Raw genomic sequence first — 115343 nt, 5'->3', positions numbered from 1 at the left:
AGGATATACGTCCAGTTATATGGCTTGCCTAACATCTTTTCAGCAAATAATATGGCATCAGGAATGGCCTTCTGAAAATTATTCTTTAGTCTGTAAACCACTATTTTATTATCTGCCACTTTTTCTGATTGATAAAATGCCTGGATACTTTCCTTTATGCTTCCCTTTTTTGAGGAGGCATGGAGTACAAATATGGAATCAACGCTTTTTTCAATGATTCCGATATGATCAAAAGCAATAGAATCCTTTTTTTGTGTCACCCGGTTAATGGCGCCTGAAAGATTGGCTTTTTCGGCACCAACAAATACTAAATCTCCATTTTCTAAATCATTCAGGGTAACATTTTGTGCGTTAGCGAATGATGCAAGAAATAATAAGCCAGTAATAAAAGTAAATATCTTCATCGCATTAAGCTTATGTTTCTGATGGAAAAGAAATGCCCTTAATGTTCCGATACAAATCTACGGCGTACAAATCTGTCATTCCCGAAACAAAATCTAAAACGCTTTGTGTACGCGAATAAATATCCGTTAAATCTGTATGGTACTGCTTAGGAATTAACTTAACTAGTTTCTGGTAATAATGCGTGTTATTATTAATCAGCGCTGGTACAAATTCTTCCAGTAAGCCTGCCATAATTTTATAACCTGCCACTTCTTTTTGAATTACAGATGAGAAATTATAAATCCTTTCTACTGATACTTTTTCAATTGCTTTCCATGCTGTTAAATATGGTTCCGGCAGTAGATCAGTTAAACTGTTATTCAGTTCACCTTTCAATAACAATTCTTGTTCTTTAAAAAAGATTTGTGCGCAAATGTTGGTTAGCGTATTAATGGCTTTAGCCCTTAGCAACCCTATTTTTGCATCATCATCTTCGTAATCGTTTTTTAAACGATCTTCAATAGTTAGGGAGTTAGAAAATGGCAACAAATAATTCTTAACCTCTTCATATGATAATATTTTCAATCGATGCGCATCTTCCAGATCAATAATACTATAACAGATATCATCTGCCGCTTCAACTAAATAAACCAGTGGATGGCGTTTATAAATCAGATACTCACTTTCCTCCTGAGCTAAATTTAACTCTGATGCAATCTTTCTAAATGTTTCTTCTTCCGATTGAAAAAAACCATATTTCTTTCTGTGCAAAAGCTTTTTTTGTCGTCCTGCTATTGATGCGCATGGATATTTGGCTATGGATGCCAATGTGGAATATGTTAAGGCATAAGCATCATTTCCCTTCCCTTTTAAAGGATGGGTTAAAATCCTAATCGCATTCGCATTACCCTCAAAATTTATAAGGTCATGCCATTGCGAATCGTTCATATCCTTTTGATAGATTTGTCCATCACCATCAGTAAAATAGCGTGATATTGCCGCTTCTCCTGAATGACCAAAAGCAGGATTTCCAAGATCATGGGCCAATGCCGCTGCCGCTACAATATTTCCTACCTCATTTAGTAATGGTACCTCTTTAATTAAAGATGGTTGATGCTCTTCTACACTGTTTAGAAAAATGTTGGCCATAGAACGGGCTACACTGGCTACTTCCAAACTATGCGTTAACCGATTATGTACAAACACACTACCTGGCAAGGGGAAAACCTGTGTTTTATTTTGTAAGCGCCTAAATGGTGAAGAAAATATTAACCTGTCGTAATCTCTTTGAAAATCAGAACGAGCCTTGTCCCGGTCGCCAGTCCAACTCTCCTGTCCAAATCTTTTATTTGATAATAGGTATTTCCACTCCATCTGATACTTACTTTTAAATTTCGCCCGAAGTTAAACAAAAGAAAAAACTCACGTTAAAATTTATGTAAGCTTTTATTAATTACCTATTCATTTAAACAGGATATGAAGATCTGCCAGGCTTATTTCAAACCATTTGCTCATGAAGATGTTCTTTATAAAAATACAATTATGAAAACGAGCATTTATAATAAGGATGAGCATACCGAAGGCTACATCGGAAATGGTAATACTGATCAAAAATCTGACGTTCAGAAAGCGTATGAAAAAGGTAATGAGGGTAATGATGTTACTGCTTTTGGGCAAGCACCAATAGCTGAAGACAATTCAAATGACATTATTGCGGGCAATATAAATGCCAGAGATGGCTTTGACAATTCTGGTACACAAGGCCGGGATTCTTTAAGTGATGACACCTACAATAGCACAAATGAACAACATACAGTTGATAGTGCGGCCAGCGAGACTGGGAGTTCATCAGATGATTTTAATGAAAATAAAGATTCGATTATAAAAGAACGTGATGAGGACGACGTACTCAACACAGGGATTTAAACTTACTAATATGGGACTACTAAAATATGTAATAATTGGTACAGCAACCGTTTATGGACTGCAATATATTACTAAAAAAAGACTGCTTGATGGGAAATCTATTGTTGATGATTGGATTGAAAATGCACCAGAATTAATTAAAGAAGTTAATCAGCTAAGCAAAAATATTAAACGAGACTATAAACAAACCAGCGAATTATATTAGCACGCCGACATTTCTTAAGTTGATTAATAAAATATTAAAGGGATTGTATTAAATATATCCCTTTTAATATTTATAAATCTTTCCCTCCCAAGCCTTTTTCCTGATCGCTATTTCTAATACTAGGATCTTCACTACTACTTAAATTTATATTTTTTAATTCTTCATTAACATCACAATCACTTTCTTCCAATTTAGAAAGATGATTTTTATCAGGAATATTTTTCCTTTTAAATGGAGAATCGCTAATGGCATGACCATAAGTGGCTTCGCCATTATCCCACTCTATATTATTTTCATCAAGTTTATTACCCTGAATATTTTCCTGATCATCATGTGCATTATTTAACTTGCTCATCTTTTCAATATTTAGTCTAGTATTTATTAACAACACAGCGCTGACTCAGAAAGTTTGATAGCTGAATACTTTATGTAAACTATTTATAATATTTATTAGAAATCTTCATAAACCTATAGCCTACAAAAAATCCTTTTTAAGGATTGAGAATGTGATGACAGGTAAAAATTAACTTGCATACACCATATGCTATTTTACACCATTGGATTGATCAACATCTCCTTTCGGATTATCAACATCATTTTTATCTGAGCCATTTTCATCTCTATCCTTCGGCGGATGTTCCATTCTACTTTCTTCTAAATCAGAAAAATCACTTCCCTTTTGATTGGCTACTTCGCCATGTGAGGCAGGTTTTTTGATTGATTCTTCTTTTGGATCTGCAAAATCCTGACCTTCAATTGGTAAATTTTCTTCTTCTTTTAATGGCTTTTTCATACTTATTAAACCTGTGTGATTACTTTTTGTTTGAAAATGATTAGGCACAAAAAAAGGCCGCAATTTAACATTGCGACCTTTTTTATTTTTTAAATCAATTAAACTTTGATTTCAACTTCAACACCACTAGGTAATTCAAGTTTCATTAAAGCATCAACTGTTTTAGAGTTAGAGCTGTAAATATCTAATAAGCGTTTGTAAGCGCATAATTGAAATTGCTCTCTAGCTTTTTTGTTTACGTGTGGAGAACGTAAAACAGTAAAGATTTTTTTCTCTGTAGGAAGTGGAATTGGACCACTTACAACTGCACCCGTAGGTTTAACAGTTTTTACGATTTTCTCAGCAGATTTATCTACTAAGTTGTAATCGTAAGATTTTAATTTAATTCTGATTCTTTGGCTCATCTTATTTTTAATTATGATTCCCTGTTAGAGCTATTAACAACAGGAACCGGATTTATCTTTTAGTATCAAGATTAAAGTATCGAGTATCAAGATAGAAAACCCTTCTTGATACTCGATACTAAATACTTGCTACTAGCAATTAGTCTTCAGATTTTATTCTTCCTTTAGATTTAGCAATTACTTCATCCTGTACGTTTTTAGGCGCAGCTTCATAATGATCAAATTCCATTGTAGAAGTTGCACGTCCTGAAGTGATTGTACGTAATTGTGTTACATAACCAAACATTTCAGAAAGCGGCACAGTTGCTTTAATTACCTGAGATCCGTTACGCGTATCCATACCTAATAACTGACCACGACGACGGTTCATATCACCGATTACATCACCCATGTTTTCTTCAGGGGTTAAGATTTCGATTTTCATGATTGGCTCCATCAAAGTAGGTTTACATTTAGGTAAAGCCTCGCGGTATGCCATTTTAGCGGCAAGCTCAAATGATAAAGCATCTGAATCGACTGCGTGGAATGAACCATCAGTTAAACGAACTTTCATATCAGGAAGTGGATAACCTGCTAATACACCATTTGCCATAGAAGCGGCAAAACCTTTTTCTACTGAAGGAATAAATTCACGAGGGATTGAACCACCCGTAATTTCATTTACGAATTGTAAACCACCTTTTTCGAAATCAGCATCAATTGGAGAGATAACTACTGAAATATCAGCAAATTTACCACGACCACCTGATTGTTTTTTATAAGTTTCGCGGTGTGTTGTTGTACCAAAGATAGCTTCTTTGTAAGCTACCTGTGGCGCACCTTGGTTAACTTCTACTTTAAATTCGCGTTTTAGACGATCAATTAAGATGTCTAAGTGAAGCTCACCCATACCAGAGATCACAGTTTGACCAGTTTCCTGATCAGTTTGAACTCTGAATGTTGGATCTTCTTCAGCTAATTTAGATAAGCCCATACCTAATTTATCAACGTCAGCTTGAGTTTTAGGCTCAATAGCTAAACCGATAACTGGCTCAGGGAAGTTCATAGACTCCAGAATGATTGGGTTTTTCTCATCACATAGTGTATCACCAGTTTTGATATCTTTAAATCCAACTACAGCAGCAATATCTCCAGCAGCTACATTAGGAACTGGGTTTTGCTTATTAGCGTGCATTTGGAAGATACGAGAAATACGCTCTTTACTTTCTGAACGAGTATTGTAAACGTAAGAACCAGCGTCTAGGTTACCTGAATAAACACGGATAAAACATAAACGGCCTACGAATGGATCAGTTGCAATTTTAAATGCTAAAGCTGCAAATGGCTCTTTAATACTTGGTTTTAATAATACTTCTTCGCCTGAATCAGGGTTAGTACCTACAACACCTTCAGAATCTAAAGGTGAAGGCAATAACTCCATCACGTAATCCAACATGGTTTGAACACCTTTGTTTTTGAAAGATGAACCACAAACCATAGGAACGATTTTAGCATCTAAAACTGCTGCACGTAAAGCATCTAAAACTTCGCGTTCTGTAATTGTTTCTGGGGCATCGAAGAATTTCTCCATCAACGACTCATCATAATCAGCTACAGATTCTAATAATTTTTCTCTCCACTCAGCAACTTCGTCAATCATATCCTCAGGGATAGGCACTTCAGTAAAGGTCATCCCTTTATCGTGCTCATTCCAAACAATACCACGATTGTTAATCAAATCAACCACACCTTTAAATCCGTCTTCAGCACCGATAGGTAATTGCAATGGAACTGCATTACTACCTAACATATCTTTAACTTGTTTAACAACTTTTAAAAAGTCAGCTCCAGAACGGTCCATTTTATTAACGAAACCGATACGGGCAACATTATAGTTGTTAGCCAAGCGCCAGTTGGTTTCTGATTGAGGCTCAACACCATCAACTGCAGAAAACAAGAACACTAAACCATCTAATACACGTAAAGAACGGTTTACCTCTACGGTAAAATCTACGTGTCCTGGTGTATCAATAATGTTCATGTGGTAAGCCTGTCCTCTATATTTCCACTCAACCGTAGTTGCGGCAGAAGTAATGGTGATCCCACGCTCTTGCTCTTGTGCCATCCAGTCCATTGTTGCAGCACCTTCGTGCACTTCACCAATTTTATGACTTACACCAGCATAATAAAGAATACGCTCTGTTGTTGTAGTTTTACCTGCATCAATGTGAGCCGCGATTCCAATATTTCTTGTAAATTTTAAATCTCTTGCCATTGTATTTTTTTTGATTTATCTGATTTTAAATGATTACACCGATTATGTTAAAAACAAATCGGTGTAATTTATTTAATCAGTATAATCTTCTAATTAAATCTGTGTAATCTTACTAATTTGCTAATCACCACTAGAAACGGAAGTGAGAGAACGCTTTGTTAGCCTCAGCCATTTTATGCGTATCTTCTTTCTTCTTAACAGCAGCACCTTCACCTTTAGCAGCAGCAACGATTTCGCCAGCTAATTTCTCTTTCATCGTTTTTTCACCACGACGACGAGCGTATAAAATTAACCATTTCATACCTAAAGCTGTTTTACGCTCTGGTCTAACCTCAGTTGGAACCTGGAAGTTAGCACCACCAACACGACGAGATTTAACCTCTACAGCTGGCATAATGTTAACTAAAGCACGTTTGAATATCTCTAAACCGTTTTCACCTGCTTTTTTCTCAGCAATTTCAACAGCATCATAGAAAATAGAGTAAGCGATAGATTTTTTTCCATCGTACATCATATTATTTACAAAACGAGTTACTTGAACATCGTTAAATTTTGGATCAGGAAGAATAATTCTCTTCTTTGGTTTTGACTTTCTCATTTCTTATTTCCTCCCGATTATTTCTTTTTGCCTTTTGCAGGTGCAGCAGCTGCTTGACCTGGCTTAGGACGTTTAGTACCATATTTAGAACGACGTTGGTTACGACCAGCAACGCCTGATGTATCTAATGCACCACGAATAATGTGGTAACGTACACCTGGTAAATCTTTAACACGACCACCACGGATCAATACGATTGAGTGTTCCTGTAAGTTGTGACCTTCCCCAGGAATGTATGCATTCACCTCTTTACCGTTCGTTAAACGAACACGGGCTACTTTACGCATTGCTGAGTTTGGTTTTTTAGGGGTAGTGGTGTACACACGTGTACATACACCTCTTCGCTGTGGACAGCTGTCCAACGCTGGAGACTTACTCTTGAACTCCAGTGCTACTCTACCTTTTCTAACTAATTGTTGAATGGTTGGCATTGTGCTTTTTTAATTTTTTATTTAATTATTTTACCGCTCCCCCGGCATCCTTACAGATAGCCTATAAAACGGACTGCAAAAGTAGAACAATTCTTTTTATAAATCAAGGGGTTAGCGCAAAAATTTTTCGGTTGGAAGTTATATAGTTTACAGTTAAAGATTAGGGAGTTGTAATTCAGTTGATAGTTTTCAATCGATGGATGCTGTAATTTTGTAGTCCGTTTTTCTTTTGCCGCTGATTAAGTTACTAACGCTCATATGCATCATGCCTATAAGCGTTAGTAACTTTCATCATAACAAACTAAACTCAAGTTTCTGTAGAACATTAATTCACCGTACTCCGCGGATTACTTCTCTCTTTGGATGCTCCTGCCTTACTGATCTTGTAATTTAGCGATAGATAAAAATATCTAGTGATGGTGTTGAAACGAATATCCTCTATTCTGCTTCCATTAATTGTTCGGTCTATATTTGTATTTTGATTTAAAATATCAAATCCTTTTAAAGCCAGGGTTATTCTTCTATTCATAAAGTATTGCTCAAAACCAGCATTCAATAGAAACACATTATTATTAAATCCATCTGCCCGGCCAGCTGTACCATTGTGCTGCAATTCGCCGCTTAAACGGGTATTTTTAATAAACTCATAACTAAGACTTGCACTGTTAGAGAAATTGAAATACTTATTATCGATAGCGCCTGGCTGTGAATTATTCACCCTACTATATTGAACACTGATATAAATTCCGGCGTTTATTTTATCATCAATATCGTAACTTACATTTGCATTCGGCCCGAAATTGTACCGGTCGGTAATATTTTTCTCGTTGTTGATAAAGGAAGTGCCGTGTGAGACAAATAAATTGATCCCATAACCTGTTCTCAAACCTTTGATTTTTGTAGGCTGACCGAAATTGGTACCGGTATTGATGTAATAGTTACCATCTACATTTACAGGTTGCACATATTGAATGCCATCCCTGTAAATGATGCTATTACCAACATCATCTAAACTATAATTAATTAAAAAATAACCATTCCAGTATTTATTATTATCAGCACTGAAGGTATTGAAATTCACAGATAAGCGATGGCTTTTTCTAGCTTCCAGATCTGGATTTCCCTCACGCCGGTACAATGGATTAGTATTGTTTTGAACGGGTTGAAGATCATTTACCGATGGTAGATTAACACTTGCATTATAATTTAATTGAAGTGTTTGATTATTGGTGTTTCTGAAATTAAGACTAAACCTCGGCAGGATGTTATAATATTTCCTTTCAATATTATTAATATTAACACCTGCACTATTAAAAGCTGAAGCATCTAATCCAGTCTCCTGAAATCCAAAACCCAAATTATAAGTCCATTGTTTACGGTTATAAATCAAACCTAACCGAGCAGTTTGCGTCCATGTTCTGTTTTCTAACAGATTACTGAGATCAGGAACAACGGTATCGTAAGTATTATTTAGCGGATTGTAACTTAGCGTTGATTGTTGTGCATCGACTTTTCCGTCGTTTCTGATATAGGCGATATTACTATTCAATTTCTTATCAATAATCGGTCGGATATAGTTGATGGCAACAGATGTACTTCTCGACTTATTTTGTTGTTCTGCTTGTTGGTTTAAGTCGGTAATATCCACACCTCCCGCCTGATAATTATTGATAATCGATTGATTTAGCCAATTGGAGTTAAAAGTATTTTGTGTTCCGTTTAAGCTGATAATGACAGATCCTTTTTTTAGGCGGCGCGTGGCCGAAAGTTCTCCAAAAAAAGCTGGTGTAAAATTTCGCTGATCCAGGAACTGGTTGCCATCATTTGTTTTTCCGGCAAGATCAAGCGTGGTATTAAAATCTCTGCTGTTGATATTAGTAGTATAATTTAAGATGGCATTAGACCGAAAAGTAAGATCTGTTAACGAATCAGGATGATATTCTATTTTGAAGTTAAAACGATGCGCCTGATTATCCGAATTTCGATTGGAGATTTCATTCGTCCTCAATACATCATCTTCGTTAATATCTTGCACGTTGGAAAACCTCGTTCCTAAACCTTTGCTGAAATAGGTGAAATAACTGCTGCTCAGTGTCAATTTGTCTTTAGCTCCCCAACTATTGCTAAAATTTACGCCACCACTATGGGTAGTAACCGCTCCCATTGCGCTATTATCAAAAACTCCGGAGCCGCCAATGGTAGTCCGCCCATTATTAACGTTTATAGAAAAACCTCCACCACCGGGAGGGGCAAAAATATTTCCTAAATTACCACCTGTAAAACTACTTAAATCTTCATATTGAAAACTAGCATTACTCACGTTATTACTCATACCTAAAATAGCAAACTGCATTTTTTTGGTAAAGTGATTTGCACTTAAATAACTATTATATTTATCTGTTGTACCGCCAAATAAATTTGCATTCCCAAACCAACCGTTTTTTTTATCTTCTTTGATGGTTAAATTAAGTACCTTTTCCCGCTGACCATCATCGATTCCTGTGGCTTTTGCTTCGAGCGTTTTGCTATCGATTAATTGAACCTTGGCAATTACATCTGCTGGTAAGTTTTTGGTGGCTGTTTTTGGATCAGTACCAAAGAAATCTTTTCCATCAACGGTTAGCCGGGTTACTTTTTGTCCTTGCACCAGAATACTTCCGTCTTTATCAATAGTTACACCAGGTAATTTCTTCAATAAATCTTCCACTGCTGCATTGGGCTGAGTTTTATAAGCATCGGCATTAAACTCAACAGTATCCTTTTTGATAGTGGCAGTAGCGTACTTTCCTGCAATGGAAACATCTTTCAGTGCAATAGCATCTTCCTTCATTTTTAGCGTTCCTAAATTCAATATTTTTCCATTAACATGAATGGCTTTCGAAGTTGGATTATAGCCCATGGCTGATATTTTTACCAAATAATCTCCGTTAAGCACGTTTCTAAAGGAAAATTCGCCTGATTTATTGCTTACCACTCCTACTTTCTTTATAGAATCAACTTTGCTTGTCAGAACAATTCCTACATACTCTAAAGGCAGATTAGTTTTTTCATCGATAACTTTACCAGTAACAGCAACTCCTTCTTGTGCGAAGACTTTCGTAGACAATAAGCATAGTAAAATAAGTAAGCAATTTTTCATAGATAAAATGATGATTTTAGTTTGTTTGTGATGGAAAGTTCAGTTCAACTTCGATTATAAGACACAAGAAGAATCGAAATGTGACAACAATTTTCATTTTATTTGAAAAAAAAAAAATCACCGCTAATGATCGGATGAATATCTGCATACCGACATATACATCGGATTACTGAAAAAATAAATGCAAAAAAAAGGGATATGCAATTTTTGCACATCCCTTTTATATTTCAACTCATGACTCCGAACTAAAGACTCATGACTATTTTTTAATAACGATATTCGTCTGATTTGAATGGCCCTTCTACCGGAACGCCAATGTAATCAGCCTGGTGTTGATCTAAGACATCTAATTCTACACCAATTTTAGCTAAGTGTAAACGGGCAACTTTTTCATCCAGATACTTAGGTAAAACATAAACCTTGTTTTCATATTTATCTGTATTTGTCCAAAGTTCCAATTGCGCTAAAGTTTGGTTGGTGAATGAATTACTCATCACAAAACTTGGGTGACCAGTTGCACAACCTAAATTCACTAAACGACCTTCAGCCAATAGAATGATATCTTTACCTTCGATCGTATACTTATCTACCTGAGGTTTGATTTCCACTTTAGTTGAACCATATTTTTCGTTTAACCAAGCTACATCAATTTCATTATCAAAGTGACCGATGTTACAAACAATTGCCTTATCTTTCATCGTTAAGAAATGTTCTCCACGAACGATATCACGATTACCTGTTGTAGTAACAATAATATCTGCTTCTTTAACAGCCGTAGCGAATTTTTTCACTTCATAACCTTCCATGGCAGCTTGTAAGGCACAAATTGGATCAATTTCGGTTACAATTACACGTACACCTTGTGAGCTTAAAGATTCTGCGGATCCTTTACCCACATCACCATAACCACAAACCACAGCCACTTTACCAGCCATCATTACATCCGTTGCACGACGAATCGCATCTACTAATGATTCACGACATCCGTATTTATTATCGAATTTAGACTTCGTTACAGAATCGTTAACGTTGATTGCAGGTAAGTGTAATGTTCCGTTTTTCATTCTTTCGTATAAACGGTGAACACCAGTTGTAGTTTCTTCTGATAAACCTTTAATTCCTGCAATAAGCTCAGGATATTTATCAAATACCATGTTGGTTAAGTCGCCACCATCATCCAGAATCATGTTTAATGGTTGTTGTTCTGCCCCGAAGTGCAAAGTCTGCTCAATACACCAGTCGAATTCTTCTTCATTTAAACCTTTCCAGGCATAAACCTGAATACCAGCAGCAGCAATTGCAGCAGCAGCATGATCCTGGGTAGAAAATATATTACATGATGACCAGGTTACTTCAGCACCTAGCGCCACTAAGGTTTCAATTAATACAGCCGTTTGGATGGTCATATGCAGACAACCTGCAATACGAGCACCTTTTAATGGTTGTGTAGGACCAAATTCCTCACGTAAACTCATTAAACCTGGCATTTCTGCTTCGGCTAATTCGATTTCTTTACGGCCCCATTCTGCCAGTGAAATGTCCTTAACTTTATAAGGAATGTATGTTGTCTCTACTGATGACATAATTATTTGTTTTTAAATGTGATGCAAAGTTACGGCATCGCTTTGTGAAAGCCAAATAATTAAAAGGGACAAGGCGTTTGCAGAATGTAAAATAGTGATAAGTCATTTCAGCTTTTGATTCCAGGAAGATCCTTTTGCCCATCAATTTATCCCATAATCGTAGAAGTGATTTAACTTCAGAGCATTAAAAGGAAATTAATCAAATGAAAGTTACTATAAACCAGACCTTATTAGCTTATACCAAATTACCTATTTAAATAATTGACTTACATCAAAACAATTTTTCTTTTAGATGGTATTACTAATAATCTATCCTCAATCTAATGGAACGTATTTTTTCAGCTATCCCATGGATAACATTTAAGATTTATGTCTTAACAATTAGGCAATCATTGTTTTTCAAACGTTGCCAAAGCATTATGTATGTCTTAGCTTTTTCTGGGTTTTTATTCTTTTTGTGGCGGAGCGGGATTCTTATTTCCTCTTTAAATGAATTATTTGTACGTTAAAAGTTTGAGTTATCTTAATGATGCTCATCTTTTTTAACAAAAATATTATCTGAACCTTTTTATATTGGCTATAGGTGTTCTATTTCCATCTCCACTCACCCGCAATAGTAAGTGGTTCCTTTAGATGCTGAGATTCTAAGAAAGCTTTTAACTCTTCCTCGCCTTGAACACCAACAGGAATTTTCGGTGTATTCGCTAAAGCATAAGTAAGCATAGCACTGTAGCGAACGGTATTTTTCAATTCTTGTTCATCTACAAGTTTAAAAGAGTCTCCATCAGAATGATAAAATGGACCGGAATTGTTGGGCAATTTACCTCCAAAGCCACCACCGGTTGGAATGCCTTCTAACATAAAAGGTTGATGATCGCTATGTAAACCAGCACCTGCATTGAATAAGTTTTTAAAGCCCGTGTCTATTTTTACAATATCATCACCCCAGGCCGTAAATAAATCTTTCATTTCCGCACGGGATGTCGAAAAGCCTTTGGGATCATTAGTCATGTCATAATTGAGCATAAATTTAACCTGGTTGAGCGTTTTATCTTTCGTGGCCTGTTCAATATATGCTTTTGAGCCCAATAACCCTTGCTCCTCACCCATAAACAACACAAATTCTACAGTCCGTTTTGTTTTGAGTTTAAGGTGCTTAAAAGTGCGTGCCATATCCATAATGGCAAAAGAACCAATACCATTGTCTATGGCACCCGTGGCTAAATCCCAACTATCTAAATGTCCGCCTACCACAATTTTATCCTGAGGTAATTCCAATCCTTTGAAGGTGGCTATAACATTTCTGGCTTTTATTAATCCAGAAAAATTAGTCATGGCAATATGAGCCGTTTGTGCTTGGGTTTTCAGCTTTTCTTTCAATGCCATTCCATCTTCCAAACCAATACAAACCGCAGGAATTGAAATCAGTTTTCCAGTTACAGATGCCGTACCTGTTAACAAAACACCATCTTTTACGGTATTAATAATGATTACACCTATAGCACCATATTTTATAGCTATAGCTGTTTTTTCTGATCTATGCAATGATTTTGTTCCGGCAGGAGAACCAGGCAAAACACCTAAATAGATTAAGGCAATCTTGCTTTTAAACTTACCAGGCTGTTCCTGAAAATCTGCTTCCATACCATTACCTGCATCTACAATTTCACCAGTAATATCTGCATTAACCGGAGAGTGCGCCAGCGTTACAGCTTTCATTTTGACCAGACTACTTTGATTAGCACCAATTTCTACACTAATGCTTTTCCTTGCCCAGCTTTCTACTTCAAAAGGCTGAAACTTAACATCACAACCATAAGATTTCAATAAATCATATGCATACTGTTCTGCCTTCTCGCCATTTGCGGATCCTGTTAAGCGATGACCGATGGTTTCAGTTTCGAACTTTAGTGTTTGATAGGCTTTGGAATTTTGTAAAACATCTGCGTTTATTTTTGAAAAGACATTGCCAAATTGATCTTGAGCATTCGCGAATAAAGCAGTGCTAATAAGTGCTAAAGTAAAAAGGTATTTCATTAGATATGATTTATCCTCTGAAAGTACAAAATTCACCTTCATTTTCTATGCTGTAACGTATATTTTGCTGAATTTAACAGTTTGTTAAGTGAACTTACGTGTAAGAAATATAAGATCTAAATATTTTAAAGTTATTGATGAAGTACTTTCTTTGGAAAAACCAAAGATGCCACTACACTAATCACCAGAATACTGACAATAATAATTAACGAGTGCTGAGTGGTAAATCCTAACTTTTCCAGGTAAACATGCCCCAACATTTTTACACCGATAAAAGCAAGTAACACCGCCAGACCTGTTTTTAAATAATGGAATTTATGGATAATGTTCACCAATAAAAAGAACATAGAGCGCAGCCCCATGATGGCAAAAATATTAGAGAAAAATACAATATAAGGATCCTTCGTCACTGCAAAAATTGCCGGAATGGAATCTACGGCAAAAAGCAAATCCGTGAACTCAACAATTAAAAGAACCAGGAAAAGTGGCGTAATTAATGTTTTGTGGTTAATTTTTACAAAGAAATTTTTCCCTTCATATTTCGGATGAATAGAGAAGATTTTCGAAGCCCATTTTACTACCGGATGGTCTTCAGGATCAATTTTTTCATCTTCATCTTTACTGAAAAACATTTTAACACCAGTAAAAACAAGGAAAGCACCAAAAATATAGAGAATCCAGGCAAATTTTGCAATTAACGCAGCACCAACAAAAATAAAGATAAAGCGCATGATAATCGCACCTAAGATTCCCCAGAACAACACACGATGATAGTATTTTTCCTCTACGGCAAAAGCTGAAAAGATTAATACAATCACAAAAATATTGTCTACTGAAAGTGCATATTCAATCACATAGCCTGTTAAAAATTCTAGTCCGAGATTTTTTTTATAAATAGCTAAACTTCCTTCAAAGTTATTAGGAAGCAGTTCAATATGATGTTGATGTTTGGTAACGATTTCCTTCAGATGCGCAAAATCCTTAATTCCATGTAATTGATGCCCTTCAGTTAAAAGAATGAAATAAAATCCTAAGGCAAGCGCCACCATGATCACACTCATGATTCCCGCCTGTTTCAGACTAACTACATGATCTTTACGGCTAAACAGACCTAAATCCAATGCCAAAATAATCACAATAAACAGTAGAAAACCAATACTGAAAAGTAGCTCGTTACTCATTATTTTTTACGTTCTGTAGTATAAAGTACAAGTTGTTCTAATCCTGTTCTGGCTTCTCCTGCATCAAACTGACGTAGGATATCAAAAGCCTCCTCCTGGTATTGTAACATTTTTTCGTTAGCGTAATAAACACCTTGGTGCCCATTTACAAAATCTATAATCTGTTGAATTTTAACCGGATCATCCTGATGGTTTTTCACCAAGTTGATCATTCGTTTACGTTCAGGTTTTTCAGCACGATTTAAAGCGTAAATCAGCGGAAGTGTTACTTTTTTCTCTTTGATATCAATTCCTAAAGGCTTTCCTACATCATCGGTACCAAAATCAAAAGTATCATCCTTAATCTGAAATGCAATTCCTACTTTCTCGCCAAATAACCGCATCTTCTCAATTGTGGTATCATCAGCACCAGCAGAAGCTGCACCCGCAGCGCAACAGGAAGCAATTAGTGAAGCCGTTTTCTGACGGATAACATCAAAATACAATTCTTCCGAAATATCCATTCTACGCACTTTCTCTATTTGCAGCAATTCCCCTTCACTCATCTGCTTAACCGCTTCTGATACAATTTGTAACAATCGGTGTTCGTTATTGTTTACAGAAAGCAGCAAACCTTTCGCCAATAAAAAATCACCAACCAAAACGGCAATCTTATTTTTCCAAAGCGCATTGATAGAGAAAAAACCACGTCGTTCGTAGGCATTATCCACCACATCATCGTGCACGAGCGTTGCGGTATGTAATAACTCCACCAAGGCAGCACCCCTGTGGGTAGATTCGGTAATGCCACCACATAACTTCGCAGCAAAAAACACGAACATTGGTCGCATTTGTTTGCCCTTCTGCTTTACAATATAGTGGGTAATCCTATCCAGCAACGGTGCGTCGCTATGCATAGATTCTTTGAACGTTTTTTCAAACGCTTTAATATCAGCTGCAATAGGTTTTTTTATCTGTTCGATTCCCGGCATTAAGTCGAAAAATTTTGATTGCAAACTTAAGCTAATTTCCCATAAAAAAGGAATGTATTATCAAGCATAATGATGAACTGGAAGGCAATGATATTAAGCGCTCCTTATCGTCCCTCCTGCTTTTGCTTATAGTCCTCTCCCTCATGCTTTGGGCTGTGGGTTATTTGACGCTATCAGGTTTAAATGAAAAGTTTTTGCAGTTAAAATCCTCTTATCAAAGCTTAAAACTGAATACCGAAAATTTACTTTAATCAGTCAAAAGTTAATGTTTAAACCAATACTTTAGGATTAATGAAAAAGCGTTATAAAATATTAATCGGTTTTTCGGTATTGCTCATTGCCGGGTATTTATCAGGTCCAAAACCTAAAAAACCCATGTTTAATCCTATGTTACCAGAAGTTCCTGACATTCAGGATCTAGAGGATTATGTTAACGCGATGGAACATTCAAATCATATTAAGCCAGGAAATGAGGCCGAGATTGTATGGGCTGATTCTACACAGCAGCAAACCGAATATGCTTTAATTTACCTGCATGGTTTTTCTGCTTCAAAAATGGAAGGAAATCCGGTTCATCTTAACCTGGCGAAGAAGCTCAAAGCTAATTTATATTTAGCACGATTAGCCGATCATGGTATAGACACTATTGCTCCTATGCAATATTTTACTGCAGATAGGCTTTGGGAAACCAGTAAACAGGCTTATGCCATCGGGCAGAAATTAGGCAAAAAAGTGATCTTAATTGGCACGTCTACAGGAGGAACAGTGGCCTTAAAGCTAGCTGCCACCTATCCTAAAATCAATGGTTTAATTCTCATGTCTCCAAATGTGGCCATAAACGATAAAAATGCCTGGCTGTTGAACGATCCCTGGGGTTTACAAATTGCCAGACGGGTTTTAGGCAGCGATGAACGTAAAGTGCAAGGCAGAACAGATGAATTTAAAAAGTACTGGTATACCAATTACAGAATAGAATCTTTAGTGCAATTGCAGGAATTTGTGGAAAGCACCATGAATAAATCAGTTTTCAAAAAAGTGAAGCAGCCTGTTCTACTTTTATATTATTATAAAAATGCTTTAGAGCAAGATCCGGTAGTTCGCGTAGATGCCATGCTTAGCATGTTCGATGATTTAGGAACACCAGAAGATTTGAAACGCAAAATTGCTATTCCAAATGCAGGAAATCATGTATTAGGTTCTTACTTAACTTCAAAAGATTTACCAAGTGTAGAAGTAGCAATAGATAGTTTTGTGGGAAGTATTTTGAAGATTAACTTACAAAATATCGAAGGCCTTGAGCTAGAAAAGACTTCAGCAGTTTAAATAGAATAATAAGACTGGTGAGGTTTGACAACGCTTCATTCCACTAAACTTCGTAATTCTAACTAGCTAATAATATTTTTAACAATCATTTCTGCATGTACCCTGGAATTTTCAATAAACAGCTTGTGCGTGTCTAATCCTCCACAAACTACACCTGCTAAATACAAACCTTTAACATTGGTTTCCATTGTTTCTTCGTTGTAAACAGGACAAAGCGTTTCAGGCAAATCAATTCCAAATTTTCTTAGCATGGAAAAATCAGGTTGATATCCAGTCATAGCAATCACAAAATCATTCGGTATGGTCTTAATGCCTTCGGGTGTTTGAATATCCACTTCACCATGTCTTATTTCAACAAGTTCAGAATTGAAAAGAGCAGTTACCTCCCCTTCTTTAATTCGGTTCTGAATATCCGGACGAACCCAATATTTTACATGCGGACCAAGTTCACCACTGCGGACAACCATGGTTACATTTGCACCTTTCCGGTAGGTTTCTAAGGCAGCATCTACACCTGAATTATTAGCGCCAACAACCACTACATTTTGAAATGCATACAAATGTGGATCTTTATAATAGTGCGTTACTTTCGGTAAATCTTCACCCGGGATATTCATTAACAGTGGAACATCATAAAAACCGGTAGCCACTATAACATTGCTGGCTGTATAATTTGCTTTAACGGTTTGAATCTCAAATATCCCTTTATCAGTTTTATGAACCTGATTTACCCTTTCAAATAAATGAATATTTAAATCAAACTTTTCAGCAACCCTACGATAATACTCAACGGCTTCATTGCGGTTTGGTTTCGGGTTAATGGTAACAAAAGGCGCTCCCCCAATTTCTAACTTTTGTGAAGTAGAAAAGAAAGTCATAAAGACAGGGTAATTGAATAAACTATTTACCAAAGCACCTTTCTCAATGATTAAGTAACTCAAACCAGCTTGTTGCGCCTCAATTGCACATGCCATGCCAATTGGACCAGCGCCAATGATGACGATATCGTAGTGATGGGATTTTGTCAATTTTTGTTTATTAAATTAGATAATAGAAATTTGGGAACGGGAAATGGACAGAGAGGATAGATTAGTTAAATTAATACATGAAAGTAAACATCCTAGGAATAGGGAATGGGAAGGATGCTTATATCAGTTGTATTCCTATTAAATGTGTTTAACTCCCTCATGCGTTTTTTCTATTCTTATTTGTCTATTCTCTCTATTTACTTCTTACTATTCTCTATTTAAACTTTAATCGCTTTACTTGGACAAGCAAAATCGGTCCTATTTAAACTTGTATTTTTGATTGCGCCGTATCCTCCGGCAATGTCAATCACATTTTCAACACCCCTGGATTTTAAAATTGAAGCTGCAATCATGGAGCGGTAGCCACCAGCGCAATGAACATAATAGGTTGCTTTCTGATCAATTTCTCCCATCCAGTCGTTTATAAAATCAAGCGGACGACTTAATGTGAAATCTAAATGCTCTGACTCATATTCGCCTGGTTTACGAACATCAAGTGCGATAACCTCGCCAGTATTGGATGCTTCTTCAAAAGCTTCAGCAGATATAGATTCGATGGTATCAATTTCTTTTCCTGTATCTGTCCACCTTTCAAAGCCCCCATCCAAATATCCAATGGTACTATCATAACCCACCCGAGTTAAACGAGTGATACTTTCCTGCTCTTTTCCTTCGTCAGTAATTAATAAAATTGGCTGCTGTAAATCCGTAATTAATGCACCAACCCAAGGCGCAAACTGTCCGTTTAAGCCAATGTTAATGGAATTGGGAATAAAACCTTTGGCAAATAGCTGTGGATCGCGGGTATCGAGCATAATTGCACCTGTTTGGTTAGCTGTATCTTCAAATGCCTGCGGCGTTAATGCATTCATTCCCTTTTCATAAACATCTTCAATACTTTCAATTCCACCTTTATTAATGGCGGCATTTTTTGCAAAATATTGTGGTGGTGGCATTATACCATCAGTAACCTCTTTAATAAATTGTTCTTTGTTTTCTGCCCTTAAAGCATAATTAACCTGTTTTTGATGGCCTAATGAATCAAAAGTTTCTTTACTCATGCTTTTTCCACAAGCCGAACCTGCACCATGAGCAGGGTAAACGATTACCTCATCAGCCAAGGGCTTAATTTTTTCATTTAACGAATCGTAAAGCATTCCTGCTAAATCTTCCATTGTTAGATTCCCTTTTTGTGCTAAATCGGGACGGCCTACATCACCGATAAAAAGGGTATCGCCACTAAAAATGCAGTGATCTTTACCATTTTCATCCGTTAATAAATAAGTAGTTGATTCTAAAGTATGACCAGGAGTATGCAAGGCCGTGATGGTTAATGCACCGATTTTAAATTGTTCTCCGTCTTTTGCAATATGAGATTTAAATTCCGTTTTAGCAGTTGGGCCATAAATAATGGTTGCTCCTGATTTTTCAGCCAGATCTACATGACCTGAGACAAAATCCGCGTGAAAATGTGTTTCAAAAATATACTTAATGGTGGCATCAGCTTTTTCTACCTTTTTTAAATACGTACCCACTTCCCTAAGCGGATCGATGATTGCAGCTTCGCCATTACTTTCAATGTAATAAGCCGCTTCCGCTAAACAACCCGTGTATATTTGTTCTATTTTCATGTTTTATTCTCCTCGTCACCCTGAATTTATTTCAGGGTCTTATTGAATAGATGCTGAATCAAGTTCAGCATGACGGATATGCAAAACAAAAATAGGGCTAAATACGAATAACTAAAATGAGAAGCATCATAATTGCAGAAGTTTTACCTTAATCGACAAGAATTGTTCATGAAAGGAAGTATTAGCCAAAAAGATAGCCTGATCAATAAAATATTAATCCTTTGTCAACTCTCCTCGCAATGATTCATCCATTAGTTTGCGACTCTGTTCAAGTGGTAAACCAAGGCCAAGAACAAACATTAGTTTTGTAACGGCCGATTCAAAAGTAAGATCGTAACCGCTTACAATACCCATTTTTAACAGTTCGCGACTCGTTTCGTACCTACCTAACTGTACAGAACCTTTTTTACACTGTGATATATCAATAATAATTTTTCCATTTAAAATGGCCTGACGAAGTGCATCTAAAAACCATTGGGCTGTTGTAGTGTTACCAGAACCAAAAGCTTCTAAAATAATGGCATCGACCTTTGAATCTGTTATTGCTGTAACAGCTTGCGGCGTGATGCCAGGATACAATTTAAGTACACCGATATTAGAGTTGAACTTAGTATGCAGGATCAACTTATCTTTTGGCGCTTTCATTACATAATTTGTATTAAACTGCATATGCACACCCGCTTCAGCTAATACCGGATAATTAGGTGATCGGAAAGCTTCAAACTTTTCGCTATTGTATTTTATGGAGCGATTTCCCCTAAATAGCTGTGCGTCAAAATAAATACAAACTTCAGGGAATAACGACTTGCCATTTTCTTTAGTGGCAGCAATTTCTAAAGCTGTAATCAAATTCTCCTTTGCATCCGTCCTGATTTCACCAATGGGTAGCTGTGAACCTGTTAACACTACCGCTTTATCCAGATTTTCGAGCATAAAACTTAATGCAGATGCTGTAAAAGCCATGGTATCTGATCCATGAAGAATTACGAATCCATCATAAAGATCATACTTACTGTAAATAAGTTCTGCCAATGTCTTCCAGATTTCGGGATCCATATTGGATGAATCTAAAACAGGGTTAAAGGAGTGAACTTCCAGCTGATAATCTAATCGGGACAGTTCAGGTACATTTTCTTTAATCTGTTCGAAATCGAAAGGAATTAACATCCCATTGCTGGGATCGTTTACCATGCCGATGGTTCCACCGGTGTAAATAATCAGGATTTTCGTCATTTGGTTGGTTCAGTTGCTCTTCACAAAGAAACTAAAAGAATTTCAATTTAAAGGGCTTTTTAATGTTAAAAATCAGGCGAAATGACTTAATCAATTTACTTTATTGCCATTTTAACAATAAATGTTTCAGTAACGTTTATACTGAATGGAACTATAAACAACAGATGAAAATAAAAAAATCGTCATTGTAAGGAGGAACGAAGAAGCAATATTTCATGCGAAGGAAAGCTGCTAAAAAGATTGCTTCATCCAATGAAAAATTGGCTTCGCAATGACGACTTTCTCACTCCTAAAACTAACCATTCAGCAACAAGAGCGCATACGATTTATGATTAAATCCAAACAAAAATTGCTTTTATCGCCTCGCCCTCGTGAATTTATTTCAGGAACCATTAAAACAAGTATTGAGTAAATTTAAACAATCACAACTTTCCAAAAAAACCAACTAAATCTGCTGGAGACACTTTGATAACATTAAACCCCGAAAATTTTCTTTGAGTTTTCTGTGGTAATATTTGCTATTTCTTCAATAGAAACTCCATAAATATCAGCCAGTTTTTCAGCTATATAAATCAGATAACTACTTTCGTTCGGTTTACCTCGAAAAGGAACCGGCGCGAGATAAGGCGAATCGGTTTCCAATACCAGATTTGGTAAGGAGATTTCACTCAAAACTAGATCTAATCCTGCTTTTTTATAGGTCACTACACCACCAATTCCTAAATAAAAGTTCAGATCAATGGCTTGTCTTGCCTGTTCAACATTTCCTGTAAAACAATGAAATATGCCCCGCAACTTTTCATTACGTTCACTTTCCAGCACTTCAAAAACTTCTTCAAATGCTTCCCGACAATGAATCACAATGGGTAACCCTAAATCTTTCGCCCAGGCAATTTGCTTGCGAAAAGCGTCTTGCTGAATGGCCAAAGTCGTTTTATCCCAATATAAATCAATGCCAATTTCACCAATAGCATAAATTTTTCGATTCGGAATGCTATTATAAATTTCATCCATTACAGCTAAATAATCTTCCTTTACATCACAAGGATGAAGGCCGGCCATAGCAAAACAGTTTTCAGGATATTTATTCACCAGGTCATCAATCATCGCGATTGATTTTAAATCCACATTTGGCAAGAATAACCTGTTCACATCATTTTCAAAACAGCGGTCCATCAACTGCGCCTGCTTTTCAGCATCTTGCTCATAATATAAATGGGTATGGGTATCGGTGAAGGTCATGTTTTTAATATCGAGTAGGAGGTGTTTATTATCAAGTAGTGAGTATCAAGTAGCGAGTATAAAGTAGTGAGTATAAAGACTATGGTCTAACTATTTCTTTGTTGTTTTTGAAATCTTAGGTTTTGTAGTTTTAGATTTTTTGACTTCAGACTCCTGACTATCGATTTCGGACTCTTGACTACCTACCCCAAGTTCAAAAGCCATTTCTTTTTTCAAAAACTTTCCTGTTAGGCTGATTGGATTCTGAATTAAACCTTCGGGTGTTCCTTCGAAAAGGATTCTTCCGCCGCCTACTCCACCTTCTTCTCCCAAATCAATCACCCAGTCTGCAACTTTAACTACATCTAAATTATGCTCAATAACCAAAATGGTATTTCCCTTTTCTACCAATTCCTGCAACACCCCCAGAAGTACATTAATATCTTCAAAATGCAATCCGGTGGTAGGTTCATCTAAAATATAGAATGTTTTTCCAGTGTCTTTTTTAGATAACTCAGTGGCCAGTTTAACTCTTTGTGCTTCCCCGCCTGATAAAGTTACTGATGATTGCCCTAAAGTGATGTAGCCTAAACCTACATCTTTCAGGGTTTTTATTTTCCTGTATATAATCGGAATATTTTCAAAGAAAACGCAGGCGTCTTCAATACTCATATCCAGTACATCACTAATTGATTTCCCACGAAAACGAACCTCTAAAGTTTCGCGGTTATATCTTTTACCACCACACTCTTCACATGGAACCTGTACATCAGGCAAGAAATTCATCTCAATCACTTTTAGTCCAGCTCCCTGACAGGTTTCACACCTTCCTCCTTTTACATTGAAAGAAAAGCGACCAGGTTTATAGCCCCGTATTTTGGCTTCAGGCAATTGCACAAAAAGATTCCTGATATCTGAGAAAACGCCAGTGTAAGTAGAAGGATTAGAACGCGGTGTTCTGCCAATAGGTGCCTGATCAATTTCAATTACCTTATCAATTTCTTTTAAACCCGTGATTTTCTCGTATGGAAGCGGTGTCTTTTTAGCCCTGAAAAAATGATGATTCAAAATCGGATATAAGGTTTCGGTGATTAAGCTTGATTTCCCTGAACCAGATACACCAGTAACGGCAATAAACTTACCCAGCGGAAAATCAACAGAAACTTCCTTTAAATTATGTCCGGTAGCCTTAGTGATGGATAACTTATGGCCATTACCCTTTCTCCTAACTTTTGGAGTTTCAATTTTCTTATCGCCGTTTAAATAGGCTGCAGTTAAGGTATTAGATTTTAAAATTTGTGCTGCAGTGCCCTCTGCTACTACTGTCCCGCCATGAATACCTGCTCCGGGGCCAACATCAATTACCCAATCAGCTTCCAGAATCATGTCCTTATCATGTTCCACTACTAAGACAGTGTTCCCCAAGTCACGAAGATTTTTCAGGGCATTTATTAACCTTTCGTTATCACGCTGGTGCAAACCAATACTGGGCTCATCCAAAATGTACATTACATTCATCAATTGAGAGCCAATTTGGGTAGCTAAACGAATCCGTTGTGCCTCGCCACCAGAAAGGGTACGTGCTGTTCTGTCTAAAGTTAAATAAGTTAACCCCACATCCGTTAAAAAACCAATCCGGGCTTTAATTTCTTTTAAAATTTCTTTTGCAATGATGTTCTGGCGATCAGAGAGACGCTCATCAACATGTTCAAACCATTTAAAGAGGTTATTAATATCCATGGAAGAAAGTTCAAAAATATTCTTACCATCAACTTTAAAATGAAGGCTTTCCTTTTTTAAGCGGGCACCATGGCATTCAGGGCATGTTTTTAACTTGCGGAAAGCATCCATATCATCAGATGCAGATTCACTTCGCTTTTCGTTCTGCTCTTCCAGCATTTTAATGATGCCATCGAAAGTAATGTTATAGTTTTGAACGTTCCATTTGTTGTATTCAACTTCTACCTTAATCAGATCTGGTGAGCCATTTAAAATAATATTGATGACTTCATCGCTTAATTTTTCAATCGGCGTAGATAAAGAAAAGCTGTATTTTTTAGCCAATGATTTCAATACCTGAAACATCCAGATATCCCGATATTCGCCTAACGGCGCCAGGCCACCATTTAGAATACTCAGCTTAGGATTTGGCATTACGGATTCCTTATCAACCACAAAAATATAACCTAAACCATCACAACGGTCGCATGCCCCATAAGGAGAGTTAAACGAAAAACTATTTGGTTGTGGTTCATCGTAAGAAATCCCCGTAGTTGGGCACATCAGAAATTTACTAAAATGAGCAACATGATTATCCTTATCACTAATTTTAATCACTCCCTTACCCATCTTCATGGCCGTTTGAACGGAATCTAACAAACGCTTTTTATCTTTATCATCAACAATCAGGCGATCAATAACCACTTCAATATCATGAATTTTATAACGATCGACCTGCATTTTGGCCGTAATATCTTTAATTTCTCCATCTACACGAACTTTTACATAACCTTGCTTACGGATTTGCTCGAAGAGTTCACGGTAATGCCCTTTCCTCCCTTTTACTACAGGTGCCAGGATATTTACAGCCGTACCGTCGAACTTATTAAAAATGTTTTGCAGAATCTGATCTTCACTCATGCGCTCCATCTTCTCTCCGGTATTGTATGAAAAAGCATCTGCTACACGGGCGTACAATAAGCGCATAAAATCGTAAATCTCCGTAATGGTACCAACAGTTGAACGTGGGTTTTTACTGGTTGTTTTTTGTTCAATGGCAATTACAGGACTTAAACCCGAAACCTTATCTACATCAGGGCGTTCCATGCCACCCATAAACTGGCGGCTGTAAGCACTAAATGTTTCCATATAGCGTCGCTGGCCTTCAGCATAAATGGTATCAAAAGCCAAAGAAGATTTCCCGCTACCACTTAAACCAGTAATAACCACCAACTGGTTGCGGGGGAAACTAACATCTATATTTTTTAAATTATGTACCCTCGCACCATATACTTCTACATCTTTTTGCTCGCCGAGGTCGATAGATTTATTGCTCATATTTTATTTAAAAGTTGAGGAGAAATTTAGCTAGTGAAATAGCCGGATTTCAATCCGCAAAAATGCTAAAAATTTTATCAAAATGAAAGTGTAACTCAAACTGCATTAAGGATTAATTGTCATAATGCTTACTTCTATTTCTTAAGAAACCAGATGATAATCCAAAACGTAAATAACCATAATGATCCTGAAAATAGATGTTGTAATTATCTTCGCCATAATAACCGACTGCAGCCATTAAAAACACATTATTCATAAATGGAAGACTATAATTAAAATTTATTTCAGCATTTAACCGCTTTTGAAGATTTGCCAAATTCTTTGCAGGAATTTTATTTACCGCATAAGAAACCTCTGTATTTAAACGCCAGGTTTCTTTCTCGGTTTTAACTTTCGGTTTATTTCTTGCATTTCTTTCTATCTGACCATATTTTCGCCAGGAGAAATTGTATAAGATTCTTGTGAATCCAAAGCCCAGATCCAGCGCAGGTTCATACCTAAAAAACTTATACCACTGTAAACCTATACGATGGTTAAAGGAATAATAACTTTCATCTGCATCTGTTTCCGTTAAATGTCCGAAACGATAAGATGCCGTTAAATAATTGGCATTGAAGTTTCCCGTGAGCGTATTTACTGTGCCATCTGTATTTAAAGCATCCTGATCCTGGCCATTAGAATGATGGGTAAAGGCCAGTTCACCGTATTGATAATTTTCAGGGTTGGCATTTAGCCTTGCATATAAGGCACCGCCGAGGCGATAACTTGGCGTGCGCACACCTGCAGAAAACTCATTTCTTACCCGAACCGTAAAATCTGGAATAATGGCGAAGGCTATGGGTGATTTATAACTTCCCAGCAGCATATAGGTAGTGGTCAACCTCCCATTAATGACATATTTTGATGGCGCACCTAATTCTCCGGCTGGAGCAGTATAAGAGAAATCAGCATTTTCTTTGTAGAGATTTATATATTCCGTATTGGCAGACTCTTTTCTAGTGATAAGGGAATCTTGCGCAAGGAGATGAAAACACAGAAAAGAAAAAGCAAACGTTAATAAAGTTTTCATCATACCATATAAACGTTGGGAGATGATTGATGGTTTTGTAATTTACTAATCATTATCAAGATTTAGCACTTTGATTTCCTACTTTAAATAAAAAGAAAAAAAATTTAAAGTATGTAAAATTATCAATACGCCTTAAAGTTCATATATTTGTACGTACAAAATATTGATTATGGATACTAAACTCACATTAAAGCTTGATCAGGAAATTATTAATAAAGCTAAGTTATATGCCTCCGATAAAAAATTAAGCTTATCTAGATTAATCGAAAATTATCTTAATGCTTTAACGAGCAACAAAACTAAGGATGAACTACAGATTTCACCTTTTGTAAAAAGCCTGACTTCTGGCATTAAAATACCTCATGATTATGACTATAAAAAAGATCGTGCAGATTACTTAGACAAAAAGCATAAATGATCAGAGTATTTTTAGATACAAACGTTATATTGGATTTACTGGCAGAAAGGACTCCTTTTTTTGATTCAATTGCTAAGGTTGCTACACTGGCTGATCAGAAAAAAATCATTTTAATGGCATCACCATTATCATTTACAACTATTGAATATGTTTTAACCAAGTTTGAACCTTCTGAATCTGTATTGAACAAATTGCGAAAATTTAAAATTCTTTGTAAAGTATGTGAGGTTAATGAAGAAATAATTGATAAAGGATTAAATTCAAATTTTAGAGATTTTGAAGATGCCGTACAGTATTTCACAGCAATTCAATCTAATTGCAACATCATTATCACCAGAAATGGGAAAGATTTTAAACACGCAACTATTCCAATTATGACAGCTGAAGAATATTTAAACAGTATTGGCTTCTAAGGCTATATTTAATAACAGTTTTGATGTTTAACAGACTAACTTACCACTCCACCGTAGTTCCATTCTCTGTTGGATGACCAGTGCAAACCAGCACCCTGCCCCTTTCTATTTCTTCATCGGTAAGTACTTCATTATAATCCATCCGAACATTCCCTTTGGTACAAGTGGCTACGCAAGTGCTGCATACGCCTCCCCTACAACTATAAGGGAGTTTGATTTTATTTTCAAGCGCAACATCTAAAATTCTTTTTGGCCATGGAACTGCCAGATTATAAGTTTCGCCATTGAAATTCAAGATGACCGAATATGTGCTTTTATCTACTACTTTTTCAGAGCCATCGTCTTCATCCATTTCATCTTCTGGTAAAACGAATGTTTCTCTTTTGATCTGTTTTAAATCGAAGCCCATCCCTAGCAAAGTAATCCTGCATAAATCCATATATATAATAGGCCCACAGGTATAGAATAGCGCATGTTCGCGACCGAAATGTAAATGTGTTTTAATTAATTGCTCTATGTAAAACTTGTTTAAGCGGGCAGTCATCAGGTTTTTACTATTGCTAAAAATCCACACGATTTTTAATCTCTCTGGGTACCGTGATTGCCATTCTAAAAGCTCATTATAAAATAAGGCATCTTCCTTTGATCGGTTACTATAAACCAATGTGATTAGTGAATTTCTCTCTATTACCAATGCTGTTTTTAAAATGGAAAACAAAGGTGTAATGCCCACACCAGCGGCAAACAGAAAAAGATCCCTTTCTACATATTCATTAGGTAAATAGCTGAATAATCCTTGGGGCTCCTGTGCAAACAACACATCATTTACAGCGGTTTTATGATGCAAAAATCTGGAGATTTCTCCGTTCTCAACCCTTTTAACGGTAATGGCCAGCGGTTCATCCACATCAGGCGAACTGTTGAACGAATACGATCTACGGACTTCTCTATTTTTTCCTTCGAAAACCAATGAAACAAACTGACCTGCCAGATATTCAGGATATGCCTGATCTACTTCTTCGAATTGAAAAGTGATATTGTCGCCTGGTTGATTGATTATCTTATTGATGCGAAGTTTAAACATGGTACAAAGAAAAGGATTAATGCGTAAAGGCCAAAGCCGAAAGATTAAAGCTAAAAGACTAAAGCAGAAAGTTTTTACATCCCATTATCAGCAAAAGCTTATTAATCTGGGCAATTTACCTGAAATAAAAAAAACGTCCCGATTACTCGGAACGTCTTACCAAATGCTTGTCTTTATCTTAATTATATTAATTGGCGTTATAAGCCAATAACACACGCTTTTTCTGATATCCGTAGCGTTTCGGATGTTCCACAATCTGTTTCATAGAGATCACCTGATAAACATAGCGACCAGTTTCCCGGTTCAGCCTCATTTTATAATAGTTATCCTGATTCTGATTGTTAATTTGTTTGCGTAAACGGCCATCGCCTACATTATAAGCCGCAGCCACTAACGTCCAGCTTTCCAAACCTTTGTACATTTCTTTGATGTATTTACAGGCTGCTATAGTTGATTTACGCAAATTATAGCGTTCATCAACCTGATCATTCACTTTTAAGCCGTATGATCTAGCTGTACCAGGCATAAACTGCCATATTCCAGCTGCACCTTTTGGAGATACACCAGCCGCCATTCCAGATTCAACCAAAGCCAAATACTTGAAATCATTAGGAATTCCATAAGCAGCAAGAATAGGCTCGATTACAGGAAACCATTCTTTTGCCTTTTTATGCAAACGATTTGTTTGCGTATTGCCGTAAGTGTGTGCGGCAAGGATTTTTTTCATTTTGCGTTCCACCTTTTTATCGCCTAATGGCAGGGTTTCATCGGCAAAATTCAACTGAGCCATTAAAGATTGTGGCTTAACCTCTTTTTTTTCAACTTTCAGGCTATCAGTTGTTGGTATTGTAGTGTGTAACTGTTCTTTTTTTAAAAGACTTTTTTGTGCTAAGGGCATTTGGTAAGCGAACACTTTTGCCAACATAAATAGTGTAACCACTACCGCAATTGGTACGATGTGTTTCTTTAACATTTTCCTCCTTTTTTTGGTGAACTTATATAAAAACGTCGGCAAAGCTAAAAAATAATAAGCACATTATCAAACAGTTACATAATTAAGTATAAAAATCACCCTCTAAAGCGCTTTAAACGTGGATTTTAGATTTTGAATTTTAAGCGATATTATCTATATTAGAGGCTATTTTTTTGTCTGATTTTTCAGCTACTCAATATTGCAATATTCACCATTTTTTCATAAATTTGCAGCCCGCATTTCAGGATGCGGTTAAAAGCGTATCATGATAAATAAAAACAACAGGAACAGTCGGGATGACAAGTCCAAACCGGGTAGCCGGAAAACTGATGGCAGAAATAATTCAGCCGGATCTGACAGAAAAAGATCAGACGACAGAGACAACAAATTCAACAAATCATCCGATTCAAAAGATAACTTCAGACCTAGAAGTTCAGAGGGTAAAGATTTTAAATCAAAATCATTTAGCGACAGAAAAGATTCAAGACCGAGAACAGGCGGACGAGATTTCAAATCTAAAGATGCGGAACCTCAAAGCTTTAAGTTTGGCGATCGTGAATTTAAATCCAAAGATTCTGGTTCAAAATCAGAAGATCGTGGTTTTAAATCAAGAGATGGCGGAGCGAGAGATTATAAATCAAGAAGTAGCGACCGTGACTTTAAATCAAAAGATGGCGGATCTAGAGATTATAAACCAAGAACAGGAGATCGTGATTTTAAATCAAAAGATGGTGGATCACGAGATTACAAACCAAGAACAGGTGATAGAGACTTTAAATCAAAAGATGGTGGAGGAAGAGATTATAAACCAAGAACAGGCAATAGAGACTTCAAGTCTAAGGATGGAGATTCGAGAGATTTTAAACCGAGAACTGGCGACAGGGATTTTAAATCAAGAGGTGGAGATCGTGACTTCAAACCTAGAGAAGGCGGATACAGGGATTACAAATCGAGAGGTGAAAGAACTGATGACTTTAAGCCAAGTGCTGGAAGTTCAAGAGATGTAAAACCTAGAGAACCAAGAGAAGGCGACACTCGTCCGTTTAGAAAACGTGAGGAGACACAACCAAGAGATATAGAATTTAACCGCCCTGAGCGAACTGTTATTGCTCCTGCGCGTAAAACAAATGAAGATAAAGGCCTAATTCGCCTAAACAGATATATTTCCAATGCAGGGATTTGCTCGCGCCGTAAGGCTGATGAACTTATTGCTGCTGGCGTAGTTACGGTAAATGGCGAAGCTGTTACTGAATTAGGTCATAAAGTAGATCCATCAAAAGATCTAGTTCGCTACAATGGCGAGTTGCTTAAGCGTGAGAAAAAAGTTTACGTATTGCTTAACAAACCAAAAGACTACATTACCACTACAGATGATCCGCAGGAACGCCGTACGGTAATGCAATTGGTTGATAAGGCTAGTCGCGAACGGATATATCCTGTTGGCCGCCTGGATCGCAATACAACAGGATTATTGTTGATGACGAATGATGGTGAACTGGCTGATAAATTATCTCATCCGAAAAATGGGATTACTAAAATTTACAATGTTGAGCTTGATAAAGCCTTATCACAGGGTGATTTGAACAAAATTGCTTTCGGTTTGGAGCTTGAAGATGGATTGATTAAGCCTGATAACATTTCTTATGTATCGGGTGGAACAAAAAAAGAAATCGGTATTCAGATTCACAGTGGTAAAAACAGGATTGTACGTCGTATTTTCGAACATTTAGGTTATAGCGTAGATAAATTAGACCGCGTAGTTTATGGTAATTTAACGAAGAAAGATTTGCCTCGTGGCAGATGGCGTTATTTAGAAGATCATGAATTGATCCAGATTAAACACTTAATTAAATAATTGAAAAGGCAATCGAAAGGTTGCCTTTTTTGTTTCAATGGAAAATTAATTTAAGAATTACCTCAACATATTTTTCTCATATTTGTTGCTAAAGTAGATTATCATATGAAAAAATATATCGGAATATTCTTAATGTCTTTATTATCAACCATTGCATTCGCACAGCAAAATCACTATAATTTAGTTATAGGCACCTATACAGCTCCAGGTAAAAGTGAAGGAATTTACACTTACGATTTTGATTCAAACATAGGGAATACAAAATTAAAGAATATTACAAAAGATATTGCCAATCCAAGTTATCTGGTTATTTCACCAGATAAAAAATATGCATATGCTGTAAATGAAACTGGTGAAACAAGCACAGTCACTGCTTTTAAATATGATGCGGCAACAGGAATTTTAACTTTTCTAAATAAAGTGAATAGCCATGGAGAAGATCCATGCTTCATCACTGTTGATGACAAAAATGTTCTGGTAGCCAATTACTCCGGCGGCAGTTTGGCTGTATTTTCACGTAAAACGGATGGATCTTTAAGTGAGGCTATTCAGGTGATTCAACATACTGGAAAAAGCATTGATCCTAAAGGCAGGCAAAAGAGTGCGCATGTGCATATGGTTAAATTCACTCCAGATCATCAATATTTAGTAGTAAATGATCTAGGCGAAGATCGGACTTATATTTACAATTACAATCAGACCGGGAAAAGCAAAACCCTTGTTGAAAAATCGATTATTAAAACCAATGCTGGTACAGGTCCGAGACATATTACTTTTAGTCCGAATGGGAAATTTGCTTACCTGGTTCATGAATTTAACGGGAGCATTACTGCATTTGGTTATTTAAATGGCAACTTAACCAAGTTACAGGAAATCGGAACTACCGCAAAAGATTTCAAAGGTGCTATTGATGCCGCTGATATCCATGTTTCTGCAGATGGAAAATTTTTATATGAAACCAACAGAGGCGATGCCAATAGTATTTCTGCCTTTTCTATTCTTCCAAATGGCAAACTTAAATTTATAGAAACATTAAGTACTTTAGGTAAAGGACCAAGAAATTTCACCATCGATCCAAGTGGAAAATTTCTTTTAATAGGCCATCAGTATACCAATAACGTTGTGATTTTTAATAGAGATGTTAAAACAGGTAAATTAACGGATAGCGGAAAAAGGATTGATGTTGGCGCACCGGTTTGTTTAGTGTTTGATAAATAGGTGATAAAACAGATCCTGAGTCAAGCTTAGGAGGACGACCGTTCATAGTTCATGCTCTAAACGCCTTTTATGAACAATCGCTATAGCCACCTCATCATCCTGAACTTGATTCAGGACCTTTTTATACTTTATATCCCTCTTCCTCTTATCACAAAAAAGACCTGCTTTTCAGCAAGTCTTTCTATATATTTTTTCGTAAAAGCTAAGCAGGTTCTGCTACCTTAGCCACATTACGATAAGGGAATGAATTACAGATATGACGACGGGCGAAACGACCTGGAGAATCTGCATTAACTAATTTGATGTAAATTGCTCTTGGCACATCAAAGTATTCATAAGCACTTCCATCAAAAAACTGAATATTTAAAACCGATTGTTTATACTCAAAATCTAAAATATTAGAATTTGTAATGGTTTGGTTGTAAGTTTCAATGTTTTGCTCACGGGTTTCCGGGGCAATACTTACCAGAAAATGGTAAGCTTCTATAATTTCTTTACTTCTAGCTTCTGCTGCTAATTTCTCTTCCTCTACCTGGAACTTATCAGGATGATACTCTTTCATCAGGGTGCGGTAAACCGACTTAAGCGCTGCAAGCTCGGCCGTTTTATCTACGTTCAGAAGCTTTCTGTAATCTACTATCTTTTTCATTTGCCGCAAAGGTACGATTTATAATGATTTGATTTTGAGAAAGTTTAATTTGATAATGATTTCTTTATAAGAATCTTACACACTGAATATTAATCAAAATATTTTTATTCTTATATCGAATATTTCTGAAAATTTGTATTCATAAAAAAAAGTCGCCGGGTAAACCGACGACTCAAGATTTTTTATAAATATCATTTAATTATGATTGCTGCAAGGAATTTTCTATCACTTCTTTATAAAACTCCACATAGGATGGCAGAATCTTTTTCAGATCAAAATCCTGCGCTCTTGTAAATGCGTTATCTTTAAACTGCTTTAAAGTTGCATCATCTTTTAAAATGGATATGGCATTTGCCGCCATCGATTCTACATCACCAACATTACTCATATAACCACAAAAACCATCTACATTTAATTCTGGCAAACCACCAGCGTTGGTCGTAATTGCAGGCACTTTACAGGCCATTGCTTCTAATGCAGCTAAGCCAAAGCTTTCCGACTCTGAAGGCATTAGGAACAAATCTGAAACAGACAAAATTTCTTCTACAGCATCTTGCTTTCCTAAGAAACGCACATTTTCTCCAATATTTAAACTTCTACAAAGCTGTTCATCATAAGCACGTTCTGGCCCATCACCCACCATTAATAATTTTGACGGGATTACAGCCTGTACCTTTTCAAAAATCCTAATCACATCAGCTGTTCGTTTTACTTTCCTAAAGTTCGAGGTATGAATCAGGATTCGCTCATTATTTGGCGCAATCGCTTTCTTAAAATGATCCTTAGCCTGTAAACTGAAGCGATTAAAATCAATAAAATTAGGAATTACCTTGATCTCTTTCTTAATTTCAAAATGACTATAGGTATCTTCTTTTAAATCATCAGAAACCGTAGTTACGCCATCGCTTTGGTTAATGGAAAAAGTAACTACCGGCTTGTAAGTTGGATCTTTACCAACCAGCGTAATATCTGTTCCATGCAGCGTAGTTACAACGGGGATATGAATACCATAACTTGCCAAAATCTGCTTAGCCATAAAAGCCGCAGAAGCATGTGGAATGGCATAATGTACGTGAAGAACATCCAATTTCTCAAAACGAACTACATCAACCAGCTTGCTGGCTAGCGCCGATTCATATGGTGCATAATTAAAGAGCGGATAATCTCTTACCGATACTTCATGATAAAATAAATTTGCGGAGAAAAAATCCAGTCTGGCTGGCTGGCTATATGTGATAAAATGAACCTGGTGCCCTTCATTTGCAAGTGCTTTTCCAAGCTCAGTTGCAACTACTCCACTACCACCAAAGGTTGGGTAGCAAACAATTCCTATCTTCATTTATAAATGCGTTGTTGTTGCCACAAATGTAGCCGATTTTAATCTATAATATGTGTCGGGATATTGCAATAAAAACTTTGGAAGGTTAGGCCGCAGATTCGCAGATTACGTTTTCTAAAAAAAAATTATAGCGTATGTTGAATCTGGCAATTTATTTTAAATTATAAATAGCTAAAGTGTATGCTTATTTAGTTTTTATAATGCGTTTATACTGTAATGATTTATCATTGAAGTTAATGATTAGCCCAACTTTAAGCTTCGATATGGTGAGATAATTCAAAACCTGAGCATAATAAGCATCTACGATTCCATTACTGGATTTGATTTCAAGAATTAATTTATTATCAATTACAAAATCGGCATAGAATTGATGTTTAAGGACAATGCTTTTGTAATTGACTACAAATCTTTTTTCCCTTTCATACCCAATGCCTCTGGAGGTTAATTCATATTCAAAGGCATCTTTATAAACAATTTCTGAAAAACCTTTACCTAAAATCCTATGAATTTCCATTGCTATACCGATTACTATATAACACTCTTCTTGAAAAGGATAATCATCTACATTGAAGTGATTACTCATATTAAATTCGCTAATGAATCTGCCAATTTGCGGCTAAATTTGCAGCAGGCTAAATGCCTCTGCTATGCTCCTTCAATAATTCAAATGCCATAAATGAAAAATTACCTGGCAATGTGGAAAACAATAAATAAAAAGTAACAGTGGGGAAAATAAAAGAATATTGGGCAAATAATGCCTCACCTTAATTATTTCAAATTTCTCATCTCTTCCTTAATCACCAGGAAAAGTTCGTTCGGCCTTTGGGTACCAATGAAGTATTCTAAACCATCACGATCGGTTAACACCACAGCATCTTTACCCGAAGAGTAAAAACGAATGGTTCCTTTTGTATGAAGATTGTATACCGGATTATTGAAAAAATAACGGCTATAAGTGGCTTTACGCACATCAACAATGCTATTTAAATCTATTTTTACGCGCTTGGTTGTCCACAAACCATCTAGAATCATACTGCCATTGTCTACAACAATTTTGTATTGAATAAGAAAGAGCAGCAGCATGGAAACACCGATGATTCCAAAGCCAACCACTAAGAAAAGATCTTGTGTATTATCGCGGTCGCGCTCGTAAACATAGGCTGCAAAGCAGAATGCAGCCATAATTAATCTGATGAAAATGCGAACATAATCCCGACCAATGTACTGTTTTTCGATATAGGCGTATTTACTTTCCACTGATTAATTTTCGAGTTCGAATATAGCAACTTTTTTTGTTGCAGTAGTTAATTTATATCGATTATCCTGTCGCATTCCTGCAATCCATATAATATCCCCATTACCATTGATTAAGATAGGCGTACTGTGCTTGATGTGTACCGGAACTTTCTCGTTAATAAAAAAATCACTTACTTTTTTGGGCATGTGCATTCCTAACGGAATAAATTTATCGCCATTTTGCCATTTTCTCACCACTAAAGGAAAAATGAGTTGATCTGCATTTACGAAAGCCTTGGCTACATTCATTTCAAATTTTGTTACCGTACTATAAGTTAAGGAAATGGTATGCCCGCCAAAACTAATTCTCTTTGTTGCAGGATGAATAAATTCATTTAAAAGGACATCTGTATTCTTTTCAATAATGACTAAATCGTTCCTGTTGATAACGGCCTGATGGGTAGAACTGAAAAAATGCGTTCCGCTTAAGGCTGTCAAACTTACTATAATCTCTTCTACTACATGCTCCGTAAAATGATAAGGCTTAAGCAATTCATATAAAAGGAGTTTTTGAGGCTTTAATTTTGCAATCTCATCCAAAGCTATATATAGGCCATCCGTCTTTCTAATTAAAATGTTATTCTGTAATTTAGCCACTTCCAGATCCAGGAAGTTTTCCAGTTCGGCAAAGCGGGCTATATTATCTGCAAAGGTTTTTTCGAGATTTGGATTAATTTCCTTCAAATGCGGAATCACCTGTAGCCGAAGTTTATTCCGGGTATAATGTGTGCTTAAATTAGAACTGTCTTCCACAAAGGAAATATTTTCTTTAGTTACAATACTTTCAATCTGCTCACTGTTTAAAAAGAGTAATGGACGAATCAAATGATTTCTTTTTGGTAAGATACCATGCAAACCGCTGATACCTGTTCCACGAATGAGATTCATCATTACCGTCTCAATGGCATCATTCTGGTGATGGGCCAAAGCTATATAATCGTATTGATTTGCAACCCTAATTTCTTCAAACCAGGTGTAACGCAAATCACGGGCAGCCATCTGCGTAGAAATTTTATTTTCAACAGCATATTTTTTAGTATCAAAATGCGTTATATGAAATGGGAGATCAAGGGTTTCAGCAAGTAATTTAACGAAATTTTCGTCGCGCTGTGCCTCATCTGCCCGGAGATTAAAATTACAATGTGCCACGCCAATATTAACGCCTATTGCCTTAAAGAGATGCAACATCAATACAGAATCTTTTCCTCCGCTAACGGCTAAAAGAATCTTGTTACCACTGGCAAACAACTCGTGTTGCTGAATAAAATCCTGAAATTGAGATAAGGGTAACATCCACCAAAAATATTTAATTTTAACTGGTATTCCGAACGTTCGGAACAAAAAACTAACTTTGTAGGGTGCAAAAAATATTTGTTTTTATATTTCTTTTAATTAGTCCTTTTTTTCTCTTCGGCCAAAAGCAGATTAAGATTGTTTCATACTCTAAAATTAGCGGAGATATGAACAAGAGCATTACTTATTTAAGAAATCCGGTTTTTCAACAAGATAATGCTACTCTCACCTGTGACAGTGCGGTATTTTACAATAAGCGTAATTATTTTGAAGCATATAGAAATGTCCATATCAATCAGCTTACTACCGATATTTATTCAGATCAGCTGGAGTATGATGGAAATAAAAAGCATGCCCACTTAACTCAAAATGTGCGAATGGTTGATCCTCAATCGGTTTTAACCACTAATATTTTAGATTATAACACCCTTAGCAAAATCGGGACTTACACCAGTGGAGGTAAGATCGTTAATCAGGAAGTTACCTTAACCAGTAAAAATGGTTATTATTTTAGCACCAGTAACGATGCCTACTTCAGGTATAATGTGGTGGTGGTTACACCTCAGGTAACCATTAAATCAGATACGCTCCGGTACAATACCCAATCTAAATGGACGTATTTTTATGGCCCTACCAATATAAAAGGCAAAGATGATAACCTTTATACTGAAAATGGCGCCTATAATACCACTACTGAAGATGCCTACTTTGGCAAAAAAAATCTTTATACACAGGGCACCAGATCACTTAAGGGAGATAGTTTATATTACTTTGGGAAAATAGGCTATGGTAAGGCGGTAAAAAACATTGTTTTTTCTGATACCAAAGACAAAATGAAAATGTTTGGCGATTTGGGCTATTACTATAAAATTGATCAACGAACATTGGTTACCCGCAATGCTTATATGGGTATTGGCACCGAAGATTCTATCGTGGTGAAAGATAAAAAGCGCCCTGATAGTTTATGGATGGGTGCAGATACCCTTGAAACGCAAATGGTTTTACAGAAAAGCCTCAAACTGATTCCTAAAATTTCGATAAAATCAGATAATGAGGTTGGTGAAGATGATGAAGAAGACACTAAAGAAGGTACTTCACCTCAAGAAAAAACATCTACTGAAAAACCTGATCGGGATAACAAAGATAAACGATCTTCTGCTGCTAAAAATGATAGAAATTCGAAAAACAAAGCTAAAAGTGACCCTAAAAACCCTGACCAAAAGAATAGCACACCAGAGAAACTCCAGATAGATTCCTTAGCTAAAAAATTACCACAGTTAAATGCAGATAGTTTAAGAAATGGGGGTATATTAAAAAACAAGGCAGATTCTATTATTAATAATTTACCAAAAATTAAGGATGACACGCTTACACAAAAAGCCATTAAAACAGGTAATCTGTCCGATAAAAAGGCTATTGGTAAAGTGGATAGTTTAGCAAAAACAATAGATAAAGGTAATGCTAAGACCCTTGGTAAAAATGTGCTTTCGGCATTGAAACCAGGTATGGCTAAAAATGATACAGCTAAATTTAATCCCGCCGATACCGTACAGGCGAGAATTATAAAAGCCTACCATGGTGTTAAAATATTCAAAACCAATATCCAGGCCAAAACAGATAGTTTATTTTACACCAGTGCAGATTCTACGTTGCGGTGTTTTGTTAATCCGATAATCTGGTCAGAAGGGTCGCAACAAATTGCTGATACCATTTATGTGCAGTTTAAAAACAAGAAACTGAATAACCTGCAATCCATCAGAAATGCTTTTTTGGTAAATACACCAAAAGATTCTTTAAGGTTTAACCAGATTAAAGGAAGGTTAATGACAGGTTTCTTTAATAATGGCAAACTAAAAACTATGTATGTGGATGGTAATGCGGAAAGTATTTATTATACGCAGGATGATAGTACAAAGGTGTATAAGGAAATGAACCAGACGCTTAGTAGCCGGATTAAGTTTATTTTTAAGGATAATGAAAACGACATCGAAGATATTGTGTACATCAAAGGAGTGGAAGGTGCTTTAAATCCGGAAAGTAAAGTATCTAAAGATAACGTATTAAAAGGCTTTTCATGGAAACCTAAGGAACGCCCGAAGAACAAAAAAGATGCAATTGGATCATCAGGAAAAGCAAAGCCTAAGGCTAAACCAAAAGCGACTACTCCGGTAAAATCAAATGTTGGCAGTAAAACGACTATCGCAACGAAGACAGGTTCGCTGCCAGTGAAAAAAATTACCGGAATAAACTTAAACCTTGATAAAAATTTACCTGCCGGAAATCTGTTAGACACGGCTAATTTTGGAATCAAGCCAATTTTGCAAAAAACAGATTCTTTAAAGAAAGCTATAAAAAAATTATAGGCTTAGTATTTATCATCTTCACAAAGAGGAACTACAAAGTAATCTTCGATAAAACTTTTTAAATAGATTACGTCTATCGGTTAGTGCAGCAACAACCGAAAAACATATGCCGCTTGGTAACATACTAACCAGTAGATTAAGCCTTTAAAAATTCCATCATCTTTTTTAAGGCGATAGCCCTGTGGCTGATTTTATTTTTTTCAGCCATATCCATTTCAGCAAAGGTAATGTCATAACCATTTGGCTGAAAAATCGGATCATAACCAAATCCTTTAGAACCAGATAAACTTTCTCTGATGGTTCCTTCAATCACCCCCTCAAAAATATGATTTTGCCCGGCGAGCATTAGTGAAATAACAGTTTTAAATCTTGCCTTGCGATTGGTTTCCCCATTTAATTTCTGTAAAACCAGCTGCATATTCTCTACCGTATCCCTACTCCCACCGTAACGGGCAGAATAAACACCAGGTTCATTATTCAAAGCATCTATCTCTAAACCACTATCATCAGCAAAGCAATCTAAATGAAAGTTTTCTACTACATATGAACTTTTCAGAGTAGCATTACCTTCAAAAGTATCCGCAGTTTCAGGAATATCTTTGGTACAGCCAATATCACTCAAATTTAAAACTTCATACTGACCGGCAAGTACCAAGCGGATTTCGTCGGTTTTATGCTTGTTATTGGTGGCGAAAACGAGTTTATTCATTAGGGTTAGGTGGTTAGGTGGTTAGGTGGTTAGGTGGTTAGGTGGTTAGGTGGTTAGGTGGTTAGGTGGTTAGGTGGTTAGGTGGTTAGGTGGTTAGGTGGTTAGGTGGTTAGGTGGTTAGGTGGTTAGGTTTTGAATACCTTAAGCAACTGATGTTACAAAATAATTTAATTAATTTGCCTGCAAACATCTTGATACTAAATACTTAATCTATTTAATTTTCTGAAGGTTTCCCCAAAGTAGTTTTTTCGCACTTAAGTCGCTATCCAAAAGATGTAGATTTGGTGCAAAGATAATCCTGGTTGTTTCATGAGTGATAATTTCATTTTGCCATTCATAATTCAATTCCAAATCGGCAATTTCCACACCAAAGGAAAGCATGATTAAAGGTTTAAAAAACTGGTGAAAAGATGCAAAGGTAGTGCCCGGATAAGTGGCATAATTGACAAGTGCAAAATCAGCAGTTCCTAAATCAACAGCTTTAACAATTTTTCGGAGTAACTCTTTGCCCTGTTCAGTACTTACATCATTCGTATGATCATTTACCAAAATCAAAACCGATTTTTTATTTCCGCCTAAAAACTTAAATGTTTTTTCTATTGCAACGTCTCCAATATTAGGCAGAATCGCGACGTTTTCTGGTTTGTTTTTAGGTATTTCCATACCCTTAGGTAAGAAAATTACTGGATTTACCAAAGGCGCAGCAATATTAGTTTCAGGTTTAATTGCGACAGAAATTTGTTCTAAAACAGGCTCTGCAGCAACATGATGCGACATTTTCACATTTTCATCCTTCACTAAAAAAACTTCTTCAGTAAAAAATAATCGTAAAGCATTCGCATTGTTGGTAACCTGGTTTTCCATTCGTATTTTTGTAGGATAATAATTTCTGTTAAAATTAGTTAAATATCTTATAATAGCCCTGCTTATTGTTACTTTTATCCCTTAAAATTTATAGAGTGCTCCGTGTAAACAAGGCTTGTTGCTTATTCGTTTTTAGCTTGATTAGCAACTATTCGTTTGCTCAAAACGTTGCTGTAATTAATGCTAAACCTGTAAGTGCTAAAGAGTTTCTTTGGGCCTACAAGAAAAGTCATAATGGGAGCATTAGCGCAGATTACAATGATTTAGCATCATACCTGAACTTATATATAAATTTTAAACTAAAGGTTTTAGATGCGCGTGAAATGGGATTAGATAAAAATCCGGTTTATCAGGAAGAAATCAAAACTTATGAAACGGCACTGGAAGCACATAAAAAAAATAGTGGAATCAATAAAAACCATGACTTTTTGCTTAACGAATACCGTGAAGGTGTTTTAATGTTTAATGTATCTGAACAGAAAATCTGGAGCAAGGTTCAGGAAGATGAACAGGGAATTATAGATTTTTATCAGCAAAACAAGAAGGACTATAATGCACCTTTAAATGAAATTAAAGGTCAGGTAATAGCAGATTACCAACAAAATTTAGAAGAAAACTGGCTCAAGGGCCTCAAGCAAAAATATCAGATTAAGGTGAATGAAAACGAGTTAAAAAAACTTGCCAAACCATAAATACTGATCAATAAATAGTATAATAATCGCATCATATAAATAATAGAATGAAAAAAGTTTTTTTAGTAGCAACCGCATTGATTTGCTTATTTTTAAATAGTTATGCTCAAAAAGGAAAACATAACATAGATAAAGTTGCTGCTGTTGTAGGAAATAACATTGTACTGCTTTCTGATTTAAATCAACAATACACACAATATCTTTATCAGGGCAATCCTGCTAATGAAGATATTAAATGTAAGATTTTACAAAACACACTTACCCAAAAACTTTTAAAGCAACAGGCAGAAATCGATTCGGTAATGGTGGAAGACGGGCAGGTTGATGATGAGGTAAACAAACGGATGCGTTACAGCATGCAACGTGCGGGTGGACAAGAGCGTTTGGAGCAATTCTTAAACAAATCTGTGCTTCAATACAAAGATGAGATCAGACCATCTGTTAAAGACGAATTGATTGCTCAAAAAATGCAGGCAAAAATTACAGAGAATATAAATGTTACGCCAATGGAAGTTGAAAAATATTTCAAAACCCTTGGAGATAGTATTCCCGAATTTAATACTGAAGTAGAGGTTGGGGAAATTATTTTAGATCCGAAGCTAACCAAGGCAGAGAAACAAAGATTTCACGATAAAATTGAAGCCCTTCGCTTAAGGGTAAAAAGTGGTGATGATTTCGGTGTTCTGGCTAAAACTTATTCAGAAGATCCAGGTTCATCTGCAGATGGTGGCGATTTAGGTTTCTTCGACAGAAGTACCATGGCTAAAGAGTTTACAGCTTGGGCATTTAAACTTAAGGCTGGAGAAATGTCTCCTGTTTTTGAAACAGAATTTGGTTTCCACATTTTACAGGTAATCGAACGCCGTGGCGAGCAGGTACATGCACGTCACATCCTGATCAGGCCTGCAACTACGCCTGAAAGTTTAACCCGATTAAAACTTCATGCAGACAGTATTTACAATAATATTGCTTCAAAAAAGATAAGTTTCGCGGCTGCAGCAAGTTTATATTCTGACAACAAGGAAACGAAATTTAACGGTGGTATGATGCTCAATGCAGAAAACGTACAGGCAAGAAGTACTTTCATTCCTATTGACAAACTAGATCCATCTGTATTTTTAGTGATTGATACCATGAAAATTGGTGCCATTTCAAAACCGAATCTTTATACCGCTGCTGATGGTAAACAAGCCTATCGCATCTTATACTTGAAGTCTAAAATCCCACCTCATAAAGCAAACCTTGCTCAGGATTTTCCAAAAATCAGAGATGCTGCTCAAAGTGATAAAATTAATCGTACTTTAAGCGAATGGTTTGAAAAACGTCGTGAAAGCACTTATATTAAAATCGACGACGAATTTAATACCTGCAATGAGTTAAAAATTTGGACTAAAACCTCAACAGCCGCAAAATAAAACGAATGCAGTACAAAAACGAAGTAGAAGCTGTCAACGCACTTCACCTGGCTTTTAACAACATTAAAGCAGAAATAGGAAAGGTAGTTGTTGGACAAGATGATATCATCAAATCTGTTTTAATCGCCATTTTTAGCAACGGACATTGTTTGCTGGTTGGTGTACCCGGATTAGCTAAAACCTTACTCGTTCAAACTGTTGCTGCAGTTCTTGATCTCGATTTTAATCGGATTCAATTCACACCAGACTTAATGCCCAGTGATATTATTGGTGCAGAGATATTAGGAGAAGACAGGCATTTTAAATTTATTAAAGGGCCTGTTTTTTCCAACATTATTTTAGCTGATGAAATTAACAGAACTCCTCCTAAAACACAGGCAGCCTTGCTGGAGGCCATGCAGGAAAAATCTGTTACAGCTGCCGGCCAAACACATGCCTTACCAAAGCCTTTCTTTGTTTTAGCTACTCAAAACCCAATTGAACAGGAAGGGACTTATCCACTACCAGAAGCACAACTGGATCGGTTTATGTTTAATATTCAGTTAAACTACCCTGCATTTGCAGATGAACTGAGCATTGTTCGTAATACTACCAGCAACAAAACCGTTCAGTTGCAGAAAATTATTCATGCGGATGATATTCAATATTTCCAGCAGCTGATCAGAGAAATTCCGGTAACTGATCATGTTTTAGAATACGCGGTAAAACTGGCTTCTAAAACACGTCCAAATAGTGAATTTGCAACGGAAGCCGTAAATAAATACATCAGTTGGGGTGCAGGCCCAAGGGCTTCACAGTTTCTTGTTCTGGGTGCCAAATGTCATGCTGCAGTAACTGGTAAATATGCCCCAGATATTGAAGATGTTCAGGTTGTTGCAGAACCTATTCTTCGCCACCGAATTGTTCGCAATTACCGTGCGGAAGCAGAAGGCCTATCCATTGAGAAGATTATTAAAGATCTTTTATAGCATCTTTAATTTAACACTACAACTTCTTAATTTTCATTTTCCGGGTAGTACTTTTTATCATTTGTTAATTTTAATATCTTTAAACATAAATTGTTTAAACCTAAAAGTATTCAGATGAAAACCAAAGCATTCACTCTATTTATCTTATTTCAATTTTTATTAGTAACTGCTTTTGCTCAGAAAAATGCGGGCTTAGACATTTTACTAGATAAAAATGCTGAATTCATTCTTCCACAAACAACCGATAAAATTTCTGCAGCTTTACGTACAAAAGCCATTATCACAGACAATGAGAATGATGGAGAGCGATACGCAGAATGGATTACCTCATCAGGTTTAGGCGTCTATACCAATATCGGAGATAAGAAAACAGTTAATGATATCTGGTTCAGTATTCCTGATGATAAAAATATCATTATTTCAGGTTTGCCTTTTAATCTGGTGCTGAATAAAACCACCATTGATGAGGCCATGGTTAAATTTAAGAAGTATAATGTAAAAAAGTCAAAACTTAGTGATGGCAGCTTTTATTCAAATGGCACAAAACTGCTTTTTAAAAAGGGCGGTCACTATATAACCCTATCCTACAATGATCAGAATCTGTTAAAATCTCTATCTATTATGCGCTTCATTCCTGATCCTGCCGCTGGATAATTAATTTTCATTTGAGATGAATAGCCATTAATTATCTGCACTACAAATCACATTGTAAATCTTTATTTTATATTTTTTGTTATTATCTTTACCACACTTATAATAGCATTAATTTAAAAATCAAAAATATTAGATATGTCAGCTCACGATTCACACGCTCCGGTTCAGGATACAAAAGGGATTTGGACACTACCTTTAACCGCATGGATTCTGGTTTTAATTCTTCTGGTAGCGTTCACCAGACCAATTTTTCATCATGCAGAAGAATCAACTTCTCATGAGAAAATGGAGAAGCCACATTCAAAAGCTGAAGAGGCTGAGACATCTCACCACTAAAAAATTATTGGCATAAAAAAAGCGATGAAATCATCGCTTTTTTTATAGATTTTATTTTACCTGATTCATCAGGTTTGGAAAGTCAGTAATTACACCGTCAACCCCCAGGCTCATAAAATACCTTAAATCTTTAACTGTGTTTACCGTCCACGGAATGATTTTAATACCCATTTCATGGCAACGATCTACCAGGCCTTTACCAACCAAAACCGAATATGGGCTATAGATGGTGGGTTTAAAACCTAATTTTTCAATATAATCTTCAAAAGGTTCTTTCTCATCAATAAGCAAGGAAGTTTTCACTTTAGGATATTTTTCATGTAGATATTGTAAGGTTCGCATATCAAAAGATTCAACAATTACCCTTTTAGCGATCTTTTTAGCATTTACTACATCCATAATCAATTCTACAAATTCAGCCGGTTCCGGGTGGAATTCATTATCGCCATTTTTGATGGTTTTAGTTTCAATACTGTAAATTGGTTTGGCTAAACGGTGTTCTTTTACATAGGCTTCTACAGCATCTATCGTTTCAGAGAGCAAAGGTTTATAGGCTTTGAATTTCATTTGCCCTGGAAAACGGGCATGAATCTTACTTCCTACATCAAATTTTTTCACCTGCTCATAATCCATCTGATAAATATTGTAGTTTTTCTGATCCTTAAAAGAAATGGGTTTGCCATTAGGCAATAATGAAATTTCATTGTTAAAATAGGGTTCCTGAGATAAAACAACCTGTTTATCCTTTGAAATTACCGCATCCATCTCTAATGTGGTTACGCCTAAATCAAGGGCTTTTAACATGCCTTCAATTGTATTTTCTGGCATAATGCCTCTCGCTCCTGCTTTACCCTGAACATCAAACTTCTTTTTTTGTGCCGATGCCTGAAAGAACAATAGAATTATAGCAGATAGGATAAATAGTTTTTTATGCATAAATTTTATTTTTAGGGTAAACGTAAAACCCAGATTTAAGTTGTAAAATAATTAGAAAACAGGTTTTTATTTTTCGCCCCGTTAGAAATAAAAAAAGCTTTCCTTTTACAGAAAGCTCGTTTAATTCACATTTTGTATAACTATCTTTCAGCAGGAACAAAGGCTTGTACAATTAGATTCCAGCTGGAATCCGCAGCTTTTTCATACACAAAAACGTAATTAAAACTTTCGCGTAAATCTGCTTTATAATCTATCGTAGCCACTCCGAAGGTATAGGCTAAATCACTGCCTATGGCCTTATCTACGCCTGTCGTTTTCAGATTGATTTTACTAATCATTCCATTATAAAAAGTAACAATTTTACCTTTTCCGGTAATCAGGTCGTTCCCTGGAAATAACAACCTTGCATCCTCAGTTAAGAAACCACCAAAAGCCGCAACACCATGTGTTTTTAAAAAGGTATTTAAGGTTTTCTCTGTGGTAAGAATAATATCCTTTCCAGCTTTAATTTCCCTTTCATTTAAAAACTTAGGCGCAACATGGTCTTTTGGCTCAATAAATTTTGCTGCTGTTTGACCTAGCGGCTTATTACTTGAGGTTTCTAAATCAATAGCCAGCTTCCATTTGCCATTTTCTGATTTCCAGATGGATAAATACTGGCCATACTTCTTCTCTGTGCCATCAACCATATACGGACCAGTAGTAAAACCTAAATCACCACTATGAGAAACCTGAGCTAAGTTAGGCTCCCAGGTAACCGATTTTTCGCTATTGGTTTGGGCATTATAATATGTTTTTACATTAACCGGATTTGGACGAAAAACCAAAGCACTTGCTAGTGAATGTGCCAGATAGGCATCCTTATCGCCATTTTTTGCAACCGATTTTGCGAAATCTTTTTCTGCATTAACCAGAGATTTTGTAGTTCCATCATTTTTTTGCGCAAATGCACTCAGCGCTAAAAGTGATGCGATTGCTGTCGAAAATATTTTTTTCATTATATGTTTAAGTATAGTTGTGCGAATATAAAATTTTATCAGTTGGCTCACTTCAAAAGTAATTAACAATTACACAATTTATTTTTCGCGAAAGATGGTTTCCAGTACGGTTTGTCCGGTGGCTTTAAGTGTATTCCGATCAATATTAGCCAGGTTATCCAACTGTGTATGCCAGTTGATATAGAAACCACTGTTATCGTTATAATGTATAATATCTATTGATGGTACACCAGCCTTATTCATCCAGAAATGATCATCAACCAATTTCCCGCTGGGTAGATTAACAAAATATGACCCGAAGCCAATCTCATTGCCTATCGCCCAAACATTATTAACCACATCTGGTGCAGACTGGCGCGAAATTTCATCTTGCGTAAATTGCGCATTACCGCCGCCAACCATGTCCAGGTTAATGCCATATCTTGCTTTGTAACCTTTTGCTATTGCATTTTTAGACCAATACTGGGAGCCTAAACACCAGGTTACTTCATCTGGTGTTTCATCATTTGCTTTACCGTAATCTTCCAGATCCCATAATATAAAATCAACACCTACATTTGGTTGTGTTTTCTGAATCTGGCGAGCCATTTCTAAGATAACCGCCACACCGCTGGCACCATCATTTGCCGCATCAAATGGCTTATTGTGGTTAGACGGATCAGTATCCTGATCAGAAAATGGACGGGTATCCCAATGTGCGGTAACCAGTACTCTTTCCTTTTTCTCCGGGTTGAAACTGGCCTCAATATTTTTCAACTGAAAGCTTTTTCCATCATATGTTTTGGTTTTTTCACCGTTAACCGTAACTGTAGCACCAAAAGATTTTAACCTGGCAACCAGATAGTCGGCACATTTTTGATGTGCCGGAGTACCCGGAATACGGGGACCAAAATCTACCTGCGCTTTTGTATACAGGTAAGCGCTATCTGCATTAAACTCCGGAGAAACCAATTTTACAACTGCACTGTCTGTGGTTTCCTCGTCGTTACTTTTCGATTTATTTTTACATCCCTGCAATCCGAAAAATGCAATTAATGGGATGATTAGAAGTTTTTTATTCATTTGGTAAATTTTATAGCAGGCAATTTAATTAGGAAGACTCAATACTCCCGACTTAAGACTCCAAACTTAACCTATGCCTTACTCCAGGTTGTTCCTTCTTTACTATCTTTCAATTGAATGCCCAGTTCCTGCAAACCAATTCTGATTTTATCAGATGTGGCATAATCCTTATTGGCCTTTGCTTCCGTACGGAGATCAATCACCATATCCAATACACCATTTAAATCATTACTTCCGGCATCTTCATCTTTTAAACCAAGAATGTCAAAAACGAAATCGTTAATCAATTGCTTTAACTGCTCCAGCTGATCTGCAGAAATTTTGGCTTTTCCATCGTAAACTGTATTGATAATCCTAACGGCTTCAAATAACTCGGCAATTAAGATCGGACTGTTAAAATCATCATTCATTGCACTGATGCACTTCTCTTTGATCGTTTCGATATTAAAGTCACTTCCATCAGATACGGTTAATTTATCCAACAAACTAATCGCGGCCATTAATCTTCTAAAGCCTTTTTCAGAAGCATCAAGCGCGTCGTTAGAAAAATCCAGCGTACTGCGGTAATGTGCCTGTAGCATAAAAAACTTAACCGTCATCGGACTATAACCCTTTTTCAGGAGCGGATGATCACCAGTGAATAATTCTAAAGGAAGAAAACCATTACCGGCAGATTTAGACATCCGGGTACCATTTACCGTAAGCATATTGGTGTGCATCCAATAACGGGCAGGTTGTTTATGGCTGCAGGCTTCAGATTGTGCAATTTCATTGGTATGGTGTGTGGCTGCAAGATCCATCCCGCCGCCGTGAATATCAAATTCATCGCCCAAATATTTAGCACTCATGGCTGAACATTCAATGTGCCAGCCTGGAAAACCCAAACCCCATGGTGATTGCCATTGCATTAAGGTTTCTGGCTTTGCTTTTATCCATAAGGCAAAATCTAAACGGCCGCGTTTTTCATCCTGGCCACCCAATTCACGGGTATTATTGAGCATATCCTCCAGATTTCGATTCGTCAGGATGGTGTAGTTGTACTCCTTGCTGTATTTTTCAACATCAAAATAAACATTTCCACCAATTTCGTAACCATAACCATTGGCGATAATGACCTTAATCATTTCAATCTGCTCGATAATGTGGCCTGTTGCTGTAGGTTCTATGCTGGGTGGCAAAGTATTAAACATGCGTAGCACATCATGAAAACCTAAAGTGTATTTTTGTACAATTTCCATAGGCTCCAATTGCTCCAGTTTAGCACGTTTGGCAAATTTATCATCACCTTCATCGCGATCACCTTCCAGGTGGCCAGCATCTGTAATGTTACGCACATAACGAACCTTAAAACCTAAATACTTAAGGTACCTGAAAATTAAATCGAAAGATATAAAGGTGCGGCAATTGCCTAAATGCACATCGCTGTAAACTGTAGGGCCACATACATACATGCCAACATGGTTTGCATTAAGTGGTTGAAAAAGTTCTTTCTTACGTGAAAGCGTATTATAAAGCTGTAAGCCAGTATTCATATTGCAAATGTAATATTTACCAGCGTAAAGTTTGAGGAATGAAAAATTGTTTAACTAACTGAATGGTTAATTGACAATTCTTAAATGAAAAGCATAGATGAAATTGGCCATGTACGAAAAAAGTTCCTAACCTTGACTGGCATAAAGCCAATCAAGGTTAGGAAATTAGATCAATCATTATTTCTTCAATTTTGATTTAAAGATTTTTTCCAGTTTTTCAATTTTGGGTTGAATAACTAATCTGCAATAGGCTTCATCGCCATTTTTGTTAAAATAATTTTGATGATAGCTTTCTGCAACATAAAATGGCTTTGCTGCTTCTATGGCTGTTACTACTTTTTTACCATAGGCATTTGTTTTGTTTAATTCTGCCTTATACTTTTCTGCCAGGGCTTTTTGTTCTGGTGTATGATAAAAAATCACCGAACGATATTGTGTTCCAGAATCTGCACCCTGACGGTTTAAAGTGGTTGGATCATGGCTTTTCCAGAAAACTTCCAATAATTCATCGTAAGAAATTTCCATTGGGTTGTAAGTGACCTGCAAAACCTCAGCATGCCCGGTATTACCTGTACAAACTTCTTCGTAAGTTGGATTGGCTAACTGACCGCCTTCATAACCTGATTTTACAGCAGTAACTCCTTTTAAACGTTGAAATATAGCTTCTGTACACCAAAAGCAGCCCATTCCAAATGTAGCCTTTTCTGTTTTTTTCCCCTGTGCATTGGCCTGGTTTAAGGCTAAGACAGACAATAGAATTAAAATTATTTTTTTCATGTTCTTTGTGTGTTTATTTCAGGATATACTAAATACTGATGCGATACATTCGAAACATTCAGCCTAAATATCCCTGTTATTAATATTACGAAATAAAACCCATCATGGTTTAAGTTAAAACAATAATGGATTTTGCATGACAAACCCAACATTTTGTGTGTTTAAGTGTTTATGTTAATAACTTAAAAAACTGATAATTAATTTATTATCCTCATATTATTTAACTTAAAGACACTTATTAACAATTCTTTTTTAAATTCGTATTACATTAAATTTAAAATCATGTCTACACCGTATATTCCTTGTTTGGATTTGGGTTCTTATATCGATGGAACTGAAGAAGAACGTAAAAAATTTTCTAATGAGTTGGGCAGAGCCTTCAATGATTCGGGTTTTGTAACCATTACCAACCATGGTTTAAGCCAGGAATTAATTGATAAGCTTTATGAAAACATCCGTGCTGCTTTTGCTTTACCTTTAGATATTAAAAAGAAATATGAAAAGCCAGAGCTTGCTGGTCAGCGAGGATATACAAGTGCAGGTAAGGAAACAGCAAAGGGTGCAAAAACACCGGATTTAAAAGAGTTCTGGCAAATTGGACAGGAAGTTACGGATGGTGATCCGGTAAAGGATCAATATCCAGACAATGAAGTTTTAGAAGAGTTACCAGAATTTAACCAGGTTACAGGTGACATTTATAAAAAACTGGAGGAAAACGGGACACATCTTTTACGTGCAATAGCCACTTACCTTGAATTGCCTTTACACTATTTTGATCAACATGTTCATAATGGGAATTCTATTTTGAGAGGCATTCATTACTTCCCTATTGAAAACCCGGAAGTTATTCCTGATGATGCTGTTCGTGCAGGTGCGCATGAAGACATTAATTTGATTACGTTATTGATTGGTGCAAGTGCCGATGGCTTAGAAGTTTTGACCCGCAGCAATGAATGGTTACCGATTAAGGCACACCATACTGATATTGTGGTAAATGTTGGCGATATGCTGCAACGTTTAACTAATAACAAATTAAAATCTACTACCCACAGGGTGGTTAATCCACCTCGTGAATTAATGAAAACATCCCGTTTCTCGGTACCGTTTTTCCTGCATCCACGTAGCGATATGGATTTAACCAGCTTAACATCTACCATTGATGCTGAACATCCAAAAGCATACAGTGACATGACTGCTGGTGAGTATCTTGATGAAAGATTGAGAGAAATTGGTTTGAAGAAATAAGCAAATTCGTCATTGCGAGACTCGATTTTTTATCGAGACGCGGCAATCTCAAATATTAATATCAGCACCGACTTTGGTCGGTGCTTTTTTATTACCTTAAAGTATGCATGCTACTCATTTAAAAATTTTCAAACAGATAAAAGGTATTGGCTCTGCTTCCGGCATATTCTCCAATGCAGAACAGCTCTATATTATTGGTGATAACAGTGGTTTTTTAAATGAATACAACCTGAACACCAATGCACTGAAGAAAATTCAGATTTTATTTGATCAACCGCTTAATCAAAATGAAAACATTCCAAAACCGCTGAAACCAGATTTTGAAGTGCTTTGTCATGCTGATGATAGCCTTTACATTTTAGGTTCTGGCTCTACAGCTGCAAGAAACCTTTTAATTAGATACGACTTAACCAAAAGAAAAGTTAGCCATGAAAGTTTAAGTAAAACTTACGAGAAGATGAGGCTTATTTCTGGGATTAACATTGATAATTTCAACATTGAAGGTGCTGTTTTTACAGGAACAACTTGGCTGCTTTTTAATCGCGGAAACGGAGATGAAACAAAAAATGGTATTTTTATCCTATCAGGAAAAGATTTAACTCATACTGTCGATATCAAGTTTAGCACGTTGCAGTTGCCCAACATCAATCATATAGAATCATCGTTTACCGATGCAACATTGGTAGGCAATGATATTTTCTTCATCTCCTCCGCTGAAGATACAACATCGACCTATAACGATGGCGAGATTCTGGGCAGCTTTATCGGAAGCATCGATGCAAAAAGTTTAAAACTTAATTTCAGTTATAAAATCCCCGGTAAGCATAAATTTGAAGGCATAACTTCATTTAAACAAGCGAAAAATAAAATGGAATTTTTGCTGTGCGAAGACCGTGATACAGAGGAACTAGATACAACGATTTATAAGTTAAGTTTAACTTTCTAACACAAGTCTGCTATAAAGTATTGTAGTAAACTATTTTAAAGTAACATATTTAAAATCCTGATACTAAAATGATATATTGGGCAAAAAAAAAGATGAAAAAGCGTTTACTATACATTCTGTTATTATTAGCTACCTCTCCATTTTGTTTTGCTCAAACTAAAAGCGTTAAAGATCTGTATTGGGATTATTCGCAAATACGAATGGAAGACACTCAAAAGTCGCAAGCAATTTCGTTGGCCGAAGAACTTATAAAAAGAGCTCCAGAGCTTAGTAAAACACAACTAGGTAATGTAACTTACCATCTAGGAAGGCTTTATGAAGAAACAGGTAATACTGAAAAAGCCATTCCCTATTACGAACAAGCGATAAAAATAACTCCTGCATATTTTGTTCCATATAGGGCATTGGGGTTTATTTCCTTATCTAAATGCAACGCTATTGGCGCAAAAATGAATGAAGCTGGAAAAGCTAAAGACCTAAAGCTACATAAGGAACTATATGCTAAATACAGGGAAACTGCGCTTCAGGCATTACCTTACCTGGAAAAATCGCAGGCCTGCGATCCTGATGAAGAAACGAAAACCATCATCAATAATCTATACCAAAGTCTGAAGGATACTGCTTCCATTGCTTCACTGGATGAGCGATTAAAGAAAATGGCGACCAATTGCATTAGCCTTTTAGAAGACGAATACTAAATAATATATCAAAAGAGGCTATATCATAAATTCGAAATGTTATCCTGAGGATTAATTAGTTCTAATCCTGACCGGACGGGCTTTCTTCTTTGGGCAACCAAAGAAGAAAAGTTGCCGGCTCGCAATTATTCATATAGTTTATATATTTTATTTGTATTCATGAGGGCTGTGCCGCTTTTCTATGGAAGTCAGTAGTTAGGCTGGGTCAGTGCCATTCCGAAAAATTGACCATGCCGGCCTAAGAGCAGAACGAAGAAACAGTGGTTTGGCTTTCCTAGGTGGTTATAGCGATTGCCATAAACACTTGCTTCGACAAGCTAAACATGAAAAATCTTAATATCATTTAATAATTAGATACTGCCTCATTATAACTTGAAGTTTACTTTTTAGCGTCATCAATCGCCTTATTCACCACATCCTGTATTCTGCCTCTAATTTTAAGATTTGATAATTTATCTGTTACTGTTGGGTTCACCCGGTTTGACAAGAAAATATAGACTAAACCCCGAGATGGGTCTACCCACACGCAAGTTCCGGTATAACCTGTATGACCATAAGTTTGCGGCGATGCTAAATTAGAAGGATAGTGTTTGGTGGTATCTGGATCCCAGCGATCAAAACCTAAACCCCGTCGACTTACATTAGATTGCTTTGCGGTAAACATATCCACCGTTTGGGGTTTAAAATATTCTGTTCCGCCATAGGTCCCGCGGTTCAGCAGCATTTGATACATGATAGCCAGATCGTTTGCGCTGGCAAATAAGCCTGCGTGCCCTGAAACACCTCCCGCCAATGCTGCACCCTGATCGTGAACATAACCTACTAATAATGTTTTTCTGAAATAAGTATCTTGCTCTGTTGGAATGATTTGATCCTTACTGAATCTATTTCTCGGTAAAAACCCTGCAGTTTGCATGCCGAGAGGTTTATAAAACTGCTCGTAAGCATACTGGTTTAATGGTTCTTCACTAATGTGCTCTACAATATCTTTCATCACATACATACTGATATCGCTATATACGTATTTGCCACGTGTTCTAATAGGCGAATTAAGCATTTTCGGCCACATAAAATCTTTAAAGAAACCTTTCTTAATGTAATACTGATCAGCGACTTTAGTCGGATATGCAGCAGAAGAATCTCTACTGTAATCGCCTGTTTTAACATAATCGTGAAAAGGAATATAAGGAATAAAACCTGCCTGATGCAGCATCACTTCTCTAACCTGAATATTGTTCATTGGCGAAGTACGGGCTTTGGCAATATAGGCACCAATGGTGGTGTCTAGTTTCAGTTTTCCTTCTTCAACTAAACGCATTACAGCAGGTGTAGTAGCCGCAATTTTAGTCACTGAAGCTAAATCAAAAATATCCGTTACCTTATCAGGTACTGTGGTATCATAAGTATGCGTTCCATATGCTTTGTTGAAAATTACCTTACCATCTTTGGCTACTAAAACCACCAAACCTGGCGTAGCTTTCTGGCTGATTGCTTCTGCAGCAATGGCATCAATTTCGCTTAAACCATTTGAATTTAATCCGGCATCTTCAGGTACGGTGTATTTTAACCTTGTCTTAGTCGTTAAAAATCCAGATCCGACGGTATAACGTGCAGAAAAAGTTGTGGTGAGTTTATTTTCTGCCGCAATGCCTCCGAAAATATATTGCGGAACCAAAGCCGCAGCATCTGCATTATTTTGTGCAGTAAAAACAATTGGAAATTGCAAGGAATCAAAGGTTTTTAAACCCGGACCGTTACCAAAAAAGGCTATAATTACTTTTTTTGTTTTGCTGATGCTATTGATAAAATTAATATACTTAGCATTATTCAGGTGCTGATCATCAATAGAAACCAATATGGTGTTATAGTATTTCAGGTCATCTTCCAGATCATTCAGGTTAACACTATCTTGATAATTCGCTGCAGAAAACGAAGTTACCTTATCATATTTATTAGACAGACTGTCAAAAACCATACTGTAAGCAAAACCCAAACTTACAGAAGCAATGTTTTTATGATCCAGTGATTTTAATGGAATAACCGAATCCTGATTATTTAATACCACTATTGTTTTAGCAATACTATTAGCAATGGAAAGTTTCCTTTCGTTGTTGGCATGATCTTGCGCACAAGCCATTAAACAGAGAATATTAAAAAAACTGATGGCAGCCAGAACCACTAATCTATTTCGTTTCATACGGCTAAAGATAGAAAATTGTAATGATTTGGCTTTTAAAAATCCACTTTGTAGCGGAATAAAATAAGAGCCCCTATCCGTCTATAGGCACCTTTCGCCTTGGAAAGGAAAGGGCGATGGAAAAATATTTCTCGTACCAATAGCGTCGTCCTCTCGACCGCAGTGGAGAGATCTTTGTAGCTCGCTAAAAAGATGAACTTAAATTACACCAAAGTTCAGTTTACTCCACTTCTTATTTTTAAGGAGGATTAAAGGGACAGTTTTAATTTCATTTGCTCAGGTTAATAATGCTTTATCAAGAAATTACTAATTCACAACAATTATATTTTAATCCATTTTTACCACTACAATAACCGTCATTTACATGTTGAGTTTTAAACAAATCCGTTTCATTAAGCTTATTTTCTATAATTTAGCCCATTCACATTGCCGTATTACATGACTGATATTATTCACTTATTGCCTGATGCTGTTGCCAACCAGATTGCTGCCGGAGAAGTTGTTCAAAGGCCAGCTTCGGCGGTAAAAGAATTGCTTGAAAATGCTATTGATGCCGGTGCAGATAAAATACAACTGGTCATTAAGGATGCTGGTAAAGCACTAATACAGATTGTAGATAATGGTTGTGGGATGAGTATAACTGATGCACGTATGTGCTTTGAACGCCATGCCACTTCGAAGGTAAAAAAGGCAGAAGATTTATTTGCCATTCGCACCATGGGTTTTCGTGGTGAAGCCATGGCCTCTATCGCAGCGATTGCACAGGTAGAAATGAAAACCCGCAGACATGAAGATGAGATTGGCACTTGCATCTCCATTGAAGGTGCACAGGTAATTGCACAAGAGCCAATAGCAACAACAGCTGGGACGCAAATCTCCATCAAAAATCTATTTTTTAATACGCCAGCCCGGAGAAATTTTCTAAAAAGCAATCCGGTAGAAATGCGTCACATCATTGATGAATTTCAGCGTGTAGCCTTGGCACATCCTGGTGTGTTTTTTAGTTTGCACCACGATGGAACAGAGATTTTCAACCTTCCTAAAGGTAACTTGAAGCAGCGGCTTGTACATCTTTTTGGCAATAATTATAATGAAAGACTGGTTCCTGTTGAAGAGGAAACAACTATCATTAACCTAAAGGGATATATTGGCAAACCCGCCTTTGCAAAGAAAACGAGAGGAGAACAGTTCTTTTTCGTAAATAACCGTTTTATAAAAGATCCATACCTTAATCACGCCGTTAGTTCTGCCTTTGAAGATCTTTTACCTGACGACAGTTATCCACTCTATGTGTTGTTTATCGAAATTGATCCTGCAAAAATTGACGTAAACGTTCACCCAACCAAAACGGAAATTAAATATCTGGATGAAAAATCCATTTATGCCATTTTAAAATCGGCGGTAAAACGTTCTATCGGTCGGTATAACATTGCACCTACATTAGATTTTGACCAGGAAACAGGCTTTAGTAATATGATTACGCAAAAGGCTGTAGAAGATATTGTTCCACCAAGCATCAATTTTAATCCGGATTTTAATCCTTTCGCCAGTGATAGCAGTTCAGTTTCCGGCTATTCCTCCTCACCCAGAAATTACGATGCAAAACCCAGCGCCAAAAATTGGGGGTCGTTATATGAAATTACAGATCAACCTGTTGTAGAACAAACATCTATTTACGCAGAGGATAGCAACGAAATTGAAACGCCCAAAAAGCAATACATGCAATTGCATAACCGCTATATCGTTTCGCAGATTAAATCAGGCCTAATGGTTATTGATCAGCAGATGGCTCATGAGCGAATCCTTTACGAACGTTTTCTCGTACATCTTGATGACCGCAAGGGTGCATCACAACAAAGTTTGTTTCCACAAACCATTACATTAAACGCCAATGATTTCGAACTGGCTAAAAGTTTACTGGATGATATCAAAAGTTTAGGCTTCGATGTACGGGAATTCGGTAAAAATACGTTGGTGGTAGAGGGTGTTCCTGTAGATCTGGGAAGCAGCAACATTAATGAAACACAACTTTTTGAACAATTAATTGAAGGTTTTAAAAACACCCAGCAAGAATTAAAGTTAAGTAAGCGCGATCGCCTGGCAAGGAGCCTGGCCAAAAACAGCGCAATAAAGGCAGGTACAGCTTTAGCACAAGAGGAAATGAATACACTAATTGATGAACTTTTTGCCTGTAAAACGCCTAACTTTAGCGTGAGTGGAAAACCCGTGATTCAAACGATTACGCTAGCAGAATTGGATAAAAAATTTGAGAAGGGGTAAAAAATAAAGCTGAAAGGCAAAAGCTGAAAGCTAAAAGGCAAAAGCTGAAAGATTAGCGATCGGAGCCTAAAGCGGAAAGGTAAAAGCTAAAAGGCAAAGCTTAATACTTTTAATCTTATGTCTGCTAAAATGTCTTTATACTCAGAAATTAAAACAAAGTAAAAAGCAAAACATTATTATAGATAAATGAACAACATACATATCCCTCCAGTAGTTAAAAACCTGCTGATTATCAATATATTATTCTTTCTGGCCACTTTATATTTCGAAACCAAAGGAATCAGATTGGGCTTTAGTTTGGGTGCATTTTACTTTGATTCACCCTTAGCCAGGCCATGGCAACCCATCACTTATATGTTTATGCATGGTGGCTGGGCGCACATTTTCTTTAATATGTTTGCACTTTACTCCTTCGGTACGCTATTGGAAGCACGTTGGGGCGCTAAGAAATTCTTAATTTTTTATTTAATTACAGGCCTTGGCGCATTGGCACTACAGTTAGGCGTACAGGCGTTTGAAACTTATCAGTTAACCGGAGCTGTGGTTAATCCAGGGGCAGTTTCAGTTGACTTTGCTACCAGTATGGTTGAAGCCAATATAAAAGGTTTAAACAATCAGCAGTTGTCAAAATTAATTGATATTTACACTACACCAATGGTAGGTGCATCAGGTGCTATTTTTGGACTTTTAGTTGCCTTTGGTATGCTTTATCCAAATGCTGAACTGATGATTATGTTCATTCCCGTGCCCGTAAAAGCAAAATACATTATCCCTTTTTACATTTTAGTAGAATTGTTTCTAGGCGTGGGCCAGTTCGAAGGTGATTCTGTAGCTCATTACGCGCATTTAGGCGGAGCATTAATCGGCTTCATCCTGGTGAAGATATGGAAAGATAAAAACACCAATTTTTACACTTACTATGAATAATACTTTTAAAGATTTAAAGTTTAAAATATTTCAGTCTGGCAACCCGCTGTTTTTATATATTGGTTTAAATACCATTATATTTCTGGTTACAGCTGTTCTTTCTGTATTCTTATTTCTGGCAAAAAGCGACTTAATGATCAGTGAGTGGATTAGGGATTACTTTGGTGTTCCGGCTGCAATTTCTGCACTTCCCACCCGCTTTTATACGGTAGTTACCTATATGTTTTTCCATGATGGTTTCCTGCACCTTTTATTTAATATGCTTGGGTTGTTCTGGTTTGGAAATATCTTTATGAATTTCTTAAAAAGCAGGCAATTCCATTTTGTTTATTTGGCTGGTGGCATTACAGGTGCCCTCATTTATATTGCCGGATTAAATATTTTCCCTGCTTTCGCCGGTGGAATTATCGGCCAAACTGTTATTGGTTCATCAGCAGCAGTAATGGCTATCATTGTGGCCACCGCTACACTTGTTCCTAATTACACGATTATGATGATGTTGATTGGTGAAGTAAAAATTAAATGGGTTGCCATCGTTTATTTCTTCATCTCATTTATTGGATTATCATCAGCAAATGCCGGCGGAAATTTAGCACACATCGGCGGTGCAATTTTAGGTTTCGCATTTATTAAAAGCTTACAGAGTGGCCGGGACTGGAGTAAATTATTTGAGCGTAAACCCAAATTACGCGTGGTTAAAAACGACAAACCTCCAGTTAAAAAACCTGCTTTTAAAGATGTATCACAGCAGGAAATTGATGCAATTTTAGATAAAATATCTTCATCGGGCTACGATAAATTAACCGCAACAGAGAGAGAAAAATTATTCAAAGCAAGCAAAGATTAATGTCGACTAAAAAGTATAATTTACTGGATAAACTATTATTTCCGATTGCAATAATTTTGGCTATCGGATTAATATTGGGAACAGTTGCAGGCAATATGGATCCGCGTGAACACCCAATTATTGCCTTTTTTGGTTTAGCCTATCCATATTTTTTATTCCTTCATATCATCTTTATCGCCTGGTGGTGTATTAGTAAAAAGTGGGTTTTTGCACTAATCAGTTTAGTTGTTATCGCTTATGGCTATAAAACACTAAGGGCAACGTTTTCCATTAGTGGTGATAAAGGCAAAATAGAAAAGGCAGATAATAGCATTAGAATGATGACTTATAATGTTCATAATTTTAAGCTTTATGGAGGCGAAAATGATGAATCAGTAAAAGAAAAAATACTGCAGGTCGTAAATGATCAAAGTCCGGATATTATTTGTTTTCAGGAGTTTTACACGCGTTACAAGGGTGATTTTAATACCATCGACAGTCTCAAAAAAATTCTAAAAACAAAACATTTCTTCTTTGTACCAACCAATAAAAATGAATATGAAGCCATTGGTTTAGCCATTTTCTCAAAATTTCCGATTAAAGCCTCTGGTAAAATTCCTTTTGTAGAGGGCTTCCCCGGAAATATGAGCATCTACACGGATTTAGATGTTAAAGGCCAAACCTTGAGGGTATATAATGTGCATTTTCAATCTATCTCTTTCGAAAAGCAGGATTATGAATATCTTGATAAAGTAAAGGAAATGAATACGCAAATTCAGCCATCAAAGCGTATTTTAAGAATGTTAAAAAGTGCCTTTCTTAAAAGAAGCAGTCAGGTAGATGTGATGAAAAAGGAAATGGATAATTGTAAAACACCTTATCTAATTGCCGGCGATTTTAACGATACACCTGCATCATACGTAGTGACCCAGATTACGCAGAATTTAAATAATGCCTTCATTAAAAAAGGCTTAGGCTTTGGAACCACGTATAATGGCAAATTTCCAAATTTTCAGATCGATTATATTGCGACATCAAAAAACCTTGAGGTGCTGAATTATGAAATTGAAAAGGCAAAATTATCAGATCATTTTCCAGTAAGGAGCGATTTAAGATTTGTTCAAAAATCTTCGAAAAAATAGTCGGGCTTTTCTCATGAGCATTTATTTTCTTATCATACATCAATAAATTAAAAATAGTTTAAGTAGATATTTAGTTTAAAATTTAATCATACCATGAGCTTAATCGATGCACTAAATTGGCGTTATGCCGTTAAAAAAATGAATGGTCAGCCTGTAGAACAAGATCAGGTAGATCAAATTATAAAAGCTGCGCAGTTGGCTCCAACATCTTCCGGCTTACAGCCATTTAAAGTTATTGTTATCACTAACCAGGAGTTAAAAGAACAAATTTTGCCTATAGCTTACAACCAATCGCAAGTGGTAGATGCTTCACACCTATTGGTTTTTGCTGCTCAGGATAATTATACCGAAGAAGGAATTGACGAAGTATTTGATAGAATGAATACGGAACGCGGGTTGCCTTTAGATACAACCGATGCGTATAAAAACCAGTTAAAAGGCACTTTATTATCCAGATCAGCAGAAGAAAATTTTCATCATGCAGCAAAACAAGCTTACCTGGCTTTTGGAGTAGCCATTGCACAAGCCGCTTTATTAAAAGTAGATCATACCCCAATGGAAGGCTTTAATGCTCAACAACTCGACGAATTATTGGGCTTAGACCAAAAACATTTAAAAAGCGTAACTTTATTACCGTTGGGTAACAGGGATGAAAATGGCGACTGGCTGGTGAATCTTAAAAAAGTTCGTACTCCTTTAAACGAGTTTGTGATAGAATACAAATAAGAAATTCATATCCCACAGTATTACGAACAAGCTGGCTTTGGCCGGCTTGTTTTTTTTATGCCAAAATTTTAGTAAATTTTCTGAATACATAATGTAAAAAAGTGTTAAAGATGCATACAATTTAGGTGCACTATTTTTAATTGGATATATTTACAACCTAAGTATTTAATTTCCAATTCATGAAAATTTTTAGACTATCCTTTTTAATCCTCTCCGTTCTCTTTACCATAAATTTTTCATTATCGGCGCAAACTGATACTGTAAGCATTAATACCCTTATTGCAAAAACTAACAAAGCCCTTAATGATTATCCGGCAGAGAAAATTTATCTGCATTTTGATAAACCCTATTATGCCATTGCAGATACCGTTTGGTTTAAAGCTTATGTAACCGAGAATCAAAATTTGCTATCGGGGATTAGTAAGATTGTTTATGTTGACGTGATTAACCAGAAAGACTCACTCATCCAAACGATAAAGCTGCCTATTACCGCCGGTGTGGCAAACGGCAATTTCCCGTTGGATCAGGTGAATTACAAACAAGGGAATTATCATATCAGAGCTTATACCATGTGGATGCTTAACTTTGATAACCCGGCTTATTTTAATAAAACGTTCTACGTAGGTGAGGCTATTGATAAGGAAGTTAAAACCCATGTTACCTATAAAAATACATCAACTGATAAACAAGAAAAAATTGATGCCCGCGTACAGTTTAAAGATGCCAATAACAAGCCTTATGCCAACAGAAATGTAAGCTGGCAAGTGGTTACCAGTTATACGGTTATTGCTAAAGGCAGGGGTACAACTGATGCCAATGGTTATTTAACTATTGCCATGAGCGCCAATCAAAAGGCCGAATATCAATTAAAAAAGGGTGAATTAATTACCAGCATAAATACCACAGATAAAGATGTTGTAAACAATAGTTTTACCCTGGCTAATGCCATCTTAAGCAAAGATTTTCAATTCTTTCCGGAAGGTGGAAATCTCATCGCCGGATTGGTGAATAAGGTCGCTTTCAAGGCCATTAAAAGTGATGGATTAGGCATTAACGCTAAAGGAACTGTTACTGATAGCGAGGGCAAGCAAATCACTACTTTTAATGCCCAGCATCTTGGCATGGGTAGCTTTGACTTTTTAGCTGAAAAAGGGAAAACCTATAAAGCCAATGTAACTTATGCTGATGGTACAACCGAGACTTATAATCTTCCGGCAGTTAATGAGAAAGGCATTAAAGTAACCGTTGATAATACTGATACAGAAAATATCCAAGTTAAAATTGTTTCTAATGATGGCTTTTTCGAAGAAAATAAAGGCAAAAAGCTATATCTGGTAGCGCAAAGCAAAGGTGTAATTTGTTACGGTGCCCAAACTGCCTTATCAAACAAAGAATATAGTACCAGCATTTTAAAATCTAAATTCCCTGCCGGTATTGCACAGTTTACCTTATTTACAGATGAGGGCAAGCCGTTGAGTGAACGCCTGGCTTTTGTTCAGCATAAAAACAATATGGCTGTAACTTTAACCACCGCAGCCCCGGCTTACGGTGTAAAGAAAAAAGTGAAGGTTAATGTTTCTGCGAAAAAAGATGGCGCACCTATTGAAGGGAATTTTTCTGTAGCGGTGGTAGACGAAACAAAAGTACCTGCAAATGATGATGCTACCAGTACCATTTTAACCGGACTATTACTAAGTAGTGATATTAAGGGTTATATAGAAAAGCCTAACTATTATTTTAATACACCCGATGCTAAAAAAAATGCTGACCTGGATGTGCTTTTGCTTACACAAGGTTACCGCAGTTTTAAATATACGGATGTATTGGCTGGTAACTTACCAAAAATCAGCTTTATGCCAGAACAAGGCATAGAAGTTTCTGGAATATTAAGAATGAATAATGGTATCCCGGTAAGGAAGGGCCAGTTGTTGCTTACCATTCCTGATAAACGTTTTAACCTGGAGGGCGTAACAGATCCGGTTGGAAATTTCAGATTCAAGAATTTAGTGCTAAATGATTCTTCTAAAGTAACCATCACGGCCAAATATAACCCTAATTATAAAGCCATGGCCATCAGCCTGAATGGATCTCCTGTACCAACTTTAACGCGGAATTTCAGTGCCGCAGAAGAGGTTTTAAATATTGATAGTGCCCTCACCACTTATTTAGATAATAGCAAAAAACAGTATTCTTATTTACACACTTTAAAGGATGTAACCATTAAAGGTGCTGTTACACCGAAAGTGAGTCATAAAGATTATCCTGCCCTAACCGGACTTAGCCAAATGGCTGATCATGAAATAACAGGCGACCGTTTACAGGGTTGTGCTTTATTAATTAATTGTTTGCAGGGTATGCTTGCCGGTGTAACTTATCAGGATAATAATTTTTATGTAACCAGAGACTTTAATGCGGGTAAAAAAATTCCGATGGGGATTTTTATAAACGGAATGAGTGTTGATGTTAACCAGATTAACACCTTAAATCCGAATGAAATCGAATCTATTGAAGTATTTTTAAGAGATGAATTGGGCTTAGTGAATCGTGCTAATAACGTGAATGGTGTAATTGTATTTAACCAGAAGAAAGCACCAAAGGGAACCAAAATCTCTAAGGCACAATTGCTGGATCTGCTTCCGAAAAACTACGAAGTAACCTTTTCTCCTCAAGGCTACAACAAAGAGAAACAGTTCTATTCACCAAAATATGATGTTCCGGCCAATATGAACAAAACCGATTTAAGAACAACCATTTACTGGAACCCTAAAATTATTACGGATGCAACCGGAAATTCATCATTTGAATTTTATAATGCAGATGGAAAAGGTCAGTATAAAGTGATTATTGAAGGAATTGATGCCAATGGAAACTTAGGAAGATCGGTGTTAAGATATACGGTTAAATAAAATCAATAGTTATATAATAGCAGGCTCGAATGCTTACGCGTTCGAGCCTTTTTTTTATCAGTTACAAAAGAGTTTCCCGCAAAGACATAAGACACCTAATTTGTAGAACTTAAATACATTTGTATCCGTACCTTAAATCATCTTTAATCTGCGGGAAAACCACCCCGCCTGCGGGCACTCCTCCGAAGGAGCAATTGCTTAATAACTATTACCCAACAGGATATGGCAATTTCTCACCATTTAATCCAGCGATGATATTCTCAGCAATAAGATTAGCCATGGCATCACGGGTTTCTTCCGTTGCAGAGCCAATATGAGGCAAAACGGCAGCATTATCCATATTTAAAAGTGGGTTATTTTTATCCATCGGTTCTGGATTGGTTACATCTAAACCTGCACCCCAGATTATTTTTTCTTCCAATGCCTGAATTAAGTCTTTTTCATTATGAATGCCACCCCTCGCGGTATTGATAAATATTGAAGTCGGTTTCATTTTTTTGAAAACATCCATTGAAAATTTATCCTTGGTTTCATCCGTTAGCGCAGTATGAACACTGATGACATCACTCTGTTCTAGCAGTTCTTCAAAAGAAACATATTTTGCATTGATCTCTTTTTCTGCATCTTCGTTGCGAGACCGATTGTGGTAAATAACAGGCATCTGAAAAGCACCTGCACATTTTTTAGCCATCTCCAGTCCGATCTTCCCCAAACCAAAAACACCAAGGGTTTTACCATTTAACTCTATACCCAATTCTGGCGTAGGCTCGTAATTTTGCCAGTTACCATTTATAATTTTCTTGTGCAGGTAAAATGCCTTTCTGGATACGGCCAGCATCAATAAAAAAGCAGCAGAAGCTGTAGCACCACTTAAAACACCAGGCGTATTTCCAACGAGAATATTTAACTTTTTTGCCTCATCTACATCCACCTGATCAAATCCTACGGAATGAAGCGCAATAACCTTTAAATGTTTAACAGCATTCAAAAACTTAGCATCGATTTTATTCGGACCAACACTCACTAATGCATCCTGACCTTTACAAGCTTCGATTAATTCCTCAGCAGTAATTTGTCTATCCTCCTTCCATTGCGTAATTTCTATGTGTTTTTCTTCCAGTTGTTTAATACCAACCTGTGCAATGTTACCGCTTATAAATACTTTCATACATGCAAAACAATGAAATTTTAAAGGAGTTTTAATATTCCAAAATCAGTATATTTATTTTACCGTGGTACTTAGCCTTTGAAAAGTATGAGCACTAAAATAGCCTAAAGCACCGTTAGAAATATTAGATGTAGGATTGGAAGGTGTGGTACCCTGATTCGGACCTCCACCAGATTGCTCACTCAATGCATACCAGTAATTAAAAATATTGGAATCTATACCCTCCATTTCTACACTGATATTATCACCACTTTTTAACCCCTCATCGTCATCATCATTTGCTTCATAATACAATTGAATTCGCAGGTTATTGCCATTGGTTAAGCGATCGTTGTTCACATAAATCCGATCAGAAAAAAGGCCATTTACATAGAGGTTAAAACGATAAAAATTATTTTCATTTGCAGGATCGACCAAAAAGGCAGCAGCTGTTTTACGCTCATTTCCAAAAAAGTTATTCGTAATTACACCGATGGAATCCAACTTTACATGGTTAGGCATTTTAGAACTGGCCTGGTAATTTTTACCTTCAACGGTTACCTCCATTTTATAGGTAATACCAGAAACACCCCGCATTCTGTTCACATAAATACCAGGCGATTTTTCTGCAAAAACATAAATTTTACCACTGTTATCGCTCACCTTTACTGTAGCGCCTGATACTTTGGGATAAACCCCTTTCTCATCATAACCAACTGTTTTACTGATCAAAATCTGCTGTTCGACTAACCTGTCTGATATTTTCCCTTCAATAACCAACTGAGGTTCGGCATTATTGGTATCAATCTGGATGATTTTTTTACAAGATGTAAGACCAATAGTGGCCATCAACAAGTATATTAAATGTTTTTTCATGGATTAAAATTTAAAATTCCAGGTTACAGAAGGAATAATTCCAAAAAGAGAAGTTTGCTCGGCAGCTGTTCTACCTGGCTCATTCGGATCATTGATAAATTCGATCGAATATGGGTTTTTTCTGTTCAGGGCATTATAAACGCCAAAATTCCAGCTAGATTGAAATCTTCCCTTGCGTTTGCCTTCCAGCGTGGCACTCAAATCCAACCGCATATTGTAAGGCATTCTTCCAGCATTTCTTTCCGTATAATAGTATACTGTTTGTCCGCCCACTATATACTTACCTGCCGGAAAAGTAACGGCATTACCGGTGCTATAGATAAAGCTGGAGGAGAATGTCCACCGTTGATTAAGATTATAAATACCAACAACTGATACATCATGCGTGCGGTCTTGTCTGGCCGGAAAATAGTTCCCGTTATTCAATTGTGCAAATTTACGTTCCGTTCTTGATAAGGTATAACCAACCCAGCCATTTAGCTTTCCAAATTTCTTTTTAAAGAACAATTCCAAACCATATGCCCTACCTGTACCATAAAGTAATTCTGATTCTACATTTGAATTAGCCAGCAGTTGCGCCGCATTTTTATAATCGATCTGATTTTGCATCCATTTATAATACACTTCTCCAGACAGTTCATAATTATTTTCATCCAGGTTTTTAAAATAACCTAAGGCTACCTGATCTGCAATTTCAGGCTTAATGTTATTACTGCTTAACACATATTGATCAGTTGGTGAGCTGGATGTGGCATTGGTTAAAATATGGATGTTTTGTGTGTTACGGTTATATGATGCCTTTATTGAGTTTCGTTCATTGAATAAATAACTCACAGAAAAACGAGGTTCCAGATTAAGGTAATTTTTATAGAACTTCCCACTACTTACCTGATCTGTCTGGTCGATGTTCCCATCCGCATCATACTCACTAAAATTACCCGGACCTAATAATGAAAAAGCAGCGACGCGTACACCATATAAAAAGTTAAGCTTATCATTTACTGCCCATTCATCTGATACATAGGCCGCACTTTCCAATCCATAACGTTTTTCTTGTGCAAGCGGATTTACCTGTGATTCTTCGCTGGTTGTTGTAATATCAATTGGCGAGATGCGATGGTGCGTGGCATTTAAACCAAATCTAAGTGTATGCTGATTACTGAAATATTGAAAATCTTCCTTAAAATTAAAATCACGTACCAATGATGTCGCCTTAAAATTGGTCACATCATTCAGCAACCTTACGGTGTAGTTATAATTGTTGTAGATGAGGGAAGTATTGGAAAATAAACGATCGTTAAAAATATGATTCAAACGAACAGTAGTGGTTACATTTCCCCAGTTGTTTTCAAATAAATCTTTAACGCCAATATTATCCTTACCGAAATAACCAGAAATGTAAATGGTATTTTTATCATTGATTTTGTAATTCGCCTTGGCATTAATATCATAAAAATTCAGGGTACTGCCATTGATGGAAGAATCAGGAGAAGCCCTTAAAAAAAGATCAATGTAAGTTCTTCTGAAACTAACCATGAATGAGCCTTTATCTTTTACAATAGGTCCTTCGGCTTTCAGTCGGGAGGCAATTAAACCAATTCCACCCTGAAACTTAAATTCTTTATTATTTCCATCATCCATTTTAACATCCAACACAGATGATAAACGACCGCCATATTGTGCTGGCATTCCGCCTTTATATAAACTTACATCTTTAATGGCATCGGCATTAAAAGTAGAAAAGAAACCTAAAAGGTGTGATGAATTGTAAACCACTGCTTCATCCAGAATAATCAGGTTTTGATCGGCAGCACCGCCACGTACATAGAAACCTGTATTTCCCTCTCCGCCTGATTTTACTCCAGGCAATAATTGAATGGTTTTTAAAACATCTTTCTCTCCCAATAAAACCGGAATAGAATTTAAGGATTTCATATCGATCCGCTCCAGCCCCATCTGCGCACTTTTTACGTTTTCATTTTTGCGGTTATTGGCGTTTACCGTTACTTCAGCAAGATCGTTTGTACTTTTTAACTCCTCATTCAGTTTGGTATCTTTATTCAGGTTAATACTTTTTGTAATCGGCACAAAACCCGTATAGCTGATGGTTACGGTGTATGTTCCTTCAGTTTGTGTTAGTGCAAAATAACCATAATTGTTAGTTAGCGTGCCTGCATTAGCAGGTCCGGATATTTTAACCGTAGCACCAATTAAGGTTTCACCAGAACTTGCATCGCGGATGGTGCCGCTTAAGGTGAATTTGTTTTGTGCGGAAACGGAGAAACTACATAATAATAAAAGGAGAATGGGCAGGTAGAATTTTATCGACATATATACGGGAATCTTTAGAGATAAAGTTTCAAATGTACAAAATACGTAATGATGTCTATGTGATGAATTTGTTAAAATAGGGTTTTCAATCACATCACCTGCTTCATTATAAATTATTTTCGCAATAAATGTGATTCAATTGCCTTTTTCCAGATAGCATATCCCACAGCGTTCATATGCAACATATCTTCCACAAAAAGTTCTGGACGTAGATCGCCTGTTTTTGTTAACATTAAGCTATACACATCAATAAATTTGGTATTGGCTTCTTTAGCAAGAAAAGCCTTAATTAATGCATTGGATGCAATAGCCTTCTCTTTGAATGCTGCCCTACTCGGGCTCGGCTTAATTGAAATATACAATATTGGTGTATTAGGTAAAGTAGACCTTATCGATTGATACAATTTAATGGTTCTGTTTAATACAGAATCTGGTGTGGTTTTTTCGTTCGGCAAATCATTTTCCCCCACATAAAGAACAATTTGACGTGGATGATACGGGAAAACAATATCGTTCAGATAAAAAGTAATGTCGTTGGTTACCGCACCACCAATACCACGATTAAGCACATTATATTTAGCAAAAACCTTGGTGAGATTATCCCATTTACGAATGGATGAGCTGCCTACAAACAATATAGGTTGAACCGGAGGTTTGTACATTTGATCATATTTTTTAATCGTTTGTACATCATCCCAGAAAGCAGGTTTATTTTGGGCAAAAGTTGCTATAAATAAAAGTGGAGAAAGAAGAAGTGTGAAGATTATTTTTTTCATAGTATCAAAATTTCGAATTGTGCAAGATAGCAATCGTCTATATGATTTTTAGAAATTTGATGTAACAGATTTAGTAACCTCAGTTATGCCTGCGCTCGTTTCTAACGAGTGCATTATATTTCTACGATTGTATCTCGTCAACAGCTCTTTGTATAGTTTGATATTTACTAATGAGATATTACGGCACCGATACAAAAATTGTTTATATATCATAAATATGGCCTTCTATTTACACGCTCATTAGAAACGAGCGTGAGCAAAATGTTTAGCGCCTGCGCTCGTTTCTAACGAGCGCATTATAGTTCTACGATTGTATCGTCATTAACTTTTTCTGTAATTTGAGATTGGCTGATGAGGCATACAGTACCAACAGAAACATTGCTTTATGCCATACATATGGCTTTCTATTTACACGCTCGTTGGAAACGAGCGTGAGTAAAAAGCAAATTTTGAATAATTAACGCCTGCGCTCGTTTCTAACTAGCGCATTATAGTTCTACGATTGTATCGTCAGCAACCTTTTCTATAGTTTAAGATTGATTGATATAATATTATGGTACAGATACAACCATTATACTTTCGTTAAAAACGAGCGTGAGCATAAATGAGAACAATGCACAAAAAACCCGCTTAGCGAATGCTAAGCGGGTTCAAAATTCTACATTAATATTATTTCACATCAAACCATAACCTGGTAGTTAACAAATCTGCTCCCTGACTGGCTACCGCATTCCTGTAACTCTGCCCGTTTAATGATTGTTCTGTTCCGGGATAGATAAAGCGTACTGGAATTTGTCCGTTTAAAACTGTATTAACTGATGCCGTAAGTTGAGGATAATCCAATCTGCGTCTTTCTGCCCAGGCTTCCAGGCCTTGTCCGAAGAGTGCAATCCACTTTTGTTCGCCGATTGATTTTTTATAATTCGTCGCGTCGTATTGAATAGCTGCCTGTGTCACATAACTGGCTACTGAAGCATCAGTCACTCCAAACTGTTTTAAAGAAGCGACAATCCCTTGCTGGTATAAATCAGCTGCATTCTCGGTAGTGAAACCTCTCGCTGCCGCTTCTGCCCGATCAAACAATAATTCTGCATAACTAAAAATTACTGCCGGTGATTGAGGTGTAAGGAAATAGGCTCCTGGTTTGGAGGTTTTAGCAAAACCAATACCGCTGGCTTCAGAATTGGTTAAACCATTAGGCAAACCCACATATTCTTCAGGCGTAGCTGTTTGTGTTTTACTGGCATAAACCGGTAAACGTGGATCGTTCAGACTAAATAATTTATCTACAATGGTTTTGCTAATGCGGTAATCATCCCTGGTATCAAACAGTGCACTCACCGGGTTTTGTTGTGGTGAACTCTGATAAATTAACTGGGCAATATCAGCGTTCTCACTAATATAAGCATCACCATCGTTTTTAATATCGTCTAACACTTGCTTCGCCTTAGCTGGTTCCTGATCTGCTATTCGAAGCGCAATCCGTAACCTTAACGAGTTTGCCAATTTCTTCCATCTGGTAATATTGCCATTGTAAATCACATCTCCGGCAATAGCTTTCCCGGAAGGATCTAAAGTGTTTTTTGCCGTTTTCAAATCTTTGAGTAAGCCGTCATAAACATCCTTTTGTTTATCATAAGCTGGCGTGATAAATTCTTTTATTTTTCCAGCCTGACTATATGGAATATCACCATAAGCATCAGTAAGCAACAAAAACGACCAGGATCTTAAAGTTAAAGCCACACCCGTATAATTTGGATTACTGGTTGTATTTCCAATCTCTATAATCTTGTTTAATCCGTTAATACTGGTTGAATATAAAGTAGACCATAATGTGGTAAAGCTACTATTGGTATAAATAAACCTATCTTCTTCCGTATACTGTACTTTTGCCCATTGCTGAACAAAGAGCAGGCTGGAGTTCATGTTATTGGTAGTACCCCAATAGGCATCTGCTGTATTTTTGATGGCAGCAGTTAATAAATAATCTGGCTGTGCATTTTCGGTTACATTCGGGTTAATGTTGACCTCATCCAATTCTTTTTTGCAGGATGTTGCGAAAATAGAAAGTGAAATCAGGCTATATATAATATTTTTTTTCATGATAGGAAGATTAAAATTTAATGTTCAGGTTAATTCCGTAAGTACGTGTGGTTGGGTTAGAAAGGCTCTCCAAACCTTGTCCATTGCCAGTATTAAAGGCAACTTCCGGATCAATATCTTCTACGTTGCGATGAAGAATGGCGAGATTCCTCCCTACTAAGGCAACAGATACACCTTGCAAATTCAGGGACTTGATCCATTTTGCTGGTAAATTGTAGCTTAATTTTATTTCACGAAGTTTCACATAAGAGGCATCAAAGATATTAGCCTCATCTATGGTTCGGAATGATTTATAGTAGGTTTGTGCTGAAAGAATTTTATCGTTCTTTTTTCCATCAGCGGTTACCCCATCAAAGACCATCCCATCATCATAAACGGTTGCTCCTGCTGGCGCACTGGCACCACTAGCTAATCTAACCGCTCCATTTGCCTTTAAATTTCCTGGGTAGTAATAAGAAATTCCACCAAATTCTGCACCTCTTCCAGGCAATGTAGAGGCTAAAACGCCTGTGTAAGTACCTGTAGAATAAGTACCATTGTAAATAGATCCACCAAAACTGGCATCAATTAATACGCCTAGACTAAAACCTTTGTAGCTGAAAGTATTAGAAATTCCGCCAATCCAATCTGGTGTATATTTCCCTAAAGCTCTTTTAGTGGGGTCAGTTTGTGGGGCACCTGTAGCATTAACCACAATGTTGCCATTTCCATCTCTTAAAAAGGCATTGCCAAAAAGTGTTCCGTAAGGTTGACCAACTGTAGCAATTACTTGCGCAGAGTTGGTGGCTATTACATAATTTTGCAGTAAACCTTCCTGATCCAATTCAACCACTTTGCTTCTATTTGCCGCATAGTTCAAATCAATATCCCAGGTAAATTGTTTTTTCACCGGCGTAATACCCAGTTGAACTTCAATACCTTTATTATTAATTTTTCCGGCATTTATATTTTTCGATCTGAAACCCGTACTTGGACTCACATCAACATTTAAAATCTGGTTGTAACTATTCGTATTATATAAACTCACATCAAAACGAAGTCGTTTATTAAATAAAACCGCTTCAGCACCTAATTCTGATGAGGTGGTGGTTTCTGATTTTAGATTTGGGTCGAAATCTGTTCCGGATGGGCTAAGCTGTGGACTTGCTCCAAAAGGCGCAGAGAAACTGTAAGTATTGGTTAAACGATAAGGAGAGGTATCCTTACCTACCTTAGACCAGCCACCACGTATTTTTGCGTAATCCAGCACTGCGCTTTTTATATCAAAAGCTTCGGTAAGTACCAAACTTCCATTAAAAGACGGATAAAAATAGGAGCGGTTTTGAGCAGGCAAAGTAGACGACCAATCATTACGGGCCGTAATATTGGCAAAAAGGTAATTTCTAAAACCAATCTGCCCGGATGCATAACCGCTGTAAGATTTTAATTTACTGTAATTATTAGATGAAGTTAAAGGATCTCTGGAATTGTTTAACGTATATAAGCCAGCAACAGCCAAACGTGGTGCACTTTGATCGTTCTGTTCAATATAACTGGTTCGGATATTACCACCCAACAACACATCTAAGCTAAAATCATCATTTAATTGCTTTGAATAATTTAAAGTAGCATCGGTATTATTTTCATTCACCGTAAAAGCACTTTCGGTATACGATCCAAATGGCGTTCCATTAGTACCATAGGCAATTTTAATTTTCCTGCGGTCATTATAATAATCTGTTCCTGTACGAAAATTGAAGTTCAGTCCATCAATAATCTTATAGTTTAAACCAATACTTCCAATTAATCGATTTCTACTTTGAGACACCGTATTTTCATAGGCTACCCAATAAGGATTGCTGTAATAACTGTTATTCCAGTTGAAGGTATTGCCATTTTCATCCAGGTAATTTTTTAATTGGTTAATGTCAACCTGCCTACCAAACCAGGCAAACTGCAACATGGTACTGGTTGATCTTGATCCGCCGGTTCCAGGCAGGTTATCAGCGCCAAGTTTGCTATAATTGGCATTGGCCGTAATGGTTAGTTTAGGTGTTAAACGTAAAGTAGTATTTAAAGTAAATGAGTTTTTACCCTGACCAGAATTGGGTACGATACCTACCTGCTTGAGGTTATTATAAGATAATCGATAATCAAATTTCTCTCCAGCATCTTCAATTGAAATGCCGTTAGTTAATGAGTAACCCGTTTGGAAGAAGTCCCTTACGTTATCAGGATGGGCTACAAATGGAACCGCTACCCCTTTTGAAAAGAACTGCGGAATTAATCTGCCATCCATTCTTGGCCCCCAGCTTTCATCAACACCATCGTTTATGCCGGCACCTTTACCATCCACATAGCTAAATTTCCCTTCCGATCCTTGCCCGAATACATCCTGATATTTTGGCAAGGTTAAGATACTTTCCATTACTGCATTAGAATTAAAAGATATCCCCAATCCTTTTTTCGATTTTCCAGATTTGGTTTTAATGATAATCACACCGGCTGCTGCCCTAGAACCATATAAAGCGGCCGCATTTGGACCTTTTAACACACTGATGGATTCAATGTCATTGGGATTAATATCTGAAATGGCATTGGCATAATCTCTCGCACCGGCCGAATTAAGCTGCGAATTATCTACCGGAATCCCATCAACTACAAAAAGTGGCTGATTATTTCCGGCGATAGAAGTTTCACCTCTAATGACTACACGGGAAGAACCCATATCGCCTTGGCTATTGGTTACCCTTACCCCTGCAACTTTACCGGCAAGCGCGTTTACCAGATTTGTTTCCCTTGCTTCCGTTAAATTCTCACCTTTTACTTCCTGAATGGCATAACCCAATGATTTTTTCTGCTTAGAGATACCTAATGCAGTCACCACCACTTCGTCTAATGCATTTTCACCGTCACTTAAAGTAACATTTAATGTATTTGAACTTTCGGTAACCAATATCTCTTTGGTAGCGAAACCGATATAGGAAAAAACCAGTGTACCTTTTCCATTAATTGAAATAGTAAAAGCACCATTATTGTTGGTTGTTACGGCTTGTTTGGTACCCTTAACAAATACAGAAACACCTGGTAATGTTTCTCCTGAAGCGCTTTTAACCGTACCGGAAACACTGATATCTTGGGCATGCACGAGTGAGGAAAGCAAAAGCAAGCATACTATTGCCAATAGCTTAATTTTTTTTAACATAATAGGATTGATTAATGATAAGTTAAATGAGGAATGTAAAAAATCAGGGCAAAATAATTCCACTTCGCTACCAGGCGATTTTTTTACAAACGTGAATATTGATTGATTTTAATTATTGGTTTGGTATTTATAGCCTCATACAGCAACAAATACCCTTGCACATTCGAAGGCTCAAAAAAGTTTTTAAATGACCTGAGTGAATAGATTGTTTTTTGTTAGTTTTTTCCATCAAATTGTTTTTAACTATATAACTCTTACTTACCATTTCTGGCGAAGCTGATCTACAAAAAAAGCACGCCCGTAAAATCAGGAGTGCTCTCATATATTAAATTAATACTTTGCATTCAACTGACTTAACTTACCCAAATTACTTCGGGATGGAATTAGCACCATATCCAATTCAGGCTGGTTGCTAAGGTTTCACAGGGCCATTCCCTCCACCTTTCTTGATAAGCATTTTAAAATAACTGCGGCAAAGATAATATAAAAATCATAATGACTACAAATTCTATAGATTTTATTGAAAATATTTTTTCCATGCTTTTATGATGCTTACATTTGTCTCGTTATCAATAGATCTTAAATATCACATGAATATAAAATCATTACTATTTCTGTTACCGGCGTTTATGCTGTCGCAGATTTTACAAGCACAAACCCAAAAAAAACAATTAACTACTGCGCATAAATTATCTACATCATTCGTACCGAACGGCAAATGGCGAGGCGTATTTGAAATTAAACCCGGCGTTGAAGTTCCTTTTAATTTTGAAATTACAAAAAGTGATGCTAAGCCTCATTTGATCTTTTTGAATGGTGAAGAACGCTTTGATGGTGGCGTGGTTAAACAAACTGCAGATTCCATTTTGGTTGCTTTGGATCAGTTTGATAATGAACTTGCCTTTAAAATAGCAGGTGATTCGCTGGTAGGAGCACTTAGGAAACAAGATGGTTCCGGTAAACCTTTGGCCGTAAATGCAACCAGAGGGAATCTATATCGTTTCAAACCTAAGGGCAATAATGCAACAGCAGATTTCTCTGGCAAATACGATGTCACTTTCAAATCGCCTACCGGAAAAGATGAAAATGCAGTCGGACTTTTTAAACAGAACGGCAATAAAATTACCGGAACATTTTTAAGAGTAACGGGCGATTCACGTTACCTGGAAGGAATTGTTGAAGGCAATGATTTTTATTTATCAAGCTTTATTGGCTCCAGTCCATCCTATTACAAAGGAAGTTTTTCTAAGGATGGAACCATAACAGGAGAAACAGTTAGCGCAAGAGGAAATACTCCCTTCACAGGAAAACAAAACCAAAATGCAGCCTTACCTGATGCTTATAAATTGACTTTTCTAAAGGATGGTTACAAAACACTTGATTTCTCCTTTCCGGATGTAAACGGGAAAAAAGTGTCGCTTAGTGATGAAAAATTTAAAAATAAAGTGGTCATTCTAACCATTACAGGTACCTGGTGCCCGAACTGTGTGGATGAAGCATCCTTTATTGCGCCCTGGTATAAGAAAAACCGTAGTCGTGGTGTAGAAATAATCGGCATTCATTATGAAAGACAACTAGATTCAGCCTATGTACGGAAAGCTTTAACCCGATTCAGAGAAAAATTTGATATTCAATATGACCAGGTCATTGCGGGCACACCAGATAAAAAAATAGTAGCCGAATCATTGCCAGCGCTAAATAATTTTGTCTCTTTCCCAACCACCATCATCATTAATAAAAAAGGTGAGGTAGCACAAATTCACACCGGATACAGCGGACCAGCTACCGGAAAATATTATACTGATTTTGTGAAAGAATTTAATGCAGAAATTGATGCCTTATTGAAGGAATAGTTCTGATAATCACATAGCAACTAAATTAATAATAAATAATAATCGTTAGTTTAACGATTATTATTTATTTTGGTCTGCGCATTTAACCAAATAATTGCAGACCAATGAAGTTTCACTTTAGATTCCACTTTTTATTTGCTATAATTTTTCCTGCTACAACTAGTTTATTGCTCATGTCAACCGGTTTAATGGCAAAAGAAAATAAATTAACGGATGAACCAGATTCTGCTTATCTATTTTCTTACAATGCGAATGGCCTGCGCTTCGCCTGGAGTCGTGATCAGACCAACTGGACACCAATCGGCAATGGTTACCTGTTTTTGAAAAGCGATTATGGCAGGTGGGGAAGTGAAAAAAAGATGATTACGCCTTATGTAATCAGGGGAAGAAATGGCGAATGGGTTTGTGCATGGAGTTTAAATGATCAGACCAATCAATTTGCTATAGCCACTTCTAAAAATTTAATAAACTGGGGCCCGCAACATTATCCGTATGTTGCCATGGGGAAAAATGTACTAAAACCTGTTGTTAATTACAACCAGCTGAAAGATGAATATTCTATCACTTATGCTGACATAGCTGGCAAACATTTTCAAACCAAAACGAAGGATTTCATCACTTATGAAAAAGCTGTTGAAGTCTCGCTATCAGCATTTAATGATGCGAATAAAACAGCAAATATTTCAGGTAATGCCATTGGGCAATCCCATTATGTGGCCTGGTCAGTGATAAAAGAGCTTCAACAGAACTACGACTTACAGCAATACAAATCCAGACAAAACAGCGAAACAACCAAAGATGATGCACAAAGATTTGCTGGATTAAAACCTGTTGATGCTAAAATCACCGTTGATACAAAAGGTGCAAAAGCCATCAGCAATATGCTTACGGGTATATTTTTTGAAGATATTAATTATGCTGCAGACGGTGGGCTTTACGCCGAATTGATTCAGAACAGAGGATTTGAATATCAACCCAGTGATAAATCTTATAATGATAAAAACTGGAACAGCACTTTTGCATGGAAGTTAAAAGGAGATCAAACCACTTTTACGGTAGATTCAATTGCCCCTATTCATCGAAATAATCCGCATTACGCTGTTCTGGATGTTAAAGTTACAGGTGCCGCATTAAGCAATACGGGTTTTGATGGGATAGCAGTTAAAAAAGGAGAAGCCTATCTTTTTTCTGCTTTCAGCCGGCAATTGGCTGGCCATACTGCTGGTTTTGAAGTGCGTTTAGTAAGCGATACAAAGGGTATTCTAGCTAAACTTACTTTAAAAAATAACACTTTCTGGAAAAAGGTAAGTGGCACTTTCTATCCATCAGCAGATGCAACAGATGCCAGACTGGAAATCATACCACTGGCTACCGGAAAATTTGCTTTTGATATGGTTTCCTTATTTCCTCAGAAAACTTTTAAAGGGCATAAGAATGGCTTAAGGGATGATCTTGCTTCACTAATTGCCGATATTCATCCCAAATTTGTTCGCTTTCCTGGTGGATGTTTAGCGCATGGGGATGGTATTCAGAATATTTACAAATGGAAAAACACGATCGGTGATTTAGAAACACGGAAACCAGACCGCAACCTTTGGGGCTATCATCAAACCATGGGATTAGGCTATTTTGAATACTTCCAGTTTTGTGAAGACATTGGTGCGGCCCCCGTTCCAGTAATTGCCGCAGCAGTGCCTTGCCAAAACTCAGGCACAGGTGGTGGCGGTCAGCAAGGCGGAATCCCGATGGAAGAGATGGACCAGTATATTCAGGATATTGTAGATTTGGTAGAATATGCCAATGGCGATGTGAATACTACATGGGGCAAAAAAAGAGCTGAAGCAGGTCACCCGAAACCCTTTAATTTAAAATATATAGGAATTGGAAATGAAGACCAGATTACCCAGGTATTTAAGGAACGCTTTACATTGATTTATAAGGCACTACAAAAAAAACATCCTGAAATTACGATTATTGGTACAGCAGGCCCATTTTTTGAAGGTACTGATTATGAGGAAGGCTGGAAAATTGCCACGGATTTAAAAGTTCCGATTATTGATGAACATTATTATCAGTCGCCCGGATGGTTTATTAATAACCAGAACTTTTATGATCATTACGATCGTTCAAAATCAAAAGTTTATTTAGGTGAATATGCGGCAAGTTTGCCAGGAGGAAATAAAACCAATCTGGAAACGGCTTTGGCTGAAGCCTTATATTTAACAGCATTGGAAAGAAACGGAGATGTAGTGAGCATGGCTTCTTATGCGCCACTGATTGCAAAAGAAGGACATACACAATGGAATCCGGATTTAATTTATTTTAACAATAGTGAAGTAAAACCAACAACAGGTTATTTTGTGCAGCAACTTTATGGCAACAATGCGGGCGATAAATATCTACCTGGTGAAATAAAATTATCAAATGATCAGGATCAGGTGAGTAAACGAATAGCCTTTTCTGTCGTAAAAAACACGCAAACCAACGAACTTTTCGTCAAATTAGTTAACTTGTTACCTGTTGAAGTGAATACTACGCTTGATCTGGGCGATCAGACTAAAAGTGATCATATGGCCACAAAAACTGAAATTTTCGGCAATCCATCAGTGCGACTGATCAAACCGGTCACTTCAAGTGTAAATATAAGTGATGCATTAAAGCTTCCTGCTTATTCTTTTACCGTGTTGAAGATTAAGTTGCTGAAATAAATTTAGCATGATGATTCGCTTGGTTACCCCCTAGAAGAACCCGTCTTTGCGAAGCAGATTCTTCCTCTACTGAAGCATCTCCATCGAAGAATCTACAAGGGAGATTGTCTTCCTGAACTCACGAAGACTCGTCCTCCTGAACTTTTGATTCAGGAACTTATCAAAATAGTTGCTGAACTAAATTCAGCATGACGATTCGTTTAGTGAATCCCCAAGAAAAAACTTGAAGAGTCGTCCTCCTGAACTTGATTCAGGAACTTATCAAAATAGTTGCTGAACTAAATTCAGCATGACGATTCGCTTAACAGCTTTCCTTTTTGATGACTAACACCCTGGACTTACGACTCCAGACTGAAGACTCCAAACTCCAAACTACCCCCCTGCCCTATTTTTAATATCATCAGTAGCAGTATTTCTGGATCTTGCAGACTTCACATTTTGGTTACCAAAGTTATAACTGATGTTAAAGGAAGCTCTTCTGTTGATATAATTATTCTGAACCCTTAGATTAACATTCTGATAATTCAAAGTACCCTTCCAGTAATTGGTTGCAAAAATATCATCAACATTTAATTTAAATTTCAGCGTTTTATTCAGGAAGCTTTTTTGCACACCGGTGTTCAAGGCATACTGATAAATAATGGTTTTTTCCAGTCCCCTCACTTTTGGAGAATTTAACCAGAAGTTGGTTTCTATGGTCCAGTTATGAGACAGTGTAATGGAACTGGTGATGTTAAAATTGTAAGATACCTTGCTCAACGCAAAAGGAGCTCCTTCTAAGTTGTTATCATTAAATTTATTATAAAAGAGGTTAAAGTTATTTTGCAAATTCCACCATTTGGTAACGGCCAAAGGGAAATATAAACCTGCAGAATAGTACTCACCGCTACCGATATTGCCTTGGCCCACGGTAACAATTCTGGTGCTATCGTTTTGCGCCGTCTTACTATCTAATATTAAATCTTTGATTTTGGAATACCCCAGAGAAAAAGATAGTCCGCTCTTATAACTATAGCTTACTTCAAAATTATTGGTAAACTGTGGTTTTAAATATGGGTTACCTTGTTGTATGGTGTAGGGATCCATATAAAAATTAAAAGGATTTAATTGCTGGTAATTAGGTCTGTCAATCCGTCTTCCATAGGTGTAACGCAGGTTACTACTTTCAGAAATTTTCTGATTAACAAAAACTGTTGGAAACAAAGACAAGTATTTTTGATCTGAAGCGGTATTATTGGTGATTAAAGCGCCTGTAGCATTTGTATATTCTGCCCTTAATCCAGCCTGGATTTGAAATTTGCCTAAATCTTTAGAAAGATTGGCATAAGCTGCATTAACATTTTCTTTATAAATAAAATGATTGCTCTGGCCTGCAATGTTTTGCCAATTATTATTTAAGAAAGCAGAAGATAAAAAATTATTATCGGTTTTAACAAAGCTGGTTTTTAATCCAGTCTCTAATTTGGTCGTTTTTGATATTGGCCAGGTAAAATCAGCTTTAGCGGCAAAAATGTCGATATTGGTTTTGCTATCGTTTTTGATAATGGTTTGATTGTAAATGGTTCCAGCTTCATTAAAGAAATTCGTATTAAAATTTTCAAGGCCAGTGTAATCAAACCCTGAATAGTCGGCATCAAAATTTAAACTCGCCCCTTCCTTTTTAAATTCATGTTTGACATTAAAATTTGCACTATAGTTTTTATTGGGTGTATTGGCATCCGAATTTAAAATAAGCGAATTATTGCTTGTTACACCAGATTGAACTTCATTGATAAAAGTCTGAGAAAAATTATCCAGTTTGCGGGTGCTGGTATTTCCGTCTAGCATGATGCCAATGGTAGTTTTTTCACTTGCATAATAATCTGCGCCTAATTTAGCCGCTAACCTGGAACCTGTATATATTTTTTTAAAATTTTGATTGAAGGCACTTTGCAAACCACCAGAATTTGTATTTCTTTCTAAGAGCAGATTAGAGAAGTTATTATTTTTAGAAGCATTGGCGTTACTGTAAAAATTCCATTTTTTATTCCTGTTGTTGATATTAAAATTCAAATCGGAGCCATAAATATTTCTTGGCAAGTTTGCCATGAGGGCATTACGGTATGTTGATGAAATACTTCCATTGGTGCCAAAGGCTTTATTCTTTTTTAATTTAATATTAATGATTCCTGCATTACCTGCGGCATCATATTTAGATGAAGGATTGGTAATAATTTCTATAGTAGCAATCTGGCTGCTATTTAAACTTCCCAAATAAACTGCTAAATCTGCACCCGATAGAAAATTATTCTTCCCATCAATCATCACCATTACACCCGATTTATTGTTTAACAAAATCTGTTCATTTTGTTTATCAACTTGTACACCCGGTGCCTTCTCCAAAAGCTCCAAAGCCGTACTTCCTGATGAAACAATACTGTTTTCTATATTCAGCACTGTTTTATCTATCTGATGTTCAACAAATGGTTTCTTGCCTGATACACTCACTTCATTCAACTGCTTAGTTAAACTTTGAAGGGTTATAGCAGGTATATTTAGATTACCATTTAGTAAAAACTTATCGGTTTTCTTGGTTTTATATCCAACAATAGAAACTGATAAAATGTATGTTCCTTCCTTTAACTGATTCATTTCATAAGCACCATCTAAATTCGTTGCCACCGTTTTCACCACACTGGTATCAGGAAAATTTAAGAGTCTAACGATTGCAAATGGCACTGCGACAGCCTTTTCATCTATCACCTTACCTGTTATTTGAGGTAAATTTTGGGCAAAGGAAACCCCGCACACCATCAGGCATGTCATTAACGTAAATAATATTTTCATGGCTTTTTTGTTTTTATTAAACTGTAGTGTAGCGGAGGAACGTTTTAACGATATTTACGATCTTCAGCATTAATACCCAATTCTTCTTTCAATTCTCTGATTCTGTTTAGGATAGAATCCTGTTTAAGCGTATCAACAGGTGTATTTTTTTGCGAAAGTTCTAAATCATGCAGTTCATCTTTAAGTTTTTGCTTATTTAGCGCTTCTTCTTTTAATTGAGCGATGCATTTCAATCCATCCTCCGTCATGATCCAGGATGTGTAATCATTTTTGTCCCCTTCCTTTTCGCCACAATCCCAGATTCCATAATTATTTACATACCTGTATGAATCTTCTTTTAAAATCACTTTTGTACCAACCGGAATTTCAAGTTGTAAGCGAACTTCCTGGTTTCTCCAAATGGTTCCTTTTCGAAGCTCAAAACGTGGATTAAAAACTATTGTCGAATCTTTTAAACTGTATTTATAATCTATATTCTGTGCGTTTTGTAAGGCACTTTGAAAAGTTTTACCTTGAGATTCGTATTTTTGTATCAGGCGTGTAGCATTTGTCGCACCTTTTTCAATATCAATACGGATGTTATTTGGCATCACAAAAGGTCCGTTTTCAAAATCATCAGTTACAATTTGCTTATTTTCATTGGCGTTAATATGATAAGTAATGCTGTCTTCTCTGCTAAAGTATCTACTTCTGTCAATATCAATAATATACGTCTTAAAAGCCTTTAAATCAACCGTTTGCGTTAATTCTGCATGTTGCTTAAATTCAGAAGATATTTTTGCAGCCTGGTAACCAGCAATGGCTACACCACCTAACCAAATGATCAGTAAAGCAAAAGAAAGTGTTTTATTAATGGCTTGCTTATTAAAAGCAACCCGGATAGAGAATAATACAAGCGCTAAAATCGGGATAAATAATACGATAAAAGCACTGAATAGGATCACACCCCTGTTACCATCATTGATGATTGAAAATGGAAAAGAATCATAAATACTCGAATCCCAAAAGCCTTGAAAAGCGGCGGTGGTGATAATCAGCATCAATAATAAAAATGCCCCAAATACGATGATGAAGCCCGCTATTACCTTAAATAATATTTTCCCTGATCCAGATAAAAACCGACCGATCCATTCAAAAAACTCACCGATTACCATTCCGAAGCGGGCAAATATAGGCAGAGCATGTTTGTTTACTTCTCCTAAACGTTCTTTAACGGCTTGCAATTCTTCATTCAAATTCTTTTGAAATCCCTGTAAGTTGGCCGGTTCACCTTTCATTTCCATCTTTTCCAATCGGGATTTTGCCTTAGGCATAATGATCCAGAGTATGGCATAAACCAGAAATCCGAATCCGCCCAGAAAGGCCATCAGCAATACTGCAATTCTAATCCATTTGGCCTCGGTATTTAAAAAATGAGCAATTCCTGAGCAAACACCAGCTACTACCCTGTCGTCCATATCCCGATATAATTTCTTTTCGGCATATTGGTGTTGGTAAGAAGATTCTAATACCGGTTCTTCTTCATTTTCTTCTACGGAATCAAAATCTTTAACACGTCCCATTTGGCTAACCACATGCTGAACATCATTCGTGTCAACCACTTGTTTCTTCTGATCCTGTAACTGCTCTGTTAATAATTCTGCAATGCGGTTTTCGATGTCGGTAACAATTTCCAGATCGTCTGCATGATTGGCAAAATGTTGTTTAACTTCATTAAGATAAGCCTTTAAAAATTCGTAGGCGCTTTCTTCGATGTGAATAATCGTATTTCCTATATTGATGATGATGGTCTTTTCCATTTCCTTGTTTGCGTTATGAGGTTGTTGAATTGGCGCCACTTTGTGATATGCCTACAGCATAAGCAAGTTCTTGCCAGGTTTGATCTAATTTTGATAAAATTTCCCGACCAACATCAGTTAAGGTATAATATTTTCGGGGCGGACCTGAGGTAGATTCTACCCAGTTATAGCTTAATAAACCATTGTTTTTAAGCCTGGTTAATAATGGATAAAGTGTTCCCTCTACCACCAGCAATTTTGCCGAGCGTAATTCAGCAATAATATCCGAAGCATAAATCTCGCCCCGGGAGATGATTGATAAAACACAGTATTCCAGAATTCCTTTCCGCATTTGCGTTTGCGTATTTTCTGCTATCATAATACAAAGATATATGTTTTATATTGTACTATGCAATACATAGTACTAAAATAAATCATTATTAAATCACAAAACATTGATAATCAGTTTATTAATTTTAATTTAAAATTAATAAACTTAGATAATGAAGTTCTTTTCTCCAGGAATGACGAAGTTTTGTAAGCTTTTAAGGTCACATTCGATCAACTTACGAAGTTTCAATAGCCAGAAGCGTGGCAGGACTTCGCCAGTTTAAATGTGTACTTAAATTTGCCAATAGACTGACGAAGTTTTTCACCCCACGAAGGCCAACGAAACTTTGTAAGTCGATTAGTAAACTTTTTATGACTACCTTACCTTAAATCCTGATTTAATATGAAAATTGCTGTTTTTAGTACCTGTTCTTATGATCAGGAATTTTTAGAGAAATTTAACACTGGTCATAAAATCGTTTTTTTTGAACAATCGCTGAGTTTATTAAGTGTTGTTTTAACAAAAGATTTTGATGCGGTATGTTTATTCGTAAATGATAAGGCAGATTATGAAGTTTTAGATAAACTGAAAGATAATGGTGTAAAGCTAATCCTTTTACGGTGCGCAGGTTTTAATAATATTGATCTTGAGGCTGCAGAAGAATTGGGAATCAAAATTTTAAGAGTACCAGCCTATTCCCCCGAAGCAGTGGCAGAACATACTGTAGCCATGATGCTTACTTTAAACCGCAAAACCAATAAAGCCTATAACAGAATAAGAGATGGCAATTTCTCACTGGAATCTTTAATGGGCTTCAATTTAAATGGTTGTAAAGTTGCGCTAATTGGCACCGGAAATATTGGAAAAGCCTTGTATAAAATATTAAAAGGTTTTGGCTGTCAGGTTACTGCATTTGATCCTTATCCAGATGCAACTTTAATTTCAGAAGGATTGGTTTATGCAAATCTGAAAGATACACTTTGTGATGCAGAAATTATTTCTTTGCATTGCCCATTATCAGATCAATCATTTCACATGATTAATGAGCAGACTTTAAAGTTTTTTAAGAAAGGTGCCATGCTGATCAATACCAGCAGAGGTGGCCTTATAAACACTTCTGATGTAATTAAAGCCCTGAAATCTGGTCAGCTTGGTTATTTAGGTCTCGATGTTTATGAACAGGAATCAGCCTTATTCTTTCATGACCTTTCTAACGAAGTTATTCAAGATGACCAGATTACCCGCCTGATGTCGTTCCCAAATGTTTTAATTACTTCTCATCAGGGATTTTTTACACGTGAGGCCATGCAGCAAATTGCAGAGATTACTTTCGCCAATGCCGATGCCTTTGCTACTGGCGCGGCAATGCCAAATGAGATAAAGCCATAACTAAACAAGCAAAAGTATTAAATCGCCTTACATTTTTCCGCCAGCCAGAAGGCTTCTTCCTTATTTAACTCTGGTTTCAACTGGTCATAAACCATTTGATTGTATGTATTTAGCCAACTAATTTGTTCGGGAAGCAACCATTCTGCCTGAATGATTGAAGTATCTATATAAGCCAGGGTTACCGTTTCAAACTGAAGAAATTCACCAAAACGAGTTGTTTCTCCCGTAACGGTAAGCACAAGATTTTCAATCCGCACGCCATGTTTGCCAGGTCGGTAAATTCCAGGTTCTATGGAAGTGATCATGCCTGGATCTATCGATACCGCAGCATTTGACGAACCAATATTTTGAGGACCTTCATGAACATTTAGATAATAACCCACACCGTGGCCTGTGCCATGACCATAATTAATACCTTGCTGCCACAGTTGCTGACGGCAAATTCCATCAATCTGATACCCTCTGGTACCTTTAGGAAATTTAGCCGCAGAGCCAAAAATCATAGCAGAAAGCACCAGTGTATAATCCATTTTTTCTTCATCTGTTGTTTCACCTAACGGAACCGTTCTGGTAATATCGGTTGTACCATAGTAATAATGCCCACCAGAATCTAATAGGAAAAGTCCACGCGGAAATAATTCGAGGTGGTTGATTTCATCAGGAGCGTAATGTGGCAGTGCAGCATGTGGACCATAGCCTGCAATGGAAGCGAAGCTGATGCCTGCAAAATTTTTACCGAGCTCACGAAATTCTTTAATTTTCTGTGCTGCAGACCATTCCGTTATCTTTATTTTACCAATATTTTCTTCCAGCCATTTAAAAAAACGGGTGAGCGCTACGCCATCACTTACCATCGCTGAACGGATATTTTCAATTTCAACCTCATTTTTGATAGCCTTGAACAATACCACCGGATTGGTTTCCTTAACCACATGTACTGTTGCAGAAAGCTGCGTTAAAAATTGATAGGAAGTTCGTTTCCCATCTAGTAAAACGGTACAGTTTTCCAGCTGTTGAATATCAGCACCAATTTCATGATAGCCTTTTAGCTTTACACTTCTTTCTGCAAATAAATCGACATCAATAATAGATAATTTTTGATTATCAAGGTATAACGTAACTTCATCTATGGTGATTAATGCATAGCATAGCACCACCGGATTATAGCTAACGTCATTTCCCCTGATGTTAAAAAGCCAGGCCAGATCATCCAAACTGGAGATGATATGAACACTAGCCTGGTGATCTTTTAAGGCTGTTCGAAGTGCAGAAAGCTTACTTTTAAAGGTTTGCCCGCAATCTTTTTCTGGCAGTAAAACAGCAGGATGAGTCGGCAGAGCTGGTCGGTTTTGCCAAATTTCATCCATTAAATCTAAATGCCGGATATTAATATGATGGCTAGCCAGGGCGAACTTAATTTCTTCTCCTAAAACCATCGACATCAGTTGATAATCAAATGCCACCACCGATTCATCATCTAATTTTTCACTTAACCAGGCGATATATTCAGGCGTATGCTGAACTTTTAACTTCACTAACTCGTAGCCGCTCCCTGCAAGTTGCTGTGCGGCTTGTTCAAAATAACGGAAATCAGCCCAAAGCCCGGCAAAATCTGGCGTAATCACCAATGTTCCGGCAGAACCGCTAAAACCCGAAGCAAACTGAATGCATTTATAGCGATCGGGAACGTATTCGCTCATATGTGGATCAGAAGAGGGAATAATATAGGCATCTACGCCCGCTTCCTTCATTTTAGCACGAATGGCCTTTAATTTATCCTGATTGGTCATATCCATTAATAAGCATTGTTTCTAATTTCTTCCACTTCGCTGATGTCTATCGCCAAAGGTTTCCCTAACAGCTGGAGGCCTTCATTGGTCATGGCATAATTATTCTCCAAACGGATACCACTAAAATCCTTAAACTTTTCTACTGCGTCATAATTGATAAATGATTCGAATTTCCGTTCGGCCTTCCATAAATCAATCAGTTCAGGAATCATGTAAATTCCAGGCTCGATGGTAAATACATAACCAGGCTCCAAAGCACGTCCTAACCTTAAAGATTTAAGTCCAAACAGTTCTTTTTCTTTCTTTAAAGTATCGTCATAACCAACATATTCTTCACCTAAATCTTCCATATCATGAACATCAAGCCCCATCATATGGCCTGTACCACATTGAAAAAACAAGGCATGTGCACCTGCAGCCACGGCTTCATCCATATCACCTTTCATTAACCCCATTGCTTTCATGCCTTCGGCCAAACCTTTACAGGCTGCGTAATGAACGTTGATATATTTTGCATAAGGTTTTGATACTGCTTCAGCACTTTGAAGCGCAGATTGAACAATCGAATATATCTCTCTTTGTCTGTTGTCGAATTTTTTACCAACTGGGAAAGTCCTGGTTAAATCACCACAATAACCCATCGCAGTTTCCATTCCTGAATCATTTAAAACCATCTGTCCATCATGCATAACATTTCCGTGAAAATGATTGTGCAGAATTTCACCATGAACGGTTAAAATAATCGGATAGGCAATATTGCCACCAGTCCGCAGCGCCTCAGCGTAAATGAACGCGGCAATCTCCTCTTCTTTCATTCCCGGCCTGGTTTTACGCATGGCCAGCAAATGCATATCGATGCTGTTATTAACAGCCTGTTCTATTTCATTAATTTCTAACGCTGATTTGATTGCCCGTTGCGCTGCCACTGCTTTAATAAAGTGCACTGATGCAGATGGCTTCAAATGATGCACATTAAGGCCTAATAAATCAGCCAGCTTGATTTTATTCTCTGCCCGGTACGGTGGTAAATAGTGAATTGTTCTTTTTGCTGAAATCGCCTTATTGATATAACCAGACAGCCCATCCAATGGAAGGACTTTTGAGATACCTACGAGATTTGATTTTTCGTAAATAGTTTGTTGTCTGCCCATCCAAACGATATCATCAATGCTCATTTCATTTCCGAAGATCATTTCCTGGTTTTCATCTATATCAATAATGGCAACCAGACCCGGACGTGCAATTCCGAAATAGTATAAAAATGTGCTGTCTTGCCTAAAGCTATATGCATTATCTGCATAATTCATCGGACTTTCTTCATTGCCAAAAAAAAGAAGCAAGCCAGATTTTAATCTCTGGGCCAATTCGGCTCTTCTTTCTACATAAACACTTGTTTGGAACATCTATTTTATTTCTAGTGGATCAAAAATTTGTTCAAAAATAAGAAAAGCGATAAATAATGCCTGCTCCTTTACGTCACAATCTCAAACAGGATAAGATCATGCGCTATAGGGTGAAAATCAGTAAAGATAGCCCGGCAGATTTACACCAAATTAGCATATGGATAAAATGGAATCGAAAAGAAGCAGTTACCCTAAAAGTATCGGGTACATCATCGCTAATGAAGGAGCCGAACGCTTTAGTTTTTACGGCATGCGTTCTATTCTGGCAACTTTTCTGGTTTTTCATTTCTTCAATCCAACACTAAATCCTGCTTTGCAAATTACAGCAGAGGCTAAGGCCAATGAAACCACACACTTTTTTGTATCGCTGGCTTATGCCCTTCCTTTTGTAGGTGGCCTGGTAGCCGATTGGTTTTTTGGAAAATACAAGGTGATTATTTATGTGTCGATAGTTTATTGTATTGGCCATTTGTGTTTGGCCTTATTTGATCATGATCTGGAAAAATTTAAATATGGCTTAATTTTAATTGCCATAGGTGCCGGAGGCATTAAATCTTGCGTTTCAGCCAATCTTGGCGATCAATTTACAGCAAGCAACAAACACCTGATGTCTAAAGTTTATGGTTGGTTTTATTTTAGCATTAACGCCGGATCCGTGTTGTCTACTATCCTTATCCCATTAGTTTATGATCGTTATGGCGCAAAATGGGCATTCGGAATCCCTGGAATTTTAATGGCTTTAGCCACTGTCATTTTCTTTTTGGGTAGAAAAACTTACACCAATGTTCCACCGTCTGGTGTGAATAAAAACAATTTTGTTTTCATTTCTATCTATGCACTGATTAACTGGCGATCTAAAAAGAAAAAACAATCGCTGCTGGATGTGGCAAAAGCTAAATTTGATCACCAGAAAGTGGAAGATGTCAAAACAGTATATAATGTACTGGCCGTATTTGCTTTCATTCCGATTTTTTGGGCACTCTGGGATCAGAATTTATCGGAGTGGGTATTACAGGCGACCAAAATGGATCGTCATATTCTTGGAATCAATCTCCTGCCTGAACAAATTCAAACAGTAAATCCATTTTTCCTACTGGTCTTTATTCCCATATTTAATTACGGGCTCTATCCTTTCCTGGATAAAAGGGGATTGAAAACCACACCATTAAGAAGAATAGGTGCGGGACTTATACTTACCGCTGTATCTTTTATTATCATCGCACTCATTCAAACTAGTATTGATGGAGGAGCAAGCCCATCAATAGGCTGGCAGATTCTAGCCTACGCCATTCTGGCGGCAGCAGAGGTTTTAGTCTCCATTACAGGATTAGAATACGCCTACACACAAGCCAGTAAATCAATGAAAAGCACCATGATCGCCATCTGGCTACTTACAACTGCTTTAGGAAATCTTTTTACAGCATTGGTAAACAGGAGTATTTCTAACAGTGGTTTCTTTGCGCAGTTTAAAGGCGCAGATTATTACTGGTTTTTTATTGGTTTGCTCAGCCTTTTCATTGTAGTCTACCTTTTTGTTTCGCCCAGAATAAAAGAGCGACAGGAAACAGTTGATCTAACACCCATTCAACCCTAACTAACACAAGCGATATGATAAAGCCAGTTAATGTGCGCCTAAGACACTTTTTTCAGGTTATTTTTACCATTACAGCACTTTTTGAAACAGGTACAACCAATGCTCAGGCGCAAAGCAGTAATTCAAAGCCTTTAGTGACCAATCTCGAACAATTGCTGATTACCCGTCCGCCTGATTCGCTGGGTTATCCAAAGTTTTATGAGAAATATACAGACGCATTCGGTATTCCTGTAGTTTCATCTGCGAAGGTTTCTGATGCAGCCTTATTAGTTGCCCGGGATATTATCAATTATATGTTGGTGAAAAGACCAGATGTCCGCAAAGCGATGATAAGCATGAAAGCCCGCTTATCCATCATGGCATGGTCTGAAATGCAAACTGACCTTCCTGAATATAGCAACTGGAAAAAGCCAGACATAACTGATGGCCGATTGACGCCGACCGAAAGAGAAAATTATAATAAACCTGGTGGTATCGCCAGCCTGACGGATAAAGGTTATTGGAATCAGCGTGCCCGTGGCATGGGTGGTATTCAAACTTCCTGCGCAGAAGAAAATCTTTTAGGTTTCCCCGGCACCAAGTATTATGGAGAAAACATCATGGTGCACGAATGGAGCCATAATGTAATGGCAGCCTTACGTAAGGCCGATCCTGAACTTTACAAACAAATTAATGTGGCCTATGAAGCGGCGAAAATAAAAGGAATGTATAAAGGGCAGTATGCCATTAACACTGTTGCAGAATATTGGGCAGAGGGCAGCCAATGGTGGTTCTGGTCTAATTATGAATTTAACGATGGCCTCGTTAAAGTGCAAACACCTGACGATTTGAAAGCTTATGATCCAACATTTTATCATATTCTCTCACAAGTTTATGCCGGGCATCATATTCCTGCAGATGTTTATTATGGAAAGAATATTCCATTTGGAGGACCTACTGTGAAACATTAGTGAGTTAATGACGAAGTTCTATCACCCACTAGGCCTTTGAAACTTCATCAGTCTAAAAAGGGAGCAAAATTCTTTGATTAAACTGATGAAGTTCTCCCACTCTCCTGGCATTTGAAACTTCGTAAGTTAATTTTCGACTTACGAAGTTTAGCTGATTTGTGCGAAGGGAAACTTCGTCAGTTTACTAGAGGAATCCTATTCATATTTGGTGTCTCGGCATTTAATAAATGTTTGATAAAGAAATCCCTTTTACGTCGTCTGCCATAAACCCCTCCGTCGCTGTGTCCCATTCCGGGGATACTTAAAATATCAAAATCTTTATTGGCCTTAATTAAGGCATCAGCTAAACGGTAGGTAGATTCTGGTGGAACATTTTCATCAGCTTCACCAACAATCAAAAATAAATCCCCCTGTAGTTTTGATGCATTAGTTATGTTTGATTGTGCACCATAGTGTTCGCCTACCGGATAACCCATCCACTGTTCGTTCCACCATTGTTTATCGATGCGGTTATCATGGCAGCCACAGGCAGAAACTGCAGCTTTATAAAATTCAGGATGAAATAGTAAAGCACCAGTAGAATTTTGTCCGCCAGCAGAGGTGCCATAAACACCAATTTTATTGATGTCGGCATTAGGATATTTTTCCGCCATGGCTTTCATCCATAAAATCCGGTCTGCGAAACCTGCATCAGCCAGGTTATGCCAGCAAACATCATGAAAAGCCTTTGAGCGATTGGCTGTTCCCATTCCGTCAATCTGCACCACGATAAAGCCTAATTCTGCCAGGCTTTGCATTTCACTGGCAGGCAGGAAACTTTTAGGCACAAAACTATCCTGCGGACCTGCATAAATATTTTCGATAATTGGATAAGTTTTATTGGGTTCCATGTTGGATGGCATACAAACTACCCCCCAGATATCGGTAACACCATCACGACCCTTGCTCACAAAAACTTCTGGCAATTTCACCCCGGTATTTAAAAATGGTGTAACGTCGCCATGTTCAATTTCCTGTAGTGGTTTTGTACTTGCCGTAACCTTCAATTTGGTTACAGGCGGGATGTTAACCTGCGAATAAGTATCAAGATAATATTTTCGATCAGGTGAAAAGCTTAGGTTGTGGTTCCCTTCTTCTGGCGTAAGGTTAACCAATCCTTTCCCATCAAAACCAATTCTGTAATAATGAATAAAATAGGGATCTTCACCCTTATTCATTCCGCTGGCCTTAAACCAAACCTGACGTTTTACAATATCTACGCTATCAACATCTCTAACCACCCAACTTCCTTTTGTAATGAGTTGTTGTTTGCCATTGATGCCATTTACCAGGTATAAATGCTGCCAGCCGTCTTGCTCACTGGTATATAGAATTTCATTTGTTTTCGGTAAGTAACGTGTGTAAATCCTGCTCTCATAGATGAATGTTTTTGTTTTTTCATCTATGATGTTTTTTGTTTTGCCAGTTTGCACGTCTACCTCAATTACTCTAAACCGCTGATGACCGCGATCTGCTTTTTCATAAGTATAATATCTGCTGCTGCTATTACGCCAATGCAAAGGCTGTGGGCCAAAAAAATCTGTAGGCTCTACATCAACTTTTATTGAAGTTTTGGTATTTAAATTAAAAACATAGGGCTGGTAGGAAGTAAAATCGTCGCCAGGCTGGGCATATTCACGAGATTTCAATTGGCCCCTCGTAGTACCTGGAACTGAACTCAATACATAATGAACCATTTTTGTTTCCTTTGGATCAATTTTATAGGCCACAACTGTTTTTCCATCCGGCGACCATTCAAAATTTCCGTAAGGTTTATCTGCCGTACCATCCTGGCTTAATGGCGTTTCAGTTTTGGATGCCAGATCAATCAATACTAAATTGCCTCCCCGAACTTCTATCTCACTTTTTCCATCTGGAGATTGGCGTACGGTTTTGCTGCCCTCCCAGCGTGAATGCTTTTGCTGCAATGGCTTTTTGGAATTGGATCTGAAAATTACGGTATCCATAGCAGGCACGACACTGTAATCAGAAAGATTTACCTGATACCATAGGTTTTGAGTTTTTAGCTTTAGGGTATTTTGATCTGCAAAATAAAGGTCTGTGAGCTGTAAACGCAGGGCCGATTGTTTTTTACCACTTATCTGCTCCAGGTTTTGTGCTAATTTCTGCGCATCAAATGCAGGTTTACGTTTACCGGTAGCAACATCTACATAAATATATTCCCAATTTTTATTTGGCAGGTTTTTCTTATACCATAATGCTGATCCATCCTTTTTCCATAATGGAACAATATCATTATTGGTGGGGATATTACGGATAGCAGTATCTAATTTATTTGCCCGCTGATAGGCTTGAATTACATCTGCAGCACTTGGTGCGAAAGAAGTTTGCTGAGCGAGAACCGTAAAAGAAGTGATGGTAAAAAAAGAGGCGATAGCAAATTTTTGGATCAGGGAATTCATTTTCATTTTGCAATGTTAAGCTGTAAATATAATTCAACAAGCACTTAAATTCCCTTTGTATTTTGACGCATAACACGAATATTTTAACCCAGTTTGTGCCCTTTTTTTTCCTAAATTTTTTGCTCGTTTCGAATAGGTACAGTAGGATAAATGACGATTTAATCGTCTGAATGTTTTACGCTAGTTGATAAACGAGCATAGGTAGGATGCAGTAGCTACTTATTTTGCCCTAATTTCATTAACGCCCTTAATGAGATAATATACCGGAATACCAATTAAGGTAATGATTAATCCTGGCCAGGTAAATTTAGGTTTAAAAATAATGAGCAAAATACAGAAAGCCAAACCCATTAAAATGTAAATGACGGGCAAAACCGGATAACCAAAAGCTTTATATGGCCGTGCTGCATCAGGGCGCTTTTTACGAAGAATAAAAATCCCAAAAATGGTGAGCATGTAAAATCCAACCACCACAAATGAAATCATATCGAGCAGATCTCCATATTTTCCACTAAGACACCATAAACAGGCAAAAACACATTGAATCCATAAGCCAAAGCCTGGAACGGAGTTCTTATTAAGTACAGCTACCTTCTTAAAGAATAAGCCATCTTTACCCATAGAATAATAAACCCTTGCACCAGCCATGATCAGTCCATTATTGCAACCAAAGGTAGAAACCATAATCATCACTGCAATAGTAATGGTTCCGGCGGTGCCAAAAATATGATTCGCTGCAGAAACTGCCACCCGATCTTTATCTGCATAAGCGATATCGTGCAAATTTAATACGCCAGTATACATCACATTGGTTAAAAGGTAAAGTACAGTTACCATGATAGTTCCTAAGGCCAGACTTAAACCAATATTACGTGCCGGATTTTTAATTTCACCAGCAATGAAAGTAACATTATGCCAGGAATCACTGCTAAAAATAGAACCGACCATGGCTGCAGCAATAGCACCAAAAGCAGCTAGAGTTGTATATGGCGAGATCATTCCATCAGCATTTAACGATCCTAAATGCCACATGTTTTCCCAGTTTGCTTTCCAGATTCCTTTATCTAAAAAGAATAAACCAAACACAATCAGACCAAAAAGACTAAGTAGTTTAGCAACAGTAAAAGTAGTTTGAATAGCCTTTCCAGCATTAACACCTCTACTGTTTACGTAAGTAAGCAGTACGATAACGCCTATAGCCAGCAATTGAGCTGGGGATATGGTTATGAAACCTAAATCTAAAGCGACTAAATCTTCGCTGAATGCAGGCAATAAATAAGCCGTAAATTTGGCAAATGCCACACCAACAGCTGCTATTGTTGCTGTTTGTATTACGGTGAAAAAACTCCACCCATATAAAAAACTGATGAGTGGATTATAAGCTTCCTTTAAATAAATATACTGACCACCTGCCTTTGGAAACATCGCACTCAGTTCGCCATAACTCAGTGCCGCGGTAAGTGTCATAAATCCGGTAATTAACCAAACCACCAATAGCCAGCCGGCACTTCCTACATTGCGGGTAATATCTGCGCTGACGATAAAAATCCCCGAACCAATCATGCTCCCGGCCACTAGCATCGTTGCATCTAACAATTTCAGTGAAGGTTTAAAGTGGCTGTTTCCTTGTTCCATAGTATTTTTTAGGGATTAATAATTGGACATACTGCTCCAATCCAGTTCAACCGGAGTAATTTTATGATTAAAAAATTTTAAGAAATAGGACTATTAACAGCCAATCTTATTTCGAATGCTGCAATCCTAAGATTGATGGTAACGGATTAACCGGTTATTTCCTTCTAAAAAGTTCCTGAATTCAGTTCAGGATGATGAAAGTTTTAATCAACCAATTATGCACCCATGTAACTTACTCTACTTACCATGTTATAAGTATCTATATAAGCCCTTGGCGATTGGCCAATAATACTTTTAAATACACGATTGAAATTAGTAATGCTATTGAATCCAGCCTTGTAAGCCACGCCTGAAATGCAGTCGGTTTTTTCTCCGGAAATAAGGCTTTTACAGGCATCATTAATTCTAACTTCATTTAAAAACGACACAAAAGTGTGGCCGGTATGTTTTTTAAAATATCTGCAGAAAGCCTGGGGCGTCATAAAAGCTACATTCGCTACATCTTCTAAGGTAATTTGGCTATTGTAATTTTCTGTAATGTAACCTATAATCTTACTGAGACGCATCCCTTCATTTTCACTAACGTTAGAAGAATATAAATCAGAACACAATGGGATGGTGTCATCACCAATGGCTTGTAGGGTTACCATTAATTTTACAAAGGCAAAAAGCAAATCTGTTCCGGAAGCCTCATAAACAGCTACCATTTTGCTTAAAATTTCTTCAGTATGGATAAATGGCACTTTAAACCCGTGTTTGTTTTTTCCTAAAAAAGCATTGGCTAATTTCATTTCAGGAAGAGAAAATAGCGGACCTAATGTTCCTGCGGAATTAAAGTAAACAGAATAAGCCGCTACCGAGCGTTCACTCTTGCTCTGAAAATATTCTGGATTGCTTTTAAACAAATGCGGAAGTTTTGCGCCAATTACAAATAAATCGCCAGGTCTGAAAGCATGCATATCACTTCCCGCAATCAATGTTCCCTCTCCCCTTTCAATATAGGTGATCTGCCATTCATCGTGTCTGTGCAGATATTGATAGAAATAGGGTAATTCAATGTGCTCAGAAATAACACTCTTGTCATCAGGCACAAGCATGGTAAATGGCAATACTTTCATGTAGTTGGTTGGTTATTTGTTGATGATTGAAGATAAGGATATTAACTGTAAAAATTAAAAAAAACCTTTATTAGGTTAAAATCCTGCTACAATGCGATAATATTTAACAAAAACCATCTGAATTACTAATGCTTTATTCAGACCTTTCTATTGCAACCCTGCTATCCGGCCCAGGAAATGATGGAAGGAGAAACGTTTAAAGCTTCGACCACAAACTTTCATATCCCCACCACCCAAGGCAGCGCATACTCTCCCGATTCTTCATCGGGTGCTTGTGCTGCTGAAATAAAGCTTTAACGAATTTATCCGACATCAGATCCAAGCCTTGAGTTATTCATAAGTTGTTTATTTTTTATAGGTATTCATGAGCTCGCAGAAAAGCACGGTTTTGCTTCTTTTTATTAAGAAAAAGAAGAGAGCCCTTCGGCGGCAGACCTGTACCGTTTTTTCATCGGTAGCCGGGGCAAGCCAGAGCGATAGCTTTAAGGTCTTAGCGAAATGCTACGACCAGTATATTTTTATTATTAATACCCTATTCGAACCCCTCTATTTACACTAACGATTCGCAGCAAAAGACTCCACTGCCATTTCAAGCTTTTCTTCAGCAATAATCTGACTGACTAATAAACCCGTTGCCGGACCTAAACTCAATCCCATCATCCCATGGCCGGTGGCAATAATTAGGTTTTTTCTTTGGTCACTGCGTCCAATATATGGCAATCCATCAGGTGATGACGGACGGAATCCATACCATATATCTTTTTCATTTGGAAGTACCGGGTGTAAATCTGGAAAATATTTAGGTACAGATTCTACAATTCCCTTTACCCGCTGCATATTTACCCTCGTATTAATTTTATCCAGTTCCATCGTTCCACCATAACGAATACTGCCATTCATTGGCGTAATGGCCACCCTCGCCTCACAAAGTAAAGCGGGAATAGTTAGTCGGTTTTGCGGTTCTGGTTCCATGAAGGAATAACCTTTACCAGGCATTAACGAAATGTTTAAATCTGCCATTTTAGCTACAGCCGGAGACCATGATCCTGTTGCAATCACATATTGATCGGCCACCCAGGTTTGATCACCCGTAAAAACCTTTGTAATTTTATTACCTGTTGATTCGATCTTGTCTACTTCCTTTCCACTAACCAACGAAACACCATTACTTCTCAGATAAGTAAGTAAAGCATTCATCAGCTTCCCTGGATAAAGGTGCGCATCACATCGGTAGTGAACAGCACCAAGCACATCAAGATTTAAATTGGGTTGCAGTGCCTTACATTCTGCCGCACTTAAAACAGCCATATCCAGCCCAAGCGCTTTGGCTTTATCAGCCAGGTGCGCCTCTTCTTCACGAGCTTGTTCGGTTTTATAAAAAGCTAAAATGCCATTATTGGTAAGTTCAAAATTAAACCCCGGCTCTTTTGATAAATCTTCATAAAGTTTTTTGCTCAGTAATGATAAATCACGAAGGGGTTCTGCAGATTGAGTGACGTGCTTTTCTGTGGCATGTTTCATGAATTTCAGCCCCCAGCCAATCAAGCTTGGGTTTAAAGATGGACGAACATAAAAAGGACTTTTACTATTAAACATCCAGCGGATGCCCTTACTTAACATCCCAGGCGCAGCCAATGGAATAAAATGACTAGGTACAATCATACCAGCGTTTCCGAATGAACAATTATCACTTAAATCGCCTTTATCCAGAACGGTTACTTCAAATCCTTTTTTTTGAAGATAATATGCCGACGTAAGTCCAACAATTCCTCCCCCTATAATTAATACTTTAGACATTATATTTTCCTAATCGTATAAAAAACCCACTAAATTACCTGAAAACCATGCGCATAAGGATCATCCTCTGCATCAATCTTTATTGTGTTGTAGCCAAAAACCTTTGCCCAACCTTCTACACTCGGAATAATGGCTTTAAAACCAGCTAGTTCAATTTCTTCTTCTACCCTTCCGGTAAACTTGCTGCCGATGAAACTTTCATGGATAAAATCTTCTCCTTTTTTAAGTTTCCCTTTTGCATACCATTGTGCCATGCGGGCAGATGTACCTGTACCACAAGGTGAGCGATCAATAGCTTTATCGCCATAAAAAACTGCATTTCTAGCCGTCGAAGTTGGATCTAAAGTTGCTCCTGTCCAAAGCACATGGCTGCAACCATTAATGGTTGAATCTTGCGGATGAACAAAAGTGTATTTCTCATTGATGCGCTTTCTAATCGTCTGACTCCAGGTGATCAGTTGCGATGCCGTATAATTTTCTAAACCTGGAAAGTTGATTTGTGGATCAACAATCGCATAGAAATTTCCACCGTAAGCTACATCAAAAGTAAGTGTGCCTAAATCCGGACATTCGATTTCTAAATTTTCAGCTGCGAGATAAGATGCTACATTTTTTAACTTAACAGATTTTACCTTTTTCCCTTCCTGCCTGTATTCAATCTGGACTAAACCTGCTGGGGCCTCCATTCTGATTACACCTGGTATTTTTGGCTGAATTAGTCCTTCTTCTATCGCAATTGTAATGGTACCAATGGTTCCATGACCACACATGGGCAGGCAACCACTGGTTTCTATAAAGAGAACAGCCACATCATTCTGAGGATCATGAGGTGGATAAAGAATACTGCCAGACATCATATCATGACCGCGGGGTTCGAACATCAATCCTGTTCTGATCCAATCAAACTCCCTTAAAAAGTGTTGTCGTTTTTCACTCATATTAGCGCCCACCAGCTGTGGGCCGCCGCCTGCCACTAACCTTACCGGATTTCCACAAGTATGTGCATCTACACAAAAAAAGGTTTTACTCATATGTCTTTCGTAAATTGCTGATCTACCATTCTAAAAATCCCCAAAGGGTTACCGTCTTTCAACTCATCTGGCAATAGATCTTGTTCCCAATCCTGATAGGCAAGCGGCCTTACAAAGCGATAAATTGCTGTAGAACCTACTGAAGTAAACCGGCTGTCATTCGTTGCCGGAAATGGTCCGCCATGCTGCATCGCCGCACAAACTTCAACACCCGTTGGTACACCATTTAAAATAATACGCCCGGTTTTAGCCGTTAGCTTATGAATAAGGGACTGATATTGACTAAGTTCATTTTTATTGGCCATAATAGTCAATGTTAACTGACCTTGTAATACAGCAATCACTTCTTCCAATTCTTGTTGATCCTTCGCCACCACTAAAAGTGAATATGGGCCGAAGATTTCTTCCTGTAATTTTGGATTTTTGATGAAACTTACTGCATCTACCTGTGCCACTTTTGCTTCAGACTGGTTTTGTAATTCAGCATTTTTCACTTCAGAAACCGCGAGTAATTCAATGCCATTTTCAGCAATGATGTTAGCTGAAAGTTTAGTATAATTTTTAGCAATTCCTTCGGTAAGCATGGTTGCAGATGGAACCACTGAGATTGCGGTAGCAATGGCTTGCTTAAATTTTTCAAGACCTGGTGATGCAATAGCCAACATTAAACCCGGATTGGTGCAAAATTGTCCTGCGCCCAAAGTAATAGATGCTGCATATTTTTTAGCGAGTTCTTCAGCTTGATTTTCTATCGCCTCCGGCAGAAATATGACAGGGTTAATACTTCCCATTTCAGCAAACACCGGGATTGGTTGTGTCCGTTGTTGCGCCAGATTAATCAGTGCCATTCCGCCATGGTATGAGCCAGTAAAAGTTACTGCCTTTGTAAGCGGATGTAATACCAAAGTGGTACCCACCTGGTAGCCATCATCATAAAGTAAAGAAAATACACCTTTTGGCATACCTGTTTTTTCAACAGCCTTAACAATGGCCTCACCTACTAAGGCACTGGTACCATAATGGGCGGGGTGTGCTTTAACTACGACAGGGCAACCAGCAGCTAATGCCGAAGCCGTATCGCCACCTGCTACTGAAAAAGCTAAAGGAAAATTACTGGCACCAAATACCACCACCGGTCCCATTGGAATGAGCATCCGGCGAATATCCGACCGGGGTAAAGGTTGTCTTTCTGGCAAGGCTGTATCAATAATCGCATCAACCCACGAGCCTTCTGCTACCAGATTGGCAAAAAGCCTTAATTGCCCGGTTGTTCTACCTAGTTCACCTTGCAATCTGGGTAATGGTAAACCACTTTCTGCAGATGCCCGAGCCACTAAATCTTCTCCAATGGCAGCGATTTCGTCAGCAATGGCATTCAAAAATGCTGCTTTTTTATCTTTATGGATATTTTTATAAATTCCAAATGATTCAGTGGCCGATACCAAAGCCTCATTGATTTCCTGTTCACCTGCCTTACAAAATTCACCATCGAGCAATAAACCCGTTGCCGGATTTACTGCTTTTAGGTTAAGTTCAAAGGCTTCTTTATAAGCGCTGGCTACTATATTTTTTCCGTTCATATTTGGTTATTGTTATTTACCCCAGCTTCCTGCAGGCAATTCCGGACGAACAGCTAATGCGTCGTTAATAATTTTTAATACTTTTTCTCTTTCTGTACCTTCAAGGGCTAAACGTGGTGCTCTAACAGCCTCAGTTCCTAAGCCCGTAGCCACTTCAGCCAGTTTAATATACTGAACAAGTTTTGGATGAATATCCAATTCTAACACAGGCAAAAACCAACGGTAAATGGTTAATGCTTCCGGGATGCGGTTTTCTTTAATTAGGTTAAAAATAGCAACAGTTTCTTTAGGGAAGGCATCAACAAGACCAGCTACCCATCCATGGGCACCCATTACAATGCTTTCCATGGCTAATGGATCTACGCCCGTAAAAATTTTAAAGCGATCGCCAAAACGGTTAATCAATCTGGTTACGTTAGAAACATCTCTGGTAGATTCTTTGATGGCCTGTACATTTGGATATTTGGTCAGTACTTCAAACATATCCAACGTTACTTCAATTTTATAATCAACAGGATTGTTGTAAATCATGATGGGCAATGAAGTTGATTCAGCAATTGCCCCGAAAAATGCCAATGTTTCATCTGGAGATGCGTAATAGCGCATTGGAGGTAATAACATTAAACCTTGCGCACCAAGAGATTCTGCCTTTTTTGCTACCTCAATTCCTTTTTTTGTAGTAGATTCTGATATGTTTAATAAAACAGGCACACGTCCGTTCACCACTTCTAAAGTGTGAGATAATAATCCGAATTTCTCTTCATCTGTTAATACGCTCGCTTCACCAAGTGATCCACCAAGGATAATACCTTTTGCTCCTGCTTCCAGTTGTGCTTCAACGTTTAAATCAAAAGCAGCGAAGTCTAATTCATCATTTGCTGTAAATTTTGTAGTTACAGCCGGGAAAACCCCTGTCCATTTTATTGCCATTTTACTATTAATTTTATAAATATATTTTCAAAAAATTATTAAGATTGTCTTATGAGATCTTCAGGAGGCTAAAAGCCTTCAGGATGTTTTTATATTGTAATCCTCATCTTATATCCAAAGTTACACCATAGCTTTAGGGTACAATTATTGGATTTTAACCGATACCAACTATAAATACACCATTTAGGTTAAAATCTAACTGCCTACTTTAACCTGTAGATAGTACATGAATTCAATCGCTGTTTTTTCAAGCAAAGATTCTTGCCCTGGCAATAATTTGTAATGTGCCCAGGTTGATGTAGGAATAATTTTTAACGTTTTAACGCCATCTTTTTTAAGAATTAGCGGCAAATTAAATCCATCAATACAATTGGTATATCGGTAAAACACTTCATTATTTTTAATGTAATATTGAAATACAGGCACTTGCGTAGTTCTTAAATACTGACCGAAGACTTTAGAATAAGAATAACCAGCTTGCTTAGAAACATAAGCTTCTACCTGAGCACTTGTGACCGTTTGGTGATAGAAAACTTTATTTAAACCTCTCAAAATTGATCTGAAAAGTTCATCGTTATTTAAACTATGCCTGATGGAATGTAGCATATTACCGCCTTTCGGGTACATATCTCCGCTACCCTGAGCATTCACACCATAAGGCGGAATAATCGGATGATCATTTCGAATCCCTTTTCTGATGCCATAATTATATTCATTACCAGCATTGATTCCGAAATTATAATCTACAAACAAGGTTTCGCTATAATTCGTGAAACCTTCATGTACCCACATATCCGCAAGATCTTTGGTAGTGATGTTATTGCCGAACCATTCATGACCACTTTCATGAATGATGATAAAATCCCATTTTAGCCCCCAGCCATTGCCAGACATATCCCGGCCCAGATAACCGAACTTATATTTATTGCCATAAGAAACTGCCGACTGGTGTTCCATCCCGGTATGGGAGGCATCAATAAGCTGATAGCCATCTTCATAAAAAGGATAAGGGCCAAACCAATGCTCAAAACTTTTCATCATTTTATGAACCTGATCGGGCATGTAAGTTTTAGCTTTATTGAGGTTGTAATCCAATACCCAGTAATTCAGATCAAGTTTTCCTTTTTCACCTGAATACTGTTCCTTAAAATTAACATATTTACCTATATAAGGAATGATGCAATAATTGCTGATGGGATTAACCACATTGTATTTATAGGTTACCGTACCATCATGATTATCTTTTTTAAAAACCATTCTGCCATTGCCAATGCCCACAAGTGTATCTGGAATAGTCATCGTTAAGGAAGCACCTAAATCTGGTTCGTCACTTTGATGGTCTTTATTAGGATACCAAACTGATGCACCCAAACCCTGGCAGGCAACAGTCATCCATGGCCTGGATAGAGAATCGGTTGTAAAAATGAAACCCCCGTCCCAGGGCGCACGTTTTGCCTGGTGTACATTGCCATGATAGAAGATTTTTACACGGTTAACCGTTTTTAATTTCTGATTGGGAACATGTGCATACCAAACACTTCCTACATGTTCAAATTTAAGTTTTGAATGTTCATTATACCAAATGCTATCAATCACCAGTGGTTCCTGAAGATCAATTTGCATGCGAATTTTCCCATCATTGGGCTGCACCACTTTATAAATAATTTCGTTTGCTCCTGATATGCTTTTGTTAGGATATTCTGGCTTGAAAGCAAGTTCATACCGTTGTACATCCCACCATGTTCTCTCTGCATTCAGGCTTCCCCTAAGCGTATCGGCTAAAGTGTAGGATGGCACTTTAACCTGAGCAAACACCACCGGGGCGTAAAAAATTATAAAGAGAAAAAAAATGCGGATTGAATTTTTCATCATAAAAACTAAACAGATTATGTTATGCGGTAGATATTTACGCTATACGAAGATGACCAATGTGTTGATCAATCAGGAATTTTTAGTACAATCGGATAAAATACGGCATGAATCAGCCAATTAATGGCAATTACTATAGTATCATAATCACCTCAATTTGCTTAGATCTTTAAAATAGGGTTAAAATATGCTCAATACTGGCAAATTATAGTGATTTTGATACAGTACCTTTTGTTTAATTTTATTGATTAGATAAAAACCTCCAGCATCATGAATAAGATTATTATCAAAGGCTTGCTCATCGTAGCATTTTTGCGTATTACAGATATTAAAGCACAAAACTACTTTCCACAATTTAACGATAGCCGTATAAAAGTAAAAAACAGCACGCCCATTAAGGCATATGCTTTTGATTTGTCGCAGGTGAGTTTGTTGGAGAGCACTTTTAAAACTGCTATGCTTGCTGATGAATCTTATCTGGCAGTAATTGATCCGGATCGCCTGCTATCTGGTTTCAGAAAAAATGCAGGGCTTGAGCCCAAAGGCAAAATTTATGGTGGCTGGGAAGCTGATGGTTTGGCCGGGCATTCATTGGGGCATTATTTATCGGCTATATCTATGCAATATGCTTCCACAAAAGATCCGGCAGTTTTAGCCAAAGTAAATTATATTATTGATGAATTAGTAGCTTGTCAGAAAGCAAGAAAAAGCGGTTATCTTGGTGCTTTTGGCAATGAAGATAAAATTTGGGGTGAATTAGCAAAGGGAAATGTTAAAACAGGTGGCTTTGATCTGAATGGTGGTTGGTCTCCATGGTATACCGTTCATAAAATTATTGCAGGGCTTTTAGATGCTTATTTTTATACAGGCAATAAAAAAGCCCTCAGCGCTTCAGTGGAACTGGCAGATTGGACTCAGGATATCATTAGCAAACTGAACGAGGAGCTTTTACAAAAAATGCTTTTTTGTGAATATGGCGGCATGGCCGAAACATTGGTTAACCTGTATGCCATTACCGGTGAAAAAAAATACCTGGACTTATCATACAAATTTTATGATAAACGCATTCTTGATCCTTTGGCTAAACAACAGGATATCTTACCGGGAAAACATTCTAACACACAAATACCCAAAATTATTGCCAGCGCCAGAAGGCATGAAATTACAGGTGATCAAAATGATCAGGCAATTGCAGATTTCTTCTGGAAAACCATTGTTTACCACCATTCTTATGCTACCGGGGGAAACAGCAATTATGAGTATTTAAGTGAACCCAATAAATTAAATGATAAGCTAACAGAAAATACAACTGAAACCTGTAATACTTATAACATGCTGAAACTAACGGGACACCTTTTTGCAGAAAACCCATCAGCAGAGTTATTTGATTATTATGAGAAAGCTCTTTATAATCACATTCTTGCATCACAGAATCATGATGATGGCATGATGTGTTATTTTGTTCCATTACGAATGGGAGGCAAAAAAGAATACAGTGACCAGTTTAATACCTTTACCTGCTGCGTGGGTACGGGCATGGAAAATCATGTAAAATACAATGAAAGCATTTACTCTAGAGGTGATGATGGCAGTTTATATGTGAATCTTTTCATCCCATCAATATTAAATTGGAAAGAAAAAGGCTTAACCTTAACGCAACAAACTGCTTTACCACAAGGAGACCAAACCACACTCACCCTCAAGTTAACAAAAGCATCTACATTTTCTATTCGGGTAAGAAAGCCTAAATGGTCAACTAAAACAACTATAGCCGTAAATGGCGAACTTCAAAAAATTACGCCTGATCAAACAGGTTATTATGTGATTACCCGAAAATGGAAAAACGATGATAAAATCAGCTACGTTACACCAGAGAAATTATATACAGAAGCCATGCCTGATAATGCAGACCGGAGGGCTGTATTTTTTGGACCTGTGTTACTTGCCGGAGTTTTAGGAACTAAAGAACCTGATCCAATAAAAGGTGTTCCGGTGTTTGTGAGCGATAATAAAGATCCAAAAGAATGGTTAAATGTGATGAATCAGGCGGAACTTAAATTCCAGACAAAAAATATAGCGCAACCACAAGATGTAACCATGATCCCATTCTATCAAACAAAAAATCAGTTTTATAGTGTTTATTGGGATGTATTTACCCCAGAAAAATGGGCAGTTCAGCAGAAAATTTACGATGAACAAAAACGTAAGCAAAAAGAACTGGAAGATAAAACGCTTGATGTTTTCAGATTTGGTGAGATGCAACCAGAACGAGACCACAATTTTACGTCCGCTAAAGAATCAATGGGTGAAGAACATGGTAGCAAATGGCGTATGGCTGGTGAAGAGGGATTTATTCAATTTGAGGTTAAGGTAGATCCCAATGCCCAAAATACCATTATCGCATCTTATTGGGGAATGGATAATCGGGGAAGAAACTTTGATATTTTGGTAGACAATGTAAACATTGCAACAGAAGACTTAAATCGTTATAAAGAAAGTCGCTTTTATGAAATTTCCTATAAAATTCCTTTTGAATTGAGCAAAGGTAAAACTAAGGTAACCGTCAAACTATCTCCAAAAGCCAAAAATAGTGCAGGACCGGTTTACAGCATCAGAGTGATTAAAGAAAAATAATAGCAATAACTGATTGCACTTCTGCTATCTACTTTTTATAAAAAAACGAAAGCCCTGTCCTAACAGGGCTTTCAAATAGATATAGGTTAAGGTTATTTTTGAATCAGCACCTCTGTCGTTCCAGTTTGAGAAAGATTAATTAAACTTGCACCACGTTCCTTCGTGTTTACAGACTTTATCTCATAAGTGCCTACACCCGATATTTTAGCAGGTTGAGCAATTCGGATGATGGCCGTTGGTGTATATGCATCTGCCTTTTCTAAGTTCAGTTTTACTTCGCCAGTGATGGGGTTATATTTTATGGATGCTATTCTACCGGCATCAAGTGAAATCCATAATCCAATTGGAGCTAAGTAAACTGATGATTTTGCGGCAGTAGTAAGCTTGACATTAATAATATTTTTTGTTTTCTTTAGGTTCCCCCCGAAAGCCAGCCAGCCAAATTCTGGATGCAACAGCACATACGATGACGTGTTTACTGCATAACCAAAAAAGCCAGAGCCATAATCTCCTGTAATGCCATCATTCTTTAAAGTAGATGGATAAGCATGGAACGCTGCAGGTGCAAATCCATCTTTAGTGATATTGGAAATGGAGCCCATTAAGCCACCATAACCAGCACGTAACAGATAAAAATCAGCAGGATTTTTACGATAATCCATTAATACCGGAATGGCATTTAATGCGGAACCATAGTGGTGAATCATCCTTTCAACGCGCTGAAGTTTACCACCATATAAAAAATCCCAGTAACGGCGGGCATTTCCATTGTATGCCCAATGTGGGATCACTGGCATATATGCTAAAATAGCATCAAGTGTTACTTTTGCCTTATCATTGTAGCCAAAATAATTCGACCATACATAAACTTCTTCCTGCCCGGTAGAATCCCATGGCATTTCGCTACCAAAAGGATATTCGAGTGATTTCCAATGATCAGCACGTTTTTTCATTTCCAGTTCCAACTTAGCCGCCTCTTCACTCAAACCTTCATTTTTGAGATCAGTAAGAATAAGATAAAAAACAGTCCCTTCCATTTGTCCGAATTGCGCATAATATGGTGCAATATTTACCATGGCCATTCCCGTTTCAGCAGCATCTATAAGGTGTTGTTTCCAGGCGGATTGGTTCACCAGGCCTTTGTAATTTCGAGCCAGGCGATACATCATCCAGTGTGCAGCTGCAACGTGCGGATAATTATATGAACGGCCCAGATTATCAGCCTCTTTTTTAGGCCAGGCAGACCAGGTTTTAAAATTAATGGCGCTGGAATAAGTATTTTTAGGCATTGAATCTGGCTCATAAAAAAATAAACTCTTTTTTACTCCATATTTTTGTGGACCGTTTTTGAGCTGAATATTTCCAAACATCACGGTATCTACAAATTTTTGTAGCTTATCAATTTCAGCTTTTTCAGGATGAACGAGTTGCTTCATGATAGCCCCTAGCCAGGAGCCAGCTCCCCCTTCATCACTTAGGCCGGCAATCCATGCACGATTATCCTGCACCACTTGTTTCTGTTCTTCATTATCATAGGTAATTACCGATGGCGAACGTTTAAAGGGATCATTAGGTTGATCAAACCATTGTTTTGTGGTTAAGAAATTTCCATAACTGGCAATAACAGTGGTTTCAGGCTCAATAATTTTATAATTCACTGTTTGCTCCATACCATCTTCATATAAAATGGTTAATCTGGCTCTACCCCAGGTAATGCCATTAACAGTATAACTTTTCCAGCCATTTTTGGTCGTGCCAATCGCTTTAATCACCATTGATTTTTCGGGGAAAGCCGTGATTGATTTAATTTTACTGCCGTATTTAATGAACAATTTAGCATCTACATCTCGTGGCAGCACATAACCCGGAACGGAAACAGCTACTGGTCGCTTATTTTCAATCAGTTTTTGCTCCATATTTCTTGCCGTACCAGACAGAATAAATTGAAGACCATACGTTCTGGTTTCATTGGGCTTTAAGGTGGTTGATGTAGGCACATTCCACTGATCAGCATTTTTCCATTCATTCTCTGCATAAGCTTTGCTATAAATCATCCACTCATAAAAGCCCTCAAAGGCAATTCCTCTTGGTGTCCGGTCATCATTTAAAGGATTATAAGCTTCAAATGGCGTTTTTCCAAAAGGCACTACTAATAATGAAGGCGCATGACCACTTAATCTGGTTACCTGTAAATAACCTGCATCTTTTCCAATATAGGGATCATAAAAAACATTTTTAGCATGAGTTTGCTCCAGTGTTCTACCTTCAAGAATATTATCAAAAATCATGGGTATTCCCAAAGCACCAATTTCTATATTTTGAGCTGTTTTGTTTCTCAATGAAAATTTCAAGACCAGCTTTCCATCACTCATTTCCCAGCTTCGAATGATTTGTAAGGGAATATCTGCAGGCAAAGTAGCTGCAAGATCTGCTGAAGCCAGCACCTTACCAATCACAGCTAATGCTTTTACGGGCATCCTTTTAGCAGCAGTACTGTAGCTTGTCCAAGCCTTATTATTTTCCGTCTTAATTTTCAGGTTAAGATCACCCAGATGATAAAGTCCATCTGAACTTCTAACTTTCAAACTATCACTGGGTACAAAATCAAAATCTTTAACATTTTTTGGTTGTAATCCTGCTACAGTTTGAGCTGATTTAACCAGTTTTAAATTAAACGCACCAGCATCTAAGGAGATATAACCTTTCTCCAAACCTAATGTTGAAGGTTTTTTACCTAAACTGATCCAAGGTGATTGTGCATTTACAGCACCAAAGGAAAAAAAGTAGGTGATGATTAAAATAATCGCAGGTAGCAATAGTCCTTTATTCCTTATGGATACTTGGGGTGTTGTATTCATGATGTTAACATTAAAAACTATGATTAGTATAGTCAATCAAAAATAGTCTTTAAAGAAATAAAGGAAAACCAATCCAACAATTTGGGCAAGATTGGTAAAGTATTAGCTTAATTATGGTGAATAATAATTTTAGAAATTGATAATTTCAGTCAGAAACGGTAGAATTTAGGGTATTAAGTTGATCTATTTCCTACAGTAACTTTATTTAAAAATTTTCTGAATGAACGATTTTAAAAACGATGTCGATCTATAAACTTCCATTTCATCCTTCACTATGTCCTGCCTATGCTCAAGAAGAACTTCATTCTGAACAGTTTTCATAGCATACCTACCATCGGCGTGAATATATTTTTCATCTTCAAAAAGACCAAAATAAGAAATTACAAAAGTTGCCATACTTGCCGTTTTAATGTTAATGAATGGTATTTCTGATTTATATGATTAAAAAACAATATGGAATTGATTACTTAATTCAACATATTATCTCTAAAATTCATTACTACTGCTAGCCATTAAATATTTGAAAAAATTATAGCTATTTACTTACATTTTATATAATTCTATTCACCAATATAAGGAATTATTATTATTTCCAATAGGATAAAGTCTGAAAAATCTTTTCACTGATTGCAGATTGAAATCATAGCCCCCATAACGGATCATTAAATTGATTATATTTGCGCAACTAATCATATGAGCATAGTAAATAACTCAATCTTTCCCAAAATTTTTGCCATTTTACAAAAAAAACAATGTGTTATTGGCATATATGTAACATTGGCTATTATTGCGGGTATTAAACAATACCTTCACCATTCATTTAATAATTATTTAATTTTTAAATACGTTTATCTGCATACAATTGATTTGCAAAATTTGTATAACAATTATGCAGAGTATGGAGATAGCAATCATTATGGAATCATCTTTTCGTTACTCATTGCTCCTTTTGCCTGGTTACCCAATGGCTTAGGTATGATTTTATGGAACATTGCAAACGTTTTGGTATTACTTTGGGGCATTTACAGCCTGCCGCTTTCGCTAAATAAAAGAACGGTTATCGCCTGGATTTGTGCACATGAAACACTTACAGCCTTATTTAGTTTTCAGTTCAACATCGCCTTAACCGGATTTATCTTACTAAGCTTTTCTTACTTAATAAAAAAACAAGAAATTAAATCTGCCATTTTTATCGCCTTAGGTACATTTGTGAAACTATATGGCATTGTGGGTTTGGCATTTTTCTTCTTTACTCAGCATAAAGTAAAGTTCATTTTGGCAGGAGTGCTAGCCATGTCTTTACTCTTCCTGTTGCCAATGGCCATTTCCTCACCTGATTTCGTGATGCAATCTTATATAGATTGGTTTCATTCCCTAGTTCATAAAAATGCCTCAAATGCTTCACTTACATCTTTTCAGGATATTTCGGTAATGGGCATGGCAAGAAGAATAAGTGGAAACGTCAATATTCCAAATATGCCTTTTTTACTTGGCGGGTTAATCCTTTTCGCTTTGCCCTATTTAAGAATCAGTCAATATAAACATCTTGCCTTTCGCTTAATGCTTTTAGCATCAACATTAATATTTACAGTGATCTTTAGTAGTGGGTCTGAATCGCCGACTTATATTATCGCCTTTGCAGGTGTGGCTATTTGGTTTATCGTTCAACAATCTCCAAAAGGTAAATGGGCAATAGCCCTGTTTGTATTTGCATTTTGCTTAACCAGCTTATCGCCAACAGATCTGTTTCCAAGAGCTGTAAAAGAATTTATTCGTCTATATTCTCTCAAAGCCCTACCTTGCATGATTATTTGGTTTACGATTATTTATCAAATGATGAAAGAAGATTTTGAATCATATTTGATTGCTGATAAATGAAGAAATTAGTTTCTATAGTCATACCAGCTTATAATGAAGCTGATAATATTTTCGTAATCTCTGAAAGTATAAAAAACGTTTTTTCTACAATCAATTACAATTATGAAATTATCCTGGTAGACGATGGAAGTGCAGATCATACCCTTGAAAAAATCAAGGAATACTCCTCCACAGCAGAAAACATTTTCTTTCTGGAGTTTAGCAGAAATTTTGGGCATCAACTTGCAGTGAAAGCAGGTATGGATCATGCTTTTGGCGACTGTGTCATTTCAATGGATTGTGATATGCAGCATCCAACAGAGATAATTCCTGAAATGCTTAAAAAGTGGGAAGCTGGTTATGAAGTGGTTTACACCATCAGAGCGGAAGATAAAAATCTTTCTAAAGGAAAGCGAAGTTCATCTAATCTCTTTTATAAAATACTAAATTGGTTATCAGACATTGACCTTGAACCAGGAGCGGCAGATTTTCGTTTACTGGATCAAAAGGTAGTAAATGTATTTAGGAATTTTCAGGAAAATGAGCCTTTTCTTCGTGGCTTGGTAAAATGGTTAGGTTTTAAGCAACATGCCATTAAGTATCACCCGGCAGCACGCTTTTCCGGATCAAGTAAATACACTTTAAAGAAAATGATGAGACTGGCGCTACATGGCGTTACCTCCTTCAGTATAAAACCATTATATTCAGCTGTTTATTTGGGGTTTATCTTATCATTAGCTTCTGTTTTATATATTCCATATGTGATTTATGCATTCGTTAATCATGTTGAAGTTTCCGGTTGGGCATCCATGATTATGACCATTGTATTCTTCGGTGGTTTGCAATTAATTATTTTAGGGATCATTGGTATCTATGTAGGTAAAATGTTTATGCAAACCAAAAATCGTCCAAATTATATTATCCGTTCAACCAATATCCCTCAGAAATAATGGTGCTTTTAAGTTTTGATATTGAAGAGTTTGATATGCCTTTTGAATATGGTAAGGATATTTCATTTGCAGATCAGATTTCTATTTCCAGAACAGGTACAATAGCCATTCTGGATTTATTGGATAAACACCAGGTTAAAGCAACGTTTTTCTGTACCGTTACTTTTGCAGAAAATATACCGGATTTAATTGAACGCATAACCAAAAGCGGACATGAACTGGCCTCACATGGCTATTATCACTCTGATTTTAAACCAGAACATCTACTTCAATCTAAACTTAAGTTGCAGGAGCTTTCCGGGAAAGAAATTACAGGTTATCGCATGGCCCGTATGATGCCCGTTGATGAAAAAGAAATAGAAAAAGCTGGTTACACCTATAATACTTCGATTAACCCCACATATCTCCCTGGCCGATATAATAATTTCAATATCTCCAGAACCTTTTTTACCAACCAAAATGTACTTCAAATTCCAGCTTCTGTTAGTCCATTGGTAAGATTCCCTTTATTCTGGCTTTCTTTTCATAATCTGCCTCTTGGTGTCTACAAGTTCTTGGCTGGCTGGACTTATCAAAAAGATCGATACTTAAATATTTATTTTCATCCATGGGAATTTACTGATCTTACTGATGTGGAAAGATTTGGCTTTCCTGCTTATATTAGAAAAAACACAGGAGAGAAAATGATCAAAAGAATGAATGGCCTGATCACCTGGATGAAATTAAAAAAATATCCATTCGCTACTTTTCAGGAATTTATTAATACGAAAACTAAGACTATCTGATTTTAATACGTTTCCGCTAATTTTAAGGCATTGTAAGCATTTACTATGCCACCACTAACACAAATTTCATTAAATAGCACCCTGGTATTTTCACCGTTTTCATTTTTATATTTGATCTTGTGGTCTACTTTTGTAACAGATTTCATAATGATTTCCCTTACCTGAGCAGGTTTTAATTGAGGATAATAACTTAAAATTAAAGCAGCTAAACCTGATACCACAGGTGAAGCCATACTTGTACCGTCAAGATCTTCATATTTACCATCCGGAATGGTGGAATTGATTAAGAACCCTGGTGCAAAAACATCAACATTATATTTTCCATAATTTGAAAAATCAGTCTTTAAGGTTTCATCATCTTTATATGCACTTGCGCCAACCTCAATCCAATTAGTAGCACTAGGTAACCTAAATTTCGCAGAATCAATCGGAACCTGTTTAGGAATAGCAATACCCATTGGAGGCCTCATGCCCATCGTATTTTGCCCCATAGACTTTGGCGGTATAAAATCTGGTTTTAAAGGTTTACGATGTGCCAATTTGTATGCTTCAGCTTCAGCACCATCGTAGTACTTATTTGGGTAATTTTCTTCAATATCATTATTCTGATTATCATTGCCAGCTGCATGAACCAGCAATACACCTTTAGATTCAGCATATTTTACCGCTTCATCAACAACTTTTTTGTCCCACTTATAAGCCTTTCCGAAGCTCATATTAATTACCCTGGCACCATTATCTACAGCATACCTGATTCCATTAGCAACATCCTTATCCCTTTCATCGCCCGTAGGTACAACCCTGATGGCCATAATACGAACATGATTCGCAACACCCAATATACCTAAACCATTATTTCGGTCTGCACCAATAATTCCTCCAACATGCGTTCCATGCATCGCATCAGGTCCCTTTACATCCGCAATACCATAGTTTCTATCACTACTGTTAGCATAATCATCTCCTACCAATTCTGTCCTTTTATCATATTTAGGATTTAAATTATACTTTAGCATGGCATCATACTGCTTATAACCATCTTTTATGCTCTTATAGAATTTTTCGAAGCTACCATCTTCTTTAGATCCCTTACGAATAATGGTTTTAACCCGTTCCTCTATTTCATCATCAGCCTTATATTTTTCTACATCTTCATAACTTGGAATTTGCTTATGATTTATGGCAGCAACCGAATCTAAAACTTTATTAATGGTAACAAGTACAGAGAATGTATTACTAGCATCTTCATATTTTTTTCCAAAATCACCCACCATTTTTTTATAAAGTCTGAATTCTTCTTTTTGATTACTATCTAAAGGAGTCAGATTAGTTGTAGATTGATATTTCGGTGTATAGATTCTGAGGAGCCTAACTAATTCCAGATTATCAAATTCCAAATTACCTTTTTTAGACCCAATAAAGTTCCAGCCATTAATATCATCGATATAACCATTCCCGTCATCATCAATACCATTTCCTGGAATTTCTTTTTGATTAACCCATAAAACAGACTTCAAATCAGGATGATTAACATCTATTCCTCCATCAATTACTGCAACAATGATGTTTTCTTTTGGCTTTTTATCTTTCAGGAGATCGCGATAAGCTTTCTCTGTGCTAATTCCAAAATAACCATTTTCAGCTAAATCCAGATTAAACCAATTGGCAGGAAGCTTTACGTTTTTATGCTGTGCTAAAGCACTAACTTGAATAAGGATGAAAACAATAAAAATAAGTAATTTTCTTTGGCTAAGATTAGTCATGTGTTGAAGTACGTAATTGTACAATAATACGGATTTATTAAATGGACACTTAAAGATTTTACATTTTTTAACAGGCAGAAAGTAAATTTTTAGAAAAACTTAACTACATCATTTGACTAATTTCTTCCTGCTGTACACTGCAATCTTTTGGTTGGATGAATCAAGGAATGGGAATTACGATTTACCAAAATGATTTTCGCTCCCATCGGGTTTATTAGAATTGGCTTATACACGTAATTAAAACCTGCTTTCATAGTCTCACTTTCATGCTGAGGCACGAAGAATCTCCATGCGATGTAAACCTTTCTGTTAATAACCGAATAGCTGATATCCAGTATTTAGATTTAGCTATTCTTCGATCCTTTTCGGGAAAGCTATCTCCTTTATAGATGCTTCGATGGAGATTGCTTCAGCAGATTAAGAATCTGCTGAAGCAAAGACGATCTTTCTTATAGGTACACTAACCAAACCGTCATGCTGATCCGATAGTTATCGGATTTAGTTGAGCACCTATCTTCATCAGATCCTGAATCAAGTTGAGGAAGACGATCGAAGGGTATTCGATGAATAATAAACCTAACCAGGTTGCTGTCATGCTGAGGCACGAAGCATCTACAGGCGATGGAAACCTGTCCATTAATAACCGGATAAACTGGTATCTCTGCCTGTTAACCACCCCTCCACGGGAGTTAATGGCATTACGCTATATAGTCCTAAAAAGGTTATACGCCATGCAGGCACTTTGGTCTTTCAGCTTTAGCCTTTACGCTTTTTTATTATAAACGCAGAAACCCCTGCAGTTGTTACTGCAAGGGTCCTGGTTAAACGCC

At 37.0% G+C, this 115343-nt stretch carries 87 protein-coding genes and 1 riboswitch (1 of these 88 running past the window's edge); of the genes, 32 read left to right on the top strand and 55 right to left on the bottom strand.

What is annotated here, in order from left to right; all coding sequences use genetic code 11:
* On the bottom strand, window positions 1-404 hold the 5' portion of the coding sequence (locus AN34_RS04265) for a YiiX/YebB-like N1pC/P60 family cysteine hydrolase (protein WP_082468319.1). 244 nt of this gene lie to the left of the window's left edge; 404 of the gene's 648 nt are visible here — the first part of the coding sequence; it begins with the start codon at window positions 402-404; its stop codon lies off the left edge, out of view.
* 10 nt (window positions 405-414) lie between these two features.
* Window positions 415-1758, bottom strand: a complete 1344-nt coding sequence (gene dgt, locus AN34_RS04260; protein WP_029282675.1) for a dGTP triphosphohydrolase — start codon at window positions 1756-1758, stop codon at window positions 415-417.
* A gap of 168 nt (window positions 1759-1926) precedes the next feature.
* Between dgt and AN34_RS04255 the strand changes: the two genes are divergently transcribed.
* Together AN34_RS04255 and AN34_RS04250 are read left to right on the top strand one after the other, a co-directional pair.
* On the top strand, window positions 1927-2310 hold the full coding sequence (locus tag AN34_RS04255) for a hypothetical protein (protein ID WP_157263181.1): 384 nt from the start codon (window positions 1927-1929) through the stop codon (window positions 2308-2310).
* A 10-nt stretch (window positions 2311-2320) separates the two neighbouring features.
* Window positions 2321-2515, top strand: a complete 195-nt coding sequence (locus tag AN34_RS04250) for a hypothetical protein (RefSeq protein WP_036676544.1) — start codon at window positions 2321-2323, stop codon at window positions 2513-2515.
* Window positions 2516-2585: 70 nt separating this feature from the next.
* Here the strand turns inward: AN34_RS04250 and AN34_RS04245 are convergent, their stop codons facing one another.
* From AN34_RS04245 to AN34_RS04195, 11 genes are all read right to left on the bottom strand, one after another.
* Window positions 2586-2870 carry a hypothetical protein gene (locus AN34_RS04245; protein ID WP_029282670.1) on the bottom strand — a complete coding sequence of 95 codons (285 nt, stop codon included), beginning with the start codon at window positions 2868-2870 and terminating at the stop codon, window positions 2586-2588.
* 189 nt (window positions 2871-3059) lie between these two features.
* Window positions 3060-3308 (bottom strand): hypothetical protein, encoded by a 249-nt coding sequence (locus tag AN34_RS04240; RefSeq protein ID WP_036676541.1) that lies wholly within the window; start codon window positions 3306-3308, stop codon window positions 3060-3062.
* Window positions 3309-3406: 98 nt separating this feature from the next.
* On the bottom strand, window positions 3407-3712 hold the full coding sequence (gene rpsJ / locus AN34_RS04235) for a 30S ribosomal protein S10 (protein ID WP_008244591.1): 306 nt from the start codon (window positions 3710-3712) through the stop codon (window positions 3407-3409).
* Between the two features lie 139 nt (window positions 3713-3851).
* Entirely contained in the window at window positions 3852-5966 is a 2115-nt protein-coding gene (gene fusA / locus AN34_RS04230) for an elongation factor G (protein ID WP_029282666.1), read from the bottom strand.
* Between the two features lie 130 nt (window positions 5967-6096).
* Entirely contained in the window at window positions 6097-6564 is a 468-nt protein-coding gene (rpsG, locus tag AN34_RS04225) for a 30S ribosomal protein S7 (protein WP_029282664.1), read from the bottom strand.
* A 17-nt stretch (window positions 6565-6581) separates the two neighbouring features.
* A complete protein-coding gene (gene rpsL / locus AN34_RS04220; RefSeq protein ID WP_010599925.1) occupies window positions 6582-6995 on the bottom strand; it encodes a 30S ribosomal protein S12 in 414 nt (137 codons plus the stop codon).
* Between the two features lie 325 nt (window positions 6996-7320).
* Entirely contained in the window at window positions 7321-10134 is a 2814-nt protein-coding gene (locus AN34_RS04215) for a TonB-dependent receptor (protein ID WP_082468318.1), read from the bottom strand.
* A gap of 266 nt (window positions 10135-10400) precedes the next feature.
* Window positions 10401-11717, bottom strand: a complete 1317-nt coding sequence (gene ahcY, locus AN34_RS04210) for an adenosylhomocysteinase (protein WP_029282660.1) — start codon at window positions 11715-11717, stop codon at window positions 10401-10403.
* A 588-nt stretch (window positions 11718-12305) separates the two neighbouring features.
* Window positions 12306-13754, bottom strand: a complete 1449-nt coding sequence (locus tag AN34_RS04205; protein ID WP_029282658.1) for a M28 family peptidase — start codon at window positions 13752-13754, stop codon at window positions 12306-12308.
* Between the two features lie 131 nt (window positions 13755-13885).
* Window positions 13886-14935: a TerC/Alx family metal homeostasis membrane protein gene (locus AN34_RS04200; RefSeq protein ID WP_029282656.1), complete on the bottom strand. Its 1050-nt coding sequence runs from the start codon at window positions 14933-14935 to the stop codon at window positions 13886-13888.
* Entirely contained in the window at window positions 14935-15906 is a 972-nt protein-coding gene (locus tag AN34_RS04195) for a polyprenyl synthetase family protein (RefSeq protein WP_029282654.1), read from the bottom strand. The genes AN34_RS04200 and AN34_RS04195 overlap by 1 nt, the downstream gene beginning before the upstream one ends.
* Window positions 15907-16197: 291 nt before the next feature.
* Here AN34_RS04195 and AN34_RS04190 point away from each other — a divergent pair, with 291 nt between their 5' ends.
* Window positions 16198-17229 (top strand): carboxylesterase, encoded by a 1032-nt coding sequence (locus AN34_RS04190; protein WP_029282652.1) that lies wholly within the window; start codon window positions 16198-16200, stop codon window positions 17227-17229.
* Window positions 17230-17291: 62 nt separating this feature from the next.
* Here the strand turns inward: AN34_RS04190 and AN34_RS04185 are convergent, their stop codons facing one another.
* From AN34_RS04185 to AN34_RS04160, 6 genes are all read right to left on the bottom strand, one after another.
* Window positions 17292-18257 carry a YpdA family putative bacillithiol disulfide reductase gene (locus AN34_RS04185; protein WP_029282650.1) on the bottom strand — a complete coding sequence of 322 codons (966 nt, stop codon included), beginning with the start codon at window positions 18255-18257 and terminating at the stop codon, window positions 17292-17294.
* A gap of 218 nt (window positions 18258-18475) precedes the next feature.
* Window positions 18476-19888 (bottom strand): rhodanese-like domain-containing protein, encoded by a 1413-nt coding sequence (locus tag AN34_RS04180; protein ID WP_029282648.1) that lies wholly within the window; start codon window positions 19886-19888, stop codon window positions 18476-18478.
* A gap of 213 nt (window positions 19889-20101) precedes the next feature.
* A complete protein-coding gene (locus AN34_RS04175) occupies window positions 20102-21121 on the bottom strand; it encodes an asparaginase (protein ID WP_029282646.1) in 1020 nt (339 codons plus the stop codon).
* A 474-nt stretch (window positions 21122-21595) separates the two neighbouring features.
* Entirely contained in the window at window positions 21596-22363 is a 768-nt protein-coding gene (locus AN34_RS04170) for a TatD family hydrolase (RefSeq protein WP_029282644.1), read from the bottom strand.
* 90 nt (window positions 22364-22453) lie between these two features.
* The gene (uvrA, locus tag AN34_RS04165) at window positions 22454-25399 is read right to left on the bottom strand and encodes an excinuclease ABC subunit UvrA (RefSeq protein ID WP_082468317.1); all 2946 of its coding nucleotides are present in this window, start codon (window positions 25397-25399) and stop codon (window positions 22454-22456) included.
* A 112-nt stretch (window positions 25400-25511) separates the two neighbouring features.
* Window positions 25512-26471, bottom strand: a complete 960-nt coding sequence (locus tag AN34_RS04160) for a hypothetical protein (protein WP_029282640.1) — start codon at window positions 26469-26471, stop codon at window positions 25512-25514.
* Window positions 26472-26637: 166 nt separating this feature from the next.
* On the opposite strand from AN34_RS04160, the gene AN34_RS04155 reads away from it, so the two are divergent.
* Both AN34_RS04155 and AN34_RS04150 read left to right on the top strand, forming a co-directional pair.
* Window positions 26638-26886, top strand: coding sequence for a DUF6364 family protein (locus AN34_RS04155; protein WP_029282638.1), 249 nt, complete (start codon window positions 26638-26640; stop codon window positions 26884-26886).
* The gene (locus tag AN34_RS04150; RefSeq protein WP_029282636.1) at window positions 26883-27299 is read left to right on the top strand and encodes a PIN domain-containing protein; all 417 of its coding nucleotides are present in this window, start codon (window positions 26883-26885) and stop codon (window positions 27297-27299) included. The genes AN34_RS04155 and AN34_RS04150 overlap by 4 nt, the downstream gene beginning before the upstream one ends.
* A 40-nt stretch (window positions 27300-27339) precedes the next feature.
* On the opposite strand, the gene AN34_RS04145 is transcribed toward AN34_RS04150, so the two are convergent.
* Together AN34_RS04145 and AN34_RS04135 are read right to left on the bottom strand one after the other, a co-directional pair.
* A complete protein-coding gene (locus tag AN34_RS04145; RefSeq protein WP_029282634.1) occupies window positions 27340-28383 on the bottom strand; it encodes a ferredoxin--NADP reductase in 1044 nt (347 codons plus the stop codon).
* 187 nt (window positions 28384-28570) lie between these two features.
* Complete coding sequence (locus AN34_RS04135) at window positions 28571-29356, bottom strand: lytic transglycosylase domain-containing protein (protein WP_036676539.1); 786 nt, start codon at window positions 29354-29356, stop codon at window positions 28571-28573.
* Between the two features lie 265 nt (window positions 29357-29621).
* Here AN34_RS04135 and AN34_RS04130 point away from each other — a divergent pair, with 265 nt between their 5' ends.
* Window positions 29622-31211 (top strand): pseudouridine synthase, encoded by a 1590-nt coding sequence (locus AN34_RS04130; protein WP_029282628.1) that lies wholly within the window; start codon window positions 29622-29624, stop codon window positions 31209-31211.
* A 105-nt stretch (window positions 31212-31316) separates the two neighbouring features.
* A complete protein-coding gene (locus tag AN34_RS04125; RefSeq protein ID WP_029282626.1) occupies window positions 31317-32429 on the top strand; it encodes a lactonase family protein in 1113 nt (370 codons plus the stop codon).
* A 202-nt stretch (window positions 32430-32631) separates the two neighbouring features.
* Here the strand turns inward: AN34_RS04125 and AN34_RS04120 are convergent, their stop codons facing one another.
* From AN34_RS04120 to tilS, 5 genes are all read right to left on the bottom strand, one after another.
* Window positions 32632-33078, bottom strand: a complete 447-nt coding sequence (locus tag AN34_RS04120) for a KTSC domain-containing protein (protein ID WP_029282624.1) — start codon at window positions 33076-33078, stop codon at window positions 32632-32634.
* A gap of 199 nt (window positions 33079-33277) precedes the next feature.
* Entirely contained in the window at window positions 33278-34417 is a 1140-nt protein-coding gene (gene bshA, locus AN34_RS04115) for an N-acetyl-alpha-D-glucosaminyl L-malate synthase BshA (RefSeq protein WP_029282622.1), read from the bottom strand.
* Between the two features lie 184 nt (window positions 34418-34601).
* Window positions 34602-35000, bottom strand: coding sequence for a GxxExxY protein (locus AN34_RS04110; RefSeq protein WP_029282620.1), 399 nt, complete (start codon window positions 34998-35000; stop codon window positions 34602-34604).
* A 185-nt stretch (window positions 35001-35185) separates the two neighbouring features.
* Complete coding sequence (locus tag AN34_RS04105) at window positions 35186-35674, bottom strand: hypothetical protein (RefSeq protein WP_029282618.1); 489 nt, start codon at window positions 35672-35674, stop codon at window positions 35186-35188.
* A 3-nt stretch (window positions 35675-35677) separates the two neighbouring features.
* A complete protein-coding gene (gene tilS / locus AN34_RS04100; protein ID WP_029282616.1) occupies window positions 35678-37006 on the bottom strand; it encodes a tRNA lysidine(34) synthetase TilS in 1329 nt (442 codons plus the stop codon).
* A 167-nt stretch (window positions 37007-37173) separates the two neighbouring features.
* On the opposite strand from tilS, the gene AN34_RS04095 reads away from it, so the two are divergent.
* Window positions 37174-39369 (top strand): OstA-like protein, encoded by a 2196-nt coding sequence (locus tag AN34_RS04095; RefSeq protein WP_231625481.1) that lies wholly within the window; start codon window positions 37174-37176, stop codon window positions 39367-39369.
* A gap of 136 nt (window positions 39370-39505) precedes the next feature.
* Here AN34_RS04095 and AN34_RS04090 read toward each other — a convergent pair whose 3' ends face one another.
* On the bottom strand, window positions 39506-40078 hold the full coding sequence (locus tag AN34_RS04090; protein WP_029282613.1) for a non-canonical purine NTP diphosphatase: 573 nt from the start codon (window positions 40076-40078) through the stop codon (window positions 39506-39508).
* Window positions 40079-40288: 210 nt separating this feature from the next.
* On the bottom strand, window positions 40289-40942 hold the full coding sequence (locus AN34_RS04085) for a hypothetical protein (RefSeq protein ID WP_036676535.1): 654 nt from the start codon (window positions 40940-40942) through the stop codon (window positions 40289-40291).
* 137 nt (window positions 40943-41079) lie between these two features.
* On the opposite strand from AN34_RS04085, the gene AN34_RS04080 reads away from it, so the two are divergent.
* The 5 genes from AN34_RS04080 (at window position 41080) to AN34_RS04060 (ending at window position 45007) form a co-directional block, all read left to right on the top strand.
* On the top strand, window positions 41080-41634 hold the full coding sequence (locus AN34_RS04080) for a hypothetical protein (protein WP_231625480.1): 555 nt from the start codon (window positions 41080-41082) through the stop codon (window positions 41632-41634).
* 47 nt (window positions 41635-41681) lie between these two features.
* On the top strand, window positions 41682-43049 hold the full coding sequence (locus tag AN34_RS04075) for a peptidylprolyl isomerase (RefSeq protein WP_029282608.1): 1368 nt from the start codon (window positions 41682-41684) through the stop codon (window positions 43047-43049).
* A gap of 5 nt (window positions 43050-43054) precedes the next feature.
* Window positions 43055-44017 (top strand): MoxR family ATPase, encoded by a 963-nt coding sequence (locus AN34_RS04070; RefSeq protein WP_029282606.1) that lies wholly within the window; start codon window positions 43055-43057, stop codon window positions 44015-44017.
* Window positions 44018-44131: 114 nt separating this feature from the next.
* Window positions 44132-44671 carry a hypothetical protein gene (locus AN34_RS04065; protein ID WP_029282604.1) on the top strand — a complete coding sequence of 180 codons (540 nt, stop codon included), beginning with the start codon at window positions 44132-44134 and terminating at the stop codon, window positions 44669-44671.
* A gap of 135 nt (window positions 44672-44806) precedes the next feature.
* Window positions 44807-45007: a hypothetical protein gene (locus tag AN34_RS04060; protein WP_029282603.1), complete on the top strand. Its 201-nt coding sequence runs from the start codon at window positions 44807-44809 to the stop codon at window positions 45005-45007.
* 51 nt (window positions 45008-45058) lie between these two features.
* Here AN34_RS04060 and AN34_RS04055 read toward each other — a convergent pair whose 3' ends face one another.
* The 5 genes from AN34_RS04055 to msrA all read right to left on the bottom strand — a co-directional run bounded on the left by AN34_RS04055 (window position 45059) and on the right by msrA (window position 50312).
* Entirely contained in the window at window positions 45059-45943 is an 885-nt protein-coding gene (locus AN34_RS04055) for a glycerophosphodiester phosphodiesterase family protein (RefSeq protein WP_029282602.1), read from the bottom strand.
* Window positions 45944-46083: 140 nt separating this feature from the next.
* Window positions 46084-46941, bottom strand: coding sequence for a DUF4440 domain-containing protein (locus AN34_RS04050; RefSeq protein ID WP_029282601.1), 858 nt, complete (start codon window positions 46939-46941; stop codon window positions 46084-46086).
* Window positions 46942-47019: 78 nt separating this feature from the next.
* A complete protein-coding gene (locus AN34_RS04045; RefSeq protein WP_029282600.1) occupies window positions 47020-48003 on the bottom strand; it encodes a M28 family peptidase in 984 nt (327 codons plus the stop codon).
* 71 nt (window positions 48004-48074) lie between these two features.
* A complete protein-coding gene (gene cysS / locus AN34_RS04040) occupies window positions 48075-49535 on the bottom strand; it encodes a cysteine--tRNA ligase (protein ID WP_029282599.1) in 1461 nt (486 codons plus the stop codon).
* A 177-nt stretch (window positions 49536-49712) separates the two neighbouring features.
* Window positions 49713-50312: a peptide-methionine (S)-S-oxide reductase MsrA gene (gene msrA / locus AN34_RS04035; RefSeq protein ID WP_029282597.1), complete on the bottom strand. Its 600-nt coding sequence runs from the start codon at window positions 50310-50312 to the stop codon at window positions 49713-49715.
* A gap of 282 nt (window positions 50313-50594) precedes the next feature.
* Between msrA and AN34_RS04030 the strand changes: the two genes are divergently transcribed.
* The 3 genes from AN34_RS04030 to AN34_RS04020 all read left to right on the top strand — a co-directional run bounded on the left by AN34_RS04030 (window position 50595) and on the right by AN34_RS04020 (window position 53201).
* Window positions 50595-51557, top strand: coding sequence for an isopenicillin N synthase family oxygenase (locus tag AN34_RS04030; RefSeq protein ID WP_029282595.1), 963 nt, complete (start codon window positions 50595-50597; stop codon window positions 51555-51557).
* A 103-nt stretch (window positions 51558-51660) separates the two neighbouring features.
* Entirely contained in the window at window positions 51661-52503 is an 843-nt protein-coding gene (locus AN34_RS04025) for a hypothetical protein (RefSeq protein ID WP_029282593.1), read from the top strand.
* 92 nt (window positions 52504-52595) lie between these two features.
* Entirely contained in the window at window positions 52596-53201 is a 606-nt protein-coding gene (locus AN34_RS04020; protein WP_197285479.1) for a tetratricopeptide repeat protein, read from the top strand.
* Between the two features lie 379 nt (window positions 53202-53580).
* Here the strand turns inward: AN34_RS04020 and AN34_RS04015 are convergent, their stop codons facing one another.
* Complete coding sequence (locus tag AN34_RS04015; protein WP_029282591.1) at window positions 53581-55398, bottom strand: serine hydrolase; 1818 nt, start codon at window positions 55396-55398, stop codon at window positions 53581-53583.
* A 438-nt stretch (window positions 55399-55836) separates the two neighbouring features.
* On the opposite strand from AN34_RS04015, the gene mutL reads away from it, so the two are divergent.
* The 6 genes from mutL (at window position 55837) to AN34_RS03985 (ending at window position 64205) form a co-directional block, all read left to right on the top strand.
* Complete coding sequence (gene mutL, locus AN34_RS04010; RefSeq protein WP_029282590.1) at window positions 55837-57678, top strand: DNA mismatch repair endonuclease MutL; 1842 nt, start codon at window positions 55837-55839, stop codon at window positions 57676-57678.
* A gap of 186 nt (window positions 57679-57864) precedes the next feature.
* Entirely contained in the window at window positions 57865-58605 is a 741-nt protein-coding gene (locus AN34_RS04005; RefSeq protein WP_029282589.1) for a rhomboid family intramembrane serine protease, read from the top strand.
* Window positions 58598-59452 carry a rhomboid family intramembrane serine protease gene (locus AN34_RS04000; protein ID WP_029282588.1) on the top strand — a complete coding sequence of 285 codons (855 nt, stop codon included), beginning with the start codon at window positions 58598-58600 and terminating at the stop codon, window positions 59450-59452. Before AN34_RS04005 ends, AN34_RS04000 begins: the two co-directional genes overlap by 8 nt.
* Entirely contained in the window at window positions 59452-60573 is a 1122-nt protein-coding gene (locus tag AN34_RS03995; protein WP_029282586.1) for an endonuclease/exonuclease/phosphatase family protein, read from the top strand. Before AN34_RS04000 ends, AN34_RS03995 begins: the two co-directional genes overlap by 1 nt.
* A 93-nt stretch (window positions 60574-60666) precedes the next feature.
* A complete protein-coding gene (locus AN34_RS03990; protein ID WP_029282584.1) occupies window positions 60667-61299 on the top strand; it encodes an NAD(P)H-dependent oxidoreductase in 633 nt (210 codons plus the stop codon).
* A 179-nt stretch (window positions 61300-61478) separates the two neighbouring features.
* Entirely contained in the window at window positions 61479-64205 is a 2727-nt protein-coding gene (locus AN34_RS03985) for a hypothetical protein (RefSeq protein WP_029282582.1), read from the top strand.
* A gap of 208 nt (window positions 64206-64413) precedes the next feature.
* Here the strand turns inward: AN34_RS03985 and AN34_RS03980 are convergent, their stop codons facing one another.
* The 6 genes from AN34_RS03980 to AN34_RS03955 form a co-directional block, all read right to left on the bottom strand.
* Window positions 64414-65373: a D-glycerate dehydrogenase gene (locus tag AN34_RS03980; RefSeq protein ID WP_029282575.1), complete on the bottom strand. Its 960-nt coding sequence runs from the start codon at window positions 65371-65373 to the stop codon at window positions 64414-64416.
* A gap of 54 nt (window positions 65374-65427) precedes the next feature.
* Entirely contained in the window at window positions 65428-66228 is an 801-nt protein-coding gene (locus AN34_RS03975) for a DUF4249 domain-containing protein (protein ID WP_029282568.1), read from the bottom strand.
* A 3-nt stretch (window positions 66229-66231) separates the two neighbouring features.
* Window positions 66232-68559, bottom strand: a complete 2328-nt coding sequence (locus tag AN34_RS03970) for a TonB-dependent receptor (RefSeq protein WP_029282567.1) — start codon at window positions 68557-68559, stop codon at window positions 66232-66234.
* Between the two features lie 113 nt (window positions 68560-68672).
* A complete protein-coding gene (locus AN34_RS03965) occupies window positions 68673-69335 on the bottom strand; it encodes a GDSL-type esterase/lipase family protein (RefSeq protein WP_029282564.1) in 663 nt (220 codons plus the stop codon).
* 669 nt (window positions 69336-70004) lie between these two features.
* Window positions 70005-71438, bottom strand: coding sequence for a SusD/RagB family nutrient-binding outer membrane lipoprotein (locus tag AN34_RS03960; protein WP_029282562.1), 1434 nt, complete (start codon window positions 71436-71438; stop codon window positions 70005-70007).
* Between the two features lie 10 nt (window positions 71439-71448).
* Window positions 71449-74622 carry a SusC/RagA family TonB-linked outer membrane protein gene (locus tag AN34_RS03955; protein WP_029282560.1) on the bottom strand — a complete coding sequence of 1058 codons (3174 nt, stop codon included), beginning with the start codon at window positions 74620-74622 and terminating at the stop codon, window positions 71449-71451.
* Between the two features lie 350 nt (window positions 74623-74972).
* Window positions 74973-75078: riboswitch (SAM riboswitch) on the bottom strand.
* 134 nt (window positions 75079-75212) lie between these two features.
* Here AN34_RS03955 and AN34_RS03950 point away from each other — a divergent pair.
* Both AN34_RS03950 and AN34_RS03945 read left to right on the top strand, forming a co-directional pair.
* On the top strand, window positions 75213-76475 hold the full coding sequence (locus AN34_RS03950; RefSeq protein WP_051666224.1) for a peroxiredoxin: 1263 nt from the start codon (window positions 75213-75215) through the stop codon (window positions 76473-76475).
* 173 nt (window positions 76476-76648) lie between these two features.
* Window positions 76649-79183 carry an alpha-L-arabinofuranosidase C-terminal domain-containing protein gene (locus tag AN34_RS03945; RefSeq protein ID WP_029282556.1) on the top strand — a complete coding sequence of 845 codons (2535 nt, stop codon included), beginning with the start codon at window positions 76649-76651 and terminating at the stop codon, window positions 79181-79183.
* 372 nt (window positions 79184-79555) lie between these two features.
* On the opposite strand, the gene AN34_RS03940 is transcribed toward AN34_RS03945, so the two are convergent.
* From AN34_RS03940 to AN34_RS03930, 3 genes are read right to left on the bottom strand one after another with little or no spacing between them, the layout of a single operon-like run.
* Window positions 79556-82009 carry an outer membrane beta-barrel family protein gene (locus AN34_RS03940; RefSeq protein ID WP_029282554.1) on the bottom strand — a complete coding sequence of 818 codons (2454 nt, stop codon included), beginning with the start codon at window positions 82007-82009 and terminating at the stop codon, window positions 79556-79558.
* Window positions 82010-82053: 44 nt separating this feature from the next.
* Complete coding sequence (locus tag AN34_RS03935; protein WP_051666220.1) at window positions 82054-83808, bottom strand: PspC domain-containing protein; 1755 nt, start codon at window positions 83806-83808, stop codon at window positions 82054-82056.
* Between the two features lie 13 nt (window positions 83809-83821).
* Window positions 83822-84166, bottom strand: coding sequence for a PadR family transcriptional regulator (locus AN34_RS03930; protein WP_029282550.1), 345 nt, complete (start codon window positions 84164-84166; stop codon window positions 83822-83824).
* 354 nt (window positions 84167-84520) lie between these two features.
* On the opposite strand from AN34_RS03930, the gene AN34_RS03925 reads away from it, so the two are divergent.
* Window positions 84521-85507, top strand: coding sequence for a 2-hydroxyacid dehydrogenase (locus AN34_RS03925; protein ID WP_029282548.1), 987 nt, complete (start codon window positions 84521-84523; stop codon window positions 85505-85507).
* Window positions 85508-85524: 17 nt separating this feature from the next.
* Here AN34_RS03925 and AN34_RS03920 read toward each other — a convergent pair whose 3' ends face one another.
* Both AN34_RS03920 and AN34_RS03915 read right to left on the bottom strand, forming a co-directional pair.
* Entirely contained in the window at window positions 85525-87297 is a 1773-nt protein-coding gene (locus AN34_RS03920; RefSeq protein WP_029282546.1) for an aminopeptidase P family protein, read from the bottom strand.
* A 5-nt stretch (window positions 87298-87302) separates the two neighbouring features.
* A complete protein-coding gene (locus tag AN34_RS03915) occupies window positions 87303-88700 on the bottom strand; it encodes an aminopeptidase P family protein (RefSeq protein WP_029282544.1) in 1398 nt (465 codons plus the stop codon).
* A 157-nt stretch (window positions 88701-88857) separates the two neighbouring features.
* On the opposite strand from AN34_RS03915, the gene AN34_RS03910 reads away from it, so the two are divergent.
* Together AN34_RS03910 and AN34_RS03905 are read left to right on the top strand one after the other, a co-directional pair.
* Window positions 88858-90294, top strand: a complete 1437-nt coding sequence (locus AN34_RS03910) for a POT family MFS transporter (RefSeq protein WP_029282542.1) — start codon at window positions 88858-88860, stop codon at window positions 90292-90294.
* Between the two features lie 14 nt (window positions 90295-90308).
* Window positions 90309-91244: a glycoside hydrolase gene (locus AN34_RS03905; RefSeq protein WP_197285478.1), complete on the top strand. Its 936-nt coding sequence runs from the start codon at window positions 90309-90311 to the stop codon at window positions 91242-91244.
* 176 nt (window positions 91245-91420) lie between these two features.
* On the opposite strand, the gene AN34_RS03900 is transcribed toward AN34_RS03905, so the two are convergent.
* The 8 genes from AN34_RS03900 to AN34_RS03865 form a co-directional block, all read right to left on the bottom strand.
* Window positions 91421-93712 carry a S9 family peptidase gene (locus AN34_RS03900; protein WP_029282538.1) on the bottom strand — a complete coding sequence of 764 codons (2292 nt, stop codon included), beginning with the start codon at window positions 93710-93712 and terminating at the stop codon, window positions 91421-91423.
* Window positions 93713-93925: 213 nt separating this feature from the next.
* A complete protein-coding gene (locus AN34_RS03895; RefSeq protein WP_029282535.1) occupies window positions 93926-95341 on the bottom strand; it encodes an APC family permease in 1416 nt (471 codons plus the stop codon).
* 215 nt (window positions 95342-95556) lie between these two features.
* The gene (locus tag AN34_RS03890; RefSeq protein ID WP_029282533.1) at window positions 95557-96459 is read right to left on the bottom strand and encodes an AraC family transcriptional regulator; all 903 of its coding nucleotides are present in this window, start codon (window positions 96457-96459) and stop codon (window positions 95557-95559) included.
* Between the two features lie 555 nt (window positions 96460-97014).
* The gene (locus AN34_RS03885; protein ID WP_029282530.1) at window positions 97015-98256 is read right to left on the bottom strand and encodes an FAD-binding oxidoreductase; all 1242 of its coding nucleotides are present in this window, start codon (window positions 98254-98256) and stop codon (window positions 97015-97017) included.
* A 29-nt stretch (window positions 98257-98285) separates the two neighbouring features.
* On the bottom strand, window positions 98286-99287 hold the full coding sequence (locus tag AN34_RS03880) for a 4-hydroxyproline epimerase (protein ID WP_029282528.1): 1002 nt from the start codon (window positions 99285-99287) through the stop codon (window positions 98286-98288).
* Entirely contained in the window at window positions 99284-100867 is a 1584-nt protein-coding gene (locus AN34_RS03875) for an aldehyde dehydrogenase (NADP(+)) (protein ID WP_029282526.1), read from the bottom strand. Before AN34_RS03875 ends, AN34_RS03880 begins: the two co-directional genes overlap by 4 nt.
* Before the next feature lie 12 nt (window positions 100868-100879).
* A complete protein-coding gene (locus tag AN34_RS03870) occupies window positions 100880-101797 on the bottom strand; it encodes a dihydrodipicolinate synthase family protein (RefSeq protein WP_029282524.1) in 918 nt (305 codons plus the stop codon).
* A gap of 195 nt (window positions 101798-101992) precedes the next feature.
* On the bottom strand, window positions 101993-103669 hold the full coding sequence (locus tag AN34_RS03865) for a M1 family metallopeptidase (RefSeq protein ID WP_197285477.1): 1677 nt from the start codon (window positions 103667-103669) through the stop codon (window positions 101993-101995).
* A gap of 267 nt (window positions 103670-103936) precedes the next feature.
* Between AN34_RS03865 and AN34_RS03860 the strand changes: the two genes are divergently transcribed.
* Window positions 103937-106300: a glycoside hydrolase family 127 protein gene (locus tag AN34_RS03860; protein WP_029282520.1), complete on the top strand. Its 2364-nt coding sequence runs from the start codon at window positions 103937-103939 to the stop codon at window positions 106298-106300.
* A 92-nt stretch (window positions 106301-106392) separates the two neighbouring features.
* Here AN34_RS03860 and AN34_RS03855 read toward each other — a convergent pair whose 3' ends face one another.
* Window positions 106393-109158: a DUF5695 domain-containing protein gene (locus tag AN34_RS03855; protein ID WP_082468314.1), complete on the bottom strand. Its 2766-nt coding sequence runs from the start codon at window positions 109156-109158 to the stop codon at window positions 106393-106395.
* A gap of 693 nt (window positions 109159-109851) precedes the next feature.
* Between AN34_RS03855 and AN34_RS03845 the strand changes: the two genes are divergently transcribed.
* Genes AN34_RS03845 through AN34_RS03835 form a run of 3 tightly spaced genes read left to right on the top strand, consistent with a single transcriptional unit; the run spans window position 109852 to window position 112750 of the window.
* A complete protein-coding gene (locus tag AN34_RS03845; RefSeq protein ID WP_051666218.1) occupies window positions 109852-111036 on the top strand; it encodes a glycosyltransferase family 87 protein in 1185 nt (394 codons plus the stop codon).
* Window positions 111033-111965, top strand: coding sequence for a glycosyltransferase family 2 protein (locus AN34_RS03840; RefSeq protein ID WP_029282512.1), 933 nt, complete (start codon window positions 111033-111035; stop codon window positions 111963-111965). Before AN34_RS03845 ends, AN34_RS03840 begins: the two co-directional genes overlap by 4 nt.
* A complete protein-coding gene (locus tag AN34_RS03835; protein ID WP_029282510.1) occupies window positions 111965-112750 on the top strand; it encodes a polysaccharide deacetylase family protein in 786 nt (261 codons plus the stop codon). The genes AN34_RS03840 and AN34_RS03835 overlap by 1 nt, the downstream gene beginning before the upstream one ends.
* Window positions 112751-112752: 2 nt before the next feature.
* On the opposite strand, the gene AN34_RS03830 is transcribed toward AN34_RS03835, so the two are convergent.
* Entirely contained in the window at window positions 112753-114513 is a 1761-nt protein-coding gene (locus AN34_RS03830) for a S8 family peptidase (protein WP_029282508.1), read from the bottom strand.
* A 563-nt stretch (window positions 114514-115076) separates the two neighbouring features.
* On the opposite strand from AN34_RS03830, the gene AN34_RS21550 reads away from it, so the two are divergent.
* Window positions 115077-115295 (top strand): hypothetical protein, encoded by a 219-nt coding sequence (locus AN34_RS21550; RefSeq protein WP_157263179.1) that lies wholly within the window; start codon window positions 115077-115079, stop codon window positions 115293-115295.
* Window positions 115296-115343: the final 48 nt, after the last annotated feature.

Origin of the sequence: Pedobacter sp. R20-19 (assembly GCF_000708265.2) — a bacterium.
GTDB lineage: Bacteria > Bacteroidota > Bacteroidia > Sphingobacteriales > Sphingobacteriaceae > Pedobacter.
Note: the sequence above shows the minus strand (reverse complement) of the source record. Positions and strands in the feature narration are given on the sequence as shown.

Excerpts from the sequence above, each read along its gene's own strand:
- dgt (WP_029282675.1), bottom strand. The coding sequence starts at position 1,758 with ATGGAGTGGAAATACCTATTATCAAATAAAAGATTTGGACAGGAGAGT.
- AN34_RS04255 (WP_157263181.1), top strand. The coding sequence starts at position 1,927 with ATGAAAACGAGCATTTATAATAAGGATGAGCATACCGAAGGCTACATC.
- AN34_RS04250 (WP_036676544.1), top strand. The coding sequence starts at position 2,321 with ATGGGACTACTAAAATATGTAATAATTGGTACAGCAACCGTTTATGGA.
- AN34_RS04245 (WP_029282670.1), bottom strand. The coding sequence starts at position 2,870 with ATGAGCAAGTTAAATAATGCACATGATGATCAGGAAAATATTCAGGGT.
- AN34_RS04240 (WP_036676541.1), bottom strand. The coding sequence starts at position 3,308 with ATGAAAAAGCCATTAAAAGAAGAAGAAAATTTACCAATTGAAGGTCAG.
- rpsJ (WP_008244591.1), bottom strand. The coding sequence starts at position 3,712 with ATGAGCCAAAGAATCAGAATTAAATTAAAATCTTACGATTACAACTTA.
- fusA (WP_029282666.1), bottom strand. The coding sequence starts at position 5,966 with ATGGCAAGAGATTTAAAATTTACAAGAAATATTGGAATCGCGGCTCAC.
- rpsG (WP_029282664.1), bottom strand. The coding sequence starts at position 6,564 with ATGAGAAAGTCAAAACCAAAGAAGAGAATTATTCTTCCTGATCCAAAA.
- rpsL (WP_010599925.1), bottom strand. The coding sequence starts at position 6,995 with ATGCCAACCATTCAACAATTAGTTAGAAAAGGTAGAGTAGCACTGGAG.
- AN34_RS04215 (WP_082468318.1), bottom strand. The coding sequence starts at position 10,134 with ATGAAAAATTGCTTACTTATTTTACTATGCTTATTGTCTACGAAAGTC.
- ahcY (WP_029282660.1), bottom strand. The coding sequence starts at position 11,717 with ATGTCATCAGTAGAGACAACATACATTCCTTATAAAGTTAAGGACATT.
- AN34_RS04205 (WP_029282658.1), bottom strand. The coding sequence starts at position 13,754 with ATGAAATACCTTTTTACTTTAGCACTTATTAGCACTGCTTTATTCGCG.
- AN34_RS04200 (WP_029282656.1), bottom strand. The coding sequence starts at position 14,935 with ATGAGTAACGAGCTACTTTTCAGTATTGGTTTTCTACTGTTTATTGTG.
- AN34_RS04195 (WP_029282654.1), bottom strand. The coding sequence starts at position 15,906 with ATGCCGGGAATCGAACAGATAAAAAAACCTATTGCAGCTGATATTAAA.
- AN34_RS04190 (WP_029282652.1), top strand. The coding sequence starts at position 16,198 with ATGAAAAAGCGTTATAAAATATTAATCGGTTTTTCGGTATTGCTCATT.
- AN34_RS04180 (WP_029282648.1), bottom strand. The coding sequence starts at position 19,888 with ATGAAAATAGAACAAATATACACGGGTTGTTTAGCGGAAGCGGCTTAT.
- AN34_RS04175 (WP_029282646.1), bottom strand. The coding sequence starts at position 21,121 with ATGACGAAAATCCTGATTATTTACACCGGTGGAACCATCGGCATGGTA.
- AN34_RS04170 (WP_029282644.1), bottom strand. The coding sequence starts at position 22,363 with ATGACCTTCACCGATACCCATACCCATTTATATTATGAGCAAGATGCT.
- uvrA (WP_082468317.1), bottom strand. The coding sequence starts at position 25,399 with ATGAGCAATAAATCTATCGACCTCGGCGAGCAAAAAGATGTAGAAGTA.
- AN34_RS04160 (WP_029282640.1), bottom strand. The coding sequence starts at position 26,471 with ATGATGAAAACTTTATTAACGTTTGCTTTTTCTTTTCTGTGTTTTCAT.
- AN34_RS04155 (WP_029282638.1), top strand. The coding sequence starts at position 26,638 with ATGGATACTAAACTCACATTAAAGCTTGATCAGGAAATTATTAATAAA.
- AN34_RS04150 (WP_029282636.1), top strand. The coding sequence starts at position 26,883 with ATGATCAGAGTATTTTTAGATACAAACGTTATATTGGATTTACTGGCA.
- AN34_RS04145 (WP_029282634.1), bottom strand. The coding sequence starts at position 28,383 with ATGTTTAAACTTCGCATCAATAAGATAATCAATCAACCAGGCGACAAT.
- AN34_RS04135 (WP_036676539.1), bottom strand. The coding sequence starts at position 29,356 with ATGTTAAAGAAACACATCGTACCAATTGCGGTAGTGGTTACACTATTT.
- AN34_RS04130 (WP_029282628.1), top strand. The coding sequence starts at position 29,622 with ATGATAAATAAAAACAACAGGAACAGTCGGGATGACAAGTCCAAACCG.
- AN34_RS04125 (WP_029282626.1), top strand. The coding sequence starts at position 31,317 with ATGAAAAAATATATCGGAATATTCTTAATGTCTTTATTATCAACCATT.
- AN34_RS04120 (WP_029282624.1), bottom strand. The coding sequence starts at position 33,078 with ATGAAAAAGATAGTAGATTACAGAAAGCTTCTGAACGTAGATAAAACG.
- bshA (WP_029282622.1), bottom strand. The coding sequence starts at position 34,417 with ATGAAGATAGGAATTGTTTGCTACCCAACCTTTGGTGGTAGTGGAGTA.
- AN34_RS04110 (WP_029282620.1), bottom strand. The coding sequence starts at position 35,000 with ATGAGTAATCACTTCAATGTAGATGATTATCCTTTTCAAGAAGAGTGT.
- tilS (WP_029282616.1), bottom strand. The coding sequence starts at position 37,006 with ATGTTACCCTTATCTCAATTTCAGGATTTTATTCAGCAACACGAGTTG.
- AN34_RS04095 (WP_231625481.1), top strand. The coding sequence starts at position 37,174 with ATGAACAAGAGCATTACTTATTTAAGAAATCCGGTTTTTCAACAAGAT.
- AN34_RS04090 (WP_029282613.1), bottom strand. The coding sequence starts at position 40,078 with ATGAATAAACTCGTTTTCGCCACCAATAACAAGCATAAAACCGACGAA.
- AN34_RS04085 (WP_036676535.1), bottom strand. The coding sequence starts at position 40,942 with ATGGAAAACCAGGTTACCAACAATGCGAATGCTTTACGATTATTTTTT.
- AN34_RS04075 (WP_029282608.1), top strand. The coding sequence starts at position 41,682 with ATGAAAAAAGTTTTTTTAGTAGCAACCGCATTGATTTGCTTATTTTTA.
- AN34_RS04070 (WP_029282606.1), top strand. The coding sequence starts at position 43,055 with ATGCAGTACAAAAACGAAGTAGAAGCTGTCAACGCACTTCACCTGGCT.
- AN34_RS04065 (WP_029282604.1), top strand. The coding sequence starts at position 44,132 with ATGAAAACCAAAGCATTCACTCTATTTATCTTATTTCAATTTTTATTA.
- AN34_RS04060 (WP_029282603.1), top strand. The coding sequence starts at position 44,807 with ATGTCAGCTCACGATTCACACGCTCCGGTTCAGGATACAAAAGGGATT.
- AN34_RS04055 (WP_029282602.1), bottom strand. The coding sequence starts at position 45,943 with ATGCATAAAAAACTATTTATCCTATCTGCTATAATTCTATTGTTCTTT.
- AN34_RS04050 (WP_029282601.1), bottom strand. The coding sequence starts at position 46,941 with ATGAAAAAAATATTTTCGACAGCAATCGCATCACTTTTAGCGCTGAGT.
- AN34_RS04045 (WP_029282600.1), bottom strand. The coding sequence starts at position 48,003 with ATGAATAAAAAACTTCTAATCATCCCATTAATTGCATTTTTCGGATTG.
- cysS (WP_029282599.1), bottom strand. The coding sequence starts at position 49,535 with ATGAATACTGGCTTACAGCTTTATAATACGCTTTCACGTAAGAAAGAA.
- msrA (WP_029282597.1), bottom strand. The coding sequence starts at position 50,312 with ATGAAAAAAATAATTTTAATTCTATTGTCTGTCTTAGCCTTAAACCAG.
- AN34_RS04030 (WP_029282595.1), top strand. The coding sequence starts at position 50,595 with ATGTCTACACCGTATATTCCTTGTTTGGATTTGGGTTCTTATATCGAT.
- AN34_RS04025 (WP_029282593.1), top strand. The coding sequence starts at position 51,661 with ATGCATGCTACTCATTTAAAAATTTTCAAACAGATAAAAGGTATTGGC.
- AN34_RS04020 (WP_197285479.1), top strand. The coding sequence starts at position 52,596 with ATGAAAAAGCGTTTACTATACATTCTGTTATTATTAGCTACCTCTCCA.
- AN34_RS04015 (WP_029282591.1), bottom strand. The coding sequence starts at position 55,398 with ATGAAACGAAATAGATTAGTGGTTCTGGCTGCCATCAGTTTTTTTAAT.
- mutL (WP_029282590.1), top strand. The coding sequence starts at position 55,837 with ATGACTGATATTATTCACTTATTGCCTGATGCTGTTGCCAACCAGATT.
- AN34_RS04005 (WP_029282589.1), top strand. The coding sequence starts at position 57,865 with ATGAACAACATACATATCCCTCCAGTAGTTAAAAACCTGCTGATTATC.
- AN34_RS04000 (WP_029282588.1), top strand. The coding sequence starts at position 58,598 with ATGAATAATACTTTTAAAGATTTAAAGTTTAAAATATTTCAGTCTGGC.
- AN34_RS03995 (WP_029282586.1), top strand. The coding sequence starts at position 59,452 with ATGTCGACTAAAAAGTATAATTTACTGGATAAACTATTATTTCCGATT.
- AN34_RS03990 (WP_029282584.1), top strand. The coding sequence starts at position 60,667 with ATGAGCTTAATCGATGCACTAAATTGGCGTTATGCCGTTAAAAAAATG.
- AN34_RS03985 (WP_029282582.1), top strand. The coding sequence starts at position 61,479 with ATGAAAATTTTTAGACTATCCTTTTTAATCCTCTCCGTTCTCTTTACC.
- AN34_RS03980 (WP_029282575.1), bottom strand. The coding sequence starts at position 65,373 with ATGAAAGTATTTATAAGCGGTAACATTGCACAGGTTGGTATTAAACAA.
- AN34_RS03975 (WP_029282568.1), bottom strand. The coding sequence starts at position 66,228 with ATGAAAAAACATTTAATATACTTGTTGATGGCCACTATTGGTCTTACA.
- AN34_RS03970 (WP_029282567.1), bottom strand. The coding sequence starts at position 68,559 with ATGTCGATAAAATTCTACCTGCCCATTCTCCTTTTATTATTATGTAGT.
- AN34_RS03965 (WP_029282564.1), bottom strand. The coding sequence starts at position 69,335 with ATGAAAAAAATAATCTTCACACTTCTTCTTTCTCCACTTTTATTTATA.
- AN34_RS03960 (WP_029282562.1), bottom strand. The coding sequence starts at position 71,438 with ATGAAAAAAAATATTATATATAGCCTGATTTCACTTTCTATTTTCGCA.
- AN34_RS03955 (WP_029282560.1), bottom strand. The coding sequence starts at position 74,622 with ATGTTAAAAAAAATTAAGCTATTGGCAATAGTATGCTTGCTTTTGCTT.
- AN34_RS03950 (WP_051666224.1), top strand. The coding sequence starts at position 75,213 with ATGAATATAAAATCATTACTATTTCTGTTACCGGCGTTTATGCTGTCG.
- AN34_RS03945 (WP_029282556.1), top strand. The coding sequence starts at position 76,649 with ATGTCAACCGGTTTAATGGCAAAAGAAAATAAATTAACGGATGAACCA.
- AN34_RS03940 (WP_029282554.1), bottom strand. The coding sequence starts at position 82,009 with ATGAAAATATTATTTACGTTAATGACATGCCTGATGGTGTGCGGGGTT.
- AN34_RS03935 (WP_051666220.1), bottom strand. The coding sequence starts at position 83,808 with ATGGAAAAGACCATCATCATCAATATAGGAAATACGATTATTCACATC.
- AN34_RS03930 (WP_029282550.1), bottom strand. The coding sequence starts at position 84,166 with ATGATAGCAGAAAATACGCAAACGCAAATGCGGAAAGGAATTCTGGAA.
- AN34_RS03925 (WP_029282548.1), top strand. The coding sequence starts at position 84,521 with ATGAAAATTGCTGTTTTTAGTACCTGTTCTTATGATCAGGAATTTTTA.
- AN34_RS03920 (WP_029282546.1), bottom strand. The coding sequence starts at position 87,297 with ATGACCAATCAGGATAAATTAAAGGCCATTCGTGCTAAAATGAAGGAA.
- AN34_RS03915 (WP_029282544.1), bottom strand. The coding sequence starts at position 88,700 with ATGTTCCAAACAAGTGTTTATGTAGAAAGAAGAGCCGAATTGGCCCAG.
- AN34_RS03910 (WP_029282542.1), top strand. The coding sequence starts at position 88,858 with ATGGATAAAATGGAATCGAAAAGAAGCAGTTACCCTAAAAGTATCGGG.
- AN34_RS03905 (WP_197285478.1), top strand. The coding sequence starts at position 90,309 with ATGATAAAGCCAGTTAATGTGCGCCTAAGACACTTTTTTCAGGTTATT.
- AN34_RS03900 (WP_029282538.1), bottom strand. The coding sequence starts at position 93,712 with ATGAAAATGAATTCCCTGATCCAAAAATTTGCTATCGCCTCTTTTTTT.
- AN34_RS03895 (WP_029282535.1), bottom strand. The coding sequence starts at position 95,341 with ATGGAACAAGGAAACAGCCACTTTAAACCTTCACTGAAATTGTTAGAT.
- AN34_RS03890 (WP_029282533.1), bottom strand. The coding sequence starts at position 96,459 with ATGAAAGTATTGCCATTTACCATGCTTGTGCCTGATGACAAGAGTGTT.
- AN34_RS03885 (WP_029282530.1), bottom strand. The coding sequence starts at position 98,256 with ATGTCTAAAGTATTAATTATAGGGGGAGGAATTGTTGGACTTACGTCG.
- AN34_RS03880 (WP_029282528.1), bottom strand. The coding sequence starts at position 99,287 with ATGAGTAAAACCTTTTTTTGTGTAGATGCACATACTTGTGGAAATCCG.
- AN34_RS03875 (WP_029282526.1), bottom strand. The coding sequence starts at position 100,867 with ATGAACGGAAAAAATATAGTAGCCAGCGCTTATAAAGAAGCCTTTGAA.
- AN34_RS03870 (WP_029282524.1), bottom strand. The coding sequence starts at position 101,797 with ATGGCAATAAAATGGACAGGGGTTTTCCCGGCTGTAACTACAAAATTT.
- AN34_RS03865 (WP_197285477.1), bottom strand. The coding sequence starts at position 103,669 with ATGATGAAAAATTCAATCCGCATTTTTTTTCTCTTTATAATTTTTTAC.
- AN34_RS03860 (WP_029282520.1), top strand. The coding sequence starts at position 103,937 with ATGAATAAGATTATTATCAAAGGCTTGCTCATCGTAGCATTTTTGCGT.
- AN34_RS03855 (WP_082468314.1), bottom strand. The coding sequence starts at position 109,158 with ATGAATACAACACCCCAAGTATCCATAAGGAATAAAGGACTATTGCTA.
- AN34_RS03845 (WP_051666218.1), top strand. The coding sequence starts at position 109,852 with ATGAGCATAGTAAATAACTCAATCTTTCCCAAAATTTTTGCCATTTTA.
- AN34_RS03840 (WP_029282512.1), top strand. The coding sequence starts at position 111,033 with ATGAAGAAATTAGTTTCTATAGTCATACCAGCTTATAATGAAGCTGAT.
- AN34_RS03835 (WP_029282510.1), top strand. The coding sequence starts at position 111,965 with ATGGTGCTTTTAAGTTTTGATATTGAAGAGTTTGATATGCCTTTTGAA.
- AN34_RS03830 (WP_029282508.1), bottom strand. The coding sequence starts at position 114,513 with ATGACTAATCTTAGCCAAAGAAAATTACTTATTTTTATTGTTTTCATC.
- AN34_RS21550 (WP_157263179.1), top strand. The coding sequence starts at position 115,077 with ATGAATAATAAACCTAACCAGGTTGCTGTCATGCTGAGGCACGAAGCA.